The organism is Peribacillus simplex NBRC 15720 = DSM 1321 (assembly GCF_002243645.1).
GTDB lineage: Bacteria > Bacillota > Bacilli > Bacillales > DSM-1321 > Peribacillus > Peribacillus simplex.
The window spans coordinates 2560001-2675343 of record NZ_CP017704.1 but is presented as its reverse complement, the minus strand read 5'-3'; the positions used below and the strand labels follow the sequence as shown (position 1 = coordinate 2675343).

The 115343-nt window shown below is 40.7% G+C and carries 103 protein-coding genes, 4 tRNA genes and 1 rRNA gene (2 of these 108 running past the window's edge); 29 read left to right on the top strand and 79 right to left on the bottom strand.

Annotated elements, in window-relative coordinates; genetic code table 11:
• The 10 genes from BS1321_RS12770 to BS1321_RS12725 all read right to left on the bottom strand — a co-directional run.
• Positions 1 to 467 carry the 5' portion of a hypothetical protein gene (locus BS1321_RS12770; protein WP_063234235.1) on the bottom strand. The gene continues 817 nt to the left of window position 1, outside the view, so 467 of the gene's 1284 nt are visible here — the first part of the coding sequence; the start codon lies at positions 465 to 467; its stop codon lies off the left edge, out of view.
• Positions 464 to 1741 (bottom strand): oligosaccharide flippase family protein, encoded by a 1278-nt coding sequence (locus BS1321_RS12765; RefSeq protein ID WP_063234236.1) that lies wholly within the window; start codon positions 1739 to 1741, stop codon positions 464 to 466. The genes BS1321_RS12770 and BS1321_RS12765 overlap by 4 nt, the downstream gene beginning before the upstream one ends.
• Positions 1742 to 1798: 57 nt before the next feature.
• Entirely contained in the window at positions 1799 to 2509 is a 711-nt protein-coding gene (locus BS1321_RS12760; RefSeq protein ID WP_063234237.1) for a WbqC family protein, read from the bottom strand.
• Positions 2510 to 3136, bottom strand: coding sequence for a PIG-L deacetylase family protein (locus BS1321_RS12755; protein WP_063234238.1), 627 nt, complete (start codon positions 3134 to 3136; stop codon positions 2510 to 2512).
• Entirely contained in the window at positions 3133 to 4113 is a 981-nt protein-coding gene (locus BS1321_RS12750) for a Gfo/Idh/MocA family protein (RefSeq protein ID WP_063234239.1), read from the bottom strand. The genes BS1321_RS12755 and BS1321_RS12750 overlap by 4 nt, the downstream gene beginning before the upstream one ends.
• Complete coding sequence (locus BS1321_RS12745) at positions 4103 to 5227, bottom strand: DegT/DnrJ/EryC1/StrS family aminotransferase (protein ID WP_063234240.1); 1125 nt, start codon at positions 5225 to 5227, stop codon at positions 4103 to 4105. Before BS1321_RS12745 ends, BS1321_RS12750 begins: the two co-directional genes overlap by 11 nt.
• A gap of 112 nt (positions 5228 to 5339) precedes the next feature.
• Positions 5340 to 6512: a glycosyltransferase family 4 protein gene (locus tag BS1321_RS12740; protein WP_063234241.1), complete on the bottom strand. Its 1173-nt coding sequence runs from the start codon at positions 6510 to 6512 to the stop codon at positions 5340 to 5342.
• 187 nt (positions 6513 to 6699) lie between these two features.
• A complete protein-coding gene (locus tag BS1321_RS12735; RefSeq protein WP_063234242.1) occupies positions 6700 to 8421 on the bottom strand; it encodes a right-handed parallel beta-helix repeat-containing protein in 1722 nt (573 codons plus the stop codon).
• Between the two features lie 517 nt (positions 8422 to 8938).
• Complete coding sequence (locus BS1321_RS12730) at positions 8939 to 9478, bottom strand: hypothetical protein (protein WP_063234243.1); 540 nt, start codon at positions 9476 to 9478, stop codon at positions 8939 to 8941.
• Between the two features lie 8 nt (positions 9479 to 9486).
• Complete coding sequence (locus BS1321_RS12725; RefSeq protein ID WP_063234244.1) at positions 9487 to 10680, bottom strand: ParM/StbA family protein; 1194 nt, start codon at positions 10678 to 10680, stop codon at positions 9487 to 9489.
• 1218 nt (positions 10681 to 11898) lie between these two features.
• Between BS1321_RS12725 and BS1321_RS12720 the strand changes: the two genes are divergently transcribed.
• The 3 genes from BS1321_RS12720 to BS1321_RS12710 all read left to right on the top strand — a co-directional run bounded on the left by BS1321_RS12720 (position 11899) and on the right by BS1321_RS12710 (position 14524).
• On the top strand, positions 11899 to 13419 hold the full coding sequence (locus BS1321_RS12720) for an FAD-dependent oxidoreductase (RefSeq protein WP_063234245.1): 1521 nt from the start codon (positions 11899 to 11901) through the stop codon (positions 13417 to 13419).
• A gap of 111 nt (positions 13420 to 13530) precedes the next feature.
• Positions 13531 to 13725: a YwbE family protein gene (locus BS1321_RS12715; RefSeq protein WP_063234246.1), complete on the top strand. Its 195-nt coding sequence runs from the start codon at positions 13531 to 13533 to the stop codon at positions 13723 to 13725.
• A gap of 139 nt (positions 13726 to 13864) precedes the next feature.
• Positions 13865 to 14524: an SIMPL domain-containing protein gene (locus tag BS1321_RS12710; RefSeq protein ID WP_063234247.1), complete on the top strand. Its 660-nt coding sequence runs from the start codon at positions 13865 to 13867 to the stop codon at positions 14522 to 14524.
• A gap of 57 nt (positions 14525 to 14581) precedes the next feature.
• On the opposite strand, the gene purU is transcribed toward BS1321_RS12710, so the two are convergent.
• The 4 genes from purU to BS1321_RS12690 form a co-directional block, all read right to left on the bottom strand.
• The gene (purU, locus tag BS1321_RS12705) at positions 14582 to 15481 is read right to left on the bottom strand and encodes a formyltetrahydrofolate deformylase (RefSeq protein ID WP_063234329.1); all 900 of its coding nucleotides are present in this window, start codon (positions 15479 to 15481) and stop codon (positions 14582 to 14584) included.
• 582 nt (positions 15482 to 16063) lie between these two features.
• Positions 16064 to 16384: a hypothetical protein gene (locus BS1321_RS12700; protein WP_063234248.1), complete on the bottom strand. Its 321-nt coding sequence runs from the start codon at positions 16382 to 16384 to the stop codon at positions 16064 to 16066.
• 44 nt (positions 16385 to 16428) lie between these two features.
• Positions 16429 to 16680, bottom strand: coding sequence for a DUF2599 domain-containing protein (locus BS1321_RS28755; protein WP_081112976.1), 252 nt, complete (start codon positions 16678 to 16680; stop codon positions 16429 to 16431).
• Positions 16589 to 17152, bottom strand: a complete 564-nt coding sequence (locus BS1321_RS12690; RefSeq protein WP_063234249.1) for a hypothetical protein — start codon at positions 17150 to 17152, stop codon at positions 16589 to 16591. Before BS1321_RS12690 ends, BS1321_RS28755 begins: the two co-directional genes overlap by 92 nt.
• A gap of 1051 nt (positions 17153 to 18203) precedes the next feature.
• Between BS1321_RS12690 and BS1321_RS12685 the strand changes: the two genes are divergently transcribed.
• The 4 genes from BS1321_RS12685 to BS1321_RS12670 all read left to right on the top strand — a co-directional run bounded on the left by BS1321_RS12685 (position 18204) and on the right by BS1321_RS12670 (position 22379).
• Positions 18204 to 18983 carry a transporter substrate-binding domain-containing protein gene (locus tag BS1321_RS12685; RefSeq protein ID WP_063234330.1) on the top strand — a complete coding sequence of 260 codons (780 nt, stop codon included), beginning with the start codon at positions 18204 to 18206 and terminating at the stop codon, positions 18981 to 18983.
• A 26-nt stretch (positions 18984 to 19009) separates the two neighbouring features.
• The gene (locus BS1321_RS12680) at positions 19010 to 19675 is read left to right on the top strand and encodes an amino acid ABC transporter permease (protein ID WP_063234250.1); all 666 of its coding nucleotides are present in this window, start codon (positions 19010 to 19012) and stop codon (positions 19673 to 19675) included.
• An 11-nt stretch (positions 19676 to 19686) separates the two neighbouring features.
• A complete protein-coding gene (locus BS1321_RS12675) occupies positions 19687 to 20427 on the top strand; it encodes an amino acid ABC transporter ATP-binding protein (protein WP_063234251.1) in 741 nt (246 codons plus the stop codon).
• Between the two features lie 299 nt (positions 20428 to 20726).
• Positions 20727 to 22379, top strand: a complete 1653-nt coding sequence (locus tag BS1321_RS12670) for a glutamine--tRNA ligase/YqeY domain fusion protein (protein WP_063234252.1) — start codon at positions 20727 to 20729, stop codon at positions 22377 to 22379.
• A gap of 64 nt (positions 22380 to 22443) precedes the next feature.
• Here the strand turns inward: BS1321_RS12670 and BS1321_RS12665 are convergent, their stop codons facing one another.
• The 9 genes from BS1321_RS12665 to BS1321_RS12625 form a co-directional block, all read right to left on the bottom strand.
• Entirely contained in the window at positions 22444 to 23298 is an 855-nt protein-coding gene (locus BS1321_RS12665) for an STAS domain-containing protein (RefSeq protein WP_063234253.1), read from the bottom strand.
• Positions 23299 to 23320: 22 nt separating this feature from the next.
• Positions 23321 to 24280, bottom strand: a complete 960-nt coding sequence (gene msrB, locus BS1321_RS12660; protein ID WP_063234254.1) for a peptide-methionine (R)-S-oxide reductase MsrB — start codon at positions 24278 to 24280, stop codon at positions 23321 to 23323.
• 155 nt (positions 24281 to 24435) lie between these two features.
• Complete coding sequence (locus BS1321_RS12655) at positions 24436 to 25620, bottom strand: NupC/NupG family nucleoside CNT transporter (protein ID WP_063234255.1); 1185 nt, start codon at positions 25618 to 25620, stop codon at positions 24436 to 24438.
• A gap of 265 nt (positions 25621 to 25885) precedes the next feature.
• The gene (locus BS1321_RS12650) at positions 25886 to 26335 is read right to left on the bottom strand and encodes a hypothetical protein (protein WP_063234256.1); all 450 of its coding nucleotides are present in this window, start codon (positions 26333 to 26335) and stop codon (positions 25886 to 25888) included.
• A gap of 126 nt (positions 26336 to 26461) precedes the next feature.
• Positions 26462 to 27700, bottom strand: coding sequence for a sensor histidine kinase (locus BS1321_RS12645; protein ID WP_063234257.1), 1239 nt, complete (start codon positions 27698 to 27700; stop codon positions 26462 to 26464).
• Positions 27701 to 27710: 10 nt separating this feature from the next.
• A complete protein-coding gene (locus BS1321_RS12640) occupies positions 27711 to 28382 on the bottom strand; it encodes a response regulator transcription factor (protein ID WP_063234258.1) in 672 nt (223 codons plus the stop codon).
• Positions 28383 to 28492: 110 nt separating this feature from the next.
• Positions 28493 to 29683 carry an ABC transporter permease gene (locus tag BS1321_RS12635; RefSeq protein WP_311621534.1) on the bottom strand — a complete coding sequence of 397 codons (1191 nt, stop codon included), beginning with the start codon at positions 29681 to 29683 and terminating at the stop codon, positions 28493 to 28495.
• A complete protein-coding gene (locus BS1321_RS12630; RefSeq protein WP_063234259.1) occupies positions 29610 to 30350 on the bottom strand; it encodes an ABC transporter ATP-binding protein in 741 nt (246 codons plus the stop codon). Before BS1321_RS12630 ends, BS1321_RS12635 begins: the two co-directional genes overlap by 74 nt.
• 1 nt (position 30351) lies before the next feature.
• Positions 30352 to 31320 (bottom strand): biotin/lipoyl-containing protein, encoded by a 969-nt coding sequence (locus BS1321_RS12625; RefSeq protein ID WP_063234260.1) that lies wholly within the window; start codon positions 31318 to 31320, stop codon positions 30352 to 30354.
• 269 nt (positions 31321 to 31589) lie between these two features.
• On the opposite strand from BS1321_RS12625, the gene BS1321_RS12620 reads away from it, so the two are divergent.
• On the top strand, positions 31590 to 31928 hold the full coding sequence (locus BS1321_RS12620) for a DUF485 domain-containing protein (RefSeq protein ID WP_063234261.1): 339 nt from the start codon (positions 31590 to 31592) through the stop codon (positions 31926 to 31928).
• 14 nt (positions 31929 to 31942) lie between these two features.
• Complete coding sequence (locus tag BS1321_RS12615; protein ID WP_063234262.1) at positions 31943 to 33481, top strand: solute symporter family protein; 1539 nt, start codon at positions 31943 to 31945, stop codon at positions 33479 to 33481.
• A 118-nt stretch (positions 33482 to 33599) separates the two neighbouring features.
• Here BS1321_RS12615 and BS1321_RS12610 read toward each other — a convergent pair whose 3' ends face one another.
• The 3 genes from BS1321_RS12610 to BS1321_RS12600 form a co-directional block, all read right to left on the bottom strand.
• Positions 33600 to 34049, bottom strand: a complete 450-nt coding sequence (locus tag BS1321_RS12610) for a threonine/serine exporter family protein (protein ID WP_174524181.1) — start codon at positions 34047 to 34049, stop codon at positions 33600 to 33602.
• A gap of 16 nt (positions 34050 to 34065) precedes the next feature.
• Complete coding sequence (locus tag BS1321_RS12605) at positions 34066 to 34821, bottom strand: threonine/serine exporter family protein (RefSeq protein ID WP_063234332.1); 756 nt, start codon at positions 34819 to 34821, stop codon at positions 34066 to 34068.
• A gap of 283 nt (positions 34822 to 35104) precedes the next feature.
• A complete protein-coding gene (locus BS1321_RS12600; protein WP_063234264.1) occupies positions 35105 to 35911 on the bottom strand; it encodes an alpha/beta fold hydrolase in 807 nt (268 codons plus the stop codon).
• A gap of 167 nt (positions 35912 to 36078) precedes the next feature.
• Here BS1321_RS12600 and BS1321_RS12595 point away from each other — a divergent pair, with 167 nt between their 5' ends.
• Together BS1321_RS12595 and BS1321_RS12590 are read left to right on the top strand one after the other, a co-directional pair.
• The gene (locus tag BS1321_RS12595) at positions 36079 to 37347 is read left to right on the top strand and encodes a dicarboxylate/amino acid:cation symporter (protein WP_063234265.1); all 1269 of its coding nucleotides are present in this window, start codon (positions 36079 to 36081) and stop codon (positions 37345 to 37347) included.
• Between the two features lie 135 nt (positions 37348 to 37482).
• Positions 37483 to 38154, top strand: a complete 672-nt coding sequence (locus BS1321_RS12590) for a lysoplasmalogenase (protein WP_063234266.1) — start codon at positions 37483 to 37485, stop codon at positions 38152 to 38154.
• An 85-nt stretch (positions 38155 to 38239) separates the two neighbouring features.
• Here the strand turns inward: BS1321_RS12590 and BS1321_RS12585 are convergent, their stop codons facing one another.
• The 3 genes from BS1321_RS12585 to BS1321_RS12575 form a co-directional block, all read right to left on the bottom strand.
• Entirely contained in the window at positions 38240 to 39439 is a 1200-nt protein-coding gene (locus tag BS1321_RS12585) for a class I SAM-dependent rRNA methyltransferase (protein WP_063234267.1), read from the bottom strand.
• Positions 39440 to 39549: 110 nt separating this feature from the next.
• Entirely contained in the window at positions 39550 to 40542 is a 993-nt protein-coding gene (locus tag BS1321_RS12580; RefSeq protein WP_063234333.1) for a PTS sugar transporter subunit IIC, read from the bottom strand.
• A gap of 428 nt (positions 40543 to 40970) precedes the next feature.
• A complete protein-coding gene (locus BS1321_RS12575; protein WP_063234268.1) occupies positions 40971 to 41873 on the bottom strand; it encodes a glutamate biosynthesis transcriptional regulator GltC in 903 nt (300 codons plus the stop codon).
• 157 nt (positions 41874 to 42030) lie between these two features.
• On the opposite strand from BS1321_RS12575, the gene gdhA reads away from it, so the two are divergent.
• Complete coding sequence (gdhA, locus tag BS1321_RS12570; RefSeq protein WP_063234269.1) at positions 42031 to 43413, top strand: NADP-specific glutamate dehydrogenase; 1383 nt, start codon at positions 42031 to 42033, stop codon at positions 43411 to 43413.
• Between the two features lie 195 nt (positions 43414 to 43608).
• Here the strand turns inward: gdhA and rbsB are convergent, their stop codons facing one another.
• From rbsB to BS1321_RS12510, 12 genes are all read right to left on the bottom strand, one after another.
• The gene (rbsB, locus tag BS1321_RS12565; RefSeq protein ID WP_063234270.1) at positions 43609 to 44529 is read right to left on the bottom strand and encodes a ribose ABC transporter substrate-binding protein RbsB; all 921 of its coding nucleotides are present in this window, start codon (positions 44527 to 44529) and stop codon (positions 43609 to 43611) included.
• Positions 44530 to 44544: 15 nt separating this feature from the next.
• Positions 44545 to 45489, bottom strand: coding sequence for an ABC transporter permease (locus tag BS1321_RS12560; RefSeq protein WP_063234271.1), 945 nt, complete (start codon positions 45487 to 45489; stop codon positions 44545 to 44547).
• 1 nt (position 45490) lies between these two features.
• On the bottom strand, positions 45491 to 46972 hold the full coding sequence (locus BS1321_RS12555; protein ID WP_063234272.1) for a sugar ABC transporter ATP-binding protein: 1482 nt from the start codon (positions 46970 to 46972) through the stop codon (positions 45491 to 45493).
• Positions 46973 to 46990: 18 nt separating this feature from the next.
• Positions 46991 to 47383 carry a D-ribose pyranase gene (gene rbsD, locus BS1321_RS12550; RefSeq protein WP_063234273.1) on the bottom strand — a complete coding sequence of 131 codons (393 nt, stop codon included), beginning with the start codon at positions 47381 to 47383 and terminating at the stop codon, positions 46991 to 46993.
• Complete coding sequence (gene rbsK, locus BS1321_RS12545; RefSeq protein ID WP_063234274.1) at positions 47380 to 48264, bottom strand: ribokinase; 885 nt, start codon at positions 48262 to 48264, stop codon at positions 47380 to 47382. The genes rbsD and rbsK overlap by 4 nt, the downstream gene beginning before the upstream one ends.
• Complete coding sequence (locus BS1321_RS12540) at positions 48261 to 49247, bottom strand: LacI family DNA-binding transcriptional regulator (protein WP_063234275.1); 987 nt, start codon at positions 49245 to 49247, stop codon at positions 48261 to 48263. Before BS1321_RS12540 ends, rbsK begins: the two co-directional genes overlap by 4 nt.
• Positions 49248 to 49631: 384 nt before the next feature.
• On the bottom strand, positions 49632 to 51443 hold the full coding sequence (locus BS1321_RS12535; protein WP_063234276.1) for an IucA/IucC family protein: 1812 nt from the start codon (positions 51441 to 51443) through the stop codon (positions 49632 to 49634).
• Between the two features lie 21 nt (positions 51444 to 51464).
• Positions 51465 to 52793 (bottom strand): lysine N(6)-hydroxylase/L-ornithine N(5)-oxygenase family protein, encoded by a 1329-nt coding sequence (locus BS1321_RS12530; protein WP_063234277.1) that lies wholly within the window; start codon positions 52791 to 52793, stop codon positions 51465 to 51467.
• A complete protein-coding gene (locus BS1321_RS12525; protein WP_230159723.1) occupies positions 52768 to 53352 on the bottom strand; it encodes a GNAT family N-acetyltransferase in 585 nt (194 codons plus the stop codon). The genes BS1321_RS12530 and BS1321_RS12525 overlap by 26 nt, the downstream gene beginning before the upstream one ends.
• On the bottom strand, positions 53342 to 55144 hold the full coding sequence (locus BS1321_RS12520; RefSeq protein WP_063234278.1) for an IucA/IucC family protein: 1803 nt from the start codon (positions 55142 to 55144) through the stop codon (positions 53342 to 53344). The genes BS1321_RS12525 and BS1321_RS12520 overlap by 11 nt, the downstream gene beginning before the upstream one ends.
• A 2-nt stretch (positions 55145 to 55146) precedes the next feature.
• The gene (locus BS1321_RS12515) at positions 55147 to 56655 is read right to left on the bottom strand and encodes a pyridoxal phosphate-dependent decarboxylase family protein (RefSeq protein ID WP_063234279.1); all 1509 of its coding nucleotides are present in this window, start codon (positions 56653 to 56655) and stop codon (positions 55147 to 55149) included.
• A gap of 7 nt (positions 56656 to 56662) precedes the next feature.
• Positions 56663 to 58015, bottom strand: a complete 1353-nt coding sequence (locus tag BS1321_RS12510) for an aspartate aminotransferase family protein (protein ID WP_063234280.1) — start codon at positions 58013 to 58015, stop codon at positions 56663 to 56665.
• A gap of 257 nt (positions 58016 to 58272) precedes the next feature.
• Here BS1321_RS12510 and BS1321_RS12505 point away from each other — a divergent pair, with 257 nt between their 5' ends.
• The 5 genes from BS1321_RS12505 (at position 58273) to pepT (ending at position 64677) form a co-directional block, all read left to right on the top strand.
• The gene (locus tag BS1321_RS12505) at positions 58273 to 58956 is read left to right on the top strand and encodes a polyphosphate polymerase domain-containing protein (protein ID WP_063234281.1); all 684 of its coding nucleotides are present in this window, start codon (positions 58273 to 58275) and stop codon (positions 58954 to 58956) included.
• 35 nt (positions 58957 to 58991) lie between these two features.
• Positions 58992 to 59690 (top strand): DUF4956 domain-containing protein, encoded by a 699-nt coding sequence (locus tag BS1321_RS12500; RefSeq protein ID WP_063234282.1) that lies wholly within the window; start codon positions 58992 to 58994, stop codon positions 59688 to 59690.
• 69 nt (positions 59691 to 59759) lie between these two features.
• Positions 59760 to 61508, top strand: a complete 1749-nt coding sequence (locus tag BS1321_RS12495; protein WP_063234283.1) for a CotH kinase family protein — start codon at positions 59760 to 59762, stop codon at positions 61506 to 61508.
• A gap of 305 nt (positions 61509 to 61813) precedes the next feature.
• Entirely contained in the window at positions 61814 to 63277 is a 1464-nt protein-coding gene (locus BS1321_RS12490; protein WP_063234284.1) for an alpha-amylase, read from the top strand.
• Positions 63278 to 63441: 164 nt separating this feature from the next.
• Positions 63442 to 64677 carry a peptidase T gene (gene pepT, locus BS1321_RS12485; RefSeq protein ID WP_063234285.1) on the top strand — a complete coding sequence of 412 codons (1236 nt, stop codon included), beginning with the start codon at positions 63442 to 63444 and terminating at the stop codon, positions 64675 to 64677.
• 58 nt (positions 64678 to 64735) lie between these two features.
• Here pepT and BS1321_RS12480 read toward each other — a convergent pair whose 3' ends face one another.
• Both BS1321_RS12480 and BS1321_RS12475 read right to left on the bottom strand, forming a co-directional pair.
• The gene (locus BS1321_RS12480) at positions 64736 to 66805 is read right to left on the bottom strand and encodes a catalase (RefSeq protein ID WP_063234286.1); all 2070 of its coding nucleotides are present in this window, start codon (positions 66803 to 66805) and stop codon (positions 64736 to 64738) included.
• Positions 66806 to 67232: 427 nt separating this feature from the next.
• A complete protein-coding gene (locus tag BS1321_RS12475) occupies positions 67233 to 68681 on the bottom strand; it encodes a DEAD/DEAH box helicase (protein WP_063234287.1) in 1449 nt (482 codons plus the stop codon).
• Positions 68682 to 68977: 296 nt separating this feature from the next.
• Between BS1321_RS12475 and BS1321_RS12470 the strand changes: the two genes are divergently transcribed.
• On the top strand, positions 68978 to 69310 hold the full coding sequence (locus tag BS1321_RS12470) for a heme oxygenase (RefSeq protein WP_063234288.1): 333 nt from the start codon (positions 68978 to 68980) through the stop codon (positions 69308 to 69310).
• A gap of 63 nt (positions 69311 to 69373) precedes the next feature.
• On the opposite strand, the gene rlmN is transcribed toward BS1321_RS12470, so the two are convergent.
• The 25 genes from rlmN to BS1321_RS12345 all read right to left on the bottom strand — a co-directional run bounded on the left by rlmN (position 69374) and on the right by BS1321_RS12345 (position 91818).
• Positions 69374 to 70441 carry a dual-specificity RNA methyltransferase RlmN gene (rlmN, locus tag BS1321_RS12465; protein WP_063234289.1) on the bottom strand — a complete coding sequence of 356 codons (1068 nt, stop codon included), beginning with the start codon at positions 70439 to 70441 and terminating at the stop codon, positions 69374 to 69376.
• 81 nt (positions 70442 to 70522) lie between these two features.
• Positions 70523 to 71002 carry a 23S rRNA (pseudouridine(1915)-N(3))-methyltransferase RlmH gene (rlmH, locus tag BS1321_RS12460; protein ID WP_063234290.1) on the bottom strand — a complete coding sequence of 160 codons (480 nt, stop codon included), beginning with the start codon at positions 71000 to 71002 and terminating at the stop codon, positions 70523 to 70525.
• Positions 71003 to 71393: 391 nt separating this feature from the next.
• Positions 71394 to 71555 carry a CxxH/CxxC protein gene (locus BS1321_RS12455; RefSeq protein WP_069981727.1) on the bottom strand — a complete coding sequence of 54 codons (162 nt, stop codon included), beginning with the start codon at positions 71553 to 71555 and terminating at the stop codon, positions 71394 to 71396.
• Between the two features lie 175 nt (positions 71556 to 71730).
• Positions 71731 to 72942 carry a S1C family serine protease gene (locus tag BS1321_RS12450; protein WP_063234291.1) on the bottom strand — a complete coding sequence of 404 codons (1212 nt, stop codon included), beginning with the start codon at positions 72940 to 72942 and terminating at the stop codon, positions 71731 to 71733.
• A 272-nt stretch (positions 72943 to 73214) separates the two neighbouring features.
• Positions 73215 to 74009: an MBL fold metallo-hydrolase gene (locus tag BS1321_RS12445; RefSeq protein ID WP_063234292.1), complete on the bottom strand. Its 795-nt coding sequence runs from the start codon at positions 74007 to 74009 to the stop codon at positions 73215 to 73217.
• Positions 74010 to 74015: 6 nt separating this feature from the next.
• Positions 74016 to 74813 (bottom strand): two-component system regulatory protein YycI, encoded by a 798-nt coding sequence (locus tag BS1321_RS12440; protein ID WP_063234293.1) that lies wholly within the window; start codon positions 74811 to 74813, stop codon positions 74016 to 74018.
• The gene (locus tag BS1321_RS12435) at positions 74800 to 76131 is read right to left on the bottom strand and encodes a YycH family regulatory protein (RefSeq protein ID WP_063234294.1); all 1332 of its coding nucleotides are present in this window, start codon (positions 76129 to 76131) and stop codon (positions 74800 to 74802) included. Before BS1321_RS12435 ends, BS1321_RS12440 begins: the two co-directional genes overlap by 14 nt.
• Positions 76128 to 77960, bottom strand: a complete 1833-nt coding sequence (gene walK / locus BS1321_RS12430; RefSeq protein WP_063234295.1) for a cell wall metabolism sensor histidine kinase WalK — start codon at positions 77958 to 77960, stop codon at positions 76128 to 76130. The genes BS1321_RS12435 and walK overlap by 4 nt, the downstream gene beginning before the upstream one ends.
• A 5-nt stretch (positions 77961 to 77965) precedes the next feature.
• On the bottom strand, positions 77966 to 78673 hold the full coding sequence (gene yycF / locus BS1321_RS12425) for a response regulator YycF (RefSeq protein ID WP_034316131.1): 708 nt from the start codon (positions 78671 to 78673) through the stop codon (positions 77966 to 77968).
• A gap of 279 nt (positions 78674 to 78952) precedes the next feature.
• The gene (locus tag BS1321_RS12420) at positions 78953 to 80371 is read right to left on the bottom strand and encodes a peptidoglycan DD-metalloendopeptidase family protein (protein ID WP_063234296.1); all 1419 of its coding nucleotides are present in this window, start codon (positions 80369 to 80371) and stop codon (positions 78953 to 78955) included.
• Between the two features lie 410 nt (positions 80372 to 80781).
• Positions 80782 to 80854: transfer RNA gene (locus BS1321_RS12415), tRNA-Phe, on the bottom strand.
• A gap of 26 nt (positions 80855 to 80880) precedes the next feature.
• Positions 80881 to 80956: transfer RNA gene (locus BS1321_RS12410), tRNA-Asp, on the bottom strand.
• Between the two features lie 23 nt (positions 80957 to 80979).
• Positions 80980 to 81051, bottom strand: a tRNA-Glu gene (locus BS1321_RS12405).
• Positions 81052 to 81059: 8 nt separating this feature from the next.
• Positions 81060 to 81135, bottom strand: a tRNA-Lys gene (locus BS1321_RS12400).
• A 280-nt stretch (positions 81136 to 81415) separates the two neighbouring features.
• Positions 81416 to 82708: an adenylosuccinate synthase gene (locus BS1321_RS12395; RefSeq protein WP_063234297.1), complete on the bottom strand. Its 1293-nt coding sequence runs from the start codon at positions 82706 to 82708 to the stop codon at positions 81416 to 81418.
• 289 nt (positions 82709 to 82997) lie between these two features.
• Complete coding sequence (gene dnaB, locus BS1321_RS12390; protein ID WP_063234298.1) at positions 82998 to 84362, bottom strand: replicative DNA helicase; 1365 nt, start codon at positions 84360 to 84362, stop codon at positions 82998 to 83000.
• A 140-nt stretch (positions 84363 to 84502) separates the two neighbouring features.
• On the bottom strand, positions 84503 to 84952 hold the full coding sequence (gene rplI, locus BS1321_RS12385; protein ID WP_063234299.1) for a 50S ribosomal protein L9: 450 nt from the start codon (positions 84950 to 84952) through the stop codon (positions 84503 to 84505).
• Positions 84949 to 86919, bottom strand: coding sequence for a DHH family phosphoesterase (locus BS1321_RS12380; RefSeq protein ID WP_063234300.1), 1971 nt, complete (start codon positions 86917 to 86919; stop codon positions 84949 to 84951). Before BS1321_RS12380 ends, rplI begins: the two co-directional genes overlap by 4 nt.
• Before the next feature lie 41 nt (positions 86920 to 86960).
• Positions 86961 to 87908 (bottom strand): YybS family protein, encoded by a 948-nt coding sequence (locus tag BS1321_RS12375; protein ID WP_063234301.1) that lies wholly within the window; start codon positions 87906 to 87908, stop codon positions 86961 to 86963.
• Positions 87909 to 88141: 233 nt separating this feature from the next.
• Positions 88142 to 88381, bottom strand: a complete 240-nt coding sequence (gene rpsR / locus BS1321_RS12370; protein WP_053348323.1) for a 30S ribosomal protein S18 — start codon at positions 88379 to 88381, stop codon at positions 88142 to 88144.
• Between the two features lie 47 nt (positions 88382 to 88428).
• Positions 88429 to 88956: a single-stranded DNA-binding protein gene (ssb, locus tag BS1321_RS12365; protein ID WP_057914129.1), complete on the bottom strand. Its 528-nt coding sequence runs from the start codon at positions 88954 to 88956 to the stop codon at positions 88429 to 88431.
• A 68-nt stretch (positions 88957 to 89024) separates the two neighbouring features.
• Positions 89025 to 89309, bottom strand: coding sequence for a 30S ribosomal protein S6 (rpsF, locus tag BS1321_RS12360; protein ID WP_034316153.1), 285 nt, complete (start codon positions 89307 to 89309; stop codon positions 89025 to 89027).
• Positions 89310 to 89496: 187 nt separating this feature from the next.
• Positions 89497 to 90597, bottom strand: a complete 1101-nt coding sequence (gene ychF / locus BS1321_RS12355) for a redox-regulated ATPase YchF (RefSeq protein WP_063234302.1) — start codon at positions 90595 to 90597, stop codon at positions 89497 to 89499.
• A gap of 166 nt (positions 90598 to 90763) precedes the next feature.
• Positions 90764 to 90961, bottom strand: a complete 198-nt coding sequence (locus BS1321_RS12350) for a DUF951 domain-containing protein (protein ID WP_034316158.1) — start codon at positions 90959 to 90961, stop codon at positions 90764 to 90766.
• A gap of 20 nt (positions 90962 to 90981) precedes the next feature.
• Complete coding sequence (locus BS1321_RS12345) at positions 90982 to 91818, bottom strand: mechanosensitive ion channel family protein (RefSeq protein ID WP_063234303.1); 837 nt, start codon at positions 91816 to 91818, stop codon at positions 90982 to 90984.
• A gap of 392 nt (positions 91819 to 92210) precedes the next feature.
• Here BS1321_RS12345 and yyaC point away from each other — a divergent pair, with 392 nt between their 5' ends.
• Entirely contained in the window at positions 92211 to 92846 is a 636-nt protein-coding gene (gene yyaC, locus BS1321_RS12340; protein WP_063234304.1) for a spore protease YyaC, read from the top strand.
• Between the two features lie 52 nt (positions 92847 to 92898).
• On the opposite strand, the gene BS1321_RS12335 is transcribed toward yyaC, so the two are convergent.
• From BS1321_RS12335 to rpmH, 11 genes are all read right to left on the bottom strand, one after another.
• Positions 92899 to 93600 (bottom strand): DUF554 domain-containing protein, encoded by a 702-nt coding sequence (locus BS1321_RS12335; protein WP_063234305.1) that lies wholly within the window; start codon positions 93598 to 93600, stop codon positions 92899 to 92901.
• A 55-nt stretch (positions 93601 to 93655) separates the two neighbouring features.
• Positions 93656 to 94516, bottom strand: coding sequence for a ParB/RepB/Spo0J family partition protein (locus tag BS1321_RS12330; RefSeq protein WP_063234306.1), 861 nt, complete (start codon positions 94514 to 94516; stop codon positions 93656 to 93658).
• Positions 94509 to 95270: a ParA family protein gene (locus BS1321_RS12325; protein ID WP_063234335.1), complete on the bottom strand. Its 762-nt coding sequence runs from the start codon at positions 95268 to 95270 to the stop codon at positions 94509 to 94511. Before BS1321_RS12325 ends, BS1321_RS12330 begins: the two co-directional genes overlap by 8 nt.
• Before the next feature lie 259 nt (positions 95271 to 95529).
• Positions 95530 to 96390, bottom strand: coding sequence for a nucleoid occlusion protein (gene noc / locus BS1321_RS12320; protein WP_063234307.1), 861 nt, complete (start codon positions 96388 to 96390; stop codon positions 95530 to 95532).
• A 380-nt stretch (positions 96391 to 96770) separates the two neighbouring features.
• Positions 96771 to 97487, bottom strand: coding sequence for a 16S rRNA (guanine(527)-N(7))-methyltransferase RsmG (gene rsmG / locus BS1321_RS12315; protein ID WP_063234308.1), 717 nt, complete (start codon positions 97485 to 97487; stop codon positions 96771 to 96773).
• Positions 97488 to 97517: 30 nt separating this feature from the next.
• On the bottom strand, positions 97518 to 99404 hold the full coding sequence (mnmG, locus tag BS1321_RS12310; protein ID WP_063234309.1) for a tRNA uridine-5-carboxymethylaminomethyl(34) synthesis enzyme MnmG: 1887 nt from the start codon (positions 99402 to 99404) through the stop codon (positions 97518 to 97520).
• Between the two features lie 21 nt (positions 99405 to 99425).
• Positions 99426 to 100811, bottom strand: a complete 1386-nt coding sequence (gene mnmE, locus BS1321_RS12305) for a tRNA uridine-5-carboxymethylaminomethyl(34) synthesis GTPase MnmE (protein WP_063234310.1) — start codon at positions 100809 to 100811, stop codon at positions 99426 to 99428.
• A gap of 345 nt (positions 100812 to 101156) precedes the next feature.
• Positions 101157 to 101777 (bottom strand): RNA-binding cell elongation regulator Jag/EloR, encoded by a 621-nt coding sequence (gene jag, locus BS1321_RS12300; RefSeq protein WP_063234311.1) that lies wholly within the window; start codon positions 101775 to 101777, stop codon positions 101157 to 101159.
• Positions 101774 to 102562: a YidC family membrane integrase SpoIIIJ gene (gene spoIIIJ, locus BS1321_RS12295; RefSeq protein WP_063234312.1), complete on the bottom strand. Its 789-nt coding sequence runs from the start codon at positions 102560 to 102562 to the stop codon at positions 101774 to 101776. The genes jag and spoIIIJ overlap by 4 nt, the downstream gene beginning before the upstream one ends.
• A gap of 176 nt (positions 102563 to 102738) precedes the next feature.
• On the bottom strand, positions 102739 to 103095 hold the full coding sequence (gene rnpA / locus BS1321_RS12290; protein ID WP_063234313.1) for a ribonuclease P protein component: 357 nt from the start codon (positions 103093 to 103095) through the stop codon (positions 102739 to 102741).
• An 80-nt stretch (positions 103096 to 103175) separates the two neighbouring features.
• Positions 103176 to 103310: a 50S ribosomal protein L34 gene (rpmH, locus tag BS1321_RS12285; RefSeq protein ID WP_034316183.1), complete on the bottom strand. Its 135-nt coding sequence runs from the start codon at positions 103308 to 103310 to the stop codon at positions 103176 to 103178.
• Between the two features lie 934 nt (positions 103311 to 104244).
• Between rpmH and dnaA the strand changes: the two genes are divergently transcribed.
• The 10 genes from dnaA to BS1321_RS12230 all read left to right on the top strand — a co-directional run.
• Positions 104245 to 105594, top strand: coding sequence for a chromosomal replication initiator protein DnaA (gene dnaA / locus BS1321_RS12275; protein ID WP_057914144.1), 1350 nt, complete (start codon positions 104245 to 104247; stop codon positions 105592 to 105594).
• 192 nt (positions 105595 to 105786) lie between these two features.
• Complete coding sequence (gene dnaN, locus BS1321_RS12270) at positions 105787 to 106923, top strand: DNA polymerase III subunit beta (RefSeq protein ID WP_063234315.1); 1137 nt, start codon at positions 105787 to 105789, stop codon at positions 106921 to 106923.
• A gap of 220 nt (positions 106924 to 107143) precedes the next feature.
• A complete protein-coding gene (gene yaaA, locus BS1321_RS12265; RefSeq protein WP_063234316.1) occupies positions 107144 to 107356 on the top strand; it encodes a S4 domain-containing protein YaaA in 213 nt (70 codons plus the stop codon).
• A 21-nt stretch (positions 107357 to 107377) separates the two neighbouring features.
• On the top strand, positions 107378 to 108496 hold the full coding sequence (gene recF, locus BS1321_RS12260; RefSeq protein ID WP_063234317.1) for a DNA replication/repair protein RecF: 1119 nt from the start codon (positions 107378 to 107380) through the stop codon (positions 108494 to 108496).
• 12 nt (positions 108497 to 108508) lie between these two features.
• On the top strand, positions 108509 to 108772 hold the full coding sequence (gene remB, locus BS1321_RS12255; RefSeq protein ID WP_063234318.1) for an extracellular matrix regulator RemB: 264 nt from the start codon (positions 108509 to 108511) through the stop codon (positions 108770 to 108772).
• Between the two features lie 75 nt (positions 108773 to 108847).
• Positions 108848 to 110773 carry a DNA topoisomerase (ATP-hydrolyzing) subunit B gene (gene gyrB / locus BS1321_RS12250; protein ID WP_063234336.1) on the top strand — a complete coding sequence of 642 codons (1926 nt, stop codon included), beginning with the start codon at positions 108848 to 108850 and terminating at the stop codon, positions 110771 to 110773.
• Between the two features lie 97 nt (positions 110774 to 110870).
• Complete coding sequence (gene gyrA / locus BS1321_RS12245) at positions 110871 to 113438, top strand: DNA gyrase subunit A (protein ID WP_063234319.1); 2568 nt, start codon at positions 110871 to 110873, stop codon at positions 113436 to 113438.
• 240 nt (positions 113439 to 113678) lie between these two features.
• Positions 113679 to 114239 carry a hypothetical protein gene (locus BS1321_RS12240; protein ID WP_063234320.1) on the top strand — a complete coding sequence of 187 codons (561 nt, stop codon included), beginning with the start codon at positions 113679 to 113681 and terminating at the stop codon, positions 114237 to 114239.
• The gene (locus BS1321_RS12235) at positions 114212 to 114751 is read left to right on the top strand and encodes an HD-GYP domain-containing protein (protein WP_063234321.1); all 540 of its coding nucleotides are present in this window, start codon (positions 114212 to 114214) and stop codon (positions 114749 to 114751) included. Before BS1321_RS12240 ends, BS1321_RS12235 begins: the two co-directional genes overlap by 28 nt.
• A 329-nt stretch (positions 114752 to 115080) precedes the next feature.
• Positions 115081 to 115343, top strand: a 16S ribosomal RNA gene (locus tag BS1321_RS12230); it runs 1288 nt beyond the window's last position.

Below are 115343 nucleotides of genomic sequence, written 5' to 3'. Positions count from 1 at the left end.
GGCTTTAGACTAATTCCGCCCGAAACCTTGAAGATGTAAAGAAAAAAATTCAATAATGTTATAACGAAAATGATTTTTAATAGACCTAGATTAACATTAGGAGGGTTAACCTTCATGGCTGGCAATCTATTTACATTTCCAATGATAAGTAAACAAAAAAACAAAAGAACATTCGTATATATAAAATCAGGCTGCAGCGTAAATAAATAGTTCGGAACCCATACTACCGGTATATAGACAATAAAATACAAAATCCAGAAAACGAGTTCCGACGGCTTATCCAGTTCCTTTTTTATGAATATGGCTGGCAATATAATAAAAAACATGGAAATTGCTATCATGACTACACTTGGATGTTGTCGATATATAAACCCCATATAAGCATATTCAGGGGAAATAAAGTAAACGTAGGATATATCCAGTAACCAGACGTATATTCCTACCAGACCCAGTTGAATCAGCTTCATTTTTTTAGGTTATCCTCTCGATCTATGGAATGTATCGCCCTATAGCCAAGGAGAGCAAAAAAGTAGTAGCTGGCCCCCATACAAATGCTAAAGTATAAAATGGCTGTTTCAGCTGAACCCCCTGAAATGAAAATGACTAATACTCCAATAGATGACAGTAACAGCCTTGAAACATCCCATAAAAGCTGAGTCCGTTGTTTTTTGATCAAATACAATATTTGGGAAACTGGTATGACAATCACTTGACCTATAAACATAAATGACATCAACGTCACATATTCACCGGAAACACGCCACTCTTCACCAAAAACAAAGCTGAAGAGCCCTGGGGCGATCCAAGCAAGCAGTATCAGTGACGGTATACCTGCCATCGCTAACTTAGCAAGGATGCTTCTATATAATTTCAAAACTCTTCGAGGATCATTTGTAATGCTTTTTAACGCTTCGGCGTAGAATACTGGTGAAATACTCGCTCCCACCATCGTAATGGGCAGACCTACCGTTTTTGAGGCCATGGAAAAATAACCTGTCACTTCAGGTCCGTATAGGCGCATTAATAACAAAAATATGATTTGCATGGATAAAGAACTTAATAGTGTTGACCACGTGGAGTATTTAGCGAAATCCTCATACTTTTTAAACAAATACCCAATTCTTCTATAGTTCACTTTCGGCCAATGCATCTGCTTTAAGAAAAATCGCCAAATGTACACAAGCGTAATTCCCCGTCCAATTATATCTCCTGCAGTTAAACCCATTCCTGGTGAAAGATGATTAATGGATGTAAGCGAGAACTGGCTTATTACATTGCTAATCGATTGAAGCAGTTTAGAATGAGTTATACCTTTAAACTTATCTTCTTTCACCAACCAGTAAAGCAACATTTGGTATATACCTGCAAAAAATAGACCGCTTGAAAGCAAAAGGTCATTACTAATAGTTGTCTTAATCCCGTAAAGATGAAATAACGACAGATTAAAAAGGCTTAAAATAATATTCAGCATACAAACAACGGCAATCGTAAACATGCTAATGTACATCAAGTGAACCGTATTCTTATGGTTTTTTTCTAAAGGAATCGCCTTTTCTAAACAAAGAGATGAAAATGACATGAGAATGGCCAAAAGGGACGTATAGGTTGAAAACACACCAAAATCTTCTGGTTTATATATTCTTGTCAGTATGGGCGAACTTGCAAATAGAATAAGCTGTGCAATTGAATTACCTGTTAATAATAAAAGGATTTTATTTATAAATTCATTTTTTATTTTCATATTTTCAAACCACGCCACATCTCTATTTTATATACTCATTTACGTTTTCAGATTAGCCTAATTGATCCGTTCAGTTAATGTTTCTTTTATTTGATCCGCCGGATAGTGCATGATCCAGTCAAGAATCGATAAATTTTTTACGCATTCTTTTTCATTTTTCACATAATAGACAGGATGAATGAAATTTTGATAGATGAGATCAATTCCTTCTTTACGAAACAATTCTTCTTCCAAATAATCCTTACCGCTTTTCCCGCTTAAATAGCATGTACCACCGGTTTGCTTAAGTAAGCTGACTAATCTCTGTGTTTTTCCAAAGGATGTATTAAAATCAGTGGAAAGGTGTGTTTCTCCTTCATAGTTTAAGTAATTTAAGATCAATTCAATTAAATGAATATTTAAATCGACTAATAAAGCATGTTCTTTTTGATATGCTTCTTCCAACAGCGGGAAAAAATCTTGAAAGTGCCGGGCTTTTTTATAAACTTCCGAGATTTGTTTCAAATGATTCCTTTTCCATTTTTGATTTGGGGAATGATAACTGATTAATTTTTCATGTAACATTTCAGGCTTTTTTTGAACTGGTACAGTTAGCCTTGACTCTTTTCCATCAGCACCTAGAATATATGTTTTATTTTGAAAATTACTTGAAGAGTATTTTACATCCGACAAATATATAAAAACATCCGATTGGAAAACCTTATGAATCAAACTAATCCAAGGCAGGAAATTAGGCTGGTGAATTGCGACTATCTTCTTTCTTCCCACCTACAAAACCCCTTTCGAAAAAACTAATAGGAATGTCTCCGCGTATTTACAATTCACTTGGGAACCCCTCCAACTGCCGATATGCTCTGCATTCACTAAATAATGACCCATATAACCAGTCAGCTGTGATTGAAACAAGGTAATCATACGTTTTTTATCTTCCATGAACTCTGTAATATCACTATAAATATTCGGGTGAAATTGATTGGCAGCGATGTTATTATTTTGATTAATTTGTTCGAATTCATATAGGGTAAATTGTTTTTTCCTAAAACAGCTTCTTACGACCTTTGATAATTTTTGATGATCTTGATGACTGTCATTCATCCAATGTGTGTAGACTTCGTCTGGATTCATCTTTTCAATGATATTGTCGAGCTCTTTTATTAATTTATGAAGAGGAATATCCTCAACGTTATTACCCTCACAGTACATAGAAAACCGTACCTCATATCCGAAATTCTTTGATGACTCCATTGCCTCTTGTTTCCTGACCTTGATATTCGAAGGGATGGAAAATATGATGTTGATAATGTAATGTCCTTGGTTCAATAGCTTACGAATGGTACCGCCCATACTAATTTCCGCATCATCTGGGTGTGCTGTTATTAGCAATATTTTTTTCATAATGTTCCTCCATTTAAAGCTTGTTCAATGATAGATATCGCTTTAAGTGTAATGTTCTTTTGTTCCCTGTACGCTGTTCGATTTTTCATTAAAATACATTCCGAAAATTCAGTGATTTCATAAAGCAAACTATTATCACTAATAGGTTCACTTATCGTTTCTTCAATGTCATTAATGATACTGCGGTAACTAATCGTTCGAATATCGTATAACGAGTGAAAACGCAATGTTCCATTCTCTCCGTAAATTTCCGATATTGAATCATTCGTTAAGTTAATTTTTGAAATCAACATGGTTATTTTATAATCTTTATATTCAAAAATGCACGTGCCGCCTAAATCAATGTTTTTTACGATCAGTTGTTTAAAATAAAAACTTTTAACGGGAACACCAAATAATTGAATGGCAATATAAATAGGATAAATTCCAATTGTTCTTAATGTGCCGCCACCATGATTTTCATCGAAAAGTGGAGCTTTTCCCCCTTTTAATAGGGCCGAATACTGCTTAGAATAGTTTTGATACTTTAGGGTTGCCCCATGAATTTTCCCTAACTTTTTAATAGCATTCTTTAAAATTTGAAAGTTAGGTTCATAAATGGATCTTACTGCCTCAAATACAAAAACATTTTGTTTTTCTGCAGCATGGAAAACTCGATTGGCTTGATCGATTGTCATAAATGCCGTTTTCTCCACAACAACGTTCTTTCCATGCTCAATGGCTGCCATCGCTGGTTCATAATGGGAGGCATTTGGAGTGGCTATATAAACAGTATCTATCTCATCATCTTCAAAAACTTCATTCAGGGATCCATAAACTTTAGAAACTCCTTTTTCTTTAGCGAGCTCTTTAGCAAGATGGAATCTTCTTCCCCAAATTCCTATTACCTCTCCATTTGAACTTTCATTAATGGCATCGATCATTGCACAACTTATTGGACCTGACCCCACCACTCCAATCCTATTTTTAATCGCCATGTTCCACTACCTGTTTACATTTCGCTACAATGTATTTCAGATCCTCATCAGACAAATCCAAGTGACAAGGTAGCGTGAAATGAGATTCACGAAATCTATCGGCATTCGGGAAAGATGCAAGGGGATATTCCTCTAGCAATGTGGGCTGTAAATGTAATGGGACCCCATAACAATGCCCGGTGCTTATATGATACTCTTTTAAATGCTTTTTAAATGTTTCGCATTGCTCTTTGCTTTTAGACATGACGATAATTTTATAAAATGAAGATTCATTGTGGTCAGATGAAGCTTGGAAGTAAAGACCGTGTTCTTGAAAAATATCTTTTAAATTCTCTTTATAAAAATGGAAGATTTCCTGCCTGACCTGGATCATCCCATAAGCTTCCTGAACTTGCAGATAACCAAGCAATGCATTAAATTCACTAAGAAGCATGTCACCGGATAATACTTGATTGACTGCACCATTTTCATTCCCATGGTGCCTTAACAACTCACAGTATTTGATTAAATCTATATCATCCGATGTAATGACACCGCCTGTGGCACTTGTAACAATTTTAGTAGGGTACATCGAAAACACCCCAGCAAATCCAATTGTACCGGCTTTATTTCCATTTATAGTGGCACCAAAAGCATGTGAAGCATCTTCGATTAGATAAAGATCATTCGCATCACAAAACTCTTTAATTTCAAAGATGTTATCAGGGATCTTTCCGGCAATATACGTAATTAGGACAACTTTCGTTTTAGGAGTCACGGCGTTCTTCAGACTATTTAAATCCAAATTGAAATCCTCTAAATTAATGTCACAAAGAACGACTCTTCCTTTCGCATTTTTCACCGCATATACTGGAGAAATAAACGTATTGCTTGGCATGATCACTTCTTTGTCTTCAACATCTAGGTACTTTAAAATAATTTCAATGGCTGCCGTGGCACTAGAAAGTGCGACAGCATACTTAGAATCACTGTATTGTCTGACGCTTTCTTCAAATTTCCGAGTATACTCACCTAAAATTAACCTGCCAGAATCCAAAATGTGCTCAATGTTCTTAAGGTATTCCCGTTTTACCCAACCTGTTATCACTGGCTTCGTATTTACGATATTCTCCATGGAACTCCATCCTTTATTCCAAAATTAGATCTTTCATTACAAGTAAAGTGAGAAGCAGACAATATATAATTCTGAATGACCGACCCATCGTTCAAGAGAAACACTTAAATATTCAATGATTATTAACAACCAATTTCGACAGTGTTCTCTCTAGTTTTGAAATCAATTTTGTTTTCTCATAATTTAAGGTTAACTTCTTTATATTTTCTTGTATTTTCAGATACATTTGTTTGTCACTTTTAATTGATTTTACATACTCTATCATCTTTGATAGTTCACTATATTCAAAACCGTGACCTGCATCATATTTTGTCATAACCCCATGTTGCCAGCCTTTATAGTTTATTAATGTTGGTTTTCCGGCTGCCCAAAAATCAAAAAGTTTATTTTGACTATTCCTATCCAATATTTCATGATTCCGTACAAAACACAGACCTATATGAGATACGGCCATTAATAAGCACGCTTCTTTTTTAGATACCTGATCTAAGAAAATAACATTGTTTAATTTTTTGCTCTCTTTCACTTGAATTAAGCGCTCTTTTTCCTTTCCATCCCCTACAATTAGATAGATAATATCTGGGTCATCCGTCTTTTCAGCAAGCTGTAAAATATAATCGATATTATTGATAAATCCTAATGTACCCGCATATAAACAGATAAACTTCGCTTTTAACCCTAATTTATCCAGTGCTTTTTCTTTATCCTCGGAACAAATCCGTGAAAAATAGTCTATATCCGCAAAGTTAGTAACCGTCGAAATTTTTTCCGGTTTAACTCCTTTTTTCAATAAATCTTCTTTCATCCCAGGCGAAAGCACGATGATTTTATCAGCTGAAGAATAAATCATGCTTTCTAGCTTCAATAAAATTCTCTTTAACCATTCATGTCTTATGATTCCCAGCTCAATAGGTATATCTGGCCATAAATCCCTTACTTCAAACACAAATTCGCTGCGCTTTACCTTCGCAAGAAGCATACCTATCAATCCAATTGTCAAAGGAGTCGAGGAAGCATAAACTACGTCTACCCCTTTCTCCTTCACCCCAATAAAAAAACTCTTATACATATAATGAATAAACGATAATAATCTTTTTAGGTAACTATATTCTTGTTTATATTTAGTTTTGGTTGATATGATCTTAATTCCCTCACGCGAATCTATGGAATTGCCGGTGATGATGGTGACTTTATTATTTTTAGAGACTAAAAATTTAGCTATTTCATAAGATCGGGTACTGCCTTTATTGGTATTGAAATATTGATGCAAATAAAGAATCTTCACTTTTTCACTTCCTCTTTTACCCAATGTGATTCAATTTAACTTACAGATGAATACTTTGCCTATTGCATTAGCCCCAGAAAACAAATGTAACACTTAAATAAGGTGAGACCTGTCCCTTCTTTAGAATGGGCCGTTTTAACTTTGAAACCCACTAGAATTTTGTACAGCCATTCCTTACCCTTGCTTTTTAGTACATCAGATGGGTTTCACCATCTTGCATGATTTTTTTCTTCACATTAGGTTTGTTCCAGTCAAGGAAGGCCGAGATGACAATCCAGTCATCCAGGCGGTTGTAAACCGTTTTGTCTTGTACATGGATTTCATGCTCAACTTCGGTAAATATGTTCTCCCTTTCAATGACGTTATTTTTCATGTTCAAAGAGGTAATGGCATAGTCATTTGTAGGGTTGCCATTATTATGAGACCCTCTGATACCAATGCCCGCTGGTATAAACTTTCCATCGGATTTATGAATTTGGTTTATGATGTTTCCTTGGAGCTTGGTGAACTTGTTGGAACTAAGAATCGCGATACCATTGTTGAAGCTATTTTCAATGATATTGCTTTCAATAAGGGCATTTTTGGTCACATGAATACTGATGCCTCCCCATTCCTCAACATTAGCCCGGACATTATTCACATAATTGCCTCTAATCACGACCGTTTGCAGGAATCCCATCTCTGTTTCATTAAGATCATGAAATTGCGTTCCGTTGACCGTAATGCCTCGTTCGCTGACTGTTGCATTTTTATCTATATCGTAATACGCATAATCATTAAAAGATTCACCATTGATTCTATTCCCCACAATCGTAATATTGCCGGGTGGATAAGCTGAGATATCCCCTCCCCTGTAATCCATTCCGCCGACAATGATTGGAAAACGCGTGTTTAAGATGACATTATTCGTGAAGGAAACATTATGGCCTGAATGGGTGTCAATCCCTTCCCATCCAGGGTTATTCGCCACCACATTCCCATCCACTGCGATTGTGTCACTTCGCGGGAACTTTGATTGAATCATTGCATCTCCCGCATTGTCTTTCCGGTGGCTAAAGGCGATACCATAGCTTTGTTTGGTATTGCCCACCGTCGCCCCAGGCCCAAGATCTCTCACTGTCGCATGCCTTACAGTCACGTTACTCGCAGAATACCCGCCGATGCCTGCATAACCAATATCTTTTATGATCATTTTGTTTCTTTTCCTTGAATCAGACCCTTTAATCGTGACTCCATTCACATGTTCTAAGTAAATGCCATACCCCTCATACCCAGTGATTTGAACATCTTCGATCAGGATATTTTGAAGCCTCTGCAAATCATTCACAGTCGAATAGACCGACACCAAATCCGAAGTGGATTTGGATTGATCGATTGCCGTAACCTCAATGCCCCTGTTCCTTGCCTCATAATAGTTCCTCGGTTCCCCAGTTTGGGGATCCTCCGTCCGTCGTTTTCCATCGAGTATCAGGTTTTTGACACCAGTATGGCCCACCATGATTTTAATGGTGACAGAATCGCTTGAGGGATGGGTACACATTTTGGTGACGGGTCTTTCATTCTCCACCGTCCCTTCTAAAATGACCCCTTCTTTCATCGCAATAAAGGCACTCGCCGTGAACTGGCCTTTTGACAAACGGACCGTTCCCCTTTTCCCATTCGATTGATCTTGCGGATAGGCTGAAACCCTCGTAATGGCATTATTAAGGATCGTCCGGATCGTTGTGGCGGAATAGTTCGCGTCTAGTGACAGCGTTTGTTTTAACTTCCCTTTATTGTCCAATAATTGAATCGCGGTTCCCGTTGTGGGACCGCAGACCTCGTTTGCCCCGACGGCAGTTGACTGGAAGGAGAAGAATGCCACGATAAACACGGTAAATATTCCTGTTATTTCATATAATTGTTTCATCTGAAAACTCCCATGTCTTTTATTCATTTTTCGACAGTTGTTTTACATATTCCAGTGGCCGATCACAAGGACACCATAGTCGACCTAGAAAGGAGGGGTGCATATCTAATGTTACATGGGATGTGAGATGTGCATTTCTCAAAATCAAAATAACATGTGTTAATCTTGAAACAGTTGCTTAAACGCACGGCTAATTCGACAATTTTTCCATCAAAAAAACCTTCAATCGAATATGGAATAAAGGGGTAAATCGGATTGTGATTGGGGAAAACAAACCTTCTTGCGTGGCTATTGAAAAGTGAATGGCCGGCTGATGAGTGCTTTATAAGGAATGTGTCCGGCGATTACGAGGGGGACATCTGTCATTCAAAAGAAAAAGCCTTTCCCCGTTTGTTTACTGGGAAAAGGCTGCAGCTTCTTTTTTATGTCTAATTTAACGGGGTATGTATCATTCTTATAGCCCCCGCAAAAGAAAAAGGAGGATATCCAACTTGTCGTCAGATATCCTCGTACATATTTACTGGTTCATTTGATCAAGAAAATCACCCAGGAGATCGTCAAGATTTTCCTCTTCCGGTTCGGTTTCTTCCTCTTGTTGTGAGGGTTCATCCAAATTCCAATCAAAGTCATCCAGATCTTTCTTAGGTAAGTCTTCCTTGACCTCCTCCACTTCCTTTTCTTCAAGCTCAACCTGCATATATTCCTCATTCGATCCATTACTGTTCAAAGAGGCAAGCAAGGCGGTAGCGCGTAAAGGATCGGATAAAAGGTTGTACATAATCGTTCCAAGCATAGCTTCTGAGTGGGAATGCTTGAGCCAATCACGCTGAGATTTGCTTAGCTTGTTCGGCATGGGCAGGGCAATCATTTCCCGATCCTGATGGGTGGATTGCCCGACTCCATCGAGAACATACTCGGCAATTTTACTGGAAAAATTCCTTCTTTCCGTTTCCTTCAATTTCTGCAGCTGTCTTAACGTATAATCTGATACATCTGAAGGGATACGAAAAGTGATGGCTTGTCCTCTTTTAATTTCAGAAGAAGCTGTTTTTTTCATTCTCTCACCTATTTAATAGAACCCGTTCTTTGTTCTTTCTTCTTTTGCTGGGACTGATTCTGTTCCTTTGAATTCCGGCGATTATAATCCGAAATCAATTTATAATAGGCGTTTGCCATCATCCAAACGCTTTCCCGTTCATCTTCGAAAAAGTCTATATTGTAGCCATCAAAATTTTGATTCAATGTTTTCAAGTAATCTTTCAGGACAATCGATCCCCCGCCTACAAAATAGCAGATTTCCGTTTGGGAATTTTTTTGCCATACGTTGCGCAGGTGACGATATTGCTTTTTGGCCAGTTCACCTAAAATGCGGTCGACGATATCATGGACGCTTGTCCTGCTTCCGCGAACCATAATATGATTGCGATCATTTTTCTTCGTGATGATTTCAACGACGTCGCGCCTGCTATCCAGCTCGACACCATGTTTCTTCCTGATTTCTTCACGAATCGATTCAAGGGCCTCAGCTACTCCTAAGTTGAATCCTTGCGCTTTGTCATCGTCAACTTTACGATTTTTAATGACAGCGATATCCGTCGATAATCCACCGATATCCTGAATGAGTATTCTTCTATCTATTAATTCACGGTTAATGATATTCAAATCTTTATCCATGACCAAATTTATGTATGCAGCGAAGCCCTCTGGATAGACTTTCACTTCATCGAATTTGATATTAACCTTCATGCCTTGGTATTTAGGAGTAATTAAAAATTCCACCTGGTGGACTGAACCAAGTAATTTCGAGCGGTAACCGACGTCTTTCCCTTCTTTAACCTCCCGAAGTGGCAACCCTGTTCCAAGCGTATAGTTGGCTTCCACAACGTTATTCACTTTTTTGAATGTATCGTTGTCCCCCAACTTGGCAGCGTCTAATGCAAGAGCCGCAAAAAGCATGACTAATGTTTGATCTTCTTCCGATTTACTGCTTCCTAAATCCAGTTCTGTAGGATTATCACTTTTTGTCGCCAAGTTCCCAACGCGATAAATCGCATTATTGTCTTGCAGAGCCGGTGAATGGACCCTAATATGAATCCCTTCCAATGGGTTTTTTTCATTAAGTTCCTCAATCCCAATGACCGGACGGTCCTCTATGTCTTTTGCAATGACATTTGGTATATATAGTTCAGACTCTAGCTTTCCAAAAATAGCTTTGATAGCATCATTTCCTACGTCTACTGCTGCGATTCTAGAACTCATCTAAAAACATCCCCTTTTTTATAGAAAAAAAATTAGTGAAGCATTCCCTTTAAGGATAGAAAAAGTTCCCACGATAGTCAATGCTTCATTAGTAATAGCTATATTTGTCGAATTGTTTTCAAATTGTTTACAATAGGAACAAATATGTATACACCTTATATATAGCTACGTATACGTGTTTGTACACATGTATACGTAATTGTGCACAATGCATCTTTTTTTGTTTACACGTATACGTGTTTGTACACAAACCATATATTGTATTTTTAATTGATCTTTCCCCCTACAAAAATAAGCTTATAATTAGTGAATTTGGTTATGGTAATAAATGGTCGATTCACTAATGAACTGTATAGAGGTATTCAAATGACTGAGAAAAATACAGAAACTTCCCAAATTCGGAAACCCTATTGTCGCAGTTCGTTAAATTCCCCTTCATTTTCTAAACTAGATACAGATATAACCACTGACGTCTTAATTGTAGGCGGCGGAATTACAGGGATTACTCAGCTAAACAAGGTATTAAAGTTACACTGATAGAGGCTGGCGAAATCCTTAACGGAACAATGGGACACACCACAGCATGGCCTGATTTACGATTTGTTTGTTCACTAAAACATGGTGAAGAGAAGGCCAAACTATATTATGTAGCCAATGCAGAAGGAATGAGCTTGTCAAAGACTTGGTAGAAGAACATTCCATTGAATGTAATTTGACTGCACAGGATGCTTATGTCTACGCAAATACGGATGAATATAAAAGTAAAATTCCAAAAGAACTAAAAGCCTATCGAAACTAGCCATTCGCGGGGATTATGCAGAAGAAATCCCTTTCTCCTTTCCTTGTAAATCTTCCATGATCCAAGCACAATTTCACCCCTTTAAAATATTTAACGGCCCTCCTCTCCACGATTCTGGAAGCTGAAAAAGTTTCCACGTTAGTCAATCCTTCATTAGTTGTAGCTATATTTGTCGAATTGTTTACAATAGGAACAAATGTGTATACACCTTATATATAGCCATGTGTACGTGATTGTAAACATGTATACTTATTTGTGTACAATATATCTATTTTTGTTTACATGTATACGTATTTGTAAACAAACCAAATAATGTATTTTTTTAATATTTCTTCTTACAAAAATTAGCGTATAAATAGCGGATTTGGGTATGGTAATAAATGGACGATTCACTAACTGAACTGTATGGAGGTATTCAAATGACTGAAAAAAATACAGACCTTCCCCGATTTCCGGAACCCTATTGGCGCAGTGCGTTAACTTTCCCTTCTTTTTCTAAACTAGATACAGATATAACCACTGATGTCTTAATAGTAGGCGGCGGAATTACTGGAATCACATCTGCTTATCTACTAGCTAAACAAGGTGTTAAAGTCACACTGATTGAAGCAGGCGAAATCCTTACTGGAACGACAGGACACACTACAGCAAAAATCACGGCCCAGCATGGCTTGATTTATGACCAGTTGATCACTGACCATGGTAAAGAGAAGGCCAAACTTTATTATGAAGCCAATGCAGAGGGCATGAAGCTAATCAAAGACTTGGTAGAAGAACATTCCATTGAATGTAATTTGACTGCACAGGATGCCTATGTCTACGCAAATACGGATGAATATAAAAGCAAAATTCAAAATGAACTGAAAGCCTATCAAAAACTCGGCATTCGGGGGGATTATGCAGAGAATATCCCTTTCTCCATTCCTTGTAAAGCTGCTGTGATAATGAAAGATCAAGCACAGTTTCACCCGTTAAAATACTTAACTGCTCTCATTTCGACAATTCTCGAAAGTGGAGGCACCATTTATGAACGGACAACAGCAATGAAGATTGAAGACGGCGATCCGCCGACCGTTCTGACGGATACTGGACATTCAATCAAAAGCAATCAGGTAATCGTTGCCTCCCACTTCCCCTTTAACGATGAAACGGGCTTATACTTTGCCCGTGTTCATGTAAATAGGTCCTATGTGCTTGGTATCAAGACTGAACAGGAATATCCAGGCGGGATGTTTTACAGTGCAGACAGCCCTACCCGCTCCCTTCGCTATACGGAATTGGACAATGGGGAAAAACTTATACTTGTTGGCGGAGATGGCCATAAAACAGGCCAGGGAATCTCGATGATCGAGCATTATGAAGCACTGAAGGACTTCAGTTCCCAGTATTTCGATGTGAAGGACATCCCCTATCGCTGGTCGGCACAGGATATCGTGACACCGGATAATATCCCCTTCGTCGGTCCAGTGACAGCCAACCATCAAAACGTCCTGATAGCTACCGGCTATGCTAAATGGGGAATGACGAATGGATCGATTGCCGCCAAGATCTTAACTGACCGGATTTTACAAAGAGATAACCGGTATGCGGAATTATATGACCCTGCCCGTCTAAAAGGCGTGAAAAATATGGTCCAAGATAATGCTGATGTGGCGAAGCATCTGATCAAAGGTAAATTGGCCGTCATTCATAAAACGCCGGAAGACTTAGGAAATGATGAAGGAGCAATCGTGAAGGTGAATGGAGACAAAGCTGGGTGTTACCGTGATCATGATGGCCAGCTTCATATTGTCGACTCCACATGTACTCACATGGGATGCGAAGTTGCCTGGAATAGCGGCGACCGTACCTGGGACTGTCCATGCCACGGCTCCCGCTACTCTATCGTTGGTGAAGTTTTAAATGGCCCTGCTGTCGAACCATTGAAAAAAATACGCTAATGGTCAATTTGTGATTTTATCTAATAGTCGACTGGGACCGCCGTTTTCCTTATACTGAAGTTACTGCATGATTGAATGGTTGCAAATAACTCTAAAAGGATTGAATTGAACATGAACGGTAAAAATCGGAAAGATATTACCCCAGGTACCTCTGTGGACATTGTACTGAAAGCAGATCAACGCAGCGGAAAACTGACAAGCGGCACTGTAAAGGATATTCTAACCAACTCCAGCACTCACCCACATGGAATTAAAGTAAGATTGACTGATGGCCAGGTTGGCAGGGTTCAAGTCATTCATAAGTAATGTGCACTCGGTCCAGGCCGAGTGTTTTTTTGTGATTATTCGACCGAATTAATGACAATGGGGATATTTCAATCATGTTTCCCATTCATAATTCGTACAATAGGGGTAAGATTATCTCTTTTAAAAGGCTGGTGTCAAAATGAATCAAGAATACAATGCACCCAATAGGGATTATTACCGAAACGATGAACATACATTGAAAGTTTCCGGCTCAGAGACGCTTCAGGCCGCTCCCGATCAAGCCACAATCACCCTTGGAGTCATAACAGAGGATGTGGACCCGCAAAAGGCCCAGCAAGCCAATTCCCAAGCAATCGCAAATGTCATCGCAGCACTTAAATCCGCAGGCATTCCCGAAGATCGATTGAAAACGAGTGATTACAGAATCGATCCACAATATGATTATATTGACGGAAAGGAATTGTTCAAGAACTACAAAGTCCAGCACATCATCCAGGCCCAAACGACCGACATCGAGAAAATAGGCAGCATAATCGACACTGCCGTCAGAAGCGGCGCCAATTCAATCACCAGCATCCGCTTCTCCTTATCCAATCCAGATGCATACTATAACCAGGCACTTTCTCTCGCTTTAAAAAATGCATACGAAAAAGCACTTTCCATGGCTCGAACGCTAGGAATCTCATTGAACCCAGTCCCTAATAAGGTTGAAGAGTTATCTGAAACGGCAACTCCAATGCTTTACCAAACAAGTACCTTTTCAAAAATGGCTTCTACCCCGATTCAGCCTGGTGAATTGAACATCACTGCCTCAGTAAGGGTGGAGTACACGTACTAGCACTCACTCATTTCATCCAAAAAACCCCCTTGGCAATCCAAAGGGGGGTTTTTCACATTAAAAGACTACCGTTTTATTTTCATGAACAAGGACGCGGTCCTCCAAATGCCATTTAACAGCACGTGCCAGCACCCTGCGTTCAGCTGAACGACCGACTTTCTTCATATCCCCAGCAGAATCACGATGGTCCACACGTTCAATATCCTGCTCGATGATCGGACCTTCATCCAAATCATTCGTCACATAATGGGAAGTCGCCCCAATCAGCTTAACACCTCTGTCATAAGCTCTTTCATAAGGACGGGCACCAATGAATGCAGGTAAAAATGAATGATGTATATTGATGATTCTGTTCGGATGGGCCGCTACGAAGTCCGGCGTCAATATCTGCATATACCTAGCTAATACAATAAGATCCACTTTGAATTCTTCCAGAAGTCCAAGCTGTTTTGTCTCCACTTCCTTACGTATATCCTTATTTGCAGGAATGTAATAAAACGGGATGCCCATCGATTCGACAATTTGCCTCGTATCCTCATGATTACTGATGACCAGTGAAATATCAGCCAATAAATCCCCACTTTGCCACTCCCATAGCAATTCCAGAAGGCAATGCGGTTCTTTCGAAACGAAGATTGCCGTCCTCTTCAGATTACTCACATGATTAAATGTCCATTGCATCGAGAATGCTGTCGAAACTTCCTGGAATGCAAGTTGCATATCCGCTGCCTTGTCATTCAATCCTGGACAATCGAACTCGATCCTGGTGAAAAAGGTACCGCCCTCAGGATTCATCGAATACTGACTCAATTCAACAATATTTGCATCATATTCTTTAAGAAAGGCCGTAACTGTCGAAACAATCCCTGGCTGGTCCGGACATTTTATAATTAAGCGGCCTCTATCTTGATTTTTTTCGCGAAATTCCTGTAACTGCTCTTGCACAAAGTTGCTCACCATTTTCCCAACTGCCCTTCTTCTATTTTGCTATATTATACTTCAATTCATAGGCAAAATTAAAGTCAGTCAACCAATACGAGATTTTGTTGGCGGCCACCATGGTCCTTGTCTGAAATCCTTCACTACTTTCAACGATGCACAATTACATATAGTTGAATTTAAGAAACAAAATGAATTAATAAAGAAAATAGTATTACGATAGAACAAATTCTTACCATAATAAATGAGAATCGGGATTTATTTTTAATTGCAATATATGTAAATGTTGGGGTCGAAAATAAAAACAAAAATTGCATCCAAAATAGGCTCATCAAAAGGACCCGTACACAATAAAATCGTTATCGCCAATGCATAAACGATTAGTATGATAGAAAGCGGAAGCATTCTTCCTTTCAGCTTCTTCCCCTCCTATAAATTCTATAGCGACGGAGCGCAGAAGCGTAGACATATCTTGGGAACCTTAGTAAATCAAGTGAATGAAGGTCTAAAAGCCCCCCTTTTCTTACAGGGGGGTAGTAATTTCATAAATGACTAATATGATTTTGAAACGAGGTATATCTGTGCTTTTTTATTTATTATTTATTTTTTTTCACCTAAACTTGCTGCTAAAGATAAAAATATATATGGGAAAGCTAATAAAATTAAATCCGGAAATCCGTATTTCTCAAATACTAGGTTGTTCGGGGTTTCCTCATCAATATAAAAGCCAGAGCCTGCCATATAAAATCCAACAAGTAAATAAGTTAGAAGGGAAATAGCAAGGGTACTAATAGTTAGTGTATTTAATTTGATTTTAACGATAGTTAATCCGAAATAGATCAAATAAACAATTCCTAAAAGTAGTAACAGTAGAGAAATATAATCTGGCTCATATATTGCTTGATTGGAACTATTAAACATGTGAAATCATCCTCTTACTTAAATTTATACTTGATGTAAACACCTTACGTTGGATTGCATTTATTGTAATAAGTTGATGAAAGCGATAAATCAGGACGCCAAGGTTCTAAGTTCCAAGGTGATTTGTAAATTGTTAATGGATTTACAGCATGACAAATGAATTGATCTTTAATTCTTCCTTCTCTTGAACTTGATACATGGGATTTAAATGAAGTTTCCTTCACTATCTGTAGCCCATGCTTTACCAATGTTAAAGATAATTTCACCCTCGCTATTTTCCACAAAGTAAAGTCCATTTTTCTCTACTAATTTACTATCTTCGTCTAATTTCAAATCAATTTTAAAGGTTTTAGGAGAAGACTCAGATTCAATTCTGAACATCTGTCTAAATCCACCATCTAGTATCTGACTATCGACTGAGTATCCTTCTTCTTCATTTTCATAAACGATTGTACCATCAACATTCTCAACAAATTTTAAATCTGGGTCGTCTATCGAGATAGCGACTGAATTATCTTCTGAATCAGTATATGTAATTTCATTTTTATCAAGATTAATATTTGAAGTGAAATCTTCTGTTTCAGTAACAATGTTATTTTCTTGTACTTGATAATCCATTACTTCCACATCTTCAATAAGATTATAAGGAAGATGATCCATGTTTGTTACTGTGGAATTACTTTCTGCATAACTACTTGTGCTAAAGCCAGTAAAACTTAATGATAAAATACTAATTAAACTTAAGACTTTTAAACTAATAAACTTCATTGTTGTTCCCCTTATATTTTTTAGTTTGTCTATAAAATAACAGACCCATAGTACTAGTAAAAAAGAAGTGCGACTACATTGTTTTTTAGCTCCTAAAGTGAAATTTTTATCAGCGATTAAAATAGCGTTGAAAGTGCAGTTACAGGTCTGTAGTTTGCTTTTAATCCTTTTTTTAAAAGTTATTTTAAAAGATTTCGGAATGGGATTGTTCAGCTTGCTGAACCATTAAGTTGGAATTTAAGGAGTTGACACTCGCATAAACGTGATGACTTACTGAAATGTTAATCAACAATATTACGTGATTTCGAAAAATGTGTAGTACTGGGGTAGCATTTAACTACTCTTTATTAAATCAATATAGTTCCTCCTTTGAATTGTAATAATTTAATTGTATATAAAAGTAAATTGTTTAACGTTCCAACATTGGAACAATGGGCTTCATTTTTGAGTAAATAAAGAGAAAAGGATGATATAAATGAGGGTATAATTTGGGAAACTCTTCTGATCATATAGTTCATTAGGAAGATGTGTGTTTTTCTTTTATTTCAAGAGTCATTAGTTTCTACTTTAGTAACGCTTGCAAAATCAAATGAAGTCCCCTTTGAATCAATACTATCCTCTATTCATATTTCATAGTAAAAGGGTTTAATCGCGGGAAAGTCGGCCTGATCACGGTCGACTTTTTTATATTGGATTGTTTTGCTTAATAAATAAGGATTCTCAAATATCTTTTACTAACGTTTTAGTCAAGCTAAAAAAATAGAAGTGACCTAGATATGAGAATGAAAAGATACCATTAATTCTCATCCTCTATTAATAGGCACTATCATTCTTCCAATAAATAACTGGTGAATTTAAAGGAAATGAAGGTAAAGGTCGAGAACCTTTATGAAATGCATAGTAAAGGGGGATTCTTGAATGAAATGTCGGCATGATCTGGACACCCTTTTTTATTTCAGTTTTATTTTCCCTAGTTAATGAGGTTATTCACTACCTCATAAGGGTAAAGACCATTCTATTAGTTTTTTTCAAAGGGGGAAATGAAATTATCATGAAATCATCAGTTACATTCATTGTATCCATTCTGGTTGTTCTTGGACTTCTGTCCGGCTGTGCTGAAAAGGACCAGCTAGAGGATGGGAGTAAGCTGATCAATAAGGACCAGTTTGTTTTCGCTGCCTCAGGCGAATTCAAGCCATTCAGTTATGTCAATGATGACATGACCGTAACAGGATTCGATATTGAAGTCGGCGATGCAATTGCAAAGGAACTGGGCCTAGAGCCAGTACCTAAAAGGATAAAATTCAAAGGTATCGTGGAAGGTGTCAAAACCGGTCGGGCAGATGCCGCGGTTGCCAGTCATACAATTAATGAACAACGAAGTAAACATGTTGCCTTCTCGACCCCTTATTACTACTCAGGCCCACAAATTTTCGTCCGCTCAGATAGTGATATTAAAACGGTAGAAGATTTAAAGGGAAAGGAAGTTGCGGCTTCTAAAGGCTCCACATACGCAACCACAGCAGAAAAATATACAACCAATGTAAAAACCTATGACAGTGATATCACCGCCCTGAAAGCATTGAGCGGAGGACGTCATGATGCCGTCATTACAGACTTCGTAACCGGCAAGGAAGCGACCAAGGAAGGTTTCGACATCGAAGGACGGCAATTGATCGAACGAAGCGAGCAGGCCATCGTACTGCCTAACGACAACCCTCAGCTGCTTGCACGCATCAACGAAGCACTTGAAAACCTCCGGGAAGATGGAACACTTGCGGAAATCAGCAAAAAATACTTTGGTGAGGACATCACAACCAAGCCTGAATAAAGATTGATAGAAAGGGAGTCATTACATTGCCAAGTTTTTCACATTTTTTTGATACATTATTTAGCTCCTCGGACGTATTCATCCGAGCCATGCTCCTCACATTGGAACTGACGGTAGTCTCCATATTAGTAGGAATCGTCATCGGGTTGCTATTTGCACTTTTAAAAATATCCAATATAAAAATTCTTGCATGGATTTCAGATACATATGTATTCCTTGTGCGGGGAACACCGCTTATCGTACAGATATTCATACTCTATTTCGGTATCAGCAATCTCTTCTTACTGCCGGACTTCTGGGCGGCGTCACTTGCCCTGGCCTTCCATAATGGAGCTTATATCTCTGAAATTTTACGTGGTACGATCCAATCCATCGACAAAGGCCAAATGGAAGCCGGACGCTCCCTAGGCATGAGCAATTCGCTCGCATTAAGAAGGATCATCCTACCTCAAGCCTTCCGTCGCGCATTGCCGCCGCTAGGCAACCAATTCATCATCGGGCTGAAGGATTCATCACTGGCCGCCTTCATATCCATGAATGAGCTGTTTAACGTGGCGACTACATTAGGTTCGAATAATTTCGATGAAATGACTTATTTATTGATTGTAGCGGTCTATTACTTGATTCTAGTGGCATTCCTGACCATTATCGTCAATTTATTCGAAAAGAAACTTTCCATTAGTGATCGATAGGGGGAATTGAAATGGAACAAAAAGAAATGATTCGCATTAGGAATTTAAATAAATCATATGGAGACCTGCATGTACTCAAAGATATTGATATGAAGGTACTGGATAGCGATGTAGTCTGTCTGATCGGACCAAGCGGTTCCGGAAAAAGCACCCTGCTCCGCTGTTTGAATTATTTAGAGAAGAAAGACAGCGGGCAAATCCTCATTGAAGGAACGGAAGTCAATCCGGGTACCCATGATATTAATAAAATCCGTGAGAAAGTCGGAATGGTTTTTCAGCATTTCTACCTCTTCCCGCATATGACAGTACTGGAAAATGTCATCGAAGCACCGACTCACGTCAAAAAGGTCCCTAAGGCTCAGGCGATTGAAGAAGCAAATGCATTGCTTGCCAAAGTCGGCTTATCAGATAAAGCGGATGTCTATCCAAGCAAGCTCTCAGGTGGGCAGAAACAGCGTGTTGCCATAGCCCGTGCCCTTGCCATGAAGCCAGATATCCTACTCTTTGATGAGCCTACCTCGGCTCTTGATCCCGAACTTGTCGGGGAGGTTCTTGCCACGATGAAGGAACTTGCCTTGGAAGGGATGACAATGGTAGTCGTTACACATGAAATGAGCTTTGCACGTGAAGTTGGGGATTGGATTGTCTTCATGCATAATGGGAGGGTTGTCGAAAGCGGCCCGCCAAAAGAATTCTTCACCAATCCAAAAGAAGAGCGGACAAAAGAATTTTTGCAAACGACAGTTTTTTGATTTTAATTCTAAAATCTGTCTGCTAGCGAGATTATAAGCAATACAGGCGTGAATTCCTGTATTGCTTTTTTTGAATGAAAAACGATTTATTGGTTTCTTTAATATCCAGTTAGGTAGTTCCCTAAATTACATGTTCAAAGTTTCAGGGATATTTTCACTCTGATTGTACAAACTAAATACTTGATGAATTGTTTCAGATAAACCCTGATTCCGGCTCAAACATGGAAAAATATCTGTATTTATGGTATATATACAGGTAAAATTAAAAGAAGTATATAAATGAAAGAGGTCGAATTCAGTTGGAAAATAACTCTTCGAATTTTATTAAAAATATTATAAAAGATGATCTAGAGTCCGGAAAACATGATCATGTCATCACTCGCTTCCCTCCTGAGCCGAACGGATATTTACATATCGGGCATGCCAAATCAATCATTTTGAATTTTGGGGTGGCTGATGATTTCAATGGGAAAACTAACCTTCGTTTCGATGATACGAATCCATTGAAAGAGGATATTGAGTTTGTCAACTCCATTAAGGAAGATGTAAAATGGCTCGGTTACGACTGGGATAACCTTTTCTTCGCTTCCGACTATTTTGATGAAATGTATAAAAGAGCTGTGCTGCTCATCAATAAAGGACTGGCATATGTGGACGACCTTAATGCCGACCAAATCCGTGAATATCGCGGGACGCTGACTGAGCCGGGAAAAGATAGCCCCTACCGCAATAGAACCGCCGAGGAAAATCTTGAACTGTTTGAAAAGATGCGCAGCGGCGAATTCGGGAACGGCGCAAAAGTTTTGCGTGCAAAAATCGATATGAGCTCACCTAACATTAATTTGCGTGATCCCGTCATATACCGTATCTCCCATACTGAACACCATAATACCGGCAACAAATGGTGCATCTACCCAATGTATGCCTTTGCCCACCCAATTGAAGATGCCATCGAGGGAGTCACACACTCCATTTGTACGCTTGAATTCGAAGATCAACGCCCTCTTTATGACTGGATCGTTGAAAATTGTGAAATGGAAAGCAAACCAAAACAATATGAATTTGGCCGTCTTAACCTGACCAATACAGTAATGAGCAAGCGAAAACTGAAGCAGCTTGTCGATGAGGGCTTCGTGGACGGCTGGGACGACCCACGGATGCCTACTGTTTCAGGCTTGCGGAGACGCGGGTATACACCCGAAGCGATTCGTGCATTCTGCCAAGAGATAGGTGTCGCAAAAACAAGTGGTGTCGTAGACTCTCAAATGCTTGATCATTTCGTACGGGAAGACTTAAAGCTGAAGGCTCCACGGACTATGGCTATCTTAAACCCGCTTAAAGTGGTCATCACCAACTATCCGGAAGGCGAGATAGAATGGCTGGATGCTGAGGTCAATCCGGAAGTTCCGGAAATGGGCACACGCCAAATCCCGTTTTCACGTGAAATATATATCGAACAGGACGATTTCATGGAAAACCCGCCGAAAAAGTATTTCCGACTTTTCCCGGGCAATGAAGTCCGTTTGAAACATGCTTATTTCATTAAATGTGAAGAAGTGATAAAAGACGAAGCCGGTAACGTCATTGAACTTCGCTGCACATACGACATTGAAACGAAAAGCGGATCGGGCTTCACTGGCCGTAAAGTAAAAGGTACATTGCACTGGGTCGAAGCTTCACAAGCCGTTTCAGCAGAATTCCGCAACTACCAGCCTTTAATCTTGGATAAGGAAAATGATGAAGAGGAAGAAAAATCATTCTTGGACCGGGTAAACCCTGATTCTGTAGAAATTTTACAAGGATTTGTCGAGCCTAACATGAAAGATGTTAAGCCTCAGGATAAATTCCAATTCTTCAGGCATGGCTATTATAATGTTGATTCAAAACTCACTGCGGCCGATCACTTGGTCTTCAACCAAATCGTTGGGTTGAAAAGTTCATTCAAGTTATAGAATCACGAAAAAGAACCAGATTCCTAGCGGAATCTGGTTCTTTTTCATTCATTGCACCCTTATGTCATTTTTTCTCGTAAAGTTTGATCCCTTGCTTGGAAAGGGCCTGTTTAAGAGTACTATGTGTCGAAACCTGACTAAAATCAAGACCTAACTGAATCGATGTCTGGGCCACTTCAGGACGAATCCCGGAAATGGTCGATTGAATGCCTAACAGGTTCAGGGTACTTATCAATTGATAGATCTGTTGGGCAACCATCGTATCTAAAAGGGAGACTCCCGATAAATCGATGAATAAGTGAGTGACATTTTTGCTAATGCATTTGCTTGGAGTCGCATTCAAAATTTCTTTTGCCCGATAGGTATCGATTTCACCGATTAACGGCAATACCGCAATGGCATCAACAATGGGAATGACAGGTGCGCCCAGTTCATTAATCAGGTCCTGTTGAGCTAGTAAACGCTCTTTTGTCAAAAGATAATACTGCTCAGTGAACTCACGGTTCAATTGATCGAATGCACGATTAATAAGCCGGCTCCACCGGATGATTGTCTCCTTCGTTATCCCCGTATCCTTTAGCATATAATCTGTAATGAAGGCCCAATATGTTTCCCGAACCTTATTAAGCGCTTCCAACACTTCGTAAATAGGAGTGTCCGATTCAACCCTGCTCTTCGCGACAAGTGTGGCCCACTGCTCCATCGTGTCAATAAAAGCCGTTTTATCTTCAAGTAAAGCACTGGTCACTGTCTTGATGGTCAATGTATTCTGTTCTCTAAGAAGCTTTTCGATTTCCTCATTAGAATCCATTGAATAGATGGATCCAGACTGCTTTTCCCTTAAAGCCAGCCAGTTTTCCGTAATCTTGGATGAATTATCAAGGATATATCGATATAAATTTTCATCTATTTTATCCATTTGTGTTCCCCTATCTCACTAGTTATTTCATTTTAAAAAGTACTAATAAGTCTCCATATCCCTCTCTCTCCATTTCATTTCTAGGAATGAATCGAAGGGCAGAAGAATTTATGCAATATCTCGTGCCTTTAGGACTTGGGCCATCAGGAAAAACATGTCCAAGATGTGAATCGGCGTCCCTGCTGCGCACCTCGGTCCGGGTCATTCGGTGGCTGAGATCCATTTTCTCATTGACACTTGCCGACATGATGGGCTTCGTGAAGCTTGGCCACCCACAACCACTATCATACTTATCCCGTGAACTGAATAGAGGCTCCCCAGAAACGACATCCACATAGATTCCTTCTTCAAAGTAATCCCAATAGGCATTATCGAAAGGCGGCTCCGTGCCATTTTCCTGGGTGACATGAAACTGACTCTCCGTTAAGGTCTTTCTAAGGTGTGCATTATCCTTAGGCCAATTTTCTTTAATGAAAGCATCCCGTCCTGAGCCTTTACGATACAATGCATAGCGAAATTGATTCTTCCGATAGAATTCTTGATGATATTCCTCAGCCTCGTAAAATTTCCCCGAGGGTAGAATACCCGTAACAATAGGCTTCTTAAACCGCCCGCTCATCATTAAATCTTTCTTCGATTGTTCCGCCTCCTGTTTCTGACGTTCATTAAGATAGAAAATGGCTGCCTTATATTGCTTTCCCCTATCCGAGAACTGTCCATCGTCATCCGTAGGATCGATTTGGCGCCAGAATATCTCTAATAACGTTTTATAGGAAATGATTGATGGATCGAACACCACTTGCACCGCTTCAACATGATCGGTCGACCCGGTAATCACTTGTTTATAACTAGGCGCGGCAAAATTACCGCCTGTATAGCCTGATGTCACTGAAATAATACCATCCATTTCATCAAAGGGGGCAACCATGCACCAAAAACAGCCTCCTGCAAAGATAGCCGTTTCTTTTCCATCCATCGTCATCCTTAAACTCCCCTTTCATGCCTGTCATTTTATGTATTATATACCAGCAAGCCAATCACCTTCAAATTCAAAAATTGCTTTCTATCTTTGCTGTACAAATATAAAAGAGGCACTTAGGAGTAAACCCAAGTGCCCTTTTGTGTTAGATCCATTAATTAAAGTATCACACTAACGATGATCGCTGATAGGATGCTGACAAGAGTCGCACCATATAGCAGCTTCAAGCCGAAACGGGCCACAACATTTCCCTGTTTTTCATGAAGCCCTTTGACTGCACCGGCAATGATTCCAATAGATGAGAAATTAGCGAATGAAACCAAGAAAACCGAAACGATCCCTATCGTCCTATCGCTCAAGGCTGCTGATGCGTCCCCTAAGCTCAGCATGGCAACGAATTCATTGGTTACTAGCTTTGTCGCCATGATTCCGCCTGCAGTCACGGTTTCTGAAATCGGTATCCCCATGATAAAGGCAAACGGGGCAAAAATATACCCCAAGATGTCTTGGAAACTGATGCCGATGATCATATCGAATAAGCTGTTGATTCCTGCAATTAGTGCAACGAAACCAATTAACATCGCGGCTACAGTGATAGCAACCTTAAATCCATCCATGATATATTCCCCAAGCATTTCGAAAAACGACTGCTTCTCTGCCCCTTCTTCAACAGGGAGAATATCATCTTCATCCGTTACCGTATAAGGGTTAATAATGGATGCAATGATAAATCCACCAAACATGTTAATAACAATAGCCGTCACAACATACTTTGGTTCAATCATGGTCATATAAGCACCGACAATCGACATCGATACGGTTGACATGGCTGACGCACAAAGCGTATACATGCGAGATGGCGGAATGGCACCGAGTTGTTTTTTCAAGGTTATGAAAACCTCGGATTGGCCCACTATTGCTGATGCTACCGCATTGTAAGATTCCAATTTACCCATCCCATTCACTTTACTTAGCAGGAATCCAATCCACTTCATGATGAACGGAAGGATCTTGAAGTGCTGTAAAATCCCGATTAATGCCGAGATGAATACGATAGGAAGAAGGACATTTAAAAAGAAGGGTGATGCTCCTTCGTTTACAATCCCGCCAAACACAAAGGTGATTCCTTCATTTGCCCATTCTAAAAGTTTTCCGAACCCATCGGCAATCGAATTGATGATCACTAAACCGAACTTCGTATTTAATAATAGATAAGTTAAAATAAGCTGCATGATCAACATGAGGATGATCGGTTTAATTTTAACTTTCTTCCGGTCACTGCTGACTAATAAAGCTAGTCCAAAAACAATGAGCAGTCCTAAAATTGCAATCAGAAATTTCATATATTCTGCCTCCACTAAGGGTGAATTTAATGATCGTGCATTAATAGTAGGTTACCCTCAAAAAATTTATGCAAACGTTTTCTCTTTCATCCAAAATACATGTACGTACCTCTCCAGAAGTATATATTAAACTAATATTTTTTTAAGTGCAATTATTATTTCCCTTTTTAAAATAACAATTAGTGACAATATTAGGTTTCGTGAATTAAAAAAGAAGGTTCCCCTTCAAAAGGAACCTTCTCTTTCTTCAAATAGTATCGACTTTTTAGGCTGCTGTTTTTCTGGATATCACCGATGTCACTAATCCAACGCCTCCGATTACAAAGATGATGATGGATGCAGCCAAGCCACCTGCCCCTTGGTAAAAGCCGATAAATTTTCCTGCAAAAGAGTCTCTGCCTTGGAAACCGCCACCGCTTGGCATCTCTCCTGGAGTTCCAGAACCATTAGGCCCGCTCCCCATATTGCCCTGCGTATCATTAGACGCCGTTTCCGTAGTTGAATCATCGGTCGCCGTACTGCTTTTAGCCGATTCTTCCGTATCATCCGATTCTGTTGTGTTGCGGTCGGCAGGCTGCCCCATCATCGCCTGTCCATTCATGGGTTCACTGCCGCTACCATCCACAAACATCATGATCCCGATTACTGCTTGAGCCATTAAGAGGACCGAAGCCAATATTCCAACCAAAAAGTGTAACTTACCAATTCTTTTCATCATTGATTCTCCTCCGAAAATAAAAGTATTTATAAGATGATTATCTAAAAAGACCCTTAATTTTTCCTTAAGCAACAAGGAAAAAAGTAAGGGTCTTTTTGATATTGGACGGCATCTAAAGGTGGATTAAGTTTTCCTTTGATTTCTCGGAAAAGTGATTTCAAAACGGGTGCGTTCATTCTGTTCACTCGTAACCTTGATGTTCCCTTGATGTGTGTTCACAATCCATTTGGCAATGGACAGACCTAAGCCGGAGCCTTCATTTGCTGAACGGGATTGCTCCACTTGATAAAAACGGTTAAAAATCAAGGGGAGATCTTCCTGCGGAATGCCTTTTCCATTATCCTCTACGGTAAGAATGACGGATGAAGAATTCTTGATGCAGGATAGGGAAATCTCCCCGCCTTCCTCGGTAAATTTCATGGCATTATCCACCAAGATCACCAATAGCTGATGAATTCTCTCTTTATCCCCATGAAATACCACCTGTTCGGGAGCATGGCTAATGATTGATTTCTCTTGAAAAGAAGCTATATCCGTATACTGTTCCACGATATCCATAAGTAAGTCATCAAGGAAAAAGTTCGATTTCTTAACCTCCATTTGATTCGAATCCGTTCTGGTTAAGGTCAAAAGTCCGTTAACAAGCTTATTCAATCGCCGGACTTCTTTCGAAATGATGGATATATCAACGGCTTTTTCCTCGATTGTCGCTGAAGGTGATTGAAATAGCAAATCAGCCCGCGATTGAATGACAGCAAGCGGCGTTCGAATTTCATGCGAAGCATCCGAGACAAACTGCTGCTGCTGATCCCAGGATTTCTTGACTGGGATCAGGGCCCGTCCTGCCAGAAGATAGCCTGCGCCTACAGCCACTAGACTTCCAATTCCTCCACCAACAAACAATATCAGCAGCAATCGATCGAGCATTTCTTTTTCTGTATCCACATTCCTGATGAATTGTACCGTCATCTCTCCATACTCTGTATCGACCTTGGTGGAAAGTGCACGATACGTCTGCCCATTTACCGATATTTCTTCAATCTCATCAAATCTTTCAGGGTAAAATTCCGATTCATTAACCTTAATAAAATTGTCTACACTCAGTCTTGGCTCAATGATCGTCTCATCCGGTCCCCAAACGATGACGCTTGGCCCAGGTCCTAAAAGAAACTCACCTTGCGGACGCCCGCCTGGCATGCCTCCATTATTGAAATCCCTGTAATCCTTTTTAAGTGAATCATTGACATCCATATAGATCTGATTTTCGGTATAGAAATAAATCGTTCTGCTTAATATGGCTATTAAGACAATAAAGACGATAGAATTCAATAATGTTAGTTGAAGCCGTGTTTTTTGGAACATAATGATCCCCTTATGGTTGTTTTAGCATATAACCAATACCCCGAACGGTTTGAATATCCTTATGATAATGGAACGGTTCCAATTTTTTTCTAAGGTGATGGATGAACACTTCCACAATGGCAATCGTCGTATCTGAATCAAACCCCCAAATGCGGTCGAAAATCTGCTCACGGGTCAATATTTTTCCATTATTTTGAATTAAATACTCCAGTAATTCAAACTGTTTCAAGGTCATTTTAATGACCTTTCCATCAACCAAAATATCCTTTTCTTTTTCCAACAGTTCAATATCACGGTATTTCACATGCTGCTCAAGCGATATAATGCCACTCCTTCGAAGCAAGGCACGAATCCTGGCCTTAAGTTCCGGTGCCTGAAACGGCTTGACTAAATAATCATCGCCACCCATTTCCAATCCTCTGACACGATCCTCAAGCGCATCTTTTGCCGTCAAAAACAAGACACTTGTATCGATTTTTGCTTCCCTGATTTTCCGTACGATTTCAAATCCATCGATTCCCGGAAGCATTACATCCAAAATGATGATATCGTATATACTTTGCTGAGCCATGAATAGCCCATCTTCCCCATTATCTGCTGTATCGACTTCATATTCATCCGTCAGAATTTGTCGGATCGATTCTAATAATGAAACATTATCTTCTACCACCAAAACCTTCATGCAAGGTACCTCCCAACCGCCTCAATTGTGATATATATGTTGATTTTATCCTTTTTCATATGCAAAAGAAAGCGGGCTTTTAATCGCCTGCTTTCTTTCAAATTGAATGTTCATTCGTGACGCAGTGCTTGGATTGGATTTAACCTGGATGCCTTATTGGCAGGAAATACGCCAAACATTATCCCGATTAAAATGGAGAATAAGAAGGCAAACAATGTCACCGACCATGAATAACTAATCGTTAAACTTGAAAAAACTGAAATCAATTTTGCGATTCCCAATCCAATTCCAACTCCCAACAATCCCCCTAAGCAGCTCAAGACCATCGCTTCAATTAAAAACTGGAGAAGAATCGATTTCCGATTTGCCCCAATTGCTTTTCTAATCCCGATTTCCTTCGTCCTCTCTGATACAGAAACCAACATGATATTCATGATTCCAATTCCGCCTACTAGTAACGAAATACTGGCAATTCCGCCAAGCATGAGTGTGAACGTATCCGACACAGAGCTCATTGTATCCATCAAATCTTCTTGATTGGAGACCGAATAGTTATCACTCTGTTCTGGGAATGATGTGGTCATCGTACCTTGTACCTGATACATCGCCCTATCTATGATATTCTCGTTCTCCGCTTTTAAATATACGGTTCCGATTGTCGTGCTGCCTGTAGCCCGTTCGGCAGTGGTGATCGGTGCAATGATTACATCATCCCCGCTCGATCCCATTGAGGTGCCTACCGATTTCAGCACACCGATCACTCGATAGGAAACGCCACCGATAAGAACGTTCTGGTCCACAGCTTTTTGATTTTCAAAAAGCGTGTTGGCTGTATCCGATCCCAGGACAACGACCTTGGAGCGTAATTCCGTTTCCATATCCGTCAAGAACCGGCCCTGACTGAGCTCTAAATCCCTAACCGATAAGTAGGAGGAAGTTGCACCGGTCATTGAAACCTGCGCTGTAGCTTCCCCGTTTTTTGCATAAACGCGCCCAGTGACCACAGGCGCCACTTCCGATATCCCGTTCAGATCTTTAAACTGTTCAATTGTATCATCCGTCAGCTCCACGGAGTCGGTATCCGTGACACTTACCGTTATCAGGTTCGTTCCCAGGCTATTGATCTCATCCTGAACGGACTGTGAGGAACCCTGCCCAATCGAAACCAGAACGATTACGGAAGCAACTCCAATAATGATCCCGAGCATGGTTAAAAATGCTCTGACTTTATTGGTTTTGATACTGCGTATAGCCATCTTCATTGATTCGCTCAAGTTCAATCCAATCACCTCCGTTTTCAAATAGCTGACCATCCTGTATCCGAACGACACGAGTTGCTTCTTTTGCCACTTCCAAGTCATGGGTTATAAGAATGATTGTTTGTCCCTTTTCGTTCAATTCTTTCAGCATCTGCAGCACTTCTTTACTCGTTTTACTATCCAGAGCCCCCGTCGGCTCATCCGCCAATAAAACGGGAGGGTTACCGGCAAGTGCCCTTGCAATCGCAACTCTTTGCTGCTGTCCACCCGACAGTTGGGTCGGCAAATGATTCTTCCGGTCACTCAGGCCAACCATATCAAGACACGCATTGGCCACTTCTCTTCTTTCCTTCACGCTTGCCCCTCTATAAACCAGGGGAAGTTCGACATTCTCCAACGCTGTCAGTTTTGCCAACAGGTTGAAATTTTGAAAGATAAATCCTATTTTAATATTACGAATGGCGGCTAACTCATTATCCTTCATCTTTTCCACTTCTTTTCCATCAAGAAGATATTCACCTATGTCAGGCTTGTCAAGGCAGCCAATCATATTCATGAACGTCGATTTCCCTGATCCAGAAGGTCCGATGATGGAAATGAAATCGCCTTTATCGATTGTAAGACAGACATCTTGAAGTGCCTTAACCGTTTCTCCGCCTAATTCATATGATTTAGACATGTTCTTAATTTTTATGATGGGTTTCGCCATTTTACTGACCTCCCTTGCCACTTGGCATTCCGCCACTGCTTGGCATCCCGCCGCTCGGCATTCCGCTGCCGCTCTGCATTCTTACTTCGCCTCCTTGGCCTCCCCTCATTCCTTCGCCGCCACTGCCAGTGGAGCTTTCATTGATGGTAATAGGCAAGGAAACAAACTGGCCTTCTTCAACACCCGAAGTTATTTCAATATACCTATCATTGCTGATCCCAGTCTCCACCACTGTCTTTGTACTAGCAGCACCTTCAGTTGTTCCGGATTGTTGTATATTCACATATTTCTCTTCACCGTCAATTTGGACTGCTTCAATCGGAACATATAAAGCATCTTTTACACTATTCGTCAAAATGCTTACTTCAGTCGACATCCCAATTTTTATATCTCCGGGTTTTTCAATTTTGATTGTGACATCGAACGAAGAAACTCCATTCTCATATGTACCTTCCTTTGCTACACTGGTCACTTTTCCTGTAAACGTTTCATCTTCAAAAGCACTGGCTTTAATTTCAACTGTTTGTCCTTTTTTAACACTTGGAACATCCAATTCATCAACACTGATCGTGGTTTTCAATTTTTTATAATCCGTAACATGTGCCACCACTTCACTGCTTGATACACGATCCCCTTCTTCTACATCCAATGTTGTCACGGTTCCATCGAATGGGGCCGTTATCGGGTCACTTCCATCCGTGAAGGTAATGAGTTCATCATCTTTCTCAACCAATTCATTCTTCGCTACAAGGACTTCATCCACTTCATCCGTTACAGAGGAAGTGATGTCCTCACTATTGATTGCGGCGACCGATCCGGAACCGCTTATTTGAACTTCAAGATCTCCTTTTTCAACTGTAGCCGTCACCGACTTTGCAATTACAGGCTCAGCATTGTCCTTCATGAAAAACCAAACGCATCCCCCAATCGCCAGCACTAAAACCGTACCTATCATTATCAACTTTTTCATCATTTTTCTCCTTTCAGATTTCCTTCGTTGAAACCAGTATCGTGAAAGAAGCTTAACTTTTCCTTAATGGCCAAGTGTTTGATTTCCATGTTCTTTCGTTTATACAGCACACTCCTTTTGCTTGTGTGTAAAAATTAAAACTATGTCGAACGAAAAAAGATTTAAATTTAGCATTTAAATTTACAATATATTCTGAAAAATATATACTGATACTGTTATCGGAAATTGGTAATGAAATCCAAATCAATAATGATGAAGGGGGAACCAACTTGGCATCAAACGATTCAATCGCTAAAGAAAACAAGGTAAGCGCTTCCACGGAATACACCAAGATTGTCCAATCACAATCTTTTCAAGAACTCTTAAGGAAAAAACGCAATTTCATCGTCCCGCTATCCATCTTTTTCATGGTCTTTTATTTCACCTTACCCATACTAACTTCCTATTCTAAAGTTCTTAACTCCTATGCTTTCGGGACAATCAGCTGGGCCTGGATTTTTGCCTTCGCTCAATTTATCATGACCTGGACATTATGTATCCTCTATTCCAAAAAAGCTGCGACATTTGACCGATTAGTAGAAAAAATCGTTAAAGAAGCGAAAGGATAAAAGGTGAATTCATAATGAATATACTTGCTTTTATATTATTCCTAATCATTGTCGGGCTAACATTGGTCATTACCTATTTTGCTTCACGGCGCACCAAAACGACCGCGGACTTTTATACGGCGGACAGCAGCCTTACTGGCTGGCAGAATGGCTGGGCCATTGCGGGAGATTATATGTCCGCCGCCTCATTTTTGGGGATAGCCGGCATGGTCGCACTCTCTGGATTTGATGGTTTTTTCTATAGCATAGGTTTTCTGGTTGCATATCTGGTCGTTCTTTATATCGTGGCCGAACCGCTCCGTAACCTTGGCAAGTATACATTGGCGGACATGATCGCTGCCCGTTTCAATGAAAAGAAAGTACGCGGGGTTGCTGCCCTTAACACCATTTCCATTTCAACCTTTTATATGATCGCCCAATTAGTCGGTGCAGGTGCCCTTATAAAACTCTTACTTGGAATTGATTATCTTTACTCCGTCATCATTGTAGGTATTTTAATGACCGTCTACGTCGTATTTGGCGGTATGACGGCCACCAGTTGGGTCCAAATCGTTAAAGCCGTTTTATTGATGGCAGGTACATTCATCATCTCCATCATCGTGTTGGCGAAATTCGACTTTAGCGTGATCGAAATGTTCAAGCAGATGAAAACAGCCACTCCTTTGGGCGGGGATTTCCTCAATCCAGGTAACAAATTTAAGGATCCTTTGGATACTTTATCTCTTAATTTAGCGCTTGTACTCGGTACAGCTGGACTTCCTCACATTCTCATCCGTTTCTTTACGGTGAAAGACGCCATCACAGCCCGAAAGTCCGTAGTATATGCCACTTGGATAATTGGCATCTTTTATATAATGACCATATTCCTCGGCTTTGGAGCGGCAGCTTTTGTTGGATACGACAAAATCATAGCGGCGAATGCGGCCGGCAATATGGCTGCTCCGCTGCTTGCCGAAGCCATTGGGGGTGACTTCTTGTTCGCCTTTGTCTCTGCAGTTGCCTTTGCTACCATTTTAGCGGTTGTAGCAGGTCTCGTTCTATCGGCTGCCTCTGCTTTTGCCCATGACTTCTATGGCCACATCATCCGGAAAGGTCAAGCCACTGACAAGGAACAAGTCGTTGCTGCTCGTTGGGCATCCATCGGAGTATCCGTCCTCTCCATCATCCTTGCCTTGTTTGCCCAAAACATGAATGTCGCCTTCCTTGTTTCACTTGCCTTTGCCGTCGCTGCCAGTGCCAATCTGCCCATCATTGTCTTCACGGTATTCTGGAAACGTTTTAACACAGCTGGGGCTGTCACGGGCATGATAGTTGGACTGGTCAGTTCTTTATTGCTTGTGTTCCTAAGTCCCAATGTCTGGTCACCGGTAGAGGGAGCGGCAATATTCGTTGGGGAGCCATTATTCCCGCTTGCCAATCCAGGCATCATCTCCATCCCAATTGGTTTTATCGCAGCAATTGTCGGAACACTTCTGTCAAGCAAGAAAGCTGATGCCAAAAAATTCGACGAAATTTTGGTTACTGCTAACACTGGGATGAAAGATCCTATATAAGCTAGATTTATTATTATTTTAAAATATTAAAAAGAGAAAGGAGATCAGGGTGTTCGACCTGCTCTCCTTTCTCTTTATTTAGAAACATATTTATCAGGAGGGTTTTAATATAATCCCTCTAACTTCTCAATCTTAACTTCCTTTTATTGTACTTAGTTACTAACTGATTCATAACTTCTGCAAAGATCAGCCCCATCGCAATGGCACCAGCCAGCATAAAGACCTTGGCGGCCAACTGAACGGCGACATAAAAATCATTTCCAACAAAATGCTTCATCGCATCATACGACAAACCTCCAGGCACGAGGGGGATGATTCCCGATACATTGAAAATCGTGATCGGCGTTTTATACCTTTTAGCAAAATACTGGCTGATAACAGCAACGATAAATGCAGCCGATAAGGTTGCAATGATGCTGTTTATCTCATTTTCAACCAAAACAAAGTATAATATCCATCCTAACATCCCTACGAAACCACATTGAAACAATGAATTTTTTGGTACATTGAAGATGACTCCAAAGGCGGCTGAGGCAATGAAACTTGTAATAAGCTGTGCAATCATCATTCTTCCTCCCCTAAAATCATAAGAAAACAAATGCAGCCGATATTCCTGCCCCAATGGCTAAAGCAGTTAAACCTGCATCCGCCCCCTTGGATAGACCCGAAACCAAATGTCCTGCAATTAAATCCCTGGCAGCATTCGTAATTAACAGCCCTGGCACAAGCGGCATCACCGCTCCAATGATTATCGTGTCCAAATGACTTCCAACTCCAATCTGGACAAAGAACATAGCTACTAAACCTACGACTAAAGAGGCGATGAATTCAGCAAAAAAGCGAACTTCCAGTAACCAGTGCAAATAAAGCAGGCAAGTGAATCCCATTCCTCCAGCTATACAGGACCAGATGAAATCATTCCACTGTCCTTGGAACATGATTAAAAAGCAGCCGCTTGCTATAAACGCAGCAAAGACCTGTACCCACATGGGATACCCCATCCCGGCCTTTTCGATTTGTTTTAACCTTAGATAAGCTTCCTCCGGTGTCATTTCCTTGCTGGAAATGCTTCGGGATATACTGTTAACCAGCGTCACCTTATGTAAATCTGTAGATCGTTGGGAAACTCGAATTAATTTTGAAGCTGGGTGCATACCATCCAGCGAAAAAATAATTCCTGTAGGGGTCGAAAAACTATGTGACTCACCGCATCCAAACGCTGCAGCGATTCTTACCATCGTATCTTCCACCCGCGAAGTTTCCGCTCCGTTCTGAAGCATGATTTTTCCCGCAAGTAAACATACATCTATAATTTCATTGTATGGTAAACGATCATCCATTTTATCCTCTCCATCACTTCCTGCATGAGTTTCTCTCAATAACAGATAAAGATCATACCAATTTAAATCCACCTCATAATAGCCCAATTCCTGTGAAAAGGATATAAAAATATTACCTATTTAATTTATCAATTCCATTAACCTGCACTACTGACTTCCTTAGTACCAGTATTCCCTTTATTTCTTGCCGAAACCGTTTAGTTAGTAGAAAAATTCATTAATAACCATAAAGAAAAGGAATGCGGGCACGAACCCTGCATCCCCTTTTTCATATCCTGTACGACTATACTCCCTTTTGAATAAAGCAATCCACTGTTTCATTAAACAAATCGCTTTCTTCCATAAATGGACAATGGCAACTATCTTCAAAGATTACTAGTTTGGAATTCGGAATGTTTTTGTGCAAATGTTCCCCTGCAGCTACAGGAATGACTTTTTCATGCCTTCCAAAACAGAGAAGTGTCGGAATATTGATTTCTGGCAAGAATTCACGATAGTCCACAATCGATTGGTCAAATAGAATGCTACTAGCAATGGATTCCGGCATTTTGGTCACTTCCCCAAGCATCCAGCTTGCATCCTCTGCAGATAATTCATTGTTGAACATGGAAGTAAGGAAGCTTTTCAAAAATGGGGTACGATTCGTTTGAATTTCAGTCATGAAGGCAATCAATGTCTCCATATCAAATGCACCAATATTAAAATCGGGCCACTTAAAATCAGAGGCCAATTCATCCACAATCACAGTTGAATGAATATTTCCCTCTCCGAATTGCTTAAGATAATCCCAGACGACAAATGCCCCCATGGACCAGCCTACAAGTATGACATCCCTTAATCCTAGCTCACCAATGAATGCATGAAGATCTTTTGCATAAACGGAGACCGTGTTTCCATAATGCACATGATTTGACTGGCCATGGCTTCTTAAATCAAGTAAGATCGTTCTATATTTTTCTGAAAAGTACGGAAGCTGCCTTCTAAAGAACCGGCTGCTCATCCACACACCATGGATAAAAATAATCGGTCTCCCCTGGCCCTTTTCTTCATAAAACAGCCGAACGCCTTCTTCCACCTCAACAAATGCCATTCTACCCCTCCTTCACGATATTTTCACAACCCATTCCCTATTATTATTTATTGCGTTTCTTCTTTTAACATTCCTCCCTATAAAAAAAATATTGTCAAACCTCTTTTTAGAGTTGATAATGAAGTATATTTTTATTGATATCTTCATCCTGAAAGGACGGAATTTTAATGAAGAGCTTTATCAAAAACTATCGATCCTCTTTAATACTGCTCACTGCCATTATTATCGGTGGGATAGCGGGCGTTGTCTTCGGGGAGAAAACCTCGGTTTTACAGCCGCTAGGGGACTTATTCTTAAATCTGATGTTCACGATCATCGTGCCATTGGTATTTTTCAGCATTGCTTCAGCGATTGCCAATATGAGCGGAATGCAGCGTCTCGGAAAAATCATGGGAAGTATCGTTCTCGTTTTCCTGACAACAGCCGCTTTAGCTGCCGTCATTGGTTTTATTGGGACAACCATCGTCAATCCCTTGGAAGGCACAGATACTACAGCCATTAAAGAACTGATGGAAAACAGTTCCTCTGAAGAGACCATCGAAGAAGTTTCTTTCTTCAGTCAACTGGTCAACACTGTAAGCGTTTCCGACTTTCCAGAACTGTTCTCCAGAAGCAATATGCTTCAGCTTATCGTTTTCTCAGTATTAATCGGACTTTCCACTGCACTGGTCGGTGAGAAAGCAAGACCGATTACTGAGTTTTTGACAGCGGGTACAGCTGTCATGATGAAGGTCGTCAAAATCGTCATGTACTATGCCCCAATTGGACTTGGTGCTTATTTTGCGACGATAATCGGTCAGCTGGGGCCTCAGATTTTAGAAGGCTATGCCCGCACTTTCAGTCTTTACCTTGTCTTGGCATTGATTTATTATTTCGGCTTCTTCACTTTGTATGCCTTTATCGCAGGGGGGAAAGATGGCGTTAAACTTTTTTGGAAAAATGCCCTGGCACCCTCCATTACAGCCATCGCAACTTGTTCAAGTGCCGCGTCCATTCCAGTCAACCTGGAATCGGTCAAGAAAATGGGTGTGCCAAAGGATATAGCGGAGACTGTCATCCCACTTGGAGCCAACATGCATAAAGATGGTTCTGTATTTGGCGGGATAATGAAAATCGTTTTCCTATTCAGCTTATTCGGAAAGGATATGACAAGCATTTCAAGCATTTTAAGTATACTTGCAGTTGCCTTTTTGGTTGGGGCTGTTATGGGTGCCATTCCTGGTGGCGGCATGATTGGGGAAATGTTGATTCTTAGTGTATTCGGCTTCCCTGTTGAAGTCCTGCCGATCATTGCTGTTATATCCACGATTATCGATGCTCCCGCTACACTGCTTAACTCAACGGGAAACACGGTTTGTGCCATGCTTGTCACAAGGCTTGTTGAGGGAAAAAACTGGTTAAAACAAGCATTCGTTAAAGAAGATTCGGCCGTATGATTCTTATAACTGACTGGCTCCTGGTTAAAACAGGAGCCAGTTTTTTCATTTTCACGACTTTTTTTCAAACAGATCTTTAATCGACAAGGGGTTCCTTCCCCTTACATAGAATTAAAGATTGAAGGAGGGAATTGAATGTTAATGAAATGCTTGCCTGCCGCAATCCTTATCACGGGACTATTATATATTTTTTTTATACCGGAAGAGCCTTTAATCATTAAAATCATATTCAAGGTCATCCCCATGTTATTGATTTTGCTCTACGCCTGCACAAAAGTGGGAAGACGGGATCGTTACCTATCCTTAATACTTCTTGGTTTATTCTTTTGCATGCTTGGAGATGGTTTGTTGATCTGGTTCGTCATCGGGCTTTCCGCCTTCTTGATCGGCCACCTTTTCTATATTTCGGCATTCTTTAGACTGTGGACCTTTTCATGGCTTCGCTTTGCGACGATTCTTCCGATTAGCATTTATTCCACTTGGATTGGCCGTGAAATTGTACGTTCTTTAATTGAAAAAGGTGAACATAACCTCATCATCCCTGTAATCTGTTATGTAACGGTCATCTCCCTCATGGGCTGGGCGGCATTTATGACCGGAAATGCGGCCGCAATCATCGGCGGGGTCTTGTTCGTGATTTCCGACTCCATTTTATCTTGGAACAAATTTATTGATGATGTTGCCTTTTCTGGTCCACTTATCATGCTTACCTACTATGCAGCCCAGTTTTGCATCGCTAACAGCATTCGCATGAAACCTTCTTTTCATTTATCGAAAGGTTTGAAAAGTGAACGGCCTATCCAGTGAATCTGAATGTCCAATCGTTCCACATGAAACATTTTCATTATAAAAAAGGCATCCACAGCTCTGCTTGAACTGTGGACGCCTTTTTTTATCCTTTAATTTTCTTTATGAAGACTACTTTTAAATAGTCCCCTTCCCTATACTCCGGAATTGTTTTAAAATCAGTCGGCAATGAGAATTGTTCCATGATCTCATATTTTCCATTCATTTCCTTGAAGGCGACATCAATGAAGTTCTTGAATTTTTTCATGTCGAACGTACTGCAATTAGTTGAGGCGATAATGACCCCATTGTCTTCCGTAATGGAAATGGTATCCTTCAATAGATTCGTGTAGTCTTTTCCGGCACTGAAAGTAAACTTCTTCGATTTGGCAAAGCTGGGCGGATCAAGGATGACCATTTCAAATTTCAAAGCCTTCTTCACTGCATATTTAAAATACTTAAAAACATCCATCACTACGATATTGTGAGCTTCGGGATCTATTCCATTCACACTGAACTGCTCAATCGTCTTTGGTAAACTGCGATTCGCCAGGTCGACACTCGTTGTTTTAACAGCACCGCCTAAAGCGGCAAACACGGAGAATGCCCCCGTATAGGAGAACATATTCAACACCGTTTTCCCTTTTGCGTATTCATCCCGTATTTTCCTTCTGACATCGCGTTGATCAAGGAAGACACCGACCATTGCCCCATCATTCAGATAAACAGCGAAATGGACTCCATTCTCCTTTACAAGAAGCGGAAATGCAGGCTGTTCACCCATGACAAAATCGTCTTCATCCACATACTGCCCCTTTGTATCAAAGCGTTTCTTCTGATAAATCGATTTGACCTCGACCGTTTCTTGCAACGCCTTAATGATGTAGTCTTTAAAGGAATATATCCCTTTGCTATACCAGCTAATGACATAGTGACCATCATAATGATCAATGATTAAACCGCCTATTCCATCACCTTCCCCATTAAACAAGCGGAAAGCTGTAGTCTCCCCATCTTCAAAAAAAGACTTTCGAAATTCATATGCTGCCTGGATTTTGCCGTTAAAGAAGGTTTGATCGATCTTTTCATTTTCTCTTCGGGTCAATACCCAGCCGTAGCCCTTATTCTGTTTACCATAATATCCTTTTGCTAGAAAGCGGTTGTTTTCATCCACCAAACGCACTAAGGACCCCTCTTCCTGAAGGTCATTAAGGTTGGCTATCGACTCTTTAACAATCAAGGGAAAACCCTTGCCGATTTTACTCACGAACTTAGCTTTCACTTTTATATCTATTTCTTTTCCCATATATATCATCCTATCTATGCAAATGCTATCCTCCCCATTTTACCCTATTCCCTTTATAAATAAAAACCAGCCCGGTTCCTTAACCAGGCTGGTTTCTAAGAAAACTTTGATTATGAAACTTCCAAATGAAGATCGCCTGGTTTAACTTTACCCATCATCTTCAGTACCCGATGTAAGGCAAGTGTGATCACAGCTGGCAATACCATACCCACTGCGACATAAACCAAGAACGTGTACAACCCCTGACCTGTTATGATGGCAATCGGGGCAATCATTGAACTTAACCCCATACCTCCAAGCTCATACGGTACTTGAAAATTGAATGCCAAGGTAGCGATAGGCGCACAGATGACTGCCGCCACAAAAGGCGGAATTACATATAATGGTTTTTTGATTAAGTTAGGAAATTGAACTTTTGGCGTAACGACCATCTGTGCCAGGAACCCGCCCATATCATTATCTTTATAAGACATGACAGTGAACCCGACAAACTGAACGGTACATCCGATTAGAGCTGCAGCACTGGAAACGGGATCTAATTGCAGGGCGATCGCCAGTGCAGCGGAAGACGCCGGTGTCATCAATAAAATGCTCCATACCAAGGCTATGACCATGGAACCGATTAAGGGAGAACCCTCGACCGCAGCGGTGGTTTGACTGCTTATCCATGTTAGGAGCGGAGTGGTGACAAGAGCCAGGCCATATCCCGAAACTCCACCGACAAGAACTGCTCCCATTGGGATGGCCATGATGTCCAACTTCGTTTTGCCGATTAGGCGCTTACCTATATATGTTGCAATTACTGCCGCCAAGACAGCACTTAGTGGCTGACCCGTAACAATCGTGAAGGCACCCTCAGCAGTTCTGTGAATGGCAGCACCTCCAACAGCACTTGAAGCCATGGCGCTAAAGATAATTAATGAATTTCCTCCTAGCTGATATGCGATACCTGCTCCTAAAGCTGGTGCTAACAAGACCTTTGCGGCCCCGCCTATTGCCAGGAAGACCTCCCAACCTAAATATCCCCCTATGGATTCAAACAATAACCCGATCCCTAATGTAACCAAAACAGCGTTGGCTATCCCTGTTGATGCCTTGTACATTCGATCGCTGATGTATTCTTTCCTGCTCACTTTATCTCCACTCCTTGTTAATTATCAGAATATTCAATTTAGGAAAATCGAAAAAAAAATAAAGGTCTTCATTTAAAAAGCCTATTAAGTATATCGTACCACTACCTGAATGTCTGTTAATGTCTGTTAATGTCTGTTCGTATAATAACATGAATTTTCTGATAATGTAAGTGATATTTTTATTCTAATAAAATAAAAGCGTTTTCAAAAAATAAAGGGTTAACACATTCTTATACATTTAAAACAAATATAGTATTATTTCAAAATAAGTTATCCTTATTAAAGATGTACTGTATGGAGATAACTCGATACATTTACGGACCAAAAAAAAGAACCCGATTCAAGGATTCTCTCACTAGCTGGATTTATGACTTTTCTAATAGACACCCATCTCATTTCTATTGAAAACTTTCCAATTTTGCAAAAGTATTCCTCAAAAATTGGTAAAACAATTTCTCCGTTGGCATCAGTTCCCTATCAGTCGGAACGATGACCCCTACTGCCCTGGTTACAGATGGGTCCTCCAGCGGCAATTTAACCGTAAAACGAGGCAAGCTATCAATCAAGGAAATCTCAGGAATCAAGGTTATTCCCAGACCTGCTGCCACCAAGCCTTTTATAGCATCTGTATCCTTTCCTTCGAATGCCACTTCCGGTTCAAAGCCATGCAGTTTGCAAGCTTTCATAACGAGATCCCTTAAAACATATCCCTTTGGATATACGATGAACGGGTTTCCTTGAAGCTCATTTAAGGATAATGATTTCTTCAATGACAAAGGATGGCTTTCTGGTAAAAGGGCAACTAAGTTTTCAATAAATAGCGTTTCACCTTTGATTTTCTTTTCATTCACCGGCAGTGGGCCAATCAAGGCCATGTTTATGTTACCTTTTATCACAGAATCTATCAGGTAGCGATATGAACCTTGTTTCAATGTGAATTTTGCCTGCGGATAACTTTCCCTGAAGTCGGAAATGACCCTTGGCAATATATAAGAAGCTAAACTGCTGGGAAAGCCAATGCGGATTGTCCCTTTTTCTGGATCCAGGCTTTCAGCCATCTCACGCTTGGCACGATCGATTATATCCATAGCTTGTTCCATATGAGATAAAAATGTATGTCCTATAGGTGTCAATCTAATCTTTCGGCCATCCCTGATAAATAAGGGCACGCCCAGCTCTTCTTCTAAATTGTAAATTTGGCGACTGACAGCAGACTGGGCAACATGCAAGTCCACTGCTGCTTCCGTCATATGTTCACGCTTTGCCACTTCAATGAAATATTCAATTTGCCTTAATTCCAATCTAAGCTCCCTCTTTCATATCAAAACAGCATGTTATTTATCTAATATTCAGATTGTTCGTTTCACTTTTAAATTATATCATGAAAGTATCATATAAAAACCGATAGACTTACCCTATTTAATATTTTATGACTTTATCTAAAGGAGAGAGAGAACAATGACAACTTCACAGGAAGTCGAGCATGAGGAATTACAAGATGCCAGAGAGTTCGTAAGTCAAGTATACGCACAGGTAAAGGAGCGTAATCCCCACGAAAGTGAATTCCACCAAGCCGTAAAGGAGATATTCCTTTCATTGATCCCCGTTTTTGCGAAACATCCTGAATATATGAAAAGCGGGATATTGGAAAGGCTGGTTGAACCCGAAAGAATGATCACCTTCCGTGTCTCTTGGGTTGATGACCTGGGAAATGTTCAAGTCAACCGTGGTTTCCGTGTACAATTCAACAGTGCAATCGGGCCATTCAAAGGCGGTCTTCGATTCCATCCCACTGTAAATTCCAGCATCATAAAGTTTCTTGGTTTTGAGCAAATCTTTAAAAACTCTCTTACAGGCCAGCCAATTGGTGGGGGAAAAGGCGGATCGGACTTCGATCCAAAAGGAAAATCGGATGCTGAAATCATGCGTTTTTGCCAAAGTTTCATGGCAGAACTAGCTCGCTATATCGGACCTGATACAGATGTACCGGCTGGTGATATCGGAGTCGGTGCAAGGGAGATCGGTTACCTGTTCGGTCAGTATAAAAAAATGCAAGGCAGCTACCAAGCTGGTGTTCTAACTGGTAAAGGCATAAGTTACGGCGGAAGCTTGGCTCGTACAGAAGCGACTGGATATGGAACGGTTTACTTTGTCGAAGAAATGCTAAAAGACAAAGGGTTACAATTCCATGGCAGCACTGTCGTTATCTCCGGATCTGGCAATGTATCCATTTATGCCATTGAAAAAGCTACACAGCTAGGCGCAAAAGTTGTTGCGTGCAGCGACTCCAATGGCTACATATACGATGAAAATGGTCTGAACCTCGATACAATTCGACGTCTAAAAGAAGTGGAACGAAAACGATTGAGTGAGTATATCGATGCGCACCCGGAAGCTGTATACCATGAAGGAAGCTACGGCATTTGGTCTGTACCATGTGACATCGCACTTCCTTGTGCCACACAAAATGAAATCGATGAAGAAGCAGCAAAATTACTGGTCAAAAATAATGTGAAGGCAGTCGGTGAGGGTGCTAATATGCCCTCAACCCTTGAGGCCATTGATGTATTCCTTAATAACGGCATCCTTTTTGGACCAGCAAAAGCGGCCAATGCAGGCGGCGTAGCCGTTTCTGCACTCGAAATGGCCCAAAACAGTGCCAGAATGCCTTGGACGTTTGAAGATGTCGATGCCAAACTGCATGAGATCATGAAAAACATCTATAAAAACAGTGTCGAGGCTGCAGAAGCATATGGTGCGCCTGGCAACTTAGTTGTTGGGGCAAATATTGCCGGATTCCTTAAAGTGGCGGATGCTATGCTGACTCAAGGTATCCTCTAGCAATCAGTTGATTTAAGAGGCGGTTCCGACATGGGCCGCCTTAAAAGAGTGAACTCACTTTCCTTTACTCTCTTATTCATATCAATTTAAGCTGAATATCCATACTCAGATAACATCAATGAGATTAAAACATTTTTTTAATACTACAAAAAGAGTGCCGGAAAAGTCCCGGCACTCTTTTTGTTTGAGAGACAATCATTCTTTAGTGACCAATTTCAATGGAACGGATATTGTGTCATCCACTTTGTCGCCTTTTAAGATTTTTTCAGCCGCATTAACCGCTTCTACACCGATAAGTGCCGGTTGTTGGGCGATTGTAGCTTTTAGTTCACCGTTTTCAACTGCTTTCAATGCATCATCATTTCCGTCAAAACCAACTACGATGATGTCTTTTCCTGCTGCCTTGATTGCTTCAATGGCCCCAAGTGCCATTTCATCATTATGGGCGAATACTGCTTGGACGTCTTTATTGCCTTGCAGGATATTTTCCATGACGTTAAGCCCTTTTGTCCGGTCGAATTCCGCCGTTTGGCTTGTCAGGACATCTAATTGCTTGTCCGCAATATTGTGGAAACCTTTCCCGCGTTCACGAGTTGCAGATGCCCCGGATACCCCTTCAAGTTCCACTACTTTCGCTTTTTCGCCAAGCTCTTTAACTAGATATTCTGCAGCCATTTCCCCGCCAGCCACATTGTCGGAAGCGATGAACGTTTCAATGTCGCCTTCGTCTGAAGAGCGGTCAATCGTGATAACGGGAATGCCCGCTTCATTTGCTGATTGAACGGCTGAAGATATTGCCGTAGAATCAGTAGGATTCACAAGAAGGACATCAACCTTTTGAAGAATTAAATCTTCAATTCCGCTAATTTGTTTTGCCGTATCATCCTGGGCGTCAACAACTGTGACTTTCATGCCTTTTTCTTTTGCTTCTTTTTCAATACCATCTTTTAAGGAAACGAAGAATGGGTTGTTTAAAGTAGAGATGCTGACTCCGACTTTCACGTCTTTCATGGAGTCTTTCTTTTCTTTTTTATCATCTTTTAGACCAGAATCCATTGAACAGGCAGCTAAGACCATTAAAGAAAGAACCATGATGATCGATACTATTTTTTTCATTGATTACACCTCTTCTTATGATTTTTTACGGTCAAGTAAGACCGCGATTAATATAACTGCACCTTTTACCACTTGCTGGTAGAAAGAGGATACACCAAGTAAATTCATGCCGTTATTCAAGGTACCGATGATCAAGACACCCACCAGCGTACCGAACAACCGCCCTTTACCGCCTGAAAGGCTCGTTCCGCCTAGCACCACTGCTGCAATGGCATCCATTTCATAGGATTGGCCTGCCGTCGGCTGTGCCGAATTCAGACGGGATGTTAAAATGGCACCAGCGATTGCTGCCATCGTACCAGCCAGACCATATATGGCCACCTTGACTCGGTCAACTTTAATCCCCGAAATACGGGAAGCCTTTTCATTTCCGCCAATGGCATATGTTTTACGGCCAAAGGATGTTTTATGAAGCAGGAACCATAGGATGAAGAAAGCGATGACCATCACAACGGCCGGTACTGGCACTCCCAGGAAGTAACCTCTCCCCAGCATCTGGAACATTACAGAATCGCCAATTCCAGTAATCGGCTTTCCATCCGTATACACAAGCGTTAATCCCCGGAAAATTGTCATGGTGGCCAGTGTCACGATGAAAGGCGCCATTTTTCCTTTTGAAACGAGAATCCCATTGATTACACCCATTATTGCACCTAGTAGAATCCCTACTAATATTGCTAAAATCGGATCTAATCCCGAGACCATCATACCAGCCATAAGTGCGCTGGATAGAGCTAAAATGGAACCGACGGACAAGTCGATGCCACCTGTCAATATGATAAAGGTCATTCCAAATGCAATAAGTGCATTGATGGAGGTTTGACGCAATAAATTCAATATATTATTCGGTTCCATGAATGATGGATTTAAAACGGTTATTACGATAAATAAAAGTACCAAGGCGAGTAACGGACCAAATTTCTGCCAAATCCCGCTTTTCCCTGTAGCCTCAAGTTTCATCCTAGTTCCCTCCTGTCGCCAATGCCATAATTTTTTCTTGCGTCGCTTCCTGCTTTAACAATTCCCCAGCAATCTCACCTTCGTGAACCACAAGGATTCTATCACTCATTCCAATGATTTCCGGAAGTTCTGACGAAACCATGATGATGGCGATGCCTCGCTCCGTCAATTCATTCATCAACTCGTAAATTTCACGTTTTGCACCAACATCTATGCCTCTGGTCGGTTCATCCATAATTAAAACTTTAGGGGAAGTGCCGATCCATTTGGCTATTACCACCTTTTGTTGATTTCCTCCGGATAGATTGCCGATGACCGTTTCAGCAGAAGAAGTCTTTACGTGAAGTCGCTTAATCATCATTTCGGCAAAGTTCATCTCATCTTCCGTTTTTACGATTCCGTTAGGAGCAAAACTCTTGAGATTCGGCAAGCCGATATTTTCCCTTACAGAAAAGTCCAGGATTAACCCCTCTTCTTTACGATTTTCCGTAATGAAAGCCAGGCCGTGTCGAACTGCATCCGTTGGTTTTCGTATGGAAACTTTCTTGCCTTCAATGGTAATTTCACCGCTGTCTATTTGGTCGACACCAAAAAGGGCGCGCATTATTTCTGTTCTGCCTGCTCCCATCAATCCGGCTACACCGACAATCTCACCTTGCCGAACCGCGAAATGGATATCTTCAAAAAGCCCCTTTTTAGTTAAACCTTTTACATCAAGGACTATGTCGCCAGGATTCGCTTCACGATGAGGAAAACGATCCTCCAGCTCCCGCCCGACCATTTTTTGAACGACTTCATCGAAATTTGTATCTGCAATTCTTTTCGTATCGACTGTTTTTCCGTCACGCATTACGGTGATTCTGTCACAAATGGCGAATATTTCTTCCATTCGGTGAGAAATATAAACAAGCGATACACCCTTTTTGGTAAGCCCCTTCATCACTTCAAAGAGCTTCTCTATTTCCCTATCAGTTAAAGCGGCTGTGGGCTCGTCCATGATGATGACTTCGGCATCCGTCATGAGCGCCTTGGCAATTTCAATCATTTGCTGTTCCCCGACAGAACAAAATCCGGCTTCCTTATCAAAAGGAAGGGAAATATTAAGTGTTTTAAAAATCTCGTTTGCACGCGCTTTCATTTGTTTCGTCTTCAGGACACCGAAGGCATTCACCATTTCCCTGCCGATAAATAGATTCTCCAGCACGGTCATTTCTGGCCAAATATTCAATTCCTGACGGATAAAGGCCATTCCCGCCTCCTCCGCTTCCTTTGAATCCTTGAATGAGGTTTCTTTACCGTTAATCTCAATCGTTCCTTGATCTTGTTTATGCAGCCCTGTCAAAATGTTCATCAAGGTTGATTTTCCCGCACCATTTTCTCCCATTAGTGCATGCACTTCCCCAGCCTCTAAAGAAAAATGAACACCTTCCAATACCTTGTTTTGACCAAATGCTTTATAAATATTGTGCATTTCGATTTGCATGCTCATCATCTCATTTCTTTAAAAGAATACTCCAGACTGCAATATGCAATTTGAATATGGCGTCGTCTCCCCGGTCCGGATTATTGCTTTCGCGTTACTTGTCAGCCTTTTAAAATCCTCATGGGAAACATATTCAATCGCTGCTCCGAATTGCTGCTCCATATATTGATGCTGTTCCGGGTTTTTAACCTTCACTTCTGTGGCAGCGATAACTTTTTCAACAACCATATCTTCGTGAATCGCCCGGACGACATCTTGAAATGATGGTGTTCCAGGCGTCAATGCTAAATCTATCTTGCAAACTCCAGGTGGCACCGGCAGCCCGGCATCACCTACGACAATATAATCGGTATGACCAAGGTCAACCAGGACCTTGGCTATTGAACTATTAATGATTCCTTGACGTTTCATGCTTCAAAGCCCCTCTCTACCTCTATCCTTTGCGGCATGCCACCTTGGGCGCCTAACTTCGTCACGGAAATGGAGGCTGCCCGGTTCGCGAATAACAAACATTCGTCAAAACTTTTTCCTTCTGCAACAGCCACGGCAAAGGCAGCATTGAATGTATCCCCTGCGCCTGTTGTATCCACCGCTTCCACTTCAAAGCTTGGAACAACCTTTTCTTCATGTCCGTCAAAATAACGGACGCCATTTTTTCCTTCGGTAATGAATAATTTATTGGGATGCTCAGTCAAGACTTTCGTCCTATCTCTCCCATTGAATAGTATCTCGAATTCATGTTCATTCGGAGTAAGGAATGATGCCTGTTGAATGACAGTCTCGCTTAGCTTGCGGGCGGGAGCTGGGTTCAATAGTAATCTCTTTTGAAGCGTGTTGCATAATTCTGCCAGATATTCCACCGTTTCCTCAGGTATTTCCTGCTGAACCATCACAATATCCGATTCCTCTATCACCTTTTTCGCCTTTTGTACATATTCAGGAGTAATGAAATCATTCGCACCTTTTACGACAATAATGCTGTTATCACCTTCCGAAAGGGTAATGTGTGCTGTCCCGGAAGCGAAACCTGTAACCGGTTCCACACACTCCGTATTTACATGATTTTTTTTCAGGTTTTCTAAGATGATCTCTCCATAAACATCATCTCCTACACATCCAACCATCGACACTTCTGCACCAAGACGTGCCGCTGCAACAGCCTGATTGGCTCCCTTTCCTCCAGGAACCGTGATAAAGGACTCTCCTAAAACCGTTTCCCCAGCCATTGGCCGCTTAGCTGATGTCACCACTAAGTCCATTGAAGAACTTCCCACTACTGTAATTCTAATCATGTCTTCTCCGCCTTCCTTCTCGTTGTTTGTCTCTCCACAAAAGAAACAGGGAGCTTTTTATGTGTTACTTCCATTTTTTCTTGATTGATCCTTTTAATTAGCATTTCCGCCGCTTGTGCCCCCATCTCATAGGCTGGCTGCCGAATTGTAGATAACGGCGGGTGCAATAACGCTGTGAAGGCGATATCATCATAGCCGATCAATTGTATGTCTTCCGGTATCCGTTTTCCCCGTTTTAAAATCTCTTGAAGTGCAGCGGCTGCAACAATATCATTACAAGCGATGATTCCATCCGTTTCCGGATATTGCTCGAACAGCTGCTTCACGCAAGTTTGGCCGCCCTGAAGAGTTAGGGATGAATCCATGACTTGCACGTTCACTTTTGCTTGTTTCAATTCTTCCAATGCTGCCATGTACCGTTCATATACAGGTTTTATTTCGACTGGCCCCCTAATGAGGACTATATTCGTACTGCCTCTATCCAGCAATACGCGTGCTGCCAGCTTACCGCCTGTCTTTTGATCGGAATAAACAGCTGGTAATTTCTCTGCTGTACGGTCTAGAAGGACAACTGGAATATCCAGATTATCGAAATTTTCATTGGCTTCTTCACTAGTTGAAGCAATCATGCCCACTACATTATTTTGCAGAAAAGTGTCAATATATTCTATTTCTTTATCTCTCTTTTCATCACTATTTCCAAAAATTAACCGATACCCAAATTGCTGCAGATAATCCTCGACACCTCTTGCCATTTCTGGGAAGAAGGGATTCGTAATGTCCGGCAAAATCAAACCAACCAATTTGGATTTACGTTTGTAGAGGGATCTTGCCACTTCATTCGGTTTATAATTTAATTTTTCAACAGCTGCCATGACCACCTTTTTTGTGTCCTCATGGGCATAACCACTGCCATTCATAACTCTGGAAACCGTTGCCACAGAAACCCCAGCTTCCTTTGCAACATCCCGAATAGTTGCCAATATATCACCCTCAATAATTTTGTGTAACCGTTTACACAATAGCTTATCACCAATTTATATGAACGGCAAGCCCTATTCCAAAGATAATTTTCGAGAAATTTGGACCAAAAAGGATAAAATAATCCTTTTGTTAACTATAATCGCTCTATAAATTTTTTAACAAAGTTGATTGGAACGGGTGTACGAGACTCCTGCGGGAAAAGCGTGTCTAGGGGAGACCCCTCAGGCGCAAGCTGAGGGCTGACCGCCCGTGGAAAGCGAGTGCCTGGAGCGGAAATCAACGGTCTAATTGTAAAAGCCATAAAAAAAACAGTAGACAAACTCGATTTTCATGGAGTTTGACTACTGTCTGAAACTGGCTCAAAAGTCTGAGCCAGTTTAACTTTAAAGCGTTTTTGCAGGTAACTTTTCATAAAGGGCATTATTCACATGCCCAAACTCAGATGCATGCGGCCGGTCTTCACCATCGCTATATCCATATTGAAGCATCCGATTTCTATTCAGGCAAAGTTTCGTTAATTTTGGTGCAAAGAAATTGAATGTATCGAAACGATCCTGTAACATCGGGAATTTTTTCTGATGTGTAAGGATTGTTTGAGCGACGCCTTCCCAAAAAGCATTCTCATCCAAAAGGGACCTCTTCATCAGAAGTGTTGACAAGTATCGGAAATGACAGATGAAAAGTCCCGTGAAAATGAATTGAACCAGCCCCTCGGGAGTCTCACTTCTTAGTACTTTTCTTAAATCGTCAGGTAGGTTACTTAATTCAGGAAGCGGCTGATCACTGACGTTTACATCATCTACAAAATCCTTGATGGCCAAACGGTGAGGCTTGTAATCCTTCAAGACTAAAATGGTATTTTGACCATGCGGCGAGAAGACCAATCCGTATTGATAGATAAAATGTAGTAATGGTGATAGAATGACGTCGAATAATTGAGCTGTCCAGGCTTCTGCAGTCAATCCTGATTTTTCAATAAGGCTTTCCACATATGGTTTCCCTTTGCTGTCCACATGTAAAAGGGACGCAAGCGTAACGGGCTTTTCGTCTTCTTCCATATAACTGTAAATGCTTTCTCTCCAAATACCACCCAGCATCTCTAAATATTGATAGGGTACATTCTCTAGCTTGGAATAATAGGGGTGATCAACATTTAAACTGGCCACTTCACCAGGAAGCACTACTTTGCATTGTTCTTTCAAGAATGAATCATTTTCATAAATGTTCTTTATATACGTTGTGATTTTTGGGGCAATGACCGTGCGCTCCGCTGGTAATCCACGGTAGACTAGCGTATTTAAAATGCTCATCGGCAGCTTTACGTGGTGTTTATCCTTTTTCGATACATTAACAAATGTCCGAATGGATTGTTGCGGCAGATACTCATCAGGACCATTTCCCAAAGCTACGATCAGCCCTTTAGCCAAGTCATCGGTAAAGTTCTGGATGATTACATTCTTCCACTGCCATTCATGGACTGGGAGGTAGTAATAGTTTTCTGCGTTCAGCCCTTTTTCCGTCAATCTTTTTGCAAATGATTTTTGGGTTTCCCCATCCAGTTCATTCTCCATCAATTGCTTATAGGATAACGTTTCGATTGAATTGAACTCACCCCTCGTTTTATGGACGGCAATCCAAGATAACTGAACTTCCTTCTGGTTTTCTGGAGCGAACTTCAAATAATCATCATAACCGAATCCGATTCTTCCCTTGTTATAAGCAATCCAAGGGTGACCGCTCATTTCTCCTTCAAGTAATGCATAATCCAGTTCGACTAAATCATCCGCATCTTGTTCAGGTTTGGATAGCAATTGGAGATCCGCAAGCAGCGTATGATGGAATTCTTTGATTAAATGTCCTGTTGTTTCGGCAGTCATCCCAATTAACGGCTGGATGTCTAGAATGAATTGAATGGCATCATTGGCTTGTGTAAAACCTTCCGTTTCACATACCTGGATCGACTCGGCTTGTACTTCATAGCTGTCAAAAAGGCGTGAAGACGCCAAAAATTGATAAGATTTCCCCTCATTTATCTTTAACTCATATAGGTTTCCTGTTGCATTTTCGTTCAGAACAGCTGGATGGATCATATCTTCATACATGTACTCAGAAATCATCTTGGCCAGCAGGTTTTGGTTTACTATGTACCAATTTTTTTCTGAAACCGCCTGTTCCACTTCATTTATGAACTGCATATAATTCTCCCTTCCCTTCTCTTAGTAAGCCATGACGGGTGATTTTACACGGAATGACTGAAATGCACCCTTTGGCTCGGATGGATAAACTTCTTTACCTGCCAATTGATTGATGATAATCGAATTTCGGAATGCCCCTAAGCCTAGATCCGGAGCACCCACACCATGTGTATGCATCTCGCCATTTTGAATAAAAAGGTGATTCGGTGTAGAGATGGCCGTTCCTACCCGATAATCTTTCGTTATTGCAAGACGCCCCAAGTCATCGCGGACTAAATGGTCTTCCATGGTTTCAAGGAATGCCGGAAGGGTTGATTTATAGCCCGTTCCAAAAACAATCGCCTCTGTGTCCACATCAAATTCGCTATCTTCGACCCACTGTCGGCATTTCAATCTCCAGCCATTTTCAGCGGGGGTAACTGCCGCAACTTCCGTCATGGCCCGAAGTTCAATGGAAAGTTCGGCATTTCCAATCGATTTTTCATACATCTTGTCAAAAATTGCTGCAATTGTCGTAGCACTGATCCCTTTATACAATAAATCCTGTTTCGGCAAAATTTCATCCTTCTTTTCCTGTGGCAGCCGATAAAAGAAATCAAGGTAATCTGGAGTGAAGTATTCTAACCCGAGTTTTGAGTATTCCATAGGGAAAAATCCCTTGGATCTTGTATACCAGTTTAGCTGGTAGCCATACTCCTCCTGCTCATTAAGCAAATCCAGAAAGACTTCGGCTGCACTCTGTCCAGATCCGACAACCGTTACGGATTTTTTCTTTAAGACATTTTCTTTATTCCGTAAATAATCGGCCGAATGCAGGATGCTCTCTCCCATATATGGATGAAAGGCCGATGGAACAGTCGGGGCGCTGCCAATTCCCATGACTACATGACGGCTATAATAGACATCGATCTTTTGTGTTTGTGCATCCCTTACACTGATTTGATAGCAGGGTTCATCTTGATCCCCTATATATTCAACCGCCTCCACCGCTTTTCCAAAACGGCAGCTATCAAGTTGATGGGCAGCCCAGCGGCAATAGTCGTTATATTCTTTTCGTGGAATCAAGAATTTTTCAAGGAAGTAGAAATGATAAAGCCGATCATGCTGCTGTAAATAATTCAGGTAACTATATGGGCTTGTCACATCTGCCATGCTAACCAGATCGGCAAAGAACGGTACCTGCAGAGTTGTCCCTTCCAACAGCATCCCTTCATGCCAATTAAATTCCTGCTTTTTCTCAAAAAAGACGGCATTCAACTCCGGGGTTTTCTCCAAAAGGGCCGCAAGTCCAAGATTGAAGGGACCTATCCCTATCCCTACCAGGTCATAGATAGATTGTTGCTTCTCCATACTTCCACTTCCTCTCGAAATTCTCCCGTGTACATGACATTAGCAATGCTGTTTTATCAGGGAGCTCAATTTCTTTAATTGGGGTAAACCCGCACTTTTCAAATAAGTAAATCATCTTTGCATTTCGAATATCCGGTTCAGCCATCACTTTTTTTGTTTTTGCAGAAAGTAGTTGGTATTTCACCATTGCACGTAAAAACGGCAAAGCCAGTCCTTTTCCTAGATAATCCGGATCACCAATGAGTAAATGAATGCCTTGGTCTCCCTCTTCGGATTCATAATAATCTTCGATGATATCGCCTTTTACCCAATACGATTCCCAATAGCTCATGGGAATTGAGTCCAGGCAGCCTAAATAGAGTGTTTGATGTGTATCAGCCAATGCCTTTTTTAAATGAACAGCGAATTTTTCTTTTGTGAAATTCAAATTCCAGTAGGGTATTACATGATCTTCATGCATCCATTTATGCAGTGTATCTATATCCCTCTCAAATTCAACTTTGACAAATGAAAGCTGTTGATTACTGTCCTTCAGCATTTCTTCATAACTATTTTTCATGGACGGCCATAACCCCCTGCGCGAACGGATTATCAATCGTTGTATAAACGGACTGTGTCTCAAGTGAACCAACAAGCTCATCCATATCATGAAATCTCGTCAGTAAATTAGCCTTACAAGATAATTCCCGGGCATGAAGCAACCTTGAAACAACTCGATTCAACCCTTCATCTTCGCTTTCCATGCTGCTTGTTTCAAGTTGTTCCTGAACGAGCTGCAACAGTGTTTTTTCCGATACTAATCCTTCCGTACCAAAATTATTGATTAAGCCTAATAAGTGATTAAAAAAGAAATAGTATTGCAGTCTTTCTTCAGCGACTTCATCAGAACAAATCGTGAAGCTTTTTTCACTTAGTTCAGGCAAGATCTTCAGCAGCCTGTCCACTTTGGACTCACAATAGTAATACCCTTGATTATCACGATAATAAAAAGTGGCTGGATACCCATCTTGAAGTTGAATGATGGAATTTTGTTGATGGGCTTCTAAAACAATTCCATACTCTTCAAATAGCCAAAGCATCGGTTTCAATGTCATTGACAGATAAGTTTTGAACCAATCCTTACTTACTTCTTCGGTACTGCGGTTTTCATCAGCTGATAATTTGCGGATGATCGCCCCAAGTCTTGATGGTGCACCATAGGCATTATCCTGACATAAGCCGGCAATCAGGCTTGCTTGTTTATCGTTTTCATAAAAAGGGTTTTCCCGAATATCAACATCGAATCCTGATTCTTGCTCGGTTGTTTTGATCGTTAGATAAGCAGGGTCCTTGATGATACGGAAGGAGGGGTGCCGTTCTTTTAGGTCGTCGCCCACTTTAGAATCTATTAATTTTGCAATTTCCACTCCACGATCTAGTTCTTTTTGCAGATTTGCACGTAAAGAATTCGTGATTTTAACCGGAACGGAAAATTTGTACATATATCTCGATGTGGCACTATATACCGTTCTAAATGAAGAGGTAGCCGTGAATTTTTTCCCAAGCGGTCCTGCATAAACTAGTGTCCCTTGCTCGATTAGCCTCTTGACCTCTTCTTTTTCGATAAGCACTTTTGCCTGAAGCGGATGTGCCGGGATGATGATATATCGGCTTTCCTTTTGGCAATACGTTTCTTTGAATTCACTGGAAATCTCCAAGTCGCCGGCTAATTCCTGTTTAATGATCTCACTTGCCGATTGGACTTCACTAGAATCCTGGATGACAATCGAAGGTTCTGCCAGGAAGTAGTGCAGCTGAAACTCCCCTTTTAATTCAGGTGAATAGATCCATTCATCTTTTTCTGAAATGCCCTGCTTGCTTTTCGGTGTCGGGTGGAACAAGTGCCCGAATAAAAGCGACTGCTCTGCTTCGATGTAGGTGAAATCAGGACTTTGAAGTTCATCAATGTCTTCCGTCCTGGATTCAACATACCGTTGAATATTTTGGCTGCTAAGGATGACACGCAGCATCAATTCATCTTCACTATCCGTCCGCCCCTGTTCATTCAATAATTCTTTAGAAACAATCGAGACCATTGTCACGTAATCTAATTCATGTACTTGTTTGGATGCAGTTTGATAGTAAATCGGGAAGTTGAAAATATGACGCCCCGTTTCCGACCAATATTTAAGCGGAACAAGCAATGCAATATCTTGGGATATGAGCTTACTGACTAATAATGGACCCGGGATGGTCCCCTCCAAATTCGGCCAGTTTTTCGTTTCTTCTAAACTGCAATTTCCGGTTTCCCGGAAATAACAATTCAGAAAGCTTTGCATCGTCGCCCTTTCAGCTATTTGCTTACCATTCATCTTCATTCCTCCATCATCTTGAACATTTCACCTAATACTCGAATTTCGTCCAAAATTTCCTCTATGTGTTCAAGCCTTGTCATTGGATTCAATAGTGTCATTTTTAAATATACCTGTCCTTCAAAACGCGTTTTTGCTAAAAATGCCCGTCCGCTTTTCAGTAATTCTTGCTGAATCTGTTTATTTAATAGATTTACTAACTGATCACTTTCTCCCTCGGGATTATAACGGAATACAACCGCATTCAATTCAGGGTCTTTATTCAATACTGTGAATCCTTCCTCTTTATCGATCTTCACAGCCACTTCACGTGCAAGGTGACAAGTATAGTCGATCATTTCGGCAAAGGAATCCAGCCCAACGACCTTCAATGACATCCAGAGTTTCAGTGCGTCGAACCTTCTCGTTGTTTGAACCGATTTATTGACTAAATGAACCATGCCCTCCGCTTCATCCTCCTGTGGATTCAAGTAATCGGCGTGATGCTGGATATATTGAAATGAGTTGCTGTCAGAGACAAGAAAAGCACCACAACTGATTGGTTGATAGAATAATTTGTGAAAATCAACCGTAATCGAGTCGGCCCGTTCAATTCCGCTGATTAACTCTTTGTAATCCTTACTTAAAATCATTGCGCCTCCATATGCGGCGTCCACATGCAGCCATATCCCATTCTTTCTTGCAGCTTCGGACAATTCGTATAATGGATCTATTGAACCAAAATCCGTTGTTCCACAAGTTGCAACGATGGCAAATGGCAGTAAACCCTGTTCCTCTAAAAGCAGCAATTGTTGATTTAATTCAGCTATGGACAGACGGTGATTTGAATCCGTTTTAATCGTGATTACAGCCTGTTCACCAAGCCCCAGCTGTGCTGCTGATTTACGAACCGTAAAGTGGGCAGCCTCGGAGCATAGGATCCGCAATTTTTTCGCCTCGGCCGGCAAGCCATGCTGTTGAACGTCAACACCCCAGAAACGCTTACAATAAGCGTCCCTCGCCAATAGCAGGCCCATATAATTAGATTGGGTTCCACCGCTTGTGAAAATACCATCCGCTTGTTCTGGTAACCCTACCTGGCTGCACAGCCAATCTATTAAACGCTCTTCAACGAAGGTTGCCGCCGAGCTTTGGTCCCATGAATCCATGGATTGATTCAACGTACCGATAATCATTTCCGCAGCCACGGCAGGTATTAATGTCGGGCAATGCAAATGTCCGATACAAGCAGGGCTGTGTACATTGATGCTGTCATTAATAACAAACTCCGCCAGCTCATCAGCTACTGCTTCCATTGTCGTCCCTTTTGAAGAAGCGAGGGTCAGCTCGCTTAATCTTGCTTCTATTTCATACGGTTTTTTCCCAGAGTATGGTGAATTGTTCCCTTTTAAAAAGTTCGTCAGCTTTTCTTCAGTGATTTTTAATGACTGGCTGTAGTTATTGAAACCTTCTTCGTTATTCAAGAACAATCGGGAATAAGCAAAATCAGTTTTATTTATCATTTCGATCATTGATCATTCACCCTCTTGCAACAGCTGCACGAACAGCTTGTTCAAAAATTGCAGTGGCTTCGCGAAGCTGGGATTCCGTTACGATCAATGGAGGCAAAAACCTCACTACACTACCATGTCTGCCGCCAACTTCCAGAATCAACCCTCTTTGAAAACACTCCTGTTGAATGGCACTGGCAAGTTGCGAATCAGCTGGATGGCTTCCATTCGCATTTTGCGGTTCTTCATGATTGATCATTTCTACACCGACCATTAATCCCCGGCCTCTGACATCACCGATCTGCTTAATATCTTTTTGCAAATCTTTAAGAATATCCTTTAAGATTTCTCCCATTTTAGCGGCATGCTCCACAAGATTCGTCTCTTTCATGTATTTTAAAGTTGCTGTTCCTGCTGCCATCGCCATTTGATTTCCGCGGAACGTACCGATATGTGCACCTGGCGACCATAGGTCCAGCTCTTTGTTATAAATCACCACCGATAATGGAAGACTTCCGCCTATTGCTTTGGATAGTACAAGAACATCCGGAACGATTCCTGCATGTTCAAAGGCAAACATTTTCCCTGTACGGCCGATACCTGATTGAACTTCATCAATAATTAGCGGAATGCCCTTCTCCTTTGTTATTCTTCTGATTTCCTTAAGCCATGGAATTGGAGCTGGAATGGAACCTCCCTCGCCTTGTACTGCCTCTAAAATCATTCCTGCAGGTGCCAATAATCCTGATTCGGGATCATTCAATAGATTTTCGATATACTGGCTACTGATTTTATGGCTTTCTTCTCCGCCTATTCCAAAAGGACAGCGATATTGATAGGGATACGGCAGGAATTGTACATCTGGCATTAATCCTTGTATTTTTTCCTTCGGTTTTGTATTGCCGCTGATTGACATGGTTGCATGCGTTGCCCCGTGGTAAGCTCCTTGGAAGGATAAAATGCTTCTATTGCCTGTTGCTGTTTTAACCAGTTTAAGTGCTGCCTCAATGGCATCTCCGCCAGTAGGACCACAGAATTGAATTTTTGCGTTTTTCCTGAATTCCTCAGGCAGGCATTCAAAAATTTCATCGACGAACTGCTCTTTTATCGGCGTCGTAAAGTCCAATGTATGTAAAGGACGTTTATCCTTAAGAATTTTTTCCATTGCTTCAAGCACTGCCGGATGATTGTGTCCAAGCGCTAATGTTCCAGCCCCGGCAAGAAAATCAATATATCGTTTTCCATCCATGTCTGTTAGGTAAATTCCCTCCGCTTGATCGATGGCCATGGGTAATCTTCTAGGATAAGATCGAGCATTTGATTCCCTTGTATTTTGTTGTTCCAGTAGTTGATCATTTTTAGTAAGCGTGTTCGTTACCATATTAAACCTCCATGTATTGAATTAATTGAGAATAATTATCATTATCATGAAATTCATTTTACTGATAATGATAATTATTCTCAATGAGTAAATCCACTCATTTTTCTTCTAGTAAATTCCAATAAAATTAAGAAAAGGTTAAAACTGGGGCGTATTCTCTATTTATCTATTGAATATAAAAATGTTCTTAAGGTTTTATTAAGATTCTGTTTATAAGCTGAACGCAGTTAATAAATCAAAGAAAAGGAGGAACAACAATGAATGGTTTAAAGGGAAGGCGAGAACTCAAACATGCAATCACCAAAGCGGATTGTCACTTATTAAGAAATAATCTGCAAAACTTCATGAGGCTTGATCCCCATGGGCTGGATGGGAAATATTTAATTCGAAGTGTCTATTTCGATAACTTTGACAATAAAATCCTCCGGCAAAAAACAGAGGGGTTCTATCACAGGGATAAGTTCAGGGCTAGACTTTATGATCATAATACCGATTTCATCAATCTAGAAAAAAAGAGTAAGCGGAATAACCTTACCTATAAACAGAAGTGCAGGCTTTCTGCTAGAGAATACGAACGGATTCGTTCAGGGGATATAGCTTGGATGTCCGAAGATTCAAGGGATATCCTCAGGGACTTATACGTTCAAATGACCCTTTTCCAAATCAAGCCGACAACCGTCGTTGACTATGAAAGGGAGGTATTCATCTATGAGTACGGAAATGTGCGGGTCACCTTTGACAGTAATGTGAAAACGAGCTATCGGGATACGGACTTCCTTAATCCCGAATTAATCGTTGTCGATGCTTTAGACCCAGATTGTGTCATCCTGGAAATAAAGTTTGACGAATTTCTTCCGGATATCATCAAACAATTGTTATCCATCATCGATACTAGAAAAACAGCTTTTTCAAAATATCAACTTAGCAGAAGATACGGCTGATTGCAGCAAACACATAATATTTGGAGGAATAGCAAATGGATACGACGACAACAACTAGCACCACTTTTAATGATATTTTCAAATCAAGCTTTTTGGACAAGACCGAGAGCTTTTCAATCATTGACTCCCTAATTGGATTACTGTTGGCATTTGCCATCGGACTGTTCATTTACGTCATTTATAAGAAGACCTTTTCCGGTGTGATGTACTCACACAATTTCAATATTTCCCTCATCATCATGACAATGGCCACGGCTTTGATCATCATGGGCATATCAACTAATATCGTTATCTCCCTTGGTATGGTCGGTGCACTCTCCATCGTACGATTCAGAACGCCCATCAAAGATCCCATGGACTTGGTCTTCCTGTTCTGGGCAGCGGCCTCCGGGATTTTATGCGGGGCAGGATTAATTCCGCTGGTTATCATCGGTGCCATTTTAATAGGTATCGTCATGCTCATATTTGCCAATCGGATCACTGTTGAAAATCCATTTTTATTAATCGTTAAATATTCAGATGCATCAATTGAAAAAACGTTAGAAGAAATGATATCCAACAAGGTGAAAAAGCACTCCATCAAATCAAAATCCGTCATGGCGGATAATAACCTCGAAGTGACATATGAAATTCGATTAAGAGATAATAATGCGGAATTCATTAATCAAGTCAAGGACATGAACAGCGTTCACTCTGCCATCATGTTAAGTTATGATGGCAACTTCACAGCTTAAGATAGATGGCGGACATAAAAATCCATGCCCACCCCTCTATATAAGACTACAGGAGGAAGGAGCCTTGGCATGTTAAAAACAAGATATGTTGTAGCGACCATTGGATTATTGATAATAATTTTTATAGCAGTGATGTTCTTCCTTCCCAATCTTCAAGTTGAAAAAGCCACTAAAGGGAATACTTATACAGAATCTGTATTTGACCAAAGTAAGGTGACAACCGTTGATATAACATTGGCTGATGAGGATTTAGATTCCATCCTGGATAACCCCACTGAAAAGGAAATCGTTAATGCCGATGTAACGATAGATGGGGAGACGGTAAAAAATGTCGGATTTCGCACCAAGGGAAACCTTTCCTTGAATTCCGTTGTTCAAATGGGAGATTCAGATCGTTACAGCTGGAAGATAGACTTTGATTATTATCAGGAAGATCAAGATTTACACGGCCTGAAAAAGTTGGCCCTAAACAATAATTACAGTGATCCCACTTATATGAGAGAATACCTTTCCTATGAATTAATGGACAAGATGGGCATTGCGACACCGGGACATTCCTATATGTACGTGACCATCAACGGAAAGGAATGGGGCCTTTATCTAGGTGTGGAAGCTATAGAGGAAACCTTCCTAAGTACCAACTTCACTGATGGCACAGGCGACCTCTATTATCCGGATGGTACGGGAAGCGATTTAAAGTGGATCAGTGATGACATTGATGACTACACAGGAATAAACTTGAAAACAAACGATCATTCGGACCAATCCGCCATGATCAAAATGCTTGAAGCCATTAATAATGGTGGGAATGTGGAGGAAGTCCTTGATGTCGATGAAATGTTGCGCTATTTCGCAGCCAATACTGCCCTCGTCAACCTCGACCACTATCAAGGAGATAAAAAGCACAATTACTACCTATATGAAGAGAACGGGGTCTTTTCGATATTGCCTTGGGACTATAATATGTCATTTGGCGGTTATTCCGGAGGCGGCGGGCGACAGGCGGGCGAATCCGATCAAGAAAATAAAAATGAAGGCAATGAAGTGGCCGCTGACCAAAAAGATGGGGCGACAGCTGAGAGTAACGACGATGCCGCTAAGCAAGATGACACGGAACTCGTTGGAGAAGCACCGAATAAAAACGGTGGCGGAATGATGGATATGAGTTCAAATTTCATGAATGAAAGTAATATCAACTTCAGCATTACCGAACCTGTTTCAGGTACGACCCTTGAAGATCGTCCTTTATTGAATGCCCTTCTGTCCAACGACGGGTACCGTGAAAAATATTATGATTATCTAGACGACATTGCCACAGATTTTTTCTCTGAAGAAAAAATGACAGCAATGACCACTGAAATTTCTACATTAATCACACCATATGTGAAAAAGGATCCGACCAAGTTTTATACTATGGACGAGTATATAGAAGCAACATCAGGCGAGGAAACCCTGGTTGACTTCGCTATCCAACGTGCTGAATCCATTTTGGCACAGCTTTCTGGAGACCTGGTTGTGGAAGCTGAGACAGAAAGCAGCATGAGCGGCGGAGCTCCTAATATGGGCGATGACGCAAATGCAGGCCAGCAACCACCAAGCATGGGCGGCGGCGAGAATGGGGATGCCATGCAGCCCCCTGACATGGACCGCGGCGGGAATGGTGCACCTCCTGGTATAAACGGGAACATGGGCCAAAAGGGGGCGGGTAACAGTAGCTCCTCCAAAGATACGATCATTCTATCTTCCGTGCTCCTAATCTTATTATTAGGTGCAATGGCTTTCGCCCACTTCTTTAGACGAAGAGGTAAAAAAGGATAATAGACTATCCCCCTCCAATATGAAAAAAGGTATCCCAAAATATTCGGGATACCTTTTTTATTGAAATGCCGTATAGCCTTTTCCGGGCTATTCCTCCGCATTCGAATAATTTTTAGCTGCTAATCAATATAAAATACCCTTATTTGGTATAAAATAGTAAAATAGAGAGGTAAATGAACCTCAATCAAGAGGGTTGTTCACTTGTTTATCATTTGAATTTAGGGGGTAAAGATTTCCATTATTACTTTATCCGATCGTACAGTTTCACTTTTTTTAAAAACAGGTCGGTGTCAGGGGGGGAACGGATGAAAAGAAATCATACGATGATGCAATTTTTCGAGTGGCATCTAGAGGCAGATGGTTCTCATTGGGACAGATTGAAATATGCAGCCTCCAAGTTGAAGGATATAGGAATCGACTGCGTTTGGCTTCCGCCAGTTACCAAAGGGCAATCCGTTGGGGATAATGGATATGGAATATATGACGGATACGATTTGGGGGAATTTGACCAAAAAGGAACAGTTCGTACCAAATACGGGACCAAAGATGAATTGCTGCAAGCAATAGACACCTGTCATAACTACGGACTTTGTGTTTATATCGATTTAGTCATGAACCATAAAGCAGGTGCTGACGGAACCGAAAAATTTGAAGTCATTGAAGTTAATCCAGACAACCGTATGGAAGATATCTCAAAACCATTTGAAATGGAAGGCTGGACAAAATTCGATTTTCCAGGCCGTAAAAATAAATACTCTGATTTTAAGTGGAACCATAATCATTTTAATGGCACAGACTATGATGCCGAAAACGACAAAATGAGCGTATATCGAATCACAGGCGAAAATAAGCACTGGAATCAGCATGTCATCGATGAATTCGGAAACTATGATTATTTAATGTTTGCCAACATCGATTACAGCCTTCCAGAAGTTCGTCAGGAAATGATTAGTTGGGGAAAATGGATGGTTGATACGTTAAAGTGTGATGGTTTTCGTTTGGACGCCGTTAAACATATCGATTATGAATTCATCAATGAATTTCTCCAAGAACTCATTCCTTATACAAAGGAACATTTCTTCATGGTCGGCGAATTTTGGAAGGCGGATGTTAAAGCTTGTCAAACATACTTAGAGCAAACCAATCATGACCTCAACTTGTTCGATGTTTCCCTGCATTATAAATTTCATGAGGCCTCAAAAGCAGGGACAGACTTCGACCTCTCAACCATCTTTGATGATACCCTCGTCCAAACTAATCCGGCACAGGCCGTCACTTTTGTCGACAACCATGACTCCCAGCCTCATGAATCACTGGAATCTTGGGTAAAGGACTGGTTTAAACCATCGGCATATGCACTTACCTTGCTGAGACTTTGCGGTTATCCTTGTGTCTTTTACGGGGACTATTATGGAATCGGCGGACCTTCTCCGGTGCCTGGGAAAAAGGATATTCTAGATCGCCTATTATATGCTAGGTATGAAAAAGCTTACGGAGAACAGACGGACTACTTTGATGATCCAAATACGATAGGCTGGGTCCGGCACGGAGTTAAAGAGCTAGAAGGCTCGGGGTGTGCCGTCATTATCTCGAATGGAGATCACAACAGTGAAAAAAGGATGTTCGTCGGTGAACATCGGGCTGGTGAAATCTGGATTGATTTAACTTGTCATAGAGATGACCACATTACCATTGAAGAGGATGGTTTCGCGACCTTTCCCGTTCATGGGAAAAGCGTTTCCGTATGGGCCTTGAATAATCCACTCTAAAAAGAGATAGCAAAGCACGGCATGTCTTTTGTAGATATGCTGTTCTTTGCTGATGACACCTCCCTTGAAGATCTGGAGATATATCTGTACGTCACCTGAAGCAAGATAATTTTTCCATTTCAATCAATCATGGTAAGATAAGGGAAAAAGGAGTTGAAGGAAAAGTGAAAAATGAAATCATTGAAAGATTCACTTCTTATGTGAAAGTGGATACCCAATCGAATGAGGAAAATCCCTCATGCCCCTCTACACCCGGACAGTTGACCTTGGCAAATGCATTGGTCAAGGAACTTCAATCCATTGGGATGAATGATGTGACAATTGATCAGAACGGATATGTCATGGCAACCTTGCCTGCCAATTCAAATAAGGATGTCCCGACAATCGGATTCTTGGCCCATGTCGATACAGCAACGGATTTCACTGGAAAAGATGTAAAACCGCAAATCGTTGACAACTATGATGGCAAAGATCTTACTTTACATGAAAAATTGGAGGTCATTCTTTCACCTGATGATTTTCCTTCACTTAAGAACTATAAAGGGCATACCTTGATTACAACGGATGGGACAACCCTGTTGGGAGCAGATAATAAGGCTGGAATTGCCGAAATCATGACTGCCATGGATTATTTGATACAGCATCCGGAAATCAAGCATGGAAAAATCCGTGTTGCTTTTACTCCCGATGAAGAAATCGGCAGGGGCCCCCATAAGTTTGATGTAGATGCTTTTGATGCCCAATTTGCCTACACCGTGGACGGCGGTCCACTTGGAGAACTTGAATATGAGAGCTTCAATGCAGCATCGGCCAAAATCCTGATCAAAGGGACGAATATTCACCCTGGTACGGCTAAAGGAAAAATGGTGAACTCGGCGAAAATCGCCATGGAATTCCATGATAAGCTCCCAGTGGCAGAAGCACCGGAATATACGGAGGGTTACGAAGGCTTTTATCATCTGCTTTCATTTAACGGTGATGTGGAAGAGACCAAGCTTTCATACATCATCAGGGATTTCGACCGCCAGAAGTTTAATGAGCGCAAGGAATATCTAACAAAAGTGATCGAAGATTTAAAAGAAAAATATGGGCACAACCGTATCCAGCTTGAATTAAAGGATCAATACTTCAACATGAAGGAAAAAATTGAGCCCGTGAAGGAAATCGTGAATATTGCCCATGAAGCAATGGAGAAACTCGACATACAACCGAAAATCTCACCAATACGCGGTGGTACGGACGGATCTCAATTATCGTATATGGGCCTGCCAACACCCAACATCTTTACGGGCGGGGAGAACTTTCATGGCAAATATGAATTTATTTCCGTCGATAATATGATCCTGGCCACTAAGGTGATCGTTGGCATTGCATCGCTTTTTGAAGAAAAAGCAAAGTAAGCTATACGTGTCTATTGAAAAACCCCCAGACTCCAAGTCTGGGGGTTTTCATCAAATATCAAGCACGTGTCCAGTGACGGTGCTTGGCAATTGCCTCGATAAAGGCAGAACCACTATTTTTATCCGTAACAGCTACAATGCCTGCGGCTGGATCATTGGAAACGATGCCTGCCTTCGACAAGATCTCGGCTCCCTCAATTCCCGCACCAATCGCTTTGAAATGATTGTAGGCTTCATCAACAAAGTAAATTGGTTCCTTGGATGCCTTCAGGGCATCGGCACTCTCCTGGCCTCCTGTCACATATACAGCATCGAAAAGTACCGAATCGGCTGTCAGGAATGTCTGATTCACCTCAACCTGCTGTCCTTCAGAACTTGTAATCACTCCACGATTATTACTGATGATTTCAGCGGTTATACCTGCCGATTTAAATGATTCCAAAACTTGATTAACCTCTGAGCCGTTAAAACCATCTGCAGCCAAGATTGCCACTTTTCTTGTTGCCGCCGTGTTCACTTTCATTTGCTCCTGGCTTAAGGCCGGAGAAGCCAAATCCATTTTGACCTCACTCTTGTTGGCTGGAGGATTCACTCCCACTCCAATAGCTATCGTTTTAGCCAGTTCGACATCTACATTGCTGAACATATCGACAATTTGCTGCTGAACGGCCTTACTTTTCACTTTTCCCACTTCAAAGTGGAAAGCCTGAATAATATGCTCCTTCTCCACTTCCGTCATGCTATTCCAAAATAGTTTAGCTTGGCTGTAATGATCCTTGAAGCTTTCACTCCGCTGACGGACTTTCCTGCCATCGACTTTTTCCTGGTAATGTGCATAGCTGCCTTCCTCTTCCGAAGCAGGTTCTGGAGAGTTACCTGCAAGGGAATTTTTATGGTAGCTGACCGGCCCTGGATTTATTGACATTCGGTGCATGCCATCGCGTTGATTATTATGAACGGGGGCAACCGTCCTATTAATCGGTAGCTCATGGAAGTTCGGTCCTCCTAATCGGGATAGCTGGGTATCGGTGTATGAGAATAAACGTCCCTGAAGCAGCGGATCATTTGAAAAATCAATACCCGGTACAACATGCCCCGGATGGAAAGCTATCTGTTCCGTCTCTGCAAAAAAGTTATCCGTATTTTGGTTCAAAACCATTTTTCCGATTATTTTCACCGGAATTTGTTCTTCCGGCCATAGTTTAGTAGGATCGAGGATATCAAAATCGAATTTGAATTCATCTTCTTCCTTAATCATTTGCACGCCAAATTCAAATTCAGGATAATTTCCGGTATCTATCGCTTCCCACAGATCTTGGCGGTGAAAATCAGGATTCTTCCCTGCAATTTTCTGTGCCTCATCCCAAACAAGGGATTTAACTCCCAGTACAGGCTTCCAATGGAATTTAACGAAATGGGACACGCCTTGTTCATTTACAAAACGGAATGTGTGGACACCAAAACCTTCCATCATCCGGAAGCTTCTCGGTATGGCCCTATCAGAAAGATGCCACATGATCATATGAGCCGTTTCTTCATTGTTGGCGACGAAATCCCAAAAAGTATCATGGGCAGACGCAGCCTGAGGTATTTCATTATGAGGCTCCGGTTTAACCGCATGGATTAAATCCGGGAACTTAATGGCATCCTGAATAAAAAATACCGGAATATTATTTCCGACCAAATCATAGTTTCCTTCCTCAGTATAAAACTTTGTAGAAAACCCTCTTACATCACGGACCGAGTCTGCCGATCCGCGGGAACCTGCTACCGTGGAATAACGAACGAATACTGGTGTCTTGACTGAAGGGTCTTGAAGAAACTTGGCTTTTGTAAATTCGCCCATCGGTTCATATACCTGAAAATATCCATGTGCTCCAGATCCACGGGCATGGACAATCCGCTCAGGAATACGCTCATGGTCAAAATGAGTCATTTTTTCACGGAAATGAAAATCCTCCATTAAAGTTGGACCACGGGTTCCCGCTTTCAAAGAATGCTCATCCTCAGAAATACGCAAACCTTGGTTAGTCGTCATCTTTTTCCCATTATCGTCCACTCGATATTGATCCAACTGTCGCTGCTTACTTTGCTCATCGATTCTTCCGCTTTCATTTTCTTTCGTCATTCCACTCATTCCCCTCCATGTCTAAGAATTCAGATTAAATCGTGTTGTATGTATTTACTTTATTCGAAATAATTGCGTTATCCTTCCTCATATACCACTCTATTTTGACGGATAAACAGAATTCAGAAAAAGAATCCCACATCCTCATAAAACAAAAAAGTGATTCCAGTGCGGACGGATTATTTCGGGGGGAGGTCGAATTATCTTGGTTTAGGTCGAATTATTTCCGGGTGGGTCGAGTTATCCTGGTGTAGGTCGAATTATTTCCGGAGAGGTCGAATTATCTTGGTGTAAGTCGAATTATTTCCGGGGAGGTCGAATTATTCTCGTCCCTAGTTTTAAAACACTGGGGACGAGAATAAAACAAATAAAAAAAGAAGCGAAAAGACCAATTTTCGGTCTTCCCGCTTCTTTTTATTCAACATCTTTAGTTCTTAAAGGCCTCTGAAACCTTCAAAAGTTTGCCTTTTACTTTCGTATTTTTCATCACTTTCAAGACAAGCGGTCCTTTTTCATTCAATATTTCCACATAAGAAACATTATCCTGGATCGTAATGATCCCGATGTCCTCTGCATTCACTCCATCAATCTTTGCGATGGTTCCGACAAAATCCACAGCCCTGATTTTCTTTTTCTTGCCGCCATTAAAATACAGCTTCATGATTTGTTTATTCAATTGTTCACTTTTATCTTTTTTGATCTTTGGACGAGCTTCCAGTTTCGCTTCGAATTCCATTTTTTTATTGGAGACTTCCTCTTTTGAAGGAACAGTCATCTTAGGGATTTCAAAACCGATATAGCCTTGAATCTCAGTAAGGAATTTGTCTTCGTACGGCGTCACAAAAGTAATGGCTTTTCCTTTTTTGCCGGCACGGCCCGTTCTTCCTGTCCGATGTACGTAACTTTCCTTTTCCAATGGCAGGTCATAGTTAATCACATGAGTTATATTGTCGATGTCAATTCCACGTGCAGCAACATCTGTCGCAACCAAATAGCGGAATTCACCTCTTCTGAATTCATTCATCACCGCAAGGCGATCTTCCTGAAGCATGCCGCCGTGAATCATATCACACGGATATTCCAGTTCCAGCAGCTGTTCGCATACTTGGTCTACCCTATCTTTCGTCCGACAGAAAATGATGCAGCTATCGGGGTTTTCCGTGATGGTGACGTCTCTAAGCAGGGAAAACTTATCATCTTCTTTCACTTCGATAAGAGCATGTTCAATTTTCTCCGTCGTTAAGCCCTTTGCTTTGATTTCAATATCCAAAGGATCTTTCATATATTGCTTGCATAGCTTTTTTATACTTTCAGGTAACGTAGCAGAGAACAGCATGGTTACTCTATCTTTCGGAAGCTCTTTAATAATCGCTTCCACTTGTTCAATGAAGCCCATATTCAGCATTTCATCCGCTTCATCAATAACTAAATGAGTTAAGCGTTCCAAGGCGAATGTCCCTTTCTCGATATGATCCAGAACACGCCCCGGGGTTCCAACGACTACATGGCTTTTTTGTTTCAATTCCGCTTTTTGCAGTGCGAATGGATGTTTTCCATAAACCGCAGTAGCCTTTATCCTTTTAAATCTGCCTATATTCGTAATATCTTCTTTTACCTGTACAGCAAGCTCACGTGTCGGTGTTAAAATAAGCGCCTGAGGCTTATTCTCTTCCCAATCGACCATTTCGCAGATCGGTATGCCGAATGAAGCGGTCTTGCCACTTCCTGTTTGGGATTTAACGACAAGATCCCGCTTTTTCAGGGCCACTGGAATCACTTCACGCTGTACTTCGGTTGGACGTTGATATCCCAAGCTTTCTAATGCCCTTACAATTTCTTCGCTTAATGTATAATCAGTAAAATTTAATTCATTCATATAACAGCCTCTTTTGTTGTTTAGTATGTTGCTTTATTGTTTCCATAATCGTAATTTCCTTATACAAGGTTCTATTATACGCGATATGCACCGATAAACCTTGTAATAACCAAATTCAATTGTCTTATTTCAATATAATGAAACGTCCGTCTTCGTTAAAACAATGGTCATCAGGATATCATGATCTGAGTAAATCAAAATGGACCCTGCTTCTTTCAATATGCTAAAATATGTATGATATATAAGCCGAAATAGGGTGTAGCTTCTAAACCGATGTCCAAAAGGAGTGCTGATTTATGATAATCGTAACGAATAGAATCAGAGTCAAAAAAGGAATGGGTGCAGTCATGGCCCCAGGATTTACTGCACCAGGTCCACTTGATACTACGGAAGGCTTCGTAAAAGTTGAAGTATTATTAACGCAGAATTTGTCGGACCACGATGAACTGAGCGTTAATATGTACTGGGAAAACCTTGATAACTTTACTGCTTGGAGAAATAGCGATGCATTCAAAGCTGCACATAAACGACCTGAGCCAGGTTCCGGTGAAGCAAAAAAGGAATCTCCAATTCTAGGCAGTGAGCTTACAACGTATGAAGTCGCCTCGGTAAAGGAAATAGCTAAATAATAAAATCACGCCAAAAGAGGCCGCGAAATATGCGACCTCTTTTTGTTGTTTTCTTTTAGTGAATTACTGGGCTTCAGCTTTCTTGATTTGTTTGCTTCTAAGCTGGCCGCAAGCCGCATCAATATCTGTTCCATGTTCTTGGCGGATTTTACAATTTACGCCTCTCTTTTTCAGAGTATCATAAAACGAGAGAACGGACTCTTTTTCACTTCTTTGGTATTGACTATGCTCATCTACAGGATTATATGGAATCAGGTTGACATAGAGCCGATGTTTTTTGTCATCAAGAAGGTTGGCGAGTTGCTCGGCTTCTTCTTGATGGTCATTGACATCCTTCAATAGGATATATTCAATCGTAATTCTCCTATTCGTTTTCTCTAAATAATAATCAAGAGATTTCATTAATTTTTCTATCGGAATACCTCGGTTTATTTTCATGATTCGTGTCCTTAGTTCATTATTCGGCGCATGTAATGAGATAGCCAGATTCACCTGTAATTGGGTATCGGTGAATTCATAAATCTTATTGGCAAGACCGCTCGTCGAAACAGTAATCCGCCTAGCAGCGATAGCAAGACCCTTATGGTCCATGAGCACCTTCAAAAAGTCTATCATATTTTCAAAGTTATCGAACGGCTCACCAATACCCATTACAACAACATGGCTTACAACATCCTCTTGTTCCAATTTATCCAGATGCAGTTGAACGTTCATGATTTGTTCCACTATTTCCCCGCTGGATAAATCACGGCTTTTGGCCAATAATCCACTGGCACAGAAACTGCAGCCAATATTGCAGCCCACTTGGGTGGTGACACAAACCGAAATTCCGTATTTATGTCTCATCATAACCGTTTCGATAAGGTTTCCATCCTGTAATTTAAACAAGAACTTGATCGTACCATCTGCTGATTCTTGCTTAACTTGCTCAGTCAAAGTCTGGATGACAAAGTGCTCTTCAAGTAATTTTATGCACTCTTTATTAACATCTGTCATTTCAGAGAAATTCGTCACACGTGTTCTATAAAGCCACTCCCAGACTTGAGAAGCTCTGAATTTTTTATGGCCATGGTCCAAAAGCCATGCTGTCAATTGTTCGAATGTTAAACCATAAATGGACTCTTTATTCATTCGTTACCCTCTTTTCATTACATTAAGATTTAATATTTTAACACATTAACCTTACGGGGAATTCCCCCGGAATTAGTTCATTCATTTATGATATGGTTCATTTCTATTTATCCGAAAAGCCCGATATATTTGCTCCACTAGAACCAGTTTCATTAATTGATGCGGAAAGGTCATTTTCGAGAAGGAAAGGGCATAATCACTTCTTGATAACACCTCAGTGCCAAGCCCAAGCGACCCGCCAATAATAAAGGCAATTTTGCTCTTTCCATAAGTGGCGAGCTGATCCATATGAGTGGCCAGCTGCTCTGAAGTAAGCTGTTTTCCATTGATCTCAAGCGTTATTACGTAGGTGTCCGGGCTGACTTTCGCCAGGATTCGTTCACCCTCCTTTTGCTTTACAATGTCCATGTCCGCTGCACTCAGGTTCTCCGGAGCTTTTTCATCCGGTACTTCGACAAGTTCTATATTAGCATAGGCGCTTAACCTTTTTGTATATTCAGCAATTCCTTGCTTTAAGTATTTTTCCTTTAGCTTGCCAACAGTAATAATCGTTATTTTCATATAAGTCCTCTAGCTTTCTTTATGTTTTTTACTATCAATTGTTGGATTTGCCTACCTATTATCATACCTTACAGTGACCTATAAGCAAAACAAGCATATCCTTTCCAATTTTTAATGCTTTTAAAATAAAAACCGCTGCCCCTGAAAGCGGCAACGGTAACCTTCATTATTTTTTAATGCTTATTGAAGAAATTGCTCTGGACATAGTTCAGATCCGATAAAGAATTATGATTGATTATTCGTACATCCAAAAGCTTGAATCTAAACCCTTCCACCCTCCGCTTTATTCTTCGGAAAATGTTAAGAACAGGTTAAGAACAGGTTACAAACATGTTATCCACAAAAGTTATCCACATATCCACAAAAACTATCCACATCTTGTATGGGAATATTAGTTCCCTACTAGATATACTGCCACGTTTCGACAATATTCACAGGTTGTTGATAACTGATTTTCTTCGGGAACCAGCGTTAAAACCGGATAGGTTTCACATTCGTATACCACTTCATCCAGCGCCATGTCCACGTGTTCCTGACAGCAATATAATTTCATCTTTCATATCTCCTTTCCCACTCATTATTCCCATACTTCTATTCCCAATTATCCACAAGTTACTTGAAATCTTTAATTTCAGTATATATCCACAGGTAATCGTAACAAAAAATAAGAAAATCGCAAGGAAATCGAAAGGACAGGAAGCATTTTCTGCCCCCTGTCCTTTTGTGTTTTAAATTTCACTGCTTGAAAGTGTGACTTCCGTAGTTTCTTTCTTACCGTCACGGTAATAAATGATTTTAACTTTATCACCGATTTTCTTTTCATTGTAAAGGTATTTTCGTAATTCCACGACGTCATGGATTTTTTCATTATCCATTCCAACAACGACGTCAAACTCCTTCAATCCTGCTTTGGATGCTGGAGAGTTGCTTTGAACGCCTGTTATTGCAACGCCAGAAGTAACTTTCCTTGGCAACTTTAATGTATTTTGTTGATGATATTGGGAAATTTCCTCTACAGATGCCAAGTTCACACCCAAGAAAGCACGTTTCACTTCACCAAATTCCTCTATATCATTAATAATCGGTATAACTGAATCGATTGGGATGGAAAGACCGATTCCTTCCACTGCATTTTCTGCAATCTTCATCGAATTTATTCCGATGACCTGCCCTGACATATTAACGAGTGCCCCCCCGCTGTTACCTGGATTAATCGCCGCATCGGTCTGGATGACCTCCGCATTCCAATCCACTTGTCCGTCCTCATTGATATCCACCTCTATCGTACGCTCCAAACCTGAGATGATCCCTTGTGTAATCGATCCAGAGAATTGAAGGCCTAATGGATTACCAATGGCAATTACGGGCTCCCCAGGTTTCAATTTGCCGGATTTTCCGAATTCAGCAATGGTTTTGATTTTATCACCATTAACGACAATGACGGCTAAATCTGTCCATGGGTCACTACCTTGCAGTTCTGCTGGCAATTTAGTGCCATCACTTAATGTCACTTCCAGTTCATTAGCGCCTTCAATGACGTGATTATTCGTGACGATATAGGCCTTGCCGCCATCTTTTTTGTAGACGACTCCAGAACCAGTGCCGGCTTCTGCAGAACTGTCCTCGGCGTTGCTCTCTTGACTCCAGAAGTTCGTTTCCTGAATGTTAGTGATGCCGACCACCGCGTCGCTGGCTTTATCAACGGCATTGGTGACGGCACTTGTTACATCAACAGTAAGGTTTTGCTGGGCCTGCTCCGTGGACTCACTCCCCGTTGATTTTTCCGTTGTAATTTCGTTATCATCGTTATTTAACAGCCCGCTTCCCGGTAACATAAGTAAGGCCCCGATGATGACGCCCCCCAAGCCTGCTAGAAAATAGCTCGTATGGCTTTTTTTCCGTTTATTTTGGTTCCCATCATTCTGATCATAATAACCCAAGACCGCCCCATCCTCTCATTTTAGGAATGAATTATAGCAATTCTATTGTTTGGTATCCTCCCTCAATTATACTCAATTACCGGATTTTTTCTAAAAAAATGCATGCTTTTATTTAAGGGAAAACTTAAAATTGGCTAGTATACAGCCATTTTCCTTTTACCTATACAGTTCTAACCAAACGATACCCCTTTTAATCCGATTCGTAACTTACGAATAGAAATTTTAAAAAATAAAAAGGAATGAACAAGGTATCCCTCATCCATTCCTTTTATTTATAACGTAACAAGTTCCGTTGGTCTTTTCGGGTCAGTATCATATAAGGAAAATTGTTCACCAACGATGATCCCCTTTGTCTTTAACGTCTGTTCCACCGACATTCTTGCTAGATCCTTCATATTGTTATCAAGGCTTAAGTGGGCCAAGTAAATCCGCTTGGTCTTATCACCGGCCACTTCACTCATTGCAAGGGCAGCGTCTTCATTACAAACATGTCCGACATCACTTAAAATCCGGCGCTTGATGCTCCATGGATATTTTCCCATCCTCAGCATAGACACATCATGGTTACTTTCAAATACATAAGCATCGGCATTCGAGATGATTCCTTTCATCCGATCACTTACGTACCCCGTATCGGTAATGACCACAAGTTTCTTATCTTCATGATGAAAGACGTAAAACATCGGCTCTGCCGCATCATGTGAAACGCCAAAAGATTCTATATCAAGACTGCCGAACGTTTTGACCTGTTCCATTTCAAATATGAATTTTTGGTCGGTTGCAATTTCACCGATTGATCGATCCATGGCATTCCATGTTTTTGCATTCGCATATATCGGGAGTTTATGTTTTCTGGCAACCACGCCAAGACCTTTAATATGGTCGCTGTGTTCATGGGTAACAAGGATACCGGATAGCTTCGACATATCACGGCCTATATCCTGAAACAATGCTTCCAGGGCTTTACCGCTTAATCCGGCATCGACAAGGAATGATTGATCCTCCGTTTCCACGAAAAAGGCATTTCCTGTACTCCCGCTTGCGAGAACACTAAAATGCATTGTCATCTATACTCACTCCAGTATTTTTTCTTCTGTATTCAATTCAATGACCTCTCCATCAAAAGCGTTCACAAAGAGATCCGTTTTGTCATCAATGACCACCCACCATGTTGGCACAAGTAAATGTGACACAGATGTCGTCTGCAGCGAATTGTAAAAACCCAATTTTACATTCGTGACTTTGCTTTTGGGATAAATATCACCATTATCATACAATGCTCCAATAGCAGTTAAAGCAGATACCAATTCTTTAGGTTTATTGAATTTTTCGATCCCCTCTAAATACATCTGTTCATAGGAAACGATTTCACCCTTCTTGTTCAGATATAAAGTGACCTTCCCCTTACTATTATTATAAAACATCTTTTTATCTGCCACTTGATAGCAGATGATGGTCTGGCTGATTTCATCATAGCTCCAAAAATGATACTCGCTTCCATTTAATATATACTCCTTCAGGAATATATCAAGGTCTGCAGCATTAATTTCCGGTTTCATGCCAACCGGTATCTTAAATGTACCCACAAGCTTCTTATCATCGATGATTTTTGCTTTTTGATTCTTTAGGTGCTGTATATCTTTCTTCTCGAAAGTCTTGCTTTGGGCAATCAGGAATTGATCCTTCAACTTTTGTTTCGGAAGTGGGGTTTCTATTGAAATCTCATCTTCTTTCAAAAGTTCATCCGTAAGGGGCTCCGTAAAGCTTTCTAATTGGGAGTCATTAATCTTTTCCAGGAATTGATAAAGAAGAAAAATATTCAAAGTGAAGAAAACCATGATGAATATCGACTTTGTATTATTCCAATCCACTTTGATCGCCTCCTTCTTCAAAAGGCACAATAAACCATTTATCGCCTACACGATAATACCAAGTGGGATCGAGTGTAACTAGAGTTACAAGTTTGGAATCGAGGGATTTATTCAATCTATAACCAATCGAGATGTCCTCCACGCTTTTGAAGTCGATATTATCTTTCGATTTCAACTGATTCAAGACTTCTCTACCACTTTTTAAAGTTTTTCCCGATTCTTCTGATGGGAGGACTGAGTCAAGTGAAAAGTACGGGCGGTCATAGCTATAAATTTCTTCTTTCCCCCAAATTTGCTCGATTTCTGTCATTCCGGATTCATTGAAGGCCGGATAACCATTTACGAATAAGCGGAATACCACTCGTTGCTCATTCTCCGACATATAGGCAAAGCGGTAATTGTTATCTTCCCAACCAGCATTATCATTGATGAAATCAATACTTTTTTGCAGAAGGTCACTGGAACTGTCAAATAACTTGCTTTTTTGTGCCGGATTGATATAAGAAATTAAGTAATTGTCTTTATTGACCGTCATCAGTCTTGTTCCATCCGTGTATTCCTCACCAACCGAAACGGGTTCCTGGCGTACATACTTCGGATTATTAAATAAAGCATTTTTCAGGTTCCCAATATCCAAATCGTCAATATAATATTCAAATCTGTTGATCTCCACTGGGTTTTCCGGGACGAACAGCGTCCTTTTGCTGTTTATCGTTTCGGCCGTGTATTCAGGGTGCTCATCGTAAGAACCCCTATAAAATGAATCCATGAAATTCCTTAGTTTTTTAGAGTCGACCATACCTTGATAAATCTTCTCTTGATCGTAGGAAACAAAATAAACGGCAGATTCTTTACCACTGATATCCTTTTGTTTAATGAGGATTCGATCAAACGAAAATTCAGGCACTTCCTTATCCCTTATATTCAATACCGTTTTATAAAGGGCAATGGGAATATCATCGGAAAATTTGATTTCAATCGATCCATCTTCATGGACAAAATCGTCAAATTTCCTTTGCAGCCTTTTTACGGATACCTCTTTTATGCCGCTGAAACGCCATTGCGAAAATTCTTTTTCCATTTCATTTATTTCCACCGGATTGGAAGTCTGGAAATGCTGCCCATTGCCATGGAAAAGGATACTGACTGGTTTAATGACATCACTGACAATCTGGACATCGCTTTTAATCTTTATAAATTCCGACGATTGTTCAAATGGATCATACTCAGGCTCGTACGTCCAAATGCTCCATGTCAAAAAAATGCTTGTCCCGACCAAAATAATCAGTATTATACTTTTTGCACGTTCAAAATTCATGACCAATCATCCTCTTCTTCCTGTTCGTAAGGAAGTGTAAAGAACACGGTAGTTCCTTTTCCATCCACACTTTCCGCCCATATTTTCCCGCCATGCGCCACGACCATCTCTTTTGCAATCGCTAAACCAAGCCCTGTCCCGCCTAAGTTACGGGCCCTTGCTTTATCCACACGGTAGAAGCGGTCGAATATTTTATCAATGACGTTTTTCGGGATACCCACTCCTTGATCTGTAATGCTCACAATGATAAAGCCATCAGATGCCCTGACGCGGAAAGTCACTTGACCCCCTTCAGGTGAGTACTTTAATGAGTTGGAGATTACATTATAGAGAACCTGGGTAATTTTATCTTCATCAATATCCACAAAATAAGCTTCCTTCGGCAAATCACGCTTAAACGTGATGTCATCATTTTTCGTCATTTCAAAACGATCGATGATATGGTCATAGAATTTATTGAAATTCACCCAGCCTGTTTTAAGCCTGTAATCTTTACTGTCCATTTTTGAAAGCTGTAACAGATCATTAACAAGCCTGATCATTCGCTCCGTTTCATTTTGGGTCACACTTAAAAAGGATGGAGCGATTTCCTCGTCCTTCCATGCACCTTCAGCCAATGCCTCCAGGTAACTTCTCATCGTCGTTAGCGGAGTTCGCAGTTCATGTGATACATTGGCAACAAATTCCCTGCGTTCACTTTCGATTTTTTCCTGCTCTGTAATATCATGCAAAACAGTAATCAAACCATTAACGAATTCCGTTTCCTTTTGAATGACCGAAAAGTTCCCCCTCAAAATGAAAGGCCGATTTTTTTTGCTGTAATCAAGGATTACGGACTCCCGCTCTTCCAGTAAATCCTCAAATTTATATTCTTCTTCAAGACCCAAAACCTCAATGATCGGTTGGTTCATGACGGTTTCACGCGAGACATTCAATAATTGTGCCGCCGGTTCATTAATCAAGTTCACCCTACCGCGCCTGTCCGTTGAAATTACGCCATCCGTCATATTGGCAAGGACAGATGACAGCTTACGCCGCTCTCCTTCTGTGCTTGATTGCGACTCTTGAAGTTTTTTGGTCAAATTATTGAAAGTGACGGCAAGCTGGCCAATTTCATCATCGCCATATACCCTAACTTTTCTAGAGAAATTCCCTTTTGCCATCACCAGTGCCTGCTTTCTCATATCAGACATAGGTCTAGTGATCGTTCGTGCGAGCAGGATCCCCAAGATGGCCGTAATGACCAAGGCGATGGCCGTACCCGTCATGAAGATGCTATTGATTTCATCCATCTGTTCAAAAACATTTTCCATCTCAGCTATTACATAGACGGCGCCAATGACCTCCCCATTTGCTTCAATGGGTGTCGAAAGGACCCAGAGCCGCCTGCCTGTTTTCTTATCCCGAAATATATCATTATCTTCTTTTCCATAAATGAGCGTATTCTTAATAAGGACCTCTGTTGTCTTCTTCCCTACAATATCCTGGTTACCTGGGGCTGAAGTTCCAATCACGCGTCTGCTGCGGGTGTCGATGACACGTACTTCCGAAATATCATTCGATGAATTATCACGGTCTTTCAATATCGTATCAATCGCTTCTTCGAGGGTTGGATCTTCCTCTCCCCTCTCTTTTTCCATTTCTTCACCAATACTGTAGGTAAGCAGATTAACGTGGCCTTTTATTGATTTAGTAAAGTTCCCGACAAGATTTTCTTCCAATTCCCCAACAAAATATACCCCGATTATTTGCATCGCTACGAAAATGAGCAATACATAAATCAGAACAAATTTAAAATGAATTGAGCGAAAAAAACCAACCTTTTTCATAGAAACTACTCCTGTTCAGGGTTACGCAGGTAATAACCGACCCCTCTTCTAGTTACAATCCAGCCAGGATGGCTTGGATTGTCTTCAATCTTCTCACGAAGACGTCTGACCGTTACATCAACCGTCCGTACATCACCAAAATAATCATAGCCCCACACGGTTTGTAATAAGTGCTCCCTTGTCATGACCTGACCAATGTGCTTCGCTAAGTAATGAAGCAACTCAAATTCGCGATGCGTCAATTCAATCGTATCGCCCCGCTTGGAGACCACATAGGCATCCGGATGGATAGTAAGTGTTCCTATCGTAATTTCCTTCGGTTCATTTTCTTGATCGGGAACCGGCACAGCTTGCTGACGTCTTAAGTTTGCCTTAACGCGGGCAATTATTTCCCGGGTACTAAATGGCTTTGTCACATAGTCGTCTGCACCAAGCTCCAATCCTAAGACCTTATCTATCTCCGAATCTTTTGCCGTTAACATGATGATCGGCGTTTCATACTTCTTCCTTACTTCCCTGCAAACTTCCATTCCGTCGCGCTGCGGTAGCATGATATCAAGTAAAATCAAATCAGGTTGCCGTTCTTCTACCATTTTGAGGGCTTCATTGCCATCATAAGCACAAAAAACTTCATAGCCTTCTTTTTTTAGATTGAATTGTAATATATCAGCAATTGGCTTTTCGTCATCCACTACCAGAATCTTTTTATCCATGTACTTATCTCCTTTTTAATAACTGAACTGAATCTATTAAAAACCGTGTCCTTATCCGGGACCTTATTCACTTTTCCTTCTGCTTACACCAAGCTGGCAACCTAATTCAGCAAAGATATATATATATACCCAATAAAAGGGGCTGAACACCGGAATGAAAGCAAAATGTCTCTATTCTACTTTATCATTTTATAGGCATTAAATCACCTTTTTCCTATTATTCTCATCTATGTATGAAGCAGAAGAAGTCTTCGAATATTTTTCGAAGACTTCCAGCGATTACTGACTTATATAGTTTAGCGGATTAACGAGAGACCCGTTTTTATATATTTCAAAATGGAGGTGGACACCAGTCGAGTGCCCTGTTGAACCCATCATACCAATTTTCATGCCTTTTTCAACCTTTTGTCCTGCTGTTACATCTATTGAATCCAAATGGGCATACACTGTCTTATACCCATTATTATGATTGATCGTTATCTTATTTCCATATCCTCCGGAGTTTCCGGCAGTTTCGATTATCCCATTATCTGCTGCCGTTATGGTCCTGGTGGTTGGCCGGGCAATATCAATACCTTTATGAAGTTTCCCCCAGCGCTGGCCCTGCTTACTGGAAATATAGCCCCCATCTGCAGGCCATGAATATGTACCGCTGCCCTGTGAAGGAATGACCTTCGTGCCTTTTCTAGTGATTTCTGTTTTGGCTTTTTCCGTGACTTCCTTATTTACGATCGTTTCACTGATTTTCTTTCCGTTTGTTTCAGATACATTATAGGTGAAAGCAAGAATCCCCTCATTCCCTATTTGTTCAGTAATGAGTTCGCCCTTAGGAAGTTCGTCATCCTCCTTCACTTTCTTTTCAAAAGGAATCCTCTCTTCCTTAAATACTTCTCTTTCTACCATTACGTTCACATAGGGGGTACGCTGGGTCACATAGAGACGCTCGCCCTCTTTAACACCTTTGTTCTCATCCTGTCCCGGATTTAGCTCCAGCAGTTGATCCAGGTCCATATCATGCCTAGTGGCAATGGCTTCAAGTTCCTCATCTTCCTTAGCCTCATAGATCGTCGTTTCTTCCTTTCCTTCTTCTATCATGGAAAGGGTTTTATCGACGCTCTTGATTTCGTCCGGATTTACCATTGTCTCTTTAAACGTAAAGGGATGTGAAAACTGGATGTCCAGAATTCTACTTCCTGGCTCTTTTAACGAATCCGCATCTTTTTCACTATCTTTATTACCTGATTCGTATTCAGCGTATTCCTCTTCATTTACATATAATAAAGTGATTTTCTTCAGAACGTCCTCGGCATCATCCTTTGACGCAACATAAGCGACCGCCTGATTATCTATGTCGATTTCATACGCCTCTGCCTTCACATTCAACTGATCTTGAATTCCCTTAACAGCCTCATCCTCTTTTACCTTTTCATCGAATACCTCTTCAGGTACAAACGTCAGCTGTGACTCCCTATCGAATGTAAAGTCAGGATAATCATCCTGTGCTTCTTCTACCTTATCGGCTACGATCTTTTCGATTTCCGTTTCATCCGTCACACTTCCGACGAACTCATCATTAAGATAAACATGATGTATGGTTGTAGTTTCCGATAGCCCAGCAGCAGTTGCCCGATTTCCTGCAAGCACTAAAATGACGGAAACCATCAACAGGATGATCCCCTTACCTTTCAAGCTAAACATATATTGTCCTCCTTAACGGCTCAGTCACCAATTAAGAAACTAATCAAATTTATTTTGAGTTTTATTAGTCCAATTTAAATATCCACATGCTTATGACTGATTTCTATAATGATTTTTATCACTCATAACTCTACCATATTAAGAAAAAAAACAAGAAACAGACTTCATAATGTAATAGAACTGTATAAATGGTGACAACATGTACCAATAAATATGGTAATGAGGAAAGTTTAATAAACTGCGGAAAAAGGAGTGGACCTAAGCCCAGTAAGGTTAAAAGCGAGTTGTATGCCGAGTTGGTTAAAATTGGTATGTTACAAATCGTTAACAATCTATTAACAAGATTTCATTCAAAATACAACGGACGCAAAACAAAAAAACGCCCTAAAGGAAAGGCGTTTTTAAAAGGATGGCTCAGGACGGAATCGAACCGCCGACACAAGGATTTTCAGTCCTTTGCTCTACCGACTGAGCTACTGAGCCAAATATTCTATTTTTAAAAAATAAAATGGCGGTCCCGACGGGAATCGAACCCGCGATCTCCTGCGTGACAGGCAGGCATGTTAACCGCTACACCACGGGACCAGTAAAGCATTTATATAAAGAAGTGACCCATACGGGATTCGAACCCGTGTTACCGCCGTGAAAGGGCGGTGTCTTAACCGCTTGACCAATGGGCCGGAAAAAATGGTGAGCCATGAAGGATTCGAACCTTCGACCCTCTGATTAAAAGTCAGATGCTCTACCAACTGAGCTAATGGCTCGTTCTAATGAAATGTTTCTTTGCAGGATGTGAACTTCACATCTCCATGCAGCTTGTTAATGGCTTGTTCTATTGTGACGACGCTTTTTATAATATCATGGTTAATATAGTTTAGGCAATAGTTTTTTGAAATTAAATTAATTTTTTTTATCTTTTTTCATTTTCCCTACTGTTTCAATCCATTTATTCGGTATCCAGGACCTCCCGAACGTGAAATATAATGCATGGATCTTAATAATGAAAGAAGAGCTGGCAAAAAAAGCCAGCTCCTTTTTCATAAATTACGCTAGACGCCAAGGGCTTCTCACGATATTAGTTTGGTTACGGTCAGGACCGACAGAGAAAGTGGTCAAAGGAATGCCTACCAATTGAGATACGCGCTCTACATAGTGGCGAGCGTTCTCTGGAAGCTCATCCAATGATTTGCAACCTGTGATGTCTTCTGGCCAGCCTGGAAGCTCTTCATAGACTGGTTTACATTCGCCAATCGCTTTCAAAGTCGCTGGAACCTCATGAATGATCTCGCCTTTGTAATCATAAGCCACACAAATTTTGACCGTATCAAGACCTGATAATACGTCAATCGAGTTCAATGATAAATCGGTAATCCCGCTGACACGGCGAGCATGGCGAACGACAACAGCGTCAAACCAGCCTACACGGCGCGGTCTGCCTGTAGTTGTACCATATTCACGGCCAATTTCCCGGATTTGGTTGCCGACTTCATCATGTAATTCTGTTGGGAAAGGACCATCGCCCACACGGCTTGTATATGCTTTACATACTCCAACCACATGGTTGATTTTCGTAGGACCTACACCAGAACCTATTGTAACTCCACCTGCAACTGGGTTAGATGAAGTGACGAATGGGTATGTTCCTTGATCGATATCAAGCATAACACCTTGTGCCCCTTCGAATAATACACGTTTTCCTTCATCAAGTGCGTCATTCAATACAACGGATGTATCACAAACATATTTCTGCACTTGTTGTCCGTACTCATAGTATTCTTCCAGGATATCTTCGATTTTGAAACCTTCCGTTTCATAGAAACGTTCAAACATACGGTTTTTTTCGACAAGATTTTGAGACAATTTTTCCTCGAAAATTTCACGGTCCAAAAGGTCTGCCATGCGGATTCCGTTACGAGCAGCTTTGTCCATATATGCAGGGCCGATTCCCTTTTTAGTCGTTCCAATTTTGTTGGCGCCTTTACGGTCTTCTTCGACTTCATCCAATTTGATATGGTAAGGAAGAATGACATGTGCACGGTTCGAGATACGAAGATTATCCGTACTCACTCCGTGGCTATGTAAATAAGCAAGCTCCTCTACAAGAGCTTTTGGATCAACCACCATACCATTTCCAATGACACAAATCTTATCACTATAAAAAATCCCTGACGGAATTAAATGCAGTTTATAGGTAACGCCGTTAAATTTTATTGTATGCCCTGCATTATTCCCACCTTGATAACGAGCGATGGCTTCCGCATTCTGGGATAGAAAATCTGTTATTTTACCTTTACCTTCGTCTCCCCATTGTGTACCGACTACTACAACTGATGACATCTGAATAAAGCACCTCCAAAGGTTCACGTAATACCGATCATTAACCGGTTCTTATCAAACAAACCTATTTTATCAATAATCCAAACTGGAAGTCAATACAAAATCCGAACAATACACATTTCAATAAATACTTCGTTCGTAAATATAAGAAAATTCTTTCCGGTTTTACATTGGGTTTTGGATTGTCAATCATTATTGTACCCTTTGATTTCTTTTTCTATTATCATAAGGCCCTTTCTTTTTCCCAAAACAAAGAAGGCCCGCCATTGCATGAATGGCAGGCAGTTCCCTATGCTCCGGGAGACATCGAATCATCATCGAAGCGACGTTCAAGGTTAACGAATTTATTATATTCTTTTACGAAGGCAAGCGAAACCGTGCCTACTGGACCATTACGCTGTTTCGCTATAATGATTTCGATGATATTTTTATTCTCGGATTCTTTATCATAATAATCATCACGGTATAAGAATGCGACGATATCGGCATCTTGCTCGATACTCCCGGATTCCCGGATATCAGACATCATCGGGCGCTTATCCTGACGCTGCTCCACTCCCCGCGATAACTGGGAAAGGGCGATGACGGGCACTTTAAGTTCACGGGCGAGCGCTTTGAGTGAACGTGAAATCTCGGATACCTCTTGCTGACGGTTGTCGCCTGAACGACCATCGCCTTGAATTAACTGCAGGTAATCGATCAATATCATGCCAAGGCCATGTTCCTGCTTCAAACGACGGCATTTTGAACGGATTTCACCAATCCTCACACCTGGCGTATCATCGATATAAATGCCGGCATTTGACAAGCTTCCCATCGCCATCGTCAGTTTACGCCAATCCTCATCAGTTAAGGAACCTGTCCGTAAATTCTGAGCGTTGATATTCCCTTCAGCACAGAGCATACGCATAACGAGCTGCTCTGCACCCATTTCAAGACTGAAAATCGCTACATTCTCCTCCGTTTTGGTCGCAACGTTTTGAGCGATATTCAATGCAAAAGCGGTTTTACCAACTGAAGGACGGGCACCCACTATAATGAGGTCATTACGTTGGAACCCTGCTGTCATTCGATCCAGTTCAGCAAACCCTGTCGGTATTCCCGTGACATCCCCTTTACGGGTAGTCAAAACTTCTATGTTATCGTACGTCGCAACCAATACATCTTTAATATTTTGAAAAGACCCGGAATTTTTACGCTGGGCCACTTCCATGATCGTTTTTTCTGCTTCCCCGAGCAGCTCCTCGACCTCGTCCTCGCGACTGTAGCCTTCCTGAGCGATGTTGGTCGCTGTCCTGATCAAACGACGCAGCAATGACTTCTCCTCGACAATGCGGGCATAATATTCAATATTGGCCGCGGTTGGCACCGATCCGGCCAATTCACTTAAATAAGAAACGCCGCCAACCTCTTCAAGGTTTTTTGTCGCAGCCAGTTCCTCTGTCACCGTGATCAAGTCGACAGCTTTTCCTTCGTCATTCAACTTAAGCATCACATTAAAGATTTTTTGATGAGAGCTTCTGTAAAAATCCTCTGGAATCAAAACTTCCGATGTAACGGTCAATGAAGAGGGCTCAAGAAAAATGGCTCCTAGTACAGCTTGTTCTGCTTCTATATTTTGAGGGGGAATCCTATCCTGAAATTGTTCTATCATATCTTAAAACCTCCCATTCTAAGAGGATACCTTTTATATGTTTCTAGTAAAAAAGAAAAAAGTGAAAGGACAACATGCCCAATCACATTTTTCGTCTATCTCTATTTTATCAATTTTTCACAGATATGAAACAACTAAAATTAGTTAATTTCTTTCACATGCACAGTCAGTGTCGCAGTGACTTCAGGATGAAGCTTGACTGGAAGCTTTGTATGCCCTAAAGAACGGATGCCGTCAGCAAGCTCCATTTTACGTTTATCAACCTTGATACCGTGTTTTTTCTGAAGCTCTGATGCAATTTGTTTAGTCGTGATGGAACCGAATAAACGCCCGCCCTCACCGGCTTTGGCAGATAGTTCAACCGTTAATTTCTCCAGCTGCACTTTCAATTCTTCAGCATGCTGCAGCTCTTCTGCTGCAAGTGATTCTTCTTTATTTTTCTGAGCTTCCAATGTTTTTACATTTGTATTATTTGCCTCAACGGCCAATCCTTGTTTAAGCAGGAAATTATGTGCATAACCATCAGCAACATTTTTAACTTCCCCTTTTTTCCCTTTACCTTTAACGTCTTTAAGAAATATTACTCTCATTCTTTTTGTCCCCCTTCTAAATATTCATCAATAGCTGTTTTTAATCGACTTTCGGCTTCATCAATGGAGCATACCTGTTGAGTGGCTGCATTTGTTAAATGTCCGCCTCCATTCAACATTTCCATGATCACCTGTACATTTATATCACCAAGAGAACGGGCACTTATGCCAACTGTATCATCAGATCGCTTAGCCATTACAAAGGAAGCGACAACGCCATCCATGGTCAATAGGGTATCCGCAGCCTGAGCAATGAGCACCTGATTATGAACCTGATCGGTTTTTGCCGCGGCAATGGCAATTCCCTTTTTATAAAAGATGACTTCTTCAATGAGCTTCGAACGTTTGATATAGGTGTCCACGTCTTCTTTTAAGAATTTCTGGACAAGTACCGTATCAGCTCCATGCGCCCTTAGATAAGAGGCTGCATCGAAAGTACGTGAACCTGTTCTTAAGGTGAAGCTTTTCGTATCGACAATGATACCTGCAAGAAGCGCCGTCGACTCCAGCATATCAATCTTTGAGCGTTTCGGCTGATATTCAAGCAGTTCGGTTACAAGTTCTGCTGTTGAAGATGCATATGGCTCCATATAGACGAGCAATGAGTTCTTGATGAACTCCTCACCCCGGCGATGATGGTCTATGACTACAACCTTATCGATCCTATTCAATAACCGCTCTTCAATTACCATGGAAGGTTTATGTGTATCGACCACAACCAGCAAGGTCTCATCCGTAATCATTTCAAATGCATCATCAGGTGTTATGAACCGGGCATACAGTTCTTCTTTATTTTTGATCTCTTCCATTAATCGAAGGACACTGCTATCGAGCTGCTGGGTGTTAATGACAATATAGCCTTCACGTTCATTCATTTGGGCAACTTTCAAGATGCCGATCGCTGAACCGATTGCGTCCATATCCGGGTTTTTATGGCCCATGACAATGACTTTATCGCTATCAAGGACTATATCCTTCAATGCATGGGAAATCACACGGGCACGGACCCTCGTGCGTTTTTCCATCGGATTCGTTTTGCCGCCATAGAATTTCACTTTTCCATTCGCTTGCTTTATGGCTACCTGGTCACCGCCACGTCCTAAAGCGAGATCCAAGCTGGACTGTGCAAGCGTACCTAGTTCCGGCAAGGATGACACGGCTGAGCCGACACCGATGCTCAGGGTCAATGGTACATTTTGCTTGGCCGTCGTTTCCCTGATTTCATCCAAAATCGAGAATTTCCCCTTTTCAAGCTGCTGAAGGATATGCTCATTAAAAACAGCGATGAATCGTTCCGAGGAAACCCGTTTAAAGAAAACGCCATTATCCCTTGCCCATTTATCAAGAAGTGAGGTAACCAAGCTGTTAATGCTGCTTTTACGCTGATCATCCATACCCTGTGTCAAATCATCATAGTTATCAAGAAGAATGATCGCAATTGCCGTTCGCTCATCTTCATATAATTTCTCAATTTCCACTTGCTCCGTCACATCAAAAAAGTAAAGAAGCCTTTCCTCACGCTTATGGACCACCTTGAATTTCCGATCATGGAGCGTAAGCGTCTCTGTCTCGATCTCTTGCTTGATTAACGGTACTATCGAGTCCGCAACATCGTATAGCGATCTTCCTGCCAAGGAGTCTTCACTAAAACAAGATGCCAGGAATGGATTGGTCCATTCAATGTAATAATCCTCATTAAAAAGCATGATCCCAATCGGCATTTCCAATAACGCTTCCTCGCCTACCTTCTTTAAACGGTAGGATAAAGTCGTTATATACTCTTCTGTCTTTCGTTGCTTTTTTTCTACCATTCTTAATGTTAAATAAAATAAACCAGCAAGAATCAATAGTCCAACAAGTGCAATAACCCAATTATAATAAGCCAGTACGCCCAAAAGTAAAACGACCGCGGCCAGCACCCCATATAAGGGGGACTTAATCGAGTATTCTTTCAAATAAGATGGCATAGTTTCAGCTCCTAAAAGCATCTGTTTTACAAAAAAGTCTTCTATTCCTTTTTCTTGATTGTCTCCCTAAAAGGAAAGCCTAAATCTATTATACCTAAAAATCGGACGGCCGTCGTAATAATCGGAATCGGCAGAAGCAAAGAAAAAACCACGATTAAAACAGGTATGGCCTTAACCCATGACTTAACATGAGCGATATAGAATATCAGCGAATATCCTTGTAATAAAATGAAAAACTGCAGTATGAAAAATAGGTTCGTTATGGCCATATATACAAAACTGTTCTTGTCCGTATTCACAAAAAGAGCAAGAAGCATCGTAATTAAATAATACCATAAAAGGCTTTTCGGGAGTCGCAGATCTCGAAAATGGGGCCATTTTAACGCCTTATCACTGAATCTCTTCACAATGGGGTGCGCCGCAAAGAAAATCAATAAAACCATGATGACGGACATCAAGACGAACAAACTTGGCATAAGCGTGTTCATCATATCGATTGATTCATACATCCGCTTTTTGACTTGTTCCGTCGGTGCCTGTCCAAAAGAATCCATGATGCCGATTGTATTTTCAATGGACCCCTCAAGAATGTTCATCGATTCTTCTATGTAATTAACATCCGTTATCAATACGGAAGCTGCATATATTAATAAAATGCCTCCAAGGAAGACAAGGACTGCACTTATGAACATAGGTGCCATCGGTTTGTCCTTTTTTAAAAAATAGCCGATCGCAATTCCCGTTGCCCCCATGAGCAAGGTCAGCGGAACAGACAATATCGTCCCGATAAGGATTGACAATAAAGAAGCTACAAATAAGTAACCAAGGCTCCACGATAACTTTTGTTTGATTGTGACCAGTATGAATGGAATGGGTAAAAAGAAAGTAGTGAAAATACCCAATAGTGGGACTTGGATGGTGATGAACAATAAAATGCAATATAGTGCCAGAAGGGCTCCGCCCTCGGCAATTCGTCTCCCGCTATTCATCCTTTTTCACCCCCTGTTATTTTTAATGTCTTTTCTCCATCTTTATATTGTATCCGTTACGGCCAGGATATTTCAAACATCACATTCTTTTTTAGGATATGATTATTTTTTCTAAGGAAAACGCTTGGATAACTTCCTTTTTAAATTTAAAAAACCGCAATTCAGCGGTTTTCATGGATAAGGGACAAGTAAAAAAAAGCACATTAAGGATAACTCCTCAATGTGCCTTTTTATTATTCACCAGATACGTATGGTAGTAATGCCATAGTACGTGAGCGTTTGATAGCAATCGTTAATTTACGTTGATATTTAGCGCTTGTGCCAGTTACACGACGTGGTAAGATTTTACCGCGTTCTGAGACGAATTTTTTTAGAAGATCTGTATCTTTGTAATCAATTTTAGTGATTCCGTTAGATGTGAAATAACAAACCTTTTTACGCTTACCGCGTCCTTTACGTCCACCCATTGCCATAATAATTTTCCCTCCCTGCATTTTGAATTTTCATTTTAAACGGCTGCTTAAAATGGAAGATCGTCATCTGAAATGTCGATGGTCTTACCGTCATTTGCAAATGGATCATCATCTACACGAGTGTAGTTGTTATTGCTCCGTTGATTCTGATTAGGATTTTGTCCATACGAGTTGTTGTCATTTCCGTTATTATTGCCATAACTTTTTTGACCGCCACCGTAAGAACCGCCTTCATTTCTTTCACCCGCTGAACTGCTTCGTGGTTCAAGGAATTGAACGCTCTCAGCCAGAATCTCCGTCACATATACGCGTTTGCCGTCTTGTCCTTCATAATTACGTGTTTGGACACGTCCATCCACGCCAGCCAAACTGCCCTTTTTCAAGAAGTTAGCTACATTTTCTGCCGGTTTACGCCAAACTACACAGTTAATGAAATCCGCTTCACGTTCACCCTGCTGATTCGTAAAACCACGGTTCACAGCTAAAGTAAAGGTAGCTACGGGAACTCCATTAGGTGTATATCGTAATTCAGGATCTTTAGTTAAGCGTCCTACCAAAACTACGCGATTCATCATCAGAATCAACCCCTAGGTTTCAAGCTTGTTTCTATGAAACAAGATTAGAATTTATATTAAATATCGAATTATACTTCTTCTCTAGTAGCCATGTGGCGAATAATGTCTTCACTGATTTTAGCAAGACGATCGAATTCTTGAATCGCAGCACTTTCAGCGTTAACTTTAAGAAGCATGTAGTAACCATCACGGAAATCATTGATTTCGTATGCAAGACGGCGTTTACCCCATTCTTTTGCTTCTACTTCCGCACCATTATCAGAAAGGATTGTGTTGAAACGTTCAACTAAAGCTTTTTTAGCTTCTTCCTCAATGTTTGGACGGATGATATACATAATTTCGTATTTTCTCATCACTGTCACCTCCTTTTGGTCTAAGCGGCCCAATTGGGCAAGGAGCAATTATTTATAATTACTCACAAGATAAAATTATAGCATAGTTAAAGAGGCTTTGCAACGAACGCTTCGACTTATTACAATTAATTGAAATGGAATGAATAAAGAAAAGACCCTACATATCGAACTGTAGGGCCATTCATTCTTATACGTTAAAACGGAAATGGATGACATCGCCATCGTTAACGATGTATTCTTTTCCTTCCAAACGAACTTTTCCAGCTTCTTTTGCAGCACCATGACTACCCGCTTCAAGCAAATCGGTATAAGAAACAGTTTCAGCACGAATGAAGCCACGTTCGAAATCCGTGTGGATGACGCCAGCACATTGAGGGGCCTTCATGCCTTTACGGAATGTCCAAGCACGCACTTCCTGAACACCAGCGGTAAAGTATGTGGCCAATCCGAGCAAGTTATAAGAAGCACGGATCAATTGGTCAAGACCTGACTCCTCGATACCAAGTTCAGATAAGAACATTTCCTTTTCTTCACCTTCAAGCTCGGCAATTTCTTCTTCGATTTTGGCACAAATCACGATTACTTCCGCGTTTTCATTCGCAGCATAATCACGCACTTGTTGCACATATTCGTTATCGTCGGCATTAGCCACTTCATCTTCGCTAACATTCGCTACATAAAGCGTCGGCTTCGCAGTAAGCAAATGCATGCCTTTGACGATTTTTTGCTGTTCTTCAGTGAACTCAACGGAACGGGCTGGTTTTTCTGCTTCCAATGCCGCTTTCAAAGCGACTAGAATTTCGTGTTCAGCCAATGCGCCCTTATCTTTTTGCTTGGCCATTTTTCCGACACGGTCGATGCGTTTATCAACCGATTCCAAATCGGCAAGGATCAATTCAAGATTGATGACTTCGATATCATCAATCGGATTCACTTTCCCGGATACATGGGTAATATTATCATCAGCAAAACAACGGACGACTTGACAAATTGCATCCACTTGACGGATATGGGAAAGGAATTTATTACCCAATCCTTCTCCTTTACTTGCTCCTTTTACAATCCCGGCGATATCCGTGAACTCAAATGCTGTCGGAACCGTCTTCTTCGGTTTTACCAATTCAGTCAATTTTTGCAGACGGTGATCTGGCACTTCCACAATCCCGACATTTGGGTCGATCGTACAGAAAGGATAGTTGGCAGATTCCGCACCTGCCTGAGTAATTGCATTAAATAAAGTGGATTTACCTACGTTAGGCAAACCGACTATACCAGCTGTTAAAGCCATTTATATTTCACTCCTTCAAGATAATTCGTACATATGGAAAAGAACTGATCTTCTATAAAGACCATCCAATTACCTAAACCTTTCCCAATTATAGATTTCGCTTCCTAAAAAGACAAGTAAATCATTGAGATGACAGAACTACTTTCACTCCAAAAAAAAAGCATGATCATTCCTCATGCTTTTGCAGAACTTTTTTCATTTTCTTCGCGAATTCACGTCGGGGCAGCATCACGCTATGACCGCACCCTTCACATTTTATCCGGATATCCATACCGAGCCGTATAATTCTCCACTTATTCACTCCACAGGGATGTGGTTTCTTCATTTCCACAATATCCTTAAGTGCAAATTCCTTTTCTTCCATATCCATGAGCCCCCTAATTCCTATGACTCGCTGCCATTGTACGTAGATTTAATCCCACTTGAATCAAGCGCAGCACTTATTTCTTTTTTTAATATCCTGCTGATTTCAATGTGATGCATCGGCTTTGTTTCCGCTTTAATCCGAAAGACGATTTCTTCAGGACTGATTTTTTCAATTCCCAAAAATTCAGGTGCTCTGACCAGGGCTTCGTATTTACCTTCCATACTGTTTAAAAGATCAATCAGCACCTTCTCAGCACGCTCGACCGATCCATCGTTAGGTATGGTCACATCAACGACAGCCATACTATTTAAAATGGAATAATTCGTAACCTGGATGATGCTGCCGTTAGGTATGAAGTGCAATTCACCTGCACCACTTTTAATTTTCGTAGTACGAAGCCCGATTTCAATGACTTCCCCTTCAAAAGTATTGATTTTAATATAATCCCCAACCGAGAAATGATCTTCAAAAATAACGAAAAATCCTGTAATTATATCCTTGACCAGACTTTGAGCACCAAACCCAACTGCCAAACCAAGAATACCAGCTCCCGCCAGCAAGGCCTTAACATCGAATGAGAAAATTTCAAGAATCATTATCAAGGCAATGAAATTGATAACGTAAGTTACAATATTTTCCAACAACTTAATGAGTGTCGTTTCTCTACGCTCTGAAACACGAATGGGGCTTCTTAAGCGAACCGCGAAAAATTTACTTATAACCGTCTTTCCTATTCTAATAATAATACGCGATAACAACAGAACAAGGAAGATTTTAATAATGCCCTCGCCCATCAGCAACCATATCTTTTCGTCCAATATCTCTTTTGTAACGTTATCATAAATGCGATCCATATTTTCCTCCTGCCTAATGCAAATAACTGCAAAACTTTTATATCTTCCATATGATTTTTTCCCATATAGACGTATTCCTCTACCCTTCATGCATTGAGATAACCATGAATTAGAGAGATTTTCTCTATTTTATCAATAAATAATGGTTTCTGTACAAAAAAAATATGGGTATATAGGTAAAAGAATTAGAAGTTTTTCCCTAAATATTCAAGTAATTATTTACTAGAAAGTATAAATGAAAGCAATTGGTAGAGGAAGAACGTCGATTCATATCCCCTTCACCTGTTTGCATGTTCTACAAAAAATTCCCTCATCCAAAATGTTAAATACCGTATATTTTCCCCTTTTTATCCGTATACTGTAATACCAAATAAAGTAAAGGAGTTGAGCCGATGAATCTGAATTCTAGTCTATTTAATAATAATAAAAATAGATTGAGTCGCATCCTGCATGAAGATACGGATGCATCCAAACAAATTTCCCAGGAATTAATCAACCTCCTACCAACCGGAAAGCTTCAACCAATCGTCATCGTCTGTATAGGCACAGACCGTTCCACAGGCGATTCACTCGGACCACTTGTCGGCACTCTGCTTAGTGAGAAAACTGAAAACAGTTCTTCTTCATTCCATGTTTATGGTACTCTGGATGATCCTATACATGCGATGAATTTACAGGAAAAATTAAATGAAATTAAAAAGATTCATGCCAATCCCTTTATAGTCGGAATCGATGCTTGCTTAGGGAAAATGAAAAGTGTCGGCATTGTTCAAATCGGCCAGGGACCAGTGAAGCCAGGTGCTGGGGTCAATAAAGATCTTCCTTCCGTTGGAAATGCCCATATTACAGGAATCGTGAATGTAAGTGGATTCATGGAGTTCATGGTCTTGCAGAACACACGTCTTAATCTTGTGTTAAAAATGGCCAAAACCATTGCCGAGGGGATTTATGAAGCACAAAATCATTATCCAATAAAACCTTCCATCACTCCTTTCACATGGTCATTCAAGCAAGAAAAAACCCTTTGATCGTTTTTTGCTAATCAAAAAAGAAGGAAGGGGTCATCCCCTTCCTTCTTTTTTATACATAATACATGAAAGTAACCAGAATGGCGGTGATCATTATGCCTGGAAGCAGATTCGCCACCCTTATTTTGGTGACACCGATAATATTCAATCCAATTGCCAAAATCATGACTCCCCCAGTTGCCGTCATTTCCAATATGAAGGAATCCATTAAAGCAGTTGGGATCATCGTATTGATCTGCATTGAAAAAATCGCTATGAATCCCTCATAAAGAATGATCGGAAATGCTGAAAAAAGTACACCTATGCCAAGCGTGCTGGCGAGAACCAGTGCTGTAAATCCATCGATGATCGCTTTTGTTATCAAAACGTCATGATCATTCCGGATACCGCTATCCAGGGCACCGATAATGGCCATCGCCCCAATCCCAAATATGAGCGTAGCCGTTACAAATCCCTGAGATATCGAAGTTCCTTCCTTCGCTTTCATCCTGCGTTCAATCCAATTACCTAAAGAATTAAGCCTACCCTCAAGATTCATCCATTCACCTAGGACAGCCCCTCCGACAATACTTAAAATGACAACAAGGAAATTATCGCTTTTAAACCCCATCTGCAAACCTAAGACCATGACGGCTAAACCGATACCGCTCATGACCGTTTCTTTTATCTTTTCAGGTATATGTTGTAAAAACCTTCCTAAGATCGAACCGATTAAAATGCAGGCACCATTCACCAAAGCCCCTAATAATACCATCTCATCCACCTAATTTTCTGCATAAGTCGTCACAGTCTTTTCATAAAGGGGATCTCTAAGAGGAAAGGTTCTCTTGATCGATCAAGTTCAAAATTCTCTCTAAATCTTCTTTTGAAAAGAATTCTATTTCTATTTTTCCTTTTTTCTTGCTTTGTTTTATCGTTACGCTCGTTCCTAGTCTTTCACGCAGACTTGTCTCCCGTTGCTTTATGAATATATCTTTTTTATCTTGTTTCTTGGATTTGGTTTCACGTGAAACGGTATCATTCAATTGATGTATATATTGCTCTAGCTGTCTGACATTCATACCCTCTTTGAGGATTTTATCCACTACCGGCTTAAGCAGCTCTTTTTTCTTTAAACCTAGCAATGCCCGGCCATGCCCCATGGAAATTTCCCCGTCAGAGATATATCTCCTAATCCCTTCAGGCAAAGATAGTAATCTAACATGGTTTGCTATATGGGGTCGACTTTTACCCAGCCGATTGGCCAACTGCTCCTGGGTAAATTCCAATTTTTCAAGAAGCGTTTGATACGCGGTAGCCTCCTCGATCGGATTCAAATCTTCCCGTTGCAGGTTTTCCAAAATCGCCAGTTCCATCATCTGCTGTTCACTCAATTCCCTAACAACGACAGGAACTGTCTTCAAACCAGCTTCCTTGGCAGCACGATAACGCCTTTCCCCAGCCACGATTTCATATCCCTTAATACTTTTCCGGGCAATAATCGGCTGTAATATCCCGTGTTCCATGATAGATTGCTTTAATTCCTCTATAGCTTCAAGCCTAAAGCTCTTTCGGGGCTGATAAGGATTTGGCCTTAATTCCCTTAATTTGATTTCGCACACGATTTCATCTTTACTGATTTCTCCACTGTTGAAAAGTGCGTTAAGTCCTTTGCCAAGCCCTTTAGCCATTTGATACCACTTCCTTTGCCAGTTCTAGATAGACCTCCGCTCCTCGTGACTTTGGATCATATATAATTATCGGTTCTCCATGGCTCGGTGCTTCACTCAAACGGACATTGCGGGGAATGATGGTTTGATAGACTTTATCCTGAAAGTATTTTTTGACTTCTTCTATGACCTGGAGACCTAAATTTGTTCTTGCATCCAGCATCGTCAATAACACACCCTCGATTTTCAAATCATGGTTCAAATGCTTTTGGACGAGGCGGACCGTATTCAATAGTTGACTCAAACCCTCCAATGCATAATATTCACATTGTACCGGAATCAAAACTGCATCAGCGGCAGTTAAGGCATTAAGCGTAAGTAAACCCAATGATGGAGGACAGTCAATCACAATGTAATCATATTGGCTTTGTACATCTTCTAACGCCCTTTTTAATCGGACTTCCCTTGAGATGGTTGGAACAAGTTCAATTTCTGCACCTGCAAGTTGAATAGTCGCAGGTATAGCATATAGGTTTTCTACCTTTGTTTCCATGATAACGGTACTGGCCTCGACATCATCAACCAATACATCATAAATACATTGTTCCACATCTGCTTTGTCAATACCTGCACCGCTTGTCGCATTTCCCTGCGGGTCAATATCGACCATTAAGACTTTCTGTCCTATGTATGCAAGACAGGCACTTAGACTGACAGAAGTTGTCGTTTTTCCAACACCGCCCTTTTGATTGGCAATGGCGAGAATCTTACCCACGAATTCACCTGCTTTCAACTATCTTCATCACGCTATATCGATTGGTTTTTACCGTAAATCCATTTATTTCTTTCTATTTTATCATGAATGTTACTGGAAGAAATCGTTTTCTTTAATTCCTCTTAAAATTTGGAATATATCTAAAAGCATTAAAAGTTCGGGAAAAGTTGAATGTTTTCAGGGTGGAAATACTAGTTTTGGAGAGTAAATAAAAAAAGCTTGGTAATCGGAGACTACCAAGCGGGCTAAGGATAGGGAATCAAGATTTTTTCTTGGGTATTTTAATCGTGAACTGATAATACTCCTCGAATTCTTCTTCCTCTGCATCCAAATTTATTCCATTGTCTGTAACCATACTGAGTGATTGGCGTATGGTATTCACGGCAATCCTCATGTCTTTACTAAACGCTTTTCGCTTAGGTTTCGGCTTCTGCACAGTACCCGTTAAGAGCTTGACGACCTGCTCTTCGGTCTGCTTGACGTTTAACCCTTTTTCGATGATTTCCATAAGCAGTTTAAGCTGCTTTTCAGGACTCTTTAACGGTATCAACGAGCGGGCATGGCGTTCCGTAATTTGCTTTTGAAGAAGTGCATCCTGAACCTCTTGTGGCAGCTTAAGCAGCCGAAGCTTATTCGCCACGGTAGATTGGCCTATTCCCAGTCTTTGTGCCAGAGCTTCTTGGGTTAAACTATGCAGCTCCAATAGTTTTCCGTAAGCCAAAGCTTCTTCAATCGGTGTCAGTTCTTCACGCTGAAGGTTTTCTATCAGCGCAACGGAAGCCGTTTCTGTATCGGTGAAATCTTTGATTATAGCAGGTGCCAATTCCCAGCCAAGCTTTTGCATGGCACGGAAACGACGCTCACCTGCAATGATTTCATATTTTCCCTGACCATAAGCCCTTACTACAATCGGTTGAATGATCCCATGTGTATGAATCGTTTGAGCCAATTCAGCAATTTTATCGTCATTAAAAACGGTCCTTGGTTGAAATCGATTAGGCACAATATCAGAAATGGAAATTTTTCTTATCTCTTCATTATTATTGCTAGGTGTCTCCATCTCTAGTTGCTCTTCTTCCTTTTCGCCAAACCCAAAGAACCGCGAAAAAGGATGCTTCATCTTCCTACACCACCTTTTAAAACTCCCAAATAACATATTCTCTATTTAAAGGACAAGTCCTGCATACATTTCCCGACATGGTTATACATATGGCCCCTCACTGTAAAAAACATGTCGACTGGCGCCATCAAGGCAATAATGAGGAATAGACGGCCAGTTATTATAAAAATCGGCCGGCTTGCTGTAGATTATTTCCCTGAATCAGCCAGCACAGGGCACACGTTTTAACATGTACCGAAAATGCCTTCTTGTTGGCAAATGCAGTATTAAGTGAAAAAAAATAAGGTCATACATTTATAGTAAAAGAAAATAAGGGCAAGTACCAGCCATATATCTGAATCATCTACGATAACTATGAAAACATACTCATCGTGCAGAGGTTATTCTATAGGCTGCTTATTCGGTGTCCCTGGTTTTCTCGGGTATTTTTTAGGAGTCTTCTTCACTTTTTTTACAGTAATGATGTTTCTTTCACTATTTTCCTCTGGCAATGTGAAAGGATGAATTTCTTCGATTTCTCCGCCTAACGTAAAAATCGCCTTCTTCCCTGTGTCCATTTCATCTTGTGCACTAGCCGCTTTCATGGCAATGAACGTCCCATCCAGTTTAACGAGCGGCAAACATAGTTCACTTAAAACCGACATCCTGGCTACGGCCCTTGCCATGACAATATCATAGGATTCGCGATGCTCCTGTTTTTGGGCGAAGGTTTCCGCCCGGTCATGATAGAAGGAAACTCCCTTTAATTGCAAGGAATCCGCAAGGTGATTCAAAAAAGAAATTCGCTTATTTAAGGAATCCACAATCGAGACGTGGATATCAGGGAAACAAATCTTCAATGGAATACTCGGAAATCCAGCTCCAGCCCCAACATCGCAAATTCGATACGTTTTGTTAAAGTCAAAATAAAAGGCTGCACTGATTGAATCATAAAAATGCTTAAGATAAACTTCTTCTTTATCAGTGATGGCTGTTAAGTTCATCTTTTCGTTCCATTCCACCAATAATCGATAATAAGTGTCAAACTGATCAAGCTGTTGAGGAGAAAGCTTGATCCCTTTCTCCAGCAGTGCTTGTTGGAACTGTTCAATATTCATGTTTTCTTCAATCCTTTTCGGGTATTTCCATTACTGAGATACTCTGGCAATCTTACCTTGTTCCAAATAAACAAGCAAAATGGAAACATCAGCGGGATTCACACCGGAAATTCTTGAAGCCTGAGCTACTGATAGCGGGTGGACCTGCTTTAACTTTTGACGTGCTTCCGTTGCAAGACCAGAAATTGCATCATAATCGATATTCTCTGGAATCTTTTTATTCTCCATTTTTTTCAGGCGATCGACTTGCTGCAAAGATTTTTCGATATATCCTTCATACTTGATCTGGATTTCGACCTGTTCCGTCACTTCATCGCTCAGTTCGACATCACTTGGCGCCAACCTTTGAATATGGGAATAATCCATTTCAGGCCGTTTCAATAAATCGGAGGCACGGATTCCATCCTTTAACTCACTGCCGCCACTTGCAGTAATGACCTCTTGTACTTCTTTGGTCGGTTTGATGAAGTTTGATTTTAGTCGTTCCTTTTCCATTTCAACCGCTTCTTTTTTCATAAGGAAACGATTGTAGCGTTCTTCTTTGATCATTCCAATATTGAATCCTATTTCCGTTAAGCGTAAATCGGCATTATCATGACGCAATAATAAACGATATTCTGCACGTGAAGTCAGCAATCGGTATGGTTCATTCGTGCCTTTCGTTACAAGGTCATCAATGAGAACACCAATATAGGCATCCGAACGGCTTAAAATCAGTTCTTCTTTACCCATTGCATTCAATCCTGCATTAATACCGGCCATCAATCCTTGTCCTGCTGCTTCCTCGTAGCCGGATGTCCCGTTAATTTGGCCAGCAGTATAAAGATTTTTGATTTTCTTCGTTTCAAGTGTAGGCCATAGCTGTGTAGGAACGATAGCATCATATTCAATTGCATATCCAGCACGCATCATTTCCGCCTTTTCAAGTCCTGGAATTGTTTGCAGGATCTTCACTTGTACATCTTCAGGCAGACTGGTGGATAAACCTTGCACATAAACTTCCTTTGTATTGCGACCTTCAGGTTCCAGGAAGATTTGATGCCGTGGTTTATCATTAAAACGGACGACTTTATCTTCTATCGATGGACAATAACGCGGACCAGTTCCTTTTATCATTCCAGAATACATTGGTGAACGGTGTAGATTCTCGTCAATGAGTTGATGTGTCCCCTCATTCGTGTACGTTAACCAGCATGGCAATTGATCCGTTATGAACTTTGTTGTTTCATAAGAAAATGCACGTGGCACTTCATCGCCAGGCTGAATTTCCGTTTTGCTGTAATCTATGGAAGAACTATTCACACGTGGCGGCGTTCCTGTTTTAAAACGGACCAAATCAAATCCTAACTGCTCTAAATGTTCAGAAAGCCTGATGGAAGGCTGCTGATTATTAGGGCCGCTTGAATATTTCAGTTCCCCTAAAATGATTTCACCGCGTAAATATGTTCCCGTCGTAATTACGACAGTTTTCGCACGGTACACCGCGCCTGTTTTAGTGATTACACCCGTACATACATCGTTTTCAACAATTAATTCCTCTACCATTCCTTGAATCAATGTCAAATTTTCTTGGTCTTCTATCGTCTTTTTCATTTCTTGTTGATAGAGAAATTTATCTGCCTGCGCCCGCAACGCACGAACAGCCGGGCCTTTAGCCGTATTGAGCATCCTCATTTGAATATGGGTCTTGTCGATATTTTTTCCCATTTCACCGCCTAGAGCGTCAATTTCCCTAACGACTATCCCTTTTGCCGGCCCGCCAACGGAGGGATTGCATGGCATAAAGGCGACCATATCCAAGTTAATGGTGATCATCAACGTTTTAGCTCCGACTCTTGCAGCTGCAAGGCCTGCCTCACTGCCAGCATGACCGGCACCAATAACAATGACATCATAGTTACCTGCTTCGTATTGCATAATCTTTTCCTCCTTTTACGCTTATTTTCCTAAACAAAATTGAGAGAACAATTGGTTGATTAAATTATCCTGAACGCTTTCGCCAATGATTTCTCCAAGGAGCTCCCATGCTTTCGTGAAATCGATTTGAACCAAATCAACCGGCGTACCCATTTCAATAGCTTCGATTGCGTCTTCGATAGACTGTAATGCCTGTCCCAGCAAAGCTATATGCCTGGCATTGGAAACATAGGTCAGGTCTCCCGTTTCTAAAGAACCCTCGAAAAATAAAGAAGAGATGGCTTCTTCCAATTCATCGACCCCTCGATCCTCCAATAATGAAGTGGAAACAATTTTATGGGATGCCGCCTTTTCCTTAACCCTTACCATATCGATTTTTTGTGGAAGGTCGGTTTTATTGATGATAACGATAACATCCATTCCCTCAACAGCTTGAAATAGTTTCTCATCTTCAGTAGTGAAATCATCGGAATAGTTCAATACAAGCAAAATTAAATCAGCCTCTTTTAATACTGCACGAGACCGTTCAACTCCAATTCGCTCAACGATATCTTCCGTTTCGCGAATTCCTGCTGTATCGACAAGTTTAAGCGGTACACCGCGAACATTGACATACTCTTCAATTACGTCACGTGTTGTACCTGGAATATCAGTGACGATCGCTTTATTTTCATGAACTAAGCTGTTAAGCAAAGAAGATTTTCCGACATTAGGGCGCCCTATGATAACAGTCGCAAGCCCATCCCGAAGTATTTTCCCCTGTTGGGCCGTGTGAAGCAGTTTCTCTATTTCATCCTTCACATAACTTCCCTTTTCCAAAAATAAACGATGCGTCATTTCTTCGACATCATCATATTCCGGATAATCTATATTTACCTCGACTTGAGCGAGGGTCTGTAAAATTTCCTGACGCAGATTTTGGATTAATTTCGAAAGCCGGCCTTCCATTTGACCTAATGCAACATTCATGGCTTTATCCGTTTTAGCACGGATTAAATCCATAACGGCCTCAGCTTGAGAAAGATCGATCCTGCCGTTCAAAAATGCCCGTTTCGTAAATTCACCAGGTTCCGCTAAACGAGCACCTTGTGAGAGAATAAGCTGCAATACCCGATTGACCGAAACGATTCCACCGTGACAATTTATTTCAACTACATCTTCTCTTGTAAATGTCTTTGGACCCATCATGACCGAAACCATGACTTCCTCTATGATTTCACCTGTTTTAGGCTGGATAAGGTGGCCATAATGAATCGTATGTGATTTCACTTCAAGCAATCCTTTGCCACCTGGTCCTTTAAAGATCCTATCGGCTATTTCTATGGCCTCATCACCGCTGATTCTAACGATGGCGATTGCCCCTTCCCCCAAGGGAGTAGAGATAGCGGTGATTGTATCGAATTCCATGCTTTCACCTCTTATATATTGATGGTTCTATTTTTTTCAGATAATAAAATCGTCGAATCCCTAAATTACTACAATACCACAGTATATTCATGAAAAAAAGTAGATACTCCTTCCTTCCAAGGGTTATCCACATGCTATTAATCCATATTCTGTAACATTCATTTTAACTTATCCACATGTGAATAACAAATATCGCCAACTTCCTTTTCTTCCATTCCCTTTACGAATCAAGAGAATATAAAAAGAAATATGTCACTTATTGTTGAATTGATGCTTTGTAAAAAATATTCGACACACAACGATACCATGGCCAAAAAAAAGAACCCCTGCTTAAAAGCAGAAGGTTCATTTAAGTGGAGTAATGACCAAGTGGCGATATGGCTCCGTCCCACTTGAAGTTGTTTTTATTTTTGGATAATCCAAGAGAGCATTATGGATGACCTTACGTTCATAGGATGGCATCGGCTCCAGTGAAACAGCTTTACCTGTTTTTATGGCTTTATTCGCCATTCTTTCAGCCAATTGGATTAAAGTGTCAGTGCGGCGATTTCGATAATCTTCTGCATCTACAGTAATATTCAAAAACTGCTTCGAATATCGATTTGCTACCAGCTGTGCTAAATACTGAAGTGAATTTAGTGTTTGACCCCTTTTTCCAATCATTAATGCAATTTTATCACCTGATAAATGGAATGTTACGTTCTTACCTTTACGGGTGACATCAATTTGTGCATTGACTCCCATTTCCACGCTGACATTCTTCAAGAATCCAAGTGTCTCTTCAATGGGATCAGAAGGCAATGTCACATGGACAATTGCCTTCCTTGCACCAAATAAACCAAAAAATCCTTTTTTGCCTTCATCTTCTATTTCAATCTCCACGCGATCCTTAGTGCTGTTCAGTTGAGCTAAAGCTAAATTTACTGCTTCTTCGACAGATTGTCCTGTAGCAGTTACTTTTTTCACTTTTTCTTTGCCCCTCCCGCGTTTTCCGCAGCTGCTTTTCTAAGATCCGGACCTTTGATGAAATATGTTTGAACGATACCAAAAAGGTTACCAACTACCCAGTAAAGAGAAAGAGCAGCGGGGAAATTAATAGCAAAAACAACAATCATGATTGGCATGATGTATAGCATCATCGTCATTTGTGCCGCCATTTGTGGATTGGAGTTCATTCCAACCATGGACATCTTTTGCTGGATAAAAGTCGTGATACCTGCAACGACCGGTAAAATATAATAAGGATCCGGGGAACCTAAATCAAACCAAAGAAAACTATGTAAAGCAATTTCTTCCGTACGGCTGATTGCATGGTAAAATCCGATCAAAATCGGCATTTGTACCAATATCGGCAAACATCCCGCCAATGGATTCACATTATATTTTGAAAATAGAGCCATTGTTTCTTGCTGTAGTTTTTGTTGTGTGGCAGCATCTTTTGAGCTGTATTTTGCTTGAAGTTCTTTCATTTCAGGCTGAATGGCCTGCATTGCTTTCGAGCTTTTCACCTGTTTGATCATTAATGGAAGTAATGCTAAGCGAATGATTAGTGTAACACCGATGATTCCCAAACCATAGTTCTCACCAAATGCTTCAGAAAGCCAAATGATCAGGGCTGATAATGGATAGACAATGTATGAATTCCAAAAACCTTCACTATCCGCAGTAATAGGTTCTTTAATTTCCGTACACCCTGCTAACAACATCATTATCGAGGCTAGTCCAATAATGAGTAATATTCGTTTTTTCAACCGTAATTTCCTCCTAACTGCAATCAATCTTTTTTGAAACAATTGTGAACTGTTTATTAGAAGATTTCAAGGAAAAGTAATCCAATTTTTCCACAGTTACAATCGGAATTTTCTATGTCATCTTTCTCAAGTAACCACATGATCCGAGGAGTGCTTATTCGATATAAAGGGGGACTTTATTGTTTTTTCATTTTAAAGTTTAGTGATTTAGAACGTTTCAGGACATGGATCAAGCTGCTTTTCACCTGAAAAAAGTCCATCTCCGCCGCTGGCTTTCGAGCAATCACAATATAATCCTTACCCTCTTCTATATCTTCTTTCAATTCCAAAAACGCTTGCCGTATGTATCTTTTAATTTGGTTCCTTACAACGGCGTTCCCGATTTTTTTACTGACTGAAAGGCCGATCCGAAAATAATCCTGACCCGGCTTTTCAAGGACATAGACAACGAATTGCCGATTAGCAGAAGATTCACCTTTTTTAAACACAAGCTGAAATTCGTCCTCTTTCTTAATCCTTAACTTTTTTTTCATTTTTACACCTTCATTACATGAATTGAGTCTCAGTAAATCCCTTATTTTGCGAAAAAAGACCACTGAGACTTTTCAGTGGTCTATGCAGATAATACTTTTCTGCCCTTACGGCGACGTGCAGCGATTACTCTACGTCCGTTTTTCGTGCTCATACGTGCACGGAAACCGTGAACTTTACTATGTTTGCGGTTATTCGGTTGATAAGTTCTTTTCATTATATGACACCTCCCTGAGGAATAACAGTTAAAGACAGTCTTTACAATTATATAGATGGAGGTTTCTACTTGTCAACCTCATCCATAAAAATATTTCTTTTTTAATGCTCAATGTCCAGTAGGCCTTTTTTTACTACCTAGCCTATTGTAAATGATTTTGCCCCGAACTGATATAGAAATTTTTGGGGAAAGGGAAATTTCCATCATTTTATCCATGAGCACGAATATGAGATTCGCAATGAATCCTCCCTTGATCGACACAACATTCGACAAATAATAAGAATGAACCTGAATCATCTTTCGATCTGTATCATGCATGTCTTCCGGCTTGAACAACTTGGTTCAAATTAAATTAATTCGAGCCTATTATCATGATCTGTGGATAAAATTCGACATGTTTTTTTCTATCCACAACCCATTTTATAGACTTTTGCACATAACAGTAGCCTGTGGAAAAGTTTTTCCCACAAGCTCGGTAAGTTGTGGATAAAGTTTTCTAACCCATTGCAAGACGCCTGATTTTCTGATATTATATTTGTGTTTTCACTCTGAATAACTTTATCAACAGGGAACGGTTATCCACAGACTGTGCATAACTTGTGGATAGTTTATTCGACCTGTGTATATTAATCTGTCCACAGATGGTGGATATTGTCGAAAACCCTTTTTTCTTCTTTATTATATATTTCTTAAAATACCTGTTGATGAATAAACATTCAAATCTACACTGGCTCACCAGATGTAGTCTGTACAAAGGTTGTACAGCGCAAGATATAGTTTTTAGGCACTTCAAATTACACAACACAAAAATCCCTTATACAGCTCACCGAACCTTTGCTGTCAAAATTAATATAAAGATGGCAATCGATGAGTTTATTTGTGCCTATACATTTAGATACAATTATTAAAAATATTTTGCAAAGGAGGGATAAGTTTGGATAACATCGATAGCCTCTGGAACCAGGCGCTCGGAAAAATCGAAAAAAAAATCAGTAAACCAAGCTTTGAAACTTGGCTTAAATCAACCAAGGCTTATTTACTGCAAGGTGATACATTAACAGTCACCGCTCCCAATGAATTTGCCAGGGATTGGCTTGAAGAACGCTATTCCCATCTTATTTCCGATGTATTGTTTGAACTTACCGGTGAGGAATTGGAAGCAAAATTCATCATTCCCCCCAATCAAGAAGATGATGATTTTACCGTTCCTGTTCAGCCTAAAAAGATAAAAAAACAGGATAAAGAGCATGCTGCATTTCCACAACATATGCTGAATGCGAAAAATACCTTCGATACATTTGTCATCGGCTCCGGCAATCGTTTTGCCCATGCCGCGTCTCTCGCTGTCGCAGAAGCTCCGGCCAAAGCCTATAATCCCTTATTCATATACGGGGGCGTAGGTCTTGGAAAAACTCATTTAATGCATGCAATCGGACATTATGTTCTTGAGCATAATCCGAATGCAAAGGTCGTTTATTTATCATCTGAAAAGTTCACGAATGAATTCATCAACTCGATCCGGGACAATAAAGCAGGGGAATTCCGTGATAGATATCGAAGCGTTGATGTTTTATTAATTGATGATATTCAATTTCTTGCGGGAAAAGAACAAACTCAAGAGGAGTTTTTCCATACATTCAATGCGTTGCATGAAGAAAGCAAACAGATCGTCATCTCGAGTGACCGCCCGCCAAAAGAGATACCTACACTCGAGGATCGCCTCCGTTCAAGGTTTGAGTGGGGCTTGATCACGGATATCACACCTCCTGATCTAGAAACGCGGATTGCCATATTGCGTAAAAAGGCAAAAGCTGAGGGTCTTGATATCCCAAATGAAGTCATGCTCTATATTGCCAACCAAATCGATTCCAATATTCGTGAGCTTGAGGGAGCACTTATCCGTGTCGTCGCTTATTCTTCATTGATTAATAAAGATATAAATGCCGATTTGGCAGCTGAAGCATTAAAAGACATCATACCTAGCTCAAAACCTAAAATAATCACCATCTTAGAAATCCAGAAGACGGTCGGTGAACATTATAGTGTCAAACTTGAGGATTTCAAGGCGAAAAAACGGACTAAATCCGTAGCCTTTCCAAGACAGATTGCCATGTATCTTTCCAGGGAGTTAACGGACTCATCCCTGCCCAAGATAGGTGATGAATTTGGAGGTCGCGATCATACGACCGTTATCCATGCGCATGAAAAAATCTCTAAACTCATGCAAACGGACACCCAGCTTCAACGTCAGGTTAAAGAAATCCAGGATCAGCTGAGGGTATAATAGATTCTGGATAATGTGCATAACTGACGACTACTTACACACAGTCTGTCCACATGTGGATAGACTGTTTTTCCTTAGGTTGAGTGGACTTATCCACATATCAACAGGCCCTACTACTATTACTACTATCTTTTTTAATAAAAATTATTAATAAATATGCCTATTCGGCAATAAAAAATTGGAGGATGAAACATGAGATTTATAATCCAAAGAGATCGATTAGTTCATAGTGTCCAAGAAGTAATGAAAGCAGTCACATCGAGGACGACGATTCCGATTCTAACAGGGATAAAAATAAGCGTTACTAGTGAGGGTGTCACTCTAACAGGAAGTGATTCAGATATCTCCATCCAATCATTCATTCCGGCTGAAGTTGACGGAGATGAGATTGTTGAAGTTAAAAGTAGCGGCGGTATTGTCCTGAATGCTCGTTTTTTTAGTGAAATTGTTAAAAAGCTGCCGATGGATACTGTAGAAATTGAAGTGGAGAACAACTTTCAAACGATTATTCGCTCAGGTAAAGCTGAATTTAATCTAAATGGACTGGATCCTGAGGAATATCCACATCTTCCGATCATTGAAGAAGAAAATATTTTCAAACTTCCAACGGACCTTTTAAAGACCCTTATCCGCCAAACTGGCTTTGCAGTGTCCACGTCAGAAACACGCCCCATCTTAACAGGTGTAAACTTGAAGGTTCAAGATGACGAATTGACCTGTATTGCAACAGATAGTCATAGGCTTGCAATGAGAACAGCCAAAATAGAAAATAAAATTACCGGGACCTATAGCGTTGTAATCCCAGGTAAAAGTCTGAGTGAGTTGAGTAAAATCCTTGATGATACAAACGAACTCATTGAAATCGTCATTACCGAAAACCAAGTACTTTTCAAAGCTGAAAATTTATTATTCTTCTCAAGACTGCTTGAAGGGAATTATCCTGATACATCACGCTTGATTCCATCAGATAGCAAAACGGATGTGACTGTTCACACTAAAGATTTTCTTCAAGCGATCGACAGGGCTTCTTTATTGGCGAGAGAAGGAAGAAATAATGTCGTCAAATTGACAACCCTGGAAGGCCGTATAATCGAAGTCTCTTCCAATACTCCTGAAATTGGTAAAGTAATTGAAGAGGTTCAGGCAGAAGCCATTGAAGGTGAAGACCTGAAAATCTCATTCAGTGCCAAATTTGTAATGGATGCTCTAAAAGCATTGGAAGGTTCCGATATAAAAATTAATTTCACAGGTGCAATGCGTCCGTTTGTCATTCGTCCGCTACATGATGATTCCATGCTGCAATTAATTCTCCCGGTAAGGACTTATTAAGCTAAAATAATATTTCAAAAAAATTAAAGGCTTGTATAGCAGGCCTTTAATTTTTTTATATTTAAACATAGGTTTCCAAAGGATTTTTAGTGTTTTTTTAATGCTGTACGGAACACTGAAACGCTAAAAAAAAGAACTGAAAAAGCTATACTTTGTCTTAATGTGATTAATTTAGTAAAATGAAATATTAAAGACTACTTAGAAATGAGTGAGGCATGAAATGGACTCCATAAAAATCAGTACCGAATATATTACGCTTGGACAATTCTTGAAATTGGCAGATTTGATCCAAAGCGGCGGAATGGCGAAATGGTTCTTAAGTGAATACGAGGTTTACATTAATGGCGAATTAGACGTGAGAAGAGGCAGAAAATTAAGATCAGGTGATAAAATAGAGATTCCTGGATTTGGCACCTACACTATTACAAGCTAAAACATAAGGGAAGAGCGGAATATGTATATTGAAAATATAAGTTTGAAAAATTACCGCAACTATACCGAATTGAATCTGACTTTTGAGAATAAAGTCAATGTAATCCTCGGCGAAAATGCTCAAGGAAAAACAAATGTCATGGAATCTATTTTTGTTTTAGCTATGGCAAAATCTCATCGGACCTCAAATGATAAAGAACTTATTCGCTGGGATGAAGAGTATGCTAAAATAGAAGGAAGAGTTAGAAAGAGAAATACCTCAATACCACTTGAGCTGACCATTTCAAAAAAAGGGAAAAAGGCGAAGTGCAACCATATTGAACAAAGAAAGTTGAGTCAATATGTCGGAAATATGAATGTGGTCATGTTTGCGCCTGAGGATCTTAACCTTGTAAAGGGAAGTCCTCTAGTCAGACGCCGTTTTATAGATATGGAAATTGGCCAGGTTTCTCCCGTATACCTTCATGATATGAGCCAATATCATAAAATACTTCAACAAAGAAATCATTACTTAAAGCTTCTGCAGACCCGGAAACAAACGGATACGACGATGCTTGACGTGCTGACTGATCAATTTATTCAGTATGCAGCGAAAATTGTCGAAAGAAGATATGAGTTTCTTTTAAAGCTCCAGCAATGGGCAGAGCCGATTCATTCGGGGATCTCCAGAAATCTAGAAGTATTGAAAATCCAATATAAACCGTCGCTTGATGTATCAGAATCTATGGATTTGACGAAAATGATAGAAGTATACACAGAAAAATTTGATAAAATAAAAACAAGGGAAATTGAACGGGGTGTAACACTGGTAGGTCCTCATCGTGACGACCTGGTTTTTTTTGTGAATGACCGTGATGTCCAGACATATGGTTCACAAGGACAACAGCGTACGACTGCCTTATCTTTGAAACTTGCCGAAATTGAGCTGATCCATGAAGAAATCGGCGAGTATCCCATTTTATTATTGGATGATGTGTTATCGGAACTTGACGATTTCCGTCAATCCCATTTACTGAATACGATACAAGGGAAAGTGCAAACATTCGTGACGACACCCTCCGTTGATGGAATCGATCATCAAACCCTAAGAGAAGCGTCCACCTATTATGTTAGTCAAGGAAGTATAAAAAAGGTTAAATGATGAGGTGAATGTATGTATCTCCATATTGGTGAAGACATTCTTGTGAAAACGGACGATGTCATAGCCATTTTAGATAAGAAGCTGCTTCAGTCCTCTCCAATCATGAGTGAATTTTTGGAGAAAAAGTCTGATGTAACTTACCATTTAGCAAAAAACTCGGTTAAATCGATTGTAGTGACGGACAAACAGGTATATTATTCACCGCTTGCGTCATCCACTTTGAAAAAGCGTTCACTGCAGCCATCGCTCTTAATCGATGATATAGATATTCTTTGAATTGTAGCTAAACGTTATAATTACTCCTGAAAATTGATAAATGCCAAAAGAAAAGTGTAGGTGATACGTATGACAATGGAACAAAAAGAAGTACAAGCTCAGGCATACGATGAGAATCAGATACAGGTTTTAGAAGGCTTAGAAGCAGTTCGTAAACGTCCGGGAATGTATATCGGCACTACCTCTGCAAAAGGACTTCACCATCTTGTTTGGGAAATTGTCGATAATAGTATTGATGAGGCACTGGCTGGTTTCTGTACGGAAATCAAAGTGACAATCGAAGAAGACAATAGCATAACCGTAGTCGATAATGGTCGGGGAATCCCAGTAGGCATCCATGAAAAAATGGGACGCCCAGCTGTAGAAGTAATCATGACGGTCCTTCATGCGGGCGGAAAATTTGGCGGCGGAGGTTATAAGGTCTCCGGTGGTCTGCATGGTGTGGGGGCTTCAGTAGTTAATGCCTTATCCACGGTATTGGAAGTTTATGTTCATCGTGAAGGTAAAATCCATTATCAGCAATTTAACCGCGGTGTCCCTAAAGAAGATTTGAAAATTATCGGGGAAACCGATCATACCGGAACGACTGTACACTTCATTCCTGATGGTGAAATCTTCACGGAAACCTTGGAATATGATTTCGATACATTAGCCACACGAATCCGTGAGCTTGCATTCCTGAATAAAGGCTTGAAGCTGATCATTGAAGATAAACGTGAAGAAGAAGAGAAAATCAGGGATTTCCACTATGAGGGCGGTATCAAATCTTATGTTGAGCATTTGAACCGTTCTAAAGAGGTATTGCATGAGGAACCGATTTTCATGGAAGGCGAGAAAGATGGAATTTCTGTTGAATTGGCATTGCAATATAATGACAGCTATATCAGTAATGTCTTTTCTTTTGCCAATAATATTCATACCTATGAAGGCGGTACACATGAATCAGGATTCAAGACTGCTTTGACCCGTGTCATCAATGATTATGCACGGAAAAATGGTCTTTTAAAAGAAGCAGATGCCAATTTCTCAGGTGAAGATGTCCGGGAAGGTTTAACGGCAATCATTTCGATTAAGCATCCTGATCCACAATTTGAAGGTCAGACGAAAACCAAACTCGGAAACTCTGAGGTAAGAACGGTTACTGATTCCATTCTTTCGGAACGACTTGATGCCTTCTTATACGAAAATCCTGCCGTGGCCCGAAAAATTGTAGATAAAGGGCAAATGGCTGCGAGAGCCCGAATGGCAGCGAAGAAAGCACGTGAATTGACCCGAAGGAAAAGTGCTTTGGAAGTATCCAATCTACCGGGTAAATTGGCAGATTGTTCTTCTAAGGACCCAGGTATAAGCGAATTGTACATCGTTGAAGGAAACTCGGCGGGAGGCTCGGCAAAACAAGGACGGGACCGCCATTTCCAAGCTATTCTGCCGCTAAGGGGTAAAATCCTGAATGTTGAAAAAGCGCGATTGGACAGAATCCTGCATAATGAAGAAATAGGTACGATCATCACAGCACTTGGAACAGGCATTGGTGATGAATTCAATATTGAAAAAGCAAGATACCATAAAATTGTTATCATGACCGATGCGGATGTCGATGGTGCCCATATCAGAACGCTGATGTTGACATTCTTCTACCGTTATATGAGAAAAATTATCGAGTATGGATATATATATATTGCTCAGCCGCCACTTTTCAAGATTCAACAAGGGAAAAAAGTGGATTATGCTTATAATGACCGCGAGCTTGAAGAAATCATGGCGAGTATGCCAAGTACTCCTAAGCCTAACCTGCAGCGTTATAAAGGGCTGGGGGAAATGAATCCAGAGCAATTGTGGGAAACGACCATGAACCCTGATACGAGAACACTGCTTCAAGTCAGTTTGAAAGATGCTGCCGAGGCAGATGAAACTTTCGAGATGTTGATGGGCGACAAGGTCGAACCGCGACGTAACTTCATTGAAGAAAATGCAATTTATGTAAAAAATCTTGATATCTGATTTTTTGACAGGATGCTTTTTACATCCTGTTCTTTACATAGTGAACGAACAGTTAAATTTAAATGAGAGTATAAGCTTTTAATAGGAGGTTGGCTCCATGTCAGAAAATGAAAGATCAGGTGTAAAAGAAATAAATATAAGTACCGAGATGCGGACATCGTTTTTGGATTATGCGATGAGCGTTATCGTGTCTCGGGCTTTGCCTGATGTAAGGGACGGTTTAAAACCGGTACACCGAAGAATTCTTTATGCAATGAATGATCTTGGAATGACTTCGGATAAACCATTTAAAAAATCAGCCCGTATTGTCGGGGAAGTAATCGGTAAATATCACCCGCATGGTGATTCTGCCGTATATGAAACGATGGTACGGATGGCGCAGCCTTTTAACTATCGTTATATGCTTGTCGATGGTCACGGGAATTTCGGTTCGGTCGATGGAGACCAAGCTGCCGCAATGAGGTATACAGAAGCAAGAATGTCGAAGATCTCGATGGAGTTACTTCGCGATTTAAATAAAGATACGGTTAATTTCCAGGATAACTACGATGGTTCAGAAAGAGAACCAGCCGTTATGCCAGCCCGTTTCCCGAACTTGTTAGTGAATGGTTCATCAGGTATAGCAGTAGGGATGGCAACCAATATTCCACCCCATCAATTAGGTGAGGTAATTGACGGCGTATTGGCTTTAAGCAAGAATCCTGAAATTACAATTCCAGAGTTGATGGAATATATCCCTGGTCCGGATTTTCCGACAGCCGGTTTAATTTTAGGACGAAGCGGAATCAGGAAGGCCTATGAAACTGGAAAAGGGTCAATCATTCAACGGGCGAGAGTCGAGATTGAAGAAAAACCCAATGGAAAACAGGTAATCCTTGTTAAAGAAATCCCTTATCAAGTGAATAAAGCAAGATTGATTGAAAAAATTGCAGAACTTGCTCGAGATAAGAAAATCGAAGGCATTACCGATTTACGGGATGAATCTGATCGTAATGGCATGCGTATCGTCATGGAACTTCGAAAGGATGTTAATGCAAATGTCCTTTTAAACAACCTGTATAAGCATACCGCAATGCAGACAACCTTCGGAATCAATCTACTTGCTTTGGTGGACGGTCAGCCTAAAGTGCTGAATTTAAAACAATGCCTACACTATTACTTAGAGCATCAGCAGGTAGTCATACGGCGCAGGACTGAATTTGAATTACGGAAAGCGGAAGCCCGTGCCCATATTTTAGAAGGTTTGCGCATTGCACTTGATAATTTGGATGCGGTCATTTCATTAATCCGTGGTTCCCAAACGACGGAAATTGCGCGTGAAGGCTTAATGACACAATTTTCACTTTCTGAAAAACAGGCGCAAGCTATCCTGGATATGCGTTTACAACGTTTGACAGGTCTGGAACGTGAAAAAATTGAAGATGAGTATCAGGCTTTAATGGCTATTATTGCAGAATATAAAGCCATTCTTGCTGATGAGGAAAAGGTTCTTGAAATTATTCGTGAAGAGCTTCTTGAAATTAAAGAACGTTTTGATGATAAACGGAGAACTGAAATCACATTAGCCGGCTTTGAAAGCCTTGAAGATGAGGATTTAATTCCAGAAGAAAATATAATCGTGACACTGACGCATAACGGTTATATTAAACGCTTGCCTGCAACCACGTACCGCAGTCAAAAACGCGGAGGGCGCGGGATACAGGGTATGGGAACGAATACAGATGACTTTGTCGGTCACTTGTTAACCACTTCGACTCATGACACTCTATTATTCTTCACTAACAAAGGTAAGGTCTATCGTTCCAAAGGATATGAAATACCTGAATATGGTAGGACGGCAAAAGGGTTGCCGCTTATCAACTTGTTGGAAGTCGATAAAGGTGAGTGGGTCAATGCAATCATACCGGTGAAGGAATTTGCTGACGATTGGTATTTATTCTTCACGACCAGACATGGGATATCGAAGCGTACACCTTTGTCGTCGTTTGCAAATATTCGTAATAACGGTTTAATTGCCCTAGGTTTACGTGAAGATGATGAATTGATTTCTGTCCGTCTTACGAATGGAGAGAAGCAAATCATAATTGGAACGAAATCCGGGATGATGATTCGTTTCCCTGAGACGGATGTACGGACAATGGGACGTACTGCAGCGGGAGTGAAAGGTATTTCCTTAAGGGCCAATGATGAAGTTGTCGGCATGGAAATTCTTGAAGATGATGAAGAAGTCCTTATCGTTACGAAAAACGGCTATGGAAAACGGACCTCTGAGGAAGAATACCGTATTCAAAGCCGTGGAGGCAAAGGAATAAAAACATGTAACGTCACTGAGAAAAATGGTGAACTTATAGCCGTGAAAACCGTTACGGGTGTAGATGAAGATTTGATGCTGATTACAGCAGCTGGTGTATTGATCCGAATGGAAGTCGAAGGCATTTCTAAAACGGGCCGTAATACACAGGGTGTTAAGCTCATCCGACTCGAATCCACAGATAATGAATATGTTTCGACGGTAGCCATCGTAGGAAGAGAAGAAGAAGAAGAAGAAAAAGACATGGATATAGAAACGGTCACGACTCTAGAATCTGATTCTGAACCTGAATCTGATTCTGAACCTACTGTAATTGAAGAAAATGAAGGAACTGAAAAAGATACGGAAGAATAATCTTTCCACAAAAAAAGACCCAGGCAATTGAGCTGGGTCTTTTTTTGTGCATAAGATGAACTTTAAACTGATTTCAAGAGTGTTTGAATTTAGGTAAAAAGACTTATCAATTTTGGGGAATATAAGATATTAATGCTAATAAATTGAATGTTATTAGGTATTTAATCATAAAAAAAATATAGTTTTTACCATGTTTTTCAAGTAGAATGATACTCACTAATACTACCGAGGTGAAACGTTTTGCTAGTGAAAACTCGCTATTTAATCGAAGGCTGCATCCTCTCAAAAGAGATTAGAGGTCTTTTGAAACGCCCCATAATGTATGAAAAAACAATATTGACCCAGCGATTAATAGAAGCTTTGCATGCCTTTTTAATAACAGAGGTAAGCGTTGAAAAAACTTTGATTGATGGAAAGAAATTTCTGCCGAAAGAAGTAATAGATCCAGAATTGGATGAAATGGAAGAGTCATCGGATTTTACGGATTTGTATCTTAAGTCAGTACAAACATATAAACGATTATTTAAAAATTGGCAGGCGGGCAGTAAAGTCGAGGTGACCATGATTCGTTTAATCATGATTCCCCTAATGGACAAGGCTTTAGGGGAACCAGGAAACATTTTGAAGCTTCACCACTGTTGCAATAAAGAAGACTATGTATACCATCATGCTATTTCAATTGGGTTAATAGGAGGATATATTGCATATAAAATGAAATGCAATGGGCCGATGTCTACCAAGTTGCAATTGGCGGGTGTCTGGAAGATTGTGGGATGGCAAAGCTGCCACCAAGGTTATTAAATAAAACGGAAAGCCTAACAGCAGATGATTATGAGGAGATACATGCTCATCCTATTTTCAGCTATAAGATGATTAAAGATAGTTCCATCATTAAGGATAGTGTGAAGATAGCCGTTCTAGAGCATCATGGAAGGTTAGATGGAACGGGTTATCCTAAAAGATTGAATACGAAACCCATGAACTTACTCTCAAAAATCATTGCTGTTGCAGATGTCTTTCACGCCATGACTTCCGAAAGGACATATAGAAAGAAACAGTCACCGTTTAAGGTATTAGAAATGATCTTACATGATGATTTTGGTAAATTCGATATTGGGGTAGTTAAAACCTTGTTATCAAGCTTCGCTAATTTTTCTATAGGAAGCATGGTCAAACTGAGCAACGGATTCATCGCTGAAATCATTTTTATTGATGCCGGCTCGCAAACAAGACCGGTCATAAAGGTGATGGGTAGTGAGCAAATTATCAATTTAGGGATTAATCGGGAATTATATATAGAAGAAATACTATAAGGTTTAAAGAGAAAGTTTACTCTAAAAAAGGTAAGCTTTTTCTTCTTAATTAGGGGGGCAGTCAAAGAATTTTAAATCTATGAATTCATGTATATTATTTATTTTAAAATAACTATTGCTTTTATTCCTGATACTAGATATAATAACTAAGTCGACAGCGAAAGAAAAAAAGTTGTTGACAAAAAATAATATAGTTGATATATTATTAAAGTCGCTTACGAAGGTAACGACAATAAATTGCTCTTTGAAAACTGAACAAAACAAAGCGCCAACGTTAAATTTTAAGTGAGCACACACTATTAAAAAAGCAAATGAGCAAGTCAAACATTTCTTCGGAGAGTTTGATCCTGGCTCAGGACGAACGCTGGCGGCGTGCCTAATACATGCAAGTCGAGCGAATCGATGGGAGCTTGCTCCCTGAGATTAGCGGCGGACGGGTGAGTAACACGTGGGCAACCTGCCTATAAGACTGGGATAACTTCGGGAAACCGGAGCTAATACCGGATACGTTCTTTTCTCGCATGAGAGAAGATGGAAAGACGGTTTACGCTGTCACTTATAGATGGGCCCGCGGCGCATTAGCTAGTTGGTG

Excerpts from the sequence above, each read along its gene's own strand:
- BS1321_RS12765 (WP_063234236.1), bottom strand. The coding sequence starts at position 1,741 with ATGAAAATAAAAAATGAATTTATAAATAAAATCCTTTTATTATTAACA.
- BS1321_RS12755 (WP_063234238.1), bottom strand. The coding sequence starts at position 3,136 with ATGAAAAAAATATTGCTAATAACAGCACACCCAGATGATGCGGAAATT.
- BS1321_RS12750 (WP_063234239.1), bottom strand. The coding sequence starts at position 4,113 with ATGGCGATTAAAAATAGGATTGGAGTGGTGGGGTCAGGTCCAATAAGT.
- BS1321_RS12745 (WP_063234240.1), bottom strand. The coding sequence starts at position 5,227 with ATGGAGAATATCGTAAATACGAAGCCAGTGATAACAGGTTGGGTAAAA.
- BS1321_RS12735 (WP_063234242.1), bottom strand. The coding sequence starts at position 8,421 with ATGAAACAATTATATGAAATAACAGGAATATTTACCGTGTTTATCGTG.
- BS1321_RS12730 (WP_063234243.1), bottom strand. The coding sequence starts at position 9,478 with ATGAAAAAAACAGCTTCTTCTGAAATTAAAAGAGGACAAGCCATCACT.
- BS1321_RS12725 (WP_063234244.1), bottom strand. The coding sequence starts at position 10,680 with ATGAGTTCTAGAATCGCAGCAGTAGACGTAGGAAATGATGCTATCAAA.
- BS1321_RS12720 (WP_063234245.1), top strand. The coding sequence starts at position 11,899 with ATGACTGAAAAAAATACAGACCTTCCCCGATTTCCGGAACCCTATTGG.
- BS1321_RS12715 (WP_063234246.1), top strand. The coding sequence starts at position 13,531 with ATGAACGGTAAAAATCGGAAAGATATTACCCCAGGTACCTCTGTGGAC.
- BS1321_RS12710 (WP_063234247.1), top strand. The coding sequence starts at position 13,865 with ATGAATCAAGAATACAATGCACCCAATAGGGATTATTACCGAAACGAT.
- BS1321_RS12700 (WP_063234248.1), bottom strand. The coding sequence starts at position 16,384 with ATGTTTAATAGTTCCAATCAAGCAATATATGAGCCAGATTATATTTCT.
- BS1321_RS28755 (WP_081112976.1), bottom strand. The coding sequence starts at position 16,680 with ATGGACTTTACTTTGTGGAAAATAGCGAGGGTGAAATTATCTTTAACA.
- BS1321_RS12690 (WP_063234249.1), bottom strand. The coding sequence starts at position 17,152 with ATGAAGTTTATTAGTTTAAAAGTCTTAAGTTTAATTAGTATTTTATCA.
- BS1321_RS12685 (WP_063234330.1), top strand. The coding sequence starts at position 18,204 with ATGAAATCATCAGTTACATTCATTGTATCCATTCTGGTTGTTCTTGGA.
- BS1321_RS12675 (WP_063234251.1), top strand. The coding sequence starts at position 19,687 with ATGGAACAAAAAGAAATGATTCGCATTAGGAATTTAAATAAATCATAT.
- BS1321_RS12665 (WP_063234253.1), bottom strand. The coding sequence starts at position 23,298 with ATGGATAAAATAGATGAAAATTTATATCGATATATCCTTGATAATTCA.
- msrB (WP_063234254.1), bottom strand. The coding sequence starts at position 24,280 with ATGACGATGGATGGAAAAGAAACGGCTATCTTTGCAGGAGGCTGTTTT.
- BS1321_RS12655 (WP_063234255.1), bottom strand. The coding sequence starts at position 25,620 with ATGAAATTTCTGATTGCAATTTTAGGACTGCTCATTGTTTTTGGACTA.
- BS1321_RS12650 (WP_063234256.1), bottom strand. The coding sequence starts at position 26,335 with ATGAAAAGAATTGGTAAGTTACACTTTTTGGTTGGAATATTGGCTTCG.
- BS1321_RS12645 (WP_063234257.1), bottom strand. The coding sequence starts at position 27,700 with ATGTTCCAAAAAACACGGCTTCAACTAACATTATTGAATTCTATCGTC.
- BS1321_RS12640 (WP_063234258.1), bottom strand. The coding sequence starts at position 28,382 with ATGAAGGTTTTGGTGGTAGAAGATAATGTTTCATTATTAGAATCGATC.
- BS1321_RS12630 (WP_063234259.1), bottom strand. The coding sequence starts at position 30,350 with ATGGCGAAACCCATCATAAAAATTAAGAACATGTCTAAATCATATGAA.
- BS1321_RS12625 (WP_063234260.1), bottom strand. The coding sequence starts at position 31,320 with ATGAAAAAGTTGATAATGATAGGTACGGTTTTAGTGCTGGCGATTGGG.
- BS1321_RS12615 (WP_063234262.1), top strand. The coding sequence starts at position 31,943 with ATGAATATACTTGCTTTTATATTATTCCTAATCATTGTCGGGCTAACA.
- BS1321_RS12610 (WP_174524181.1), bottom strand. The coding sequence starts at position 34,049 with ATGATGATTGCACAGCTTATTACAAGTTTCATTGCCTCAGCCGCCTTT.
- BS1321_RS12605 (WP_063234332.1), bottom strand. The coding sequence starts at position 34,821 with ATGGATGATCGTTTACCATACAATGAAATTATAGATGTATGTTTACTT.
- BS1321_RS12600 (WP_063234264.1), bottom strand. The coding sequence starts at position 35,911 with ATGGCATTTGTTGAGGTGGAAGAAGGCGTTCGGCTGTTTTATGAAGAA.
- BS1321_RS12595 (WP_063234265.1), top strand. The coding sequence starts at position 36,079 with ATGAAGAGCTTTATCAAAAACTATCGATCCTCTTTAATACTGCTCACT.
- BS1321_RS12590 (WP_063234266.1), top strand. The coding sequence starts at position 37,483 with ATGTTAATGAAATGCTTGCCTGCCGCAATCCTTATCACGGGACTATTA.
- BS1321_RS12585 (WP_063234267.1), bottom strand. The coding sequence starts at position 39,439 with ATGGGAAAAGAAATAGATATAAAAGTGAAAGCTAAGTTCGTGAGTAAA.
- BS1321_RS12580 (WP_063234333.1), bottom strand. The coding sequence starts at position 40,542 with ATGTACAAGGCATCAACAGGGATAGCCAACGCTGTTTTGGTTACATTA.
- gdhA (WP_063234269.1), top strand. The coding sequence starts at position 42,031 with ATGACAACTTCACAGGAAGTCGAGCATGAGGAATTACAAGATGCCAGA.
- rbsB (WP_063234270.1), bottom strand. The coding sequence starts at position 44,529 with ATGAAAAAAATAGTATCGATCATCATGGTTCTTTCTTTAATGGTCTTA.
- BS1321_RS12560 (WP_063234271.1), bottom strand. The coding sequence starts at position 45,489 with ATGAAACTTGAGGCTACAGGGAAAAGCGGGATTTGGCAGAAATTTGGT.
- BS1321_RS12555 (WP_063234272.1), bottom strand. The coding sequence starts at position 46,972 with ATGCAAATCGAAATGCACAATATTTATAAAGCATTTGGTCAAAACAAG.
- rbsD (WP_063234273.1), bottom strand. The coding sequence starts at position 47,383 with ATGAAACGTCAAGGAATCATTAATAGTTCAATAGCCAAGGTCCTGGTT.
- rbsK (WP_063234274.1), bottom strand. The coding sequence starts at position 48,264 with ATGATTAGAATTACAGTAGTGGGAAGTTCTTCAATGGACTTAGTGGTG.
- BS1321_RS12535 (WP_063234276.1), bottom strand. The coding sequence starts at position 51,443 with ATGCAGTTCATAAATGAAGTGGAACAGGCGGTTTCAGAAAAAAATTGG.
- BS1321_RS12530 (WP_063234277.1), bottom strand. The coding sequence starts at position 52,793 with ATGGAGAAGCAACAATCTATCTATGACCTGGTAGGGATAGGGATAGGT.
- BS1321_RS12525 (WP_230159723.1), bottom strand. The coding sequence starts at position 53,352 with ATGAAAAATAGTTATGAAGAAATGCTGAAGGACAGTAATCAACAGCTT.
- BS1321_RS12520 (WP_063234278.1), bottom strand. The coding sequence starts at position 55,144 with ATGAATGGTAAGCAAATAGCTGAAAGGGCGACGATGCAAAGCTTTCTG.
- BS1321_RS12515 (WP_063234279.1), bottom strand. The coding sequence starts at position 56,655 with ATGATCGAAATGATAAATAAAACTGATTTTGCTTATTCCCGATTGTTC.
- BS1321_RS12510 (WP_063234280.1), bottom strand. The coding sequence starts at position 58,015 with ATGGTAACGAACACGCTTACTAAAAATGATCAACTACTGGAACAACAA.
- BS1321_RS12505 (WP_063234281.1), top strand. The coding sequence starts at position 58,273 with ATGAATGGTTTAAAGGGAAGGCGAGAACTCAAACATGCAATCACCAAA.
- BS1321_RS12500 (WP_063234282.1), top strand. The coding sequence starts at position 58,992 with ATGGATACGACGACAACAACTAGCACCACTTTTAATGATATTTTCAAA.
- BS1321_RS12495 (WP_063234283.1), top strand. The coding sequence starts at position 59,760 with ATGTTAAAAACAAGATATGTTGTAGCGACCATTGGATTATTGATAATA.
- BS1321_RS12490 (WP_063234284.1), top strand. The coding sequence starts at position 61,814 with ATGAAAAGAAATCATACGATGATGCAATTTTTCGAGTGGCATCTAGAG.
- BS1321_RS12480 (WP_063234286.1), bottom strand. The coding sequence starts at position 66,805 with ATGACGAAAGAAAATGAAAGCGGAAGAATCGATGAGCAAAGTAAGCAG.
- BS1321_RS12475 (WP_063234287.1), bottom strand. The coding sequence starts at position 68,681 with ATGAATGAATTAAATTTTACTGATTATACATTAAGCGAAGAAATTGTA.
- BS1321_RS12470 (WP_063234288.1), top strand. The coding sequence starts at position 68,978 with ATGATAATCGTAACGAATAGAATCAGAGTCAAAAAAGGAATGGGTGCA.
- rlmN (WP_063234289.1), bottom strand. The coding sequence starts at position 70,441 with ATGAATAAAGAGTCCATTTATGGTTTAACATTCGAACAATTGACAGCA.
- rlmH (WP_063234290.1), bottom strand. The coding sequence starts at position 71,002 with ATGAAAATAACGATTATTACTGTTGGCAAGCTAAAGGAAAAATACTTA.
- BS1321_RS12455 (WP_069981727.1), bottom strand. The coding sequence starts at position 71,555 with ATGAAATTATATTGCTGTCAGGAACACGTGGACATGGCGCTGGATGAA.
- BS1321_RS12445 (WP_063234292.1), bottom strand. The coding sequence starts at position 74,009 with ATGACAATGCATTTTAGTGTTCTCGCAAGCGGGAGTACAGGAAATGCC.
- BS1321_RS12435 (WP_063234294.1), bottom strand. The coding sequence starts at position 76,131 with ATGAATTTTGAACGTGCAAAAAGTATAATACTGATTATTTTGGTCGGG.
- walK (WP_063234295.1), bottom strand. The coding sequence starts at position 77,960 with ATGAAAAAGGTTGGTTTTTTTCGCTCAATTCATTTTAAATTTGTTCTG.
- yycF (WP_034316131.1), bottom strand. The coding sequence starts at position 78,673 with ATGGATAAAAAGATTCTGGTAGTGGATGACGAAAAGCCAATTGCTGAT.
- BS1321_RS12420 (WP_063234296.1), bottom strand. The coding sequence starts at position 80,371 with ATGTTTAGCTTGAAAGGTAAGGGGATCATCCTGTTGATGGTTTCCGTC.
- BS1321_RS12395 (WP_063234297.1), bottom strand. The coding sequence starts at position 82,708 with ATGTCATCAGTTGTAGTAGTCGGTACACAATGGGGAGACGAAGGTAAA.
- dnaB (WP_063234298.1), bottom strand. The coding sequence starts at position 84,362 with ATGATAGAACAATTTCAGGATAGGATTCCCCCTCAAAATATAGAAGCA.
- rplI (WP_063234299.1), bottom strand. The coding sequence starts at position 84,952 with ATGAGAGTAATATTTCTTAAAGACGTTAAAGGTAAAGGGAAAAAAGGG.
- BS1321_RS12380 (WP_063234300.1), bottom strand. The coding sequence starts at position 86,919 with ATGCCATCTTATTTGAAAGAATACTCGATTAAGTCCCCCTTATATGGG.
- BS1321_RS12375 (WP_063234301.1), bottom strand. The coding sequence starts at position 87,908 with ATGAATAGCGGGAGACGAATTGCCGAGGGCGGAGCCCTTCTGGCACTA.
- rpsR (WP_053348323.1), bottom strand. The coding sequence starts at position 88,381 with ATGGCAATGGGTGGACGTAAAGGACGCGGTAAGCGTAAAAAGGTTTGT.
- ssb (WP_057914129.1), bottom strand. The coding sequence starts at position 88,956 with ATGATGAATCGCGTAGTTTTGGTAGGACGCTTAACTAAAGATCCTGAA.
- rpsF (WP_034316153.1), bottom strand. The coding sequence starts at position 89,309 with ATGAGAAAATACGAAATTATGTATATCATCCGTCCAAACATTGAGGAA.
- ychF (WP_063234302.1), bottom strand. The coding sequence starts at position 90,597 with ATGGCTTTAACAGCTGGTATAGTCGGTTTGCCTAACGTAGGTAAATCC.
- BS1321_RS12350 (WP_034316158.1), bottom strand. The coding sequence starts at position 90,961 with ATGGAAGAAAAGGAATTTGCACTTAAGGATATTGTGGAAATGAAGAAA.
- BS1321_RS12345 (WP_063234303.1), bottom strand. The coding sequence starts at position 91,818 with ATGGATCGCATTTATGATAACGTTACAAAAGAGATATTGGACGAAAAG.
- yyaC (WP_063234304.1), top strand. The coding sequence starts at position 92,211 with ATGAATCTGAATTCTAGTCTATTTAATAATAATAAAAATAGATTGAGT.
- BS1321_RS12335 (WP_063234305.1), bottom strand. The coding sequence starts at position 93,600 with ATGGTATTATTAGGGGCTTTGGTGAATGGTGCCTGCATTTTAATCGGT.
- BS1321_RS12330 (WP_063234306.1), bottom strand. The coding sequence starts at position 94,516 with ATGGCTAAAGGGCTTGGCAAAGGACTTAACGCACTTTTCAACAGTGGA.
- noc (WP_063234307.1), bottom strand. The coding sequence starts at position 96,390 with ATGAAGCATCCTTTTTCGCGGTTCTTTGGGTTTGGCGAAAAGGAAGAA.
- rsmG (WP_063234308.1), bottom strand. The coding sequence starts at position 97,487 with ATGAATATTGAACAGTTCCAACAAGCACTGCTGGAGAAAGGGATCAAG.
- mnmG (WP_063234309.1), bottom strand. The coding sequence starts at position 99,404 with ATGCAATACGAAGCAGGTAACTATGATGTCATTGTTATTGGTGCCGGT.
- mnmE (WP_063234310.1), bottom strand. The coding sequence starts at position 100,811 with ATGGAATTCGATACAATCACCGCTATCTCTACTCCCTTGGGGGAAGGG.
- rnpA (WP_063234313.1), bottom strand. The coding sequence starts at position 103,095 with ATGAAAAAAAAGTTAAGGATTAAGAAAGAGGACGAATTTCAGCTTGTG.
- rpmH (WP_034316183.1), bottom strand. The coding sequence starts at position 103,310 with ATGAAAAGAACTTATCAACCGAATAACCGCAAACATAGTAAAGTTCAC.
- dnaN (WP_063234315.1), top strand. The coding sequence starts at position 105,787 with ATGAGATTTATAATCCAAAGAGATCGATTAGTTCATAGTGTCCAAGAA.
- yaaA (WP_063234316.1), top strand. The coding sequence starts at position 107,144 with ATGGACTCCATAAAAATCAGTACCGAATATATTACGCTTGGACAATTC.
- recF (WP_063234317.1), top strand. The coding sequence starts at position 107,378 with ATGTATATTGAAAATATAAGTTTGAAAAATTACCGCAACTATACCGAA.
- remB (WP_063234318.1), top strand. The coding sequence starts at position 108,509 with ATGTATCTCCATATTGGTGAAGACATTCTTGTGAAAACGGACGATGTC.
- gyrB (WP_063234336.1), top strand. The coding sequence starts at position 108,848 with ATGGAACAAAAAGAAGTACAAGCTCAGGCATACGATGAGAATCAGATA.
- gyrA (WP_063234319.1), top strand. The coding sequence starts at position 110,871 with ATGTCAGAAAATGAAAGATCAGGTGTAAAAGAAATAAATATAAGTACC.
- BS1321_RS12235 (WP_063234321.1), top strand. The coding sequence starts at position 114,212 with ATGGCAAAGCTGCCACCAAGGTTATTAAATAAAACGGAAAGCCTAACA.